This is a genomic window from Shewanella sp. CAL98-MNA-CIBAN-0140 (assembly GCF_040309905.1).
In the GTDB taxonomy this organism is placed as follows: Bacteria; Pseudomonadota; Gammaproteobacteria; order Enterobacterales; family Shewanellaceae; genus Shewanella; species Shewanella psychromarinicola.
Genome location: NZ_JBEOPI010000007.1, coordinates 1 through 115,343 on the forward strand (window position 1 = coordinate 1; position 115,343 = coordinate 115,343).

Consider the following 115,343-nt stretch of genomic DNA (forward strand, 5'->3'; position numbering starts at 1 on the left):
TAGCAAGGTCATTAGCAAGGTCATTAGCAAGGTCATTAGCAAGTCGATAAATGGTCATTAACAAGATTGTTAGCAAGATCATTAGCAAGGTCATTAGCAAGGTCATTAGCAAGGTCATTAGCAAGGTCATTAGCAAGTCGATAAATGGTCATTAACAAGATTGTTAGCAAGGTCATTAGCAAGACAAAGGGTTATTTAAGTTTTCGGCGAAAATACTGTTGCATCGCAAATTCATCTGAGTTTTTTTGTTCAAGTTTAGCTTCTATTGCCATAGCCTTCTTGGCTTTTTGCTTTAATAACATGTCGACCGCTTTACGTTTTTGTTGTGTTTCTTGCCAATGAACTTGACGATAGCCAACTTGTTTTTCGGCATCTTGAACCGCACCAACCTGTTGTGTTATTGCATTATCTACTTGACGAATAAATTGATGGAATTGATGGTATTGGTTTGCGCGTAATGTGGTTCCTGTGTGTCCTTCCATCTGTTTCATATAATCTAAGCGATAGTTGTTTAATGCATCCAGCTGACCTTGGCGTTTTTGCTTTTCAAATTGAGCCGACTTAAGCTGTAAAGCAGCTTGATCTTCGGCAGAAGTGGCCAACTTCAATACCGTCAATAGTGGATCAGTTCGAGTCATTTACGTTATCCCTGACACTGCGCGGCTATTTGAGTCAACATGACTCGACTCTCTTCAAACGTCACTGGTTCTTTAAATCCCTGACGCAAAAAGGCATTCATTGCAGGTTGTAAGCGGATCGCATTATCAATCCTAGGATCGCTGCCCTGAGAGTAGGCGCCAATTGAAATAAGGTCTCGATTCTGTTGATACAGAGAATACATCTGTTTAACTCTGCGCATGGCTTCTAGGTGTTCATCACTGATCACCATAGGTGCTACGCGGCTAATCGATGCTTCCACATCGATGGCAGGATAATGACCCGAATCGGCAAGTTGACGAGATAACACAATGTGGCCATCTAAAATAGCGCGAGAAGCATCAGCAATGGGATCTTGTTGATCATCACCTTCAGTCAATACCGTGTAAAAAGCCGTAATAGAACCTTGCCCAGCACCGCCATTACCCGCCCGTTCAACCAGACGCGGTAACTTAGCGAATACTGAAGGGGGATATCCTTTGGTTGCTGGCGGCTCTCCTACCGCAAGAGCCACTTCGCGTTGTGCTTGTGCATAACGCGTCAAACTGTCCATTAGCAACAAAACATCGTAACCTAAATCTCTAAAATACTCAGCAATACGAGTGGACGTTTCACAAGCCCGTAAGCGCATTAAGGGAGACGTATCTGCCGGTGCGGCCACAACAACTGCGCGCGCACGACCTTCTTTACCCAAAATTTCTTCAATAAACTCTTTAACTTCACGACCACGTTCGCCCACTAAACCCACCACAATAATGTCGGCTTTAGACCCCCGCGTCATCATGCCAAGCAGCACACTTTTACCCACACCAGAACCGGCAAACAAGCCCATACGCTGGCCTTTACCGACCGTTAACATCGAATTGATTGCACGAACGCCGACATCTAAAGGTTCGGTAATCGCTCGTCGAGATAATGGGTTAATATAAGGGCCATGACGTGAAGCATATTGATCAGTATTAAGCGGTCCTAAACCGTCTAATGGCAAGCCACTACCGTCTAACACTCTGCCTAATAATGATAAGCCAACATTTAATCCAGATTGTTCACCTAACGGCTTAACGCGCGCGCCGGGCAACACCCCTCTGAGTTCTTCAATAGGCATTAAGTACAGTAATGTGTCATCAAACCCGATAACCTCTGCCACCAAATCACCCACCATGGTTTCGATAGAGCATAAACTACCAATAGGTGCACGACATCCGGTCGCCTCGAGCGTTAAACCAACAACCCTAACTAACTGCCCGCTTGCCACTGGTCGCAGCGGTAATACGTGTTTATGATGCACAGCAAATTTGTTAAGTAGTCGATGTTGACGAGTGCTCATCGGTATTTCCTTGGGATAGGTCTTTCGTCTGTTGCTGAGTATCATCCGCTTTATCTGTTGGGACAGTATCATCCGCTTTATCTGCTGGAACAGTTTCAGCTTGTGCACTTGTGTCGAGCGTTGCACTTGTCTGTGGATCCACAATGGGATCCGGCGCATCAATGTGTTGAGTCACCGGTTCAGCATCCGTATCAACAGTATGACTTTGGCTATTCTGGTCATTATCAGCACGGTTTGTACTGTCGATGGTGTCGGTAAGCTCAGGGGGTTGTTGATGTTCACTCAAATTATCGACTGAAGTGGTTTGATATTGTGGATGAGTTGCTTTTTGCTGTTGCACATTCTTAGCTAACTGATTCGACTGGGCGTCTAATTCACTAAACACTTGGTTAATACGTTGCTCAACGCGTAAATCGACAGATGAACGCACACTTTCAATGATACAGTCACCATTTGATAATGACGGATCGATATCAATTTGCCACTGATTTTTGTCCAGTTGTTCCGCACTGTAACATTGGTTAACGATTTCAGCATCGGCTTGATTCAAGCGCAATTTAACCCGTTGTTCTTTCAGTGGCAGCGCATCAACACCTTGACGTAATGCCAATAATATATGTTCTGGATGCGTTTTAAGTTCATGGCCAATCACCGACTTGGCTAAGCTTATTGTCATTGCCAACAGTTCAGCTTCAATTTCGTTATCTAATATAGAGAGTGGCCGCTCAAATTGGTTAATAATTTGATTAAGTTGCTCAACAAGTTGATTAATTTTTGCTTGCCCGGCCTCCAATCCTTGCTGCTCGCCTTGAGCGAACCCTTGTTGGTGACCTTGCTCCAGTCCCTCTAAGCGCCCTTGCTCTAATCCTTGTTGATGGCCTTCTTGTTTGCCTTGCTCAAGCCCTTCTTGCTCCGCGGCTGCGCGAATGTCTTCAATTTGCGCCATGGTCGGTGGTGCCATAGACTTCTCAGCACCAGCAACTGGAGTAGGCGTGTGCGCCTCAGAAAACTTACCAAACATGTTTGACGGTTCTAAACTACTATCTTTAGTCATATCAGGTAATTGCCAATGCCTAAATGCTTGCTCATCATCCGTATTGAGCGTATTTTTAGGCGATTTTGATTCTGGCATAATTCATCACTTATGTTGTTGAAAACATTGTTCAAATGCAAGGTTCAAGGACCTAGGGCGGACTGCGTCCTAGATCCTATCAGTCGCGAAGCAGCGCTCTCGATAATGGCTTGGATATAGATACTGAGTTATAAGAACTCGTCGCCACCAGTTCCGCCTAACATGATTTCACCGCTGTCACTGAGGCGCCGAGCAATAGCCAGAATTTCTTTTTGTGCCACTTCTACTTCACTAATACGGATTGGCCCCATGGCTTCTAAGTCGTCACGAAGTAATTCTGCTGCACGTTTAGACATATTACCCAGAATTTTCTCTTTCAAACCTTCATCTGCACCTTTAAGTGCTTTCATCAGAATATCTTGCTGCACTTCACGTAACAGGGCCTGAACGCCACGGTCATCAACGTCAATTAAGTTCTCAAATACAAACATCATGTCTTGTATTTGTTGCGCCATTTCTTCGTCAGACTCACGCATGGTTTCCATTATCTGGCTCTCAACACCCGTATCGAGATAGTTCATAATATTGGCAGCCGCTTTTAGGCCGCCCATTTTGGCTGCTTGCGTTCCACCTTGACCCGCGAATTGTTTTTCCATAATGTCATTCAACTCTTGCAAAGCCGCTGGCTGAACCTCTTCAAGGTTAGCAATACGCATCATCAAATCTAAACGGGTATTTTCTGGAAACTGGCTAAAAATCTCAGCGGCTTGATCTGGGTCTAAATATGACAACACAATGGTTTGAATTTGCGGATGTTCGTTTTGGATAATCGTCGCCACTTGGCGGGCATCCATCCATTTTAACGAATCAAGCCCTTTAGCCCCGCTGCCCATGATAATTTGTTCAATCAAGTTGCCCGCTTTATCTTCACCTAACGCCGCGGTTAACGCTTTACGGACGAATTCTTCGCTGTTAAAGCCAATTGACGAGAATTTTTGGATATCATCTAAGAATAACTTGTGAACCCCAATGACTTTATCTTGACCAAACTCATCCATCGCCGCCATCGCCATACCCACTTTTTGCACCTGCTTAGGTTCTAAGTGTTTTAAAATTGACGCCGCATCCGCTTCATTCAAACTGAGCAGTAAAATGGCAGTTTTCTCAACACCAGTAACCGAATCCAGGTCAAATCCCGTAGCTTTTTCTGCTTTTTCTACGCTTTCTTTTTTTTCATTAGCCATTGTCTTGTAACCAGTTCTTAATTACTTGCGTGGAAAGCTCTGGCTCATTGGCCACGATTGCTCTAATTGCTTTAATCATATCATCATCTTTATGCAGATTAGGTATATGAATTGACCCATCATCGGCATAACTGTATTCCGCCTCTTTAGTATTAAGCATACCTAAGGTATCGGCTGCATACTGATCTTCAATTTCAGCTAATTCATGTCCAGGATGAACATCATCGGGCATCTTAATCCCATTAGGATTGGTTAGCTTTTTCAGCATAGGTCGAACCACGGCCAGAATGAGCACTAAAATAACAATCGCACCTAAAGCCAGCTTAATTGCACGCCAAAACCAAGGCTGCTCCCACATATCCGGTTCTGGTAACGCTTCAATTAACTGATCCATAAAGGGAACCGTTACCACTTCAAGCACATCACCGCGTTGGGTGCTAAAGCCTACCGCGCCTTCTAAAAGACGGCGAATATTGGTTAATTCTTGTTCTGTTCTCGGCACGCGAGTGACCTGACCATTTTCATCCGTTTGCCCAGGTTTAAAGTTAATCGCAACTGACACACTGACGCGGCGAACCACACCAATTTGCTGACGAGTGTGACTAATCGTGGTGTCTAACTCATAATTACGCGTGGCTTCTTTTGAAAAATTACCTGACACAGTTGAGCTTGTCGCCTCACCCGCCACTTGCGGAATATCGGACTCCGTCGGCGGTTGATTGCTTAACGCACCAGGAATACCGCCAGAGCTTTGACCCGATGAGTTTCGCTCAATGGTCATTTCGCTGCGAACAGCGGGTAAGTCAGGAGAATAGCGCTTTGCAGTTTGCTCTACTGCGGTAAAGTTCATGTTGACATCGACTTGAGAAGTAAAGTTCTCAGGTCCTAAAATAGGCATCAATATTGATTCAATTTTTTTACGGTATTCTGCTTCTTGTTGTTGCACGAGATCTTGTTCACGACGGGCTCGAGCAGAGGTACCATCTTGACTACCAGAATTAAGTAAACGACCATTTGAGTCCGTCACCGTCACGCGAGAAGGCACCAGTCCTTGCACCGCAGAGCCAACAATATCAACAATCGCATCGATCTCTTCTTGGCCTAATCCACCACGACGAACGCTCACCACCACGGTTGCACTTGGCTTAGAGGCATTACGAGCAAAAACGTTTTGTTTTGGTAACGCTAGAATAACTTTGGCACGACTAATACTTTTTAATTCTTCGATAGCCCGAGCCAAGTTTAATTCTTGGCTGAGTTTTAAGCGAGCTTGCTCCATGCGCTGGCTGACACCAAATCCGCTATCTTGGCTTAAGTAATCATTAGCCTGGGTGTTACTTTGAACACCTGCTCGGCTGAGTAATAACTTAACATCTTGATATTTGTCTTCAGGCACTTTCACCACATCGACATTTATTTGATAATCGATTTGATTTTTATCAAGTACATCCAAGACTTGGATCATCTCAGTTGTTTCCATTTTACCCAGTGGACGATACTCAGGCTCTTGGGCCCACATCATCACAAAAACAGCCATAGCAAGACATATCGCTAATGCCAAGATCATGATCACTTGGCGCATCATATCGGCGCCACCAATGCCGCCAAGAAGCCCAGACGGGTTCTCTTGCCGTACGCCGGTATCAGCGGTTGAATTTGAACCTACCATTAAGTCTGTGCTCACAATACTTACCTGCTATATCTGATGTTGTTATTTTATTTGATCTGCGACTAAACAGGCATATTCATGATTTCTTTATAAGCATCGACAAGTTTATTACGTACCTGCACCGTTGCTTCAAAGGCAACGCCAGCTTTTTCACGCGCAATAACCGTATCAGACAAGCTAACCGTGGTGTCACCCATATCTAAACGCGAGGCTAAACTTGACGATGCTTGTTGTAGTTCATTGACGCTACCCACCGCCTGAGACAACAACTGGCTGAAATCAGCACCGGTAGTGTTATTGACTTGCTGGGTTAAATTAGGACGAATTGATGAACCAATAGAAGGGGCTATTTCGCCACGAAGTGACTGCATTTCTTGCATTAATGGATTTGCGCTAATCTGCACGATGTAACTCCCTTTCGTCGGCTTTTTGACGACAACAATAACTGATAATGATTTATAGCAATTTAGATGCCAATATTACAATTAGTAGGCGATAGGTAGAAAACAATTATAAAACAATTAGAAAATAGGCAGGCAAAAGGCAACAATAGGCAGGCGAAAGTAACCTATTTACCATATAAAATAGGTCACTTTTTGTCTTAATTATAAAATAAAACTTTAAAATCAATCAATTAAATAAGCTTGAACAAATAATCAATTAGCACAAGCATTGGCACTAAGCAGGTAATTGGATCCCCATATCGCGCATTTTTGCCATTTTATAACGTAACGTACGAGCACTGATCCCGAGTTTTTCAGCGACCATTTTCCGACTACCCTGACATTGATTTAGGGTTTCTAAAATAATCACATGCTCTTGGGCTTTTAATTCGCCACCTAAGCCTTCTAATTCGGCAGACTTATCAGTGTCAACATATTCTGGTGCCACTAACGCCACATCGCCAGAGTCTAAAATAATATCATTAACGCCAATATCATCATTAACCCGCAATATCAGTGCCCGTTGAATAACATTGTCTAACTCTCGCACGTTACCCGGCCAGCGATGGGTTAATAAACGCCGAGTAGCACCGTCATCCAGCTGTGGCACTGAGGTCATATTAAGTGCTTTAGCATGTTTAATAATTAAATGCCGCGCCAGCGGTAAAATATCGGCAGGTCGTTGATGCAGCGCAGGCCACGTTAACGGGAATACATTAATTCGGTAATATAAATCTTCTCTAAACTCACCCGAGGTGGCCAGCGCTTTAAGATCGCGGTTTGAGGTTGCCAGTACGCGAACATTCAGTTTAATAGTTTTACGGCCACCTAAACGCTCAACCTCACGCTCTTGTAACACCCGCAATAACTTAGCTTGTAACCCCAGCTCCATCTCAGATATTTCATCAAGTAATATGGTGCCGCCTTGGGCTTGTTCAAACTTACCAGGGCATGCCTGATAAGCCCCAGTGAACGCGCCTTTTTCATAACCAAACAAGGTCGCTTCTAACATATTCTCGGGTATTGCAGCGCAATTAATCGCAATAAACGGCTGGTCATGGCGTTGGCTATGTTGGTGAATATAGCGCGCCAGCACCTCTTTACCTGAGCCACTCGGCCCCATGATCATTACCGATGCATCAGATACTGCCACACGCTGAGCCAGCGACAACAAGGCTAAACTTTTCTCATCGGCAACCACAGGCTTATCGTGGTTTTGCTTTAAGGGTAAATAGCGGGACACTTGATTCAACAACACTTCAGGCGCAAATGGTTTAGCAAGGTAATCCACTGCGCCTAATTTCATTGCACTAACCGCACTGTTAATGGTGGCATAAGCGGTCATTAATAAGACGGGCAGTTTAGGTTGGTGCTGCTGTAAATAACCCAGCAACCCCATGCCACCAATACCGTCCATTTGCACATCGCTAATCACCATATCAAAATGGGTTACTTTTAAGGCCAAAATAGCCTCTTCAGCACTGCCAACATCAACACAGTCATAATGGGCGAGCATTAGCGTATCGAGTAATGCCTCACGTAAATCAGCATCATCTTCAACTAATAAAATATTGGCTTCAGCCACGCATCACCTCCTGATCACTTGCTTTGCTAATGTGCGGAAAGCTCAATCGAATATGACAACCCATTCCAGGTTTACACGACAACTGTATTTGTCCGCCATGGTTATGCACTACCGACTGAACAACCGCTAAGCCCAATCCTGTACCTTGACTTTTAGTGGTAAAAAAAGGTTCAAGTATTTGTTGTTGCATTGACGGTTCGAGCCCTTTGCCATTATCGATAACATCGAGTAATAGTCCATCAGCGGTTTCACTGGCGCTGACTTTTATTTTTGTTGCGCCCGCTTCAATGCTATTCATCACCAAATTGTTCACTGCTGAACTGAGTGCATTAGCATTGGCAAGCATCAATGAATTTGAGGTGTCTTCAGCCACAAGCTGACAGTGTTTTTTATCTGCAATAGGCTCGCAATTGGCCATAACCTGTCCAATAATCTCATCCATTGTAACCGATTCAGCCATTCCCTCTTGACGTCCCTTTGCCATGAGTAACATGTCATTTACTTGACGCTCTAGCTCATTTAATCGGTCAACCAATTTAGATTGAAACTTACTTCGTGCTGAGTCTGATAATTTGGAACTGCCAAGATTAGAGGCATACAGCAAAGCCGCAGATAATGGGGTGCGCACCTGATGTGCTAATGTCGCCACCATTTTGCCTAACGCCGATAAACGTTGTAAATGAGATAAGTTTTTCTGCAATAAGCGGGTTTCGGTTAGATCGGTTAATACAATCAACTGCCCCGGCTCTGGCGCTAATGGGGTAATGGCTAATTTTACCCTGCGACCATTTTTAAGCGACACTTCATGGCCATCATCATCTTGTGGGGCAAACGCGCGATGGATAATATCAAACCAACGCGAACCTTGGAGCGGTCGCCCAAGAAGTTCGGTTGCAACAGGATTAGCAAGCGTTACCACGCCGTCGCCATCAATGATCACCACGCCAGATGGCATGGCTTGAAGAATATGCGCCATTTGATTAGACATATTAGCGGCCTTACTAGAATAAGGGCTGATAACAGGAGTAGCAATAGCCGCGCTAGAATGGGCAACGCCTTTACGAAGCACATTAGCTTTTCGTTGTAGCACTGAATAAGCGCCAATAGCAGACGATTGAATCTCTGCATCAGTTGTGATGCTAGACGAAGCTGACGCAGACAATCCAAAATCTGGATTATCTGTATGTGTTAACGCTCGTGCTGAATACATGGTCGCTCCGTCAAAAGAATAACATTTAACTAGCTTAATGCATTTACTGTGCCAATGCGAAGTTCTGGGTGTTAGGTGTTAGGTGTTAGGTGTTAGGTTCTAGGTGCTAGGTGTTAGGTTCTGGGTGCTAGGTGTTAGGTTCTAGGACGGACTGCGTCCTGCTAGGGGCTAGGAACTCGCAGGCTCGCCTGAGGTCGGACTTCGTCCTGCTAGGGTCTAGGTTCTAGGGGCTAGGTTCTAGAAGCAAAAAACACATCTGTGGATGTGTTTTTAGATTGAATTGCTAATGACGAATCAAAGAAATAATCGGCTAATGGTTATTCTTTGCTCAAACCATATTTACGCATTTTTTCAACTAATGTGGTACGACGAATACCCAACATTTCAGCCGCTCTTGCTACAACACTGTCTTGCTGCTCAAGTGCTTGACGGATCATGTCAATTTCTAATTCCGCCAGTAAGTCTTTTAAATTAACCCCTTCAGGCGGCAATTCACTCGGAAACCGCGTTTCAGGTATTTCTACAGGCTCTTCATCGCTGAAGATTGATGCTAACGCATCCCGCTCTAACTGCTCTTCACTGACTTCTACACAGTATTCAGGTACATCAATATAACGATACTTATGCGGTAAATCGTTAACATCGACCAATCCGCCAGGAAACAAAATCGTTAACCGCTCAATCAAGTTCGATAATTCACGCACATTACCAGACCAATTATGTTCTTTTAGCGATTCAATGGCTCGTTGGGTGAAACGAACCTTACCACGCCCCTCATTAAATACTCGACTGACTAACTCATGAAGTAATAAGGGCACATCATCACGACGCTCGCTTAGTGCAGGCATCTCAATTGGGAACACATTGAGTCGATAATATAAATCTTCACGAAATGAGTTGTCTATAATCATGGTTTCAAGGTCACGATGAGTCGCCGCAATAATACGAACATCAGCGGCAATCGTTTTGCTACCACCAACACGTTCAAAAACTCGCTCTTGTAATACCCGTAATAATTTCACTTGCATTTGCAGTGGCATATCACCTACTTCATCTAGAAATAGCGTGCCACCTTCAGCTAATTCAAAACGGCCTTTACGGGCTGATATCGCACCTGTAAAAGAGCCCTTTTCATGGCCGAATAATTCGCTTTCAAGTAACTCAGCAGGGATAGCACCACAATTAACCGGAATAAACGGCCCATCACGTCGTTCAGATAAATAATGGATATTACGCGCCACCACTTCTTTACCTGTACCCGATTGACCCAGCACGATGACGGTTGCATCAGAACTTGACACTTGGTTAATCAAATGGCGCACTTTAGCAATGCCTTCACTGCGGCCTACCAGGCTGCGAAATAACTTGGTTTGATTACCACTGGTTAAGGTGTGTTGTCTTTTTGCTTGGCCAAACACTTGACAGAAATGCAGCAGCTCAGTCAATTGTGGATAATTTATCGGTTCTTCGATAGTCCCGAGCAGATTTGATAAACTTGCATCGGTATCACCCAGTAACAACATAGGTTGCCAAGGCACAATGGCGGCAATATTTTTGATCCTGTCTGAGACAATGTCATCCGTCAAAATAACAACGGCGCGATAGCGAGATTGCTCGATTAAGGTTGTAAAAGATTCATTAGAGACAATTTCGCACTGCTCGCCTAAAAATTCGAAAATGCAGCACAAACGAGTCACGCGCTCTGATGGGGTACCGACAATTAAAATACTTTGTTCTATTTGCATCATTCAGAAGGCCAAAAGCTCTTGTTATAGGTATTTATTCGGGATGATTATGTCGCACACAGCAACAAAAACCAAAGTACATTGTTGCCATAAAGTTGCCATAAATACTGGCAACAATTACAACACTGGGGCTATTCTAGCATTTTTCCTAAAACAGGATCGTTAATCTGTTAAATACCGTTAAGAAAAACGAACTCGGTCATAAATATTGTATTATCAGCTCAGCATAAGCAAGCATCAGTGACCTTTTATCTACAACAGATAGCATTTTCAGCTAAGAGCGATGCTTTTTTAGCCAAAATTAAGTTTAGACCACGTTAAAATAACAAATATGATAAACACAAATCCACTAAACGTTAACGCGTTCATTTTACCCACACAGCAAAAAAAAAGACGCTAAGCGTCTTTTTAGTTTGATACAGCATTATAGCCATTTTTAACTGGCTTCAGAGGTTAACTCATGCATGTCTTGCGGAATGGCATCCCAGCCTTCTTTAATGGTTCTGAGTAAAGCAGAAACCTCTTCGAGCATATCCACATCATTAGCCACATTGGCCTCAGATAATCGTCTCAACATATATTCATAAAGTGAGTCTAGATTAGCAGATATTTCGGTGCCAGCATCCATGTTTAAGCTACCACTCAGTCCAGCAATAATACTAATTGCTTTACCGATATTTTCTCCTTTTTGCGCATGATTTTTCTGTTGAATGGCATATTTAGCTTGTGCAATACGCTGCAATGCGCCTTCAAACATCATTTGTATAATGCGATGCGGTGAAGCCACCGCAATTTCGCTTTCTAGCGAAACTTTTCGATATGACCGTAGCGAGCTTCTCATAAATACCTACCTATCTGAATCTATACTTTTATAAACATCAAGTTGACGTTGGTTTTTCTTTCCTAGATGTATCTCAGAATGCAAACTATTCATGACTAACTTTGCTTTCACCTCAAGACTCAATGTCAGCTCTAATTGGTGTTCCAAATAATCTCTTTGCGTAAACGAATAGTCGGCAATCAAAACATTCAATAAATTTTGACGCTTAACAACCAATTCTTGCAAATTTAATACCAACTCATCAAACTCTTCTAGGTCATTTTTGCTTTTTAGCCTGTTCAATACCGTCTTACATTGTTCGCTAATGGCATCCAAATTATCAATTAACACTTGTTGTTCTGTGGTCGTCATATAATTGTCAACTCGCTGTTCTCTTTTAAACAGATTGATTAAACCGGTAGCATTCGATTAAACATTGGATTAATCATTTTGTCTCACAAGCCCAGGGAGAGAATCCAATCGCGATTGTAAATTGTCACTTTGGGTGCTCAATTGACCGACAATCAAATCCATATAGTTATACTGTTTAAATAAGCGGTCTTCAAATGCTGACATTTTTCGGGCAAATGCTTCTCGCTGATCGCTCAAGCGATCTAAGCGATTATCAAGGGAGGTATCACGGCTATCAATAATAGATCCAGTGCCAACATACGAATCAAGGTAACCGTCTAACTTTGCCGCCACCCCGGTATCTTCAGTGGTAAACATTTCTTTAATGCCAGCAACATTATTTTTCAACGCTTCGGTTAAAATATCATCATTAATTTCTAAAGTGCCGCTGCGCGTCGTGGTAATGCCGATGGAGGCCAGAGACAAATTACCATTAGAGGTAGAAAATGCCGATGAAATCACCCCTCTTAACTGGCTTTGGATCCCGCGAGGCAAGGAGTCTCCTTGTAAAGCTGCCGCTTGCTCGGTAGCGGCATTATAACTGGTCAAATCAGCAATAGTTTTTGACATGGCATTATATGACTCAACAAATGCTTTTATACCTGTTTTGACTGAGCTGGTGCTTTGGGCAACCGTCAATGTGGTTAACTTAGCAATATCGGCATCTTTTAGATTAAGGGTCACCCCATCAATCGCATTATCAACGGTATTACTACTGGAGGTGAGTTTTAAGCCATCGATATAGATAATCGAATCTTTAGCGGGTTGTAGTTCGGTCATGGCAAAAGTATCGGCAAGCACTGTGCCCGCGCCAGTATCGGTTGCGGTGACACTCATATTATTAGCGGTGCCGGTTTTGTTAGAGGTGAGGACTAACTGGGCGCCGGCATCACTGTTCACTATGGTGGCGGTCACGCCAATATTGTCGTCAGCAGCATTTATTTTAGTCACCAGCGATTGCAGGGTATCGTCTGTGGTCACCGCAATATCAAAGCTTTCACCATCAACGGCAAAGTTTAACGAGCCTTCATCTAAAGGCGCAGTTACATCAGTTACGGCTAAAGAGCCAACTTTTTGACTTTGGGCTAGTTGCTCAACGGCAACATTATAGCTGCCTGACACAGCATCATTACTCACAGAGGCACTTAAATAAGTACTTTGTGAAAGTTTCACGCTCTGACTATCGAATGAATCTGTTTTGGACAGAAAACTTAAGCTATCTTGAAATTCCGACAACACGCTTTTTAATGAGCCCAAGGCTGATATTTCAGCAGTAATGGCACCCTCTGTGGAGTCAAATCGTGCCACCTTAGGAGCCTGCTCTGAGGTAACTAAAGCGGATACAATACCGTTAATGTCAAGACCCGATCCCAGTCCAACCGATGTTAACCCCATATTTACCTCAATTTATCTCATAAAAAGCGTAGTCAAATTTTCAAGCTAATTAGCGAATAAGCGAATTAGCTATCATTTAGGCTTGAGTTTTCAGCAACAAGCCCTTTACATCTTGCAATTTTTGCGCCAACTCCAAAGCTTCTTCGCTGGGAATTTGGCGTATAATGTCACCGGTGTCAATATCCATCACTTTAACAATCGCGGAGCCGGAATCTTCGTCAACCGAAAATGCGAGGCCTTTATTCATTAATGTCACCACCTCAGACAACTGCTCAACCACTTCAGCCAATACTTCAGCCTCGGATTGTTGGTCTTTATCCGCAACGGATTGTTCAGTTTCAGTTAGCGTCTTGGTCAGCGCCACTTTGTCGGTTTCTGCCACATAAGTGTTTTTTTCAACCGTTAACGGCGCAGCAACACTTGTATCAGATGTATCAGATGTAGCATCTAATCCGGTTTCATGTCTATTGAGTGCAACTACAGGCCTATTTGTTGCAGAGGGGCTTACAGGTGAATGTGTAATACCCAGTAAATTATTATCCATAACATCCTCTCTCATCATTGTACTCCCTCTAACGTGTTTCACGTTGGGACTACTTGGTCAACAAAGCAACATTACCCCTTCACAAGAGTTACCACCCTATATAGCGCTGTTAATCGCCCTAGATATGTAATTTATGTGCATATGTAATTTATATGCGTAAGTAACAAAAAGGAAGATCCAACAGTGTGAATCTTCCTTTTCCATTTGACGCTATGTTACTGATCCACTCAGTCAATTACTATCAAGCTGCTATTCACTCACTGAGTGATTAAAGTAGCGACAATGCCACTTGTGGTAACTGATTCGCCTGCGCAAGCATTGAAGATGAGGCTTGCGATAGAATTTGCTGCTTACTGAGTTCAGCACTTTCTGAGGCAAAGTCGACATCTTGAATACGGCTACGTGCGTCAGACACGTTATTTTGAATACTACTTAAGTTATTAAGAGTAAAGTCCATGCGGTTTTGCACAGCACCTAACTCGGCGCGCTGACTATCAATCCCAGCAATGGCGCCATCAATAATGTCAATGGCACTTTGCGCGCCGGATGCAGTACCTATATTAACTGTGCTAACACCCGCAAATACACCTGCCGCTTCACCGGTTATTTCAGCTGGACCCGCTGTACCTGTTAGCGTAAAGCTGTCAGCTGAACTTAATGTAATGGCACCTGCCGCGGTTGCTACAACACCGGCGGTGGTTACGTCAGTAGCTGCTGATGCTGTACCGTCTGCAGCAACGTTCTTTAACTCCAATGCACCTGTTGTATTTGATGCCAGCGATGTGAAGTTAATATCGGCACCGGTAGAACTGGTGATAGTCAGGGTACCGTTATCCAAATTTGCAGTTACGCCAGTATCACCAGAGGTATCATTTATCGCGGTTGCAAGTGCTTCATTAGAGCTCATACCGGTTAAATCTAAAGAGGCTGTTTTCCCTGCACCACCATCAACATTCATGATTAACGAAGTATCAAATGAAGCAGTTAAATTAGCCTGAACATTGGTTTGAGCAGAAGCGGTTACGCCCGTTCCGGCTTGGTTGATTTTGGCAACCAGCTCAGTGGCAGTATCTTCATCTACTGACGTTATTTTCGTAGCGCTAGTACCTTGAGTAATAGTTAACTCTTCACCCGTTGAACCATTGGTGCCAGCCGCGGCGGCAACAAGCCCTCCACCAAATAGACTACCTTTTGCATCACTTTGATATGCCCCAATACTGGTGGCAGATACCGATTTTAGTGACACATTAATGGTTTGGTTGGCTTCAGAACCGACTTGAAATGCTTGCGTACCATAAGAGCCATCGAGTAAGTTTTGGCCACCAAATGAGGTAGTTTCAGCAATACGGGTTAACTCAGCTTGTAATGAATTCACTTCTTTTTGCATAGCTGCACGGTCATCAGATGAGTTTGAACCGTTGGCAGACTGCAAAGACAAGTCACGCATCCGCTGTAAAATGTTGGTTGACTCACCCATGGCACCTTCGGCGGTTTGTGCAATCGAAATACCATCGTTAGCGTTACGCATGGCCACACCAATACCATTAATTTGGCTGGTCATACGATTGGCAATTTGCATACCGGCAGCATCATCTTTGGCGCTGTTGATGCGTAGACCTGAAGCAAGGCGTTCCATCGATGTAGAAGTAGCACTTTGCGCTTGATTTAAATTGCCCTGGGCTTTCATTGAAGTGACGTTAGTATTTACTGAAATAGCCATGATTTAATTCCTCGTATTCCTGACTGTAGACATTGCCTGTCTGTATTAAGCCAGGCGGATCATATTGGTTACACTTATGCTAACGGCAATAAACGGAGGAACTTTAGTTTTTTTGACAACATTTTTATTTTACAGTAACAAAAAGAAAATAGGCCCCTTAACAAAGGGGCCTATTTAACTATAGAAAATACTATTTTACTCATTAACCACCGAGTAAAGATAACGCGACCTGTGGCAATTGATTGGCCTGCGCCAACATAGACGATGAGGCTTGCGATAGAATTTGCTGCTTACTGAGTTCAGCACTTTCTGAAGCAAAGTCAACATCTTGAATACGACTACGCGCATCGGTGACGTTATTTTGAATACTACTCAGATTGTTAATGGTAAAGTCCATTCGGTTTTGCACTGCACCTAAGCCAGCACGAGAACTGTCAATCCCGGCAATGGCGCCATCAATGATGTCAATGGCACTTTGCGCGCCGGATGCAGTACCTATATTAACTGTGCTAACACCCGCAAATACACCTGCCGCTTCACCGGTTATTTCAGCTGGACCCGCTGTACCTGTTAGCGTAAAGCTGTCAGCTGAACTTAATGTAATGGCACCTGCCGCGGTTGCTACAACACCGGCGGTGGTTACGTCAGTAGCTGCTGATGCTGTACCGTCTGCAGCAACGTTCTTTAACTCCAATGCACCTGTTGTATTTGATGCCAGCGATGTGAAGTTAATATCGGCACCGGTAGAACTGGTGATAGTCAGGGTACCGTTATCCAAATTTGCAGTTACGCCAGTATCACCAGAGGTATCATTTATCGCGGTTGCAAGGTCAGCGTTAGAGCTAATACCGGTTAAATTTAAAGACGCTGTTTTCCCGCTACCACCATCAACATTCATGATTAACGAAGTATCAAATGCAGCAGTTAAATTAGCTTGGACTGTCGTTTCAGCAGAAGCGGTTACGCCCGTTCCGGCTTGGTTAATTTTGGAGACCAACTCAGTGGCAGTATCTTCATCTACTGACACTATATTCGTAGTGCTAGTACCTTGAGTAATGGTTAACGTTTCACCCGTTGAACCATTTGTGCCAGCCGCGGCGGCAACAAGCCCTCCACCAAATAGACTACCTGCAGCGTTACTTTGATACGCCCCAATACTGGTGGCAGATACCGATTTCAGTGACACATCAATGGTTTGATTGGCATCAGAACCGACCTGAAATGACTGAGTACCATAAGAGCCATCGAGTAAATTCTGGCCACCAAATGAGGTAGTTTCAGCAATACGGGTTAACTCAGCTTGTAATGAATTCACTTCTTTTTGCATAGCTGCACGGTCATCAGATGAGTTTGAACCGTTGGCAGATTGCAATGATAAGTCACGCATCCGTTGCAATATATTGGTTGACTCATTCATGGCGCCTTCAGCAGTTTGTGCAATCGAAATACCATCGTTGGCATTACGAATGGCGACGCCAATACCGTTAATCTGACTGGTCATACGATTGGCGATTTGCATACCAGCAGCATCATCTTTAGCGCTGTTGATGCGCAGACCTGACGCTAAACGCTCCATGGAGGTTGATGTCGCAGTTTGCGCTTTATTTAAATTGCCCTGGGCTTTCATGGATGTAACGTTGGTATTAACTGAAATAGCCATAATATTGAATCCTCTTCTTAGTTGAACGCCAAGACTCGGAGCTTGGCTAAACGGTTAATCATGCAAACTGTTTAATGTGTATGAACTTATCGATAGATACTGACTTAAGGCCAAGCAAAACTGACCAAGCATAAGAACCTATCTAGATTATGTTTATATATAATCAAATAAACTGGTCGAGCTGATTTTACTGAACACACTCGATACTGCATTGAGCGCTAATTGTTGCTTTTCAAATTCGGTAATGGCCGAGGCAAGATCTAAATCTTCTAGTCTTGATAATGCCGAGGTGTTAATCAATTTTTCATCAGTGTGATTGTCGCTATACTGTTGCAGCGCTTTAAGGCTGTTGCCCGTAACGCTGCGTTGCTGACTCATTTGATTGACGCCACTATCAATGTTATTCAATAGTTGTGCCAACTCTGACTGACCGGCAGGGGTTTGTGCCTCATCGCCGTTTTCAAATAATGCGATAGCCTTACTGAAGGTGTCGAAAATACTGACTTGTGGCTGTTCTTTAATGCTGAAACTATCGTTTGCTTTAGGCTCGCCATCTATTTTGACCGCCATGCCGTTAAACTTGACCGGCACCGAAGCGTCAAAAGTGCTCGCGGCAGAGACAATGTTTGCCGTCGGTGAGGCACTATCTTTCACCTCAACGTTTAAGCCTCCAGCGCCGTCATCGGTGAATTCAAAGGTATAAGTATAATTATTATCAACATAGCTAGTGCTATTAGTGATTTTGGCACTGGACACCACAAAATCACCTTGCTGGGTTGACGAATAATTGACGCCGTAATCGCCCATGGCATTGGCGGCGTTCATAAATGCCGCATCACCAGCCACATTGGTATTAACTTGCACCCCTGCGGCAATATTGCTTTTACGAATACCTGAGTCACCGCTGTACACCACTTGATCGTTATTATCAAAAGCAAAGGGGGCGCTATTGGTTTTATTACCGGCGAAAATATAATTACCAGATTCGTCTTTGGTGTTGGCAATGGACATTAATTGCTCAAGACTTTGACGCATGTCATCGGCAATCACTTGCCGCTCGGCAGTCGTCATGCTGCCGTTGGCGCCGCGGAGCACTAACTCTTTCATGCTGCCAGCCAAGGTATCGGCTTGGCCTAACTGGCTTTCGGCTTGTTGAATATGGTTAGTGGCGTAATCTATGTTTTTGACAAACTGGTCTACCAAAGCATTTTTTTGCTTTAAGTTATCAATACCGATGGCTGCTACCGGGTCATCACCGGCGGTGTTAACCCTTTTGCCGCTGGAAATTTGCGCCATGATGGTGTTGGTGGCAGATTGTTTTTCTAAAATGCTATTGGTGTTTTGTTGAAACATTTGTCCGGTAGAAATTCTCATGATTTATCTCCTAGCGAACCGAGCTGAATAAAGTATCGAAAATGGTTTGGGCTGTTGTCATAATTCTGGCGGAGGCTTGATAAGATTGTTGGAAGCGCATTAAGTTGGCTGCTTCTTCATCAAGGTTGACACCTGACTCACTTTGAACACGGTTGCTAGCTTGTTGATATATGGCCGTGGCGGAGCTAACGCGCACTTCAGCAGATTTAGTTTGGCTGCCGATATCCAATTTAGTATTTTCAAATACGCTGGTTAAGGTGCCAGTGCCGTTGTTCATTAATTTAACGTCTGATAATTTTGCCATTTCGACAGCATTGCTGTTATTGCCTTCGGCGAAAGACAAATCAAACGTAAAGCTGTCTGCGGTAGCGGTACCGTTAGTGGTAATGTCAAAGTCCATACCAAAGGCATTAATGTTGTTGCCTGTGTATCCGGCGCTTGGGCCTAATGAAGTACCTGCACTATTAAATGCTTGATAAGTATTGGCGGCGGTATCAATGGTAAACGTAATTGATGAACCGGTTGCTGTACCTTGAAAACCAGCAATGCTCGAGTCCATGCTGTTTAAGCTAAGCTCCGTGTTGCCAGAGTTGCTAGCATCGGCAGTTAGCGTTGGCCCAGCAGCGGCAATGCCTTTAGGGTCGGTCATTACCACTTTTAAGCCCGCGGCGGCACCGGCGGTTGGGCGAATGTCAAATTTATCGCCATCGGCAATTGGACCATTGGTAATATCAACATTAATACTAAAACCGGCATCGCTCGTTAATTGACCTGACGTTAACGTTAGTGCAGTTTGCTTACCGGTTTGGTTATCTTTTAGTTGATAGCCATCTGCGTTGGTAAAGCTCAACTCATAACTGCCACCCGATAATGCGCCAACATCATCAATGTTGACTGACATTGCAGCATCACCGGTATTGGTTGAAAACGCCCCTACTCGGCCTAATGCCATTAACGGATCGTTAATATCAGCAAAAATGTTACTGCCAACCTCACCATTTAAATCAATTCCTTTTGATTGCATGCCATTAAAGGTGTCTGCCACCCCAAGTGCTAATTGGCCAAGTTCAGTACTGGCGGGTATTAAGGTGTCGTCCCGAAAAGAAAATAATGCGCCTAATTGGCCGCCCAATTTAGACGGGTCGACATTAAGGGTTTTATCGCCAATGGAGGCATTAATGCGCGGCTCATTAGGATAAGGGTCGCCGGCACTCACGCCCATCGACATTGACACTTCACCCGACACCAACATCATTGAGCCGCCAAGCATAATGGACTTGGCACCTGTGTCTAACGGGATCACATTGACCTGAGCATATTCGCTCAGTTCTAGAATGAGAGCACCTTGCTTATCTAGCACTTGGCTGTCTTGATCTTGAGATTTCATCAACTCTACATTGAGGCTACCTAGCTCTTTACCAATCTCATTAATACGAGTAGTAATAGCTTCAATTTGGCTATTGGTTTGTTTCACCTGGCCATCAAGTTGTGATTGCATTTGATTTAGGCCATTGGCCAACTGCTGCGCCGAACTAAGGCTGCTACTGCGAATACCAAGATCGCTGGGTAAATCGGCGACACTATTAATGCTGGCAAAAAAGTTGTTCAAATTTTCGGGCACCATTTTGCCCACTTGAGCATAAATTTGGTCTAATTCGCTTAACTTACTGTAAGAGGTTTCAGCCGCGCTCATACTAGTTTGGCCAATCCGTAACTCACGTGCAGCAAATTCGTTATAAACACGTTTAACATCGGACACATACGTGCCGGTGCCATAAAAATTATTGCCCAAGTGTTGAGATTGTGATGACGCCTGAGTGGCAACTTGCCTGTTATAACCTTCAGTATTAGCATTAGCGATGTTATTACTGGTGACGCCTAATTGTGCTTGAGATGCTTGAATACCTGTGCGAGCGATATTGAGTAAGTCAATCGACATTATTGAGTCTCCACAGGTAATACAGATTTAAGGCCTTCTTTTACCGACTTCATCACATTGATGACTTTATCGGCATATTGAGGGTCGGTGGCGTAGCCGGCTTTTTGCAACGCTTTAATAAATTGAGTCGGCTCAGCGGCCACTTTGCGCGCATCTTGATAACGATCGCCTTGGCTAATAAACGACACAAAGTCATTAAAGCTCTGCTCAAGGTTGTCATACATTCTGAAATCCGCTTTTTGTTGCACCGCAATGCCCTTTTCAAATTCCAATGTATTGACTGAGGTTTTCTCACCTTGCCAACGTTTGTCTGCTTTGATATTAAATAAGTTATGACTCATGGTGCCGTCGTTACGACGTACCACTTTTTGGCCCCAACCCGTTTCTAACGCGGATTGAGCAATTAACACTTCTGCAGAGGTGCCCAACGATTTAGCCGCTTTTTCAGCGTGGGGATATAACACTGAGATAAAATGCTCAGGGCTGGTAAATTGACTCACCATAATGCCTTTATCTTTTGGCACAGTAACATCTGCCTGCGGCAAACCTTTGCCTGCTTGCGCTGCTTGACTGGCTAATTGTTCACCGCGTAACACACTCGCTAATTGCTCACTGCCTAACACACTGGATAACGGTTTAGCCTCTAACGCACTAGAAAGCTGGGCCGACATTGGCTGCATAGATTGTGCGTTATCTATAACAGAATGGGCAATAACAGAATGACTGAGAATAGAATGCGATGCTGCTATTTGATCTTTTGGCGCAATAGCATCAAGGGTGTCGTTATCTAATACCGTTGGCGGCGCTGCAAACATACTCGGATTAACTTTATAATCGCTATTGCCACGCAATACCGATGCTGGCGTAACGGCGCTATCTTCAGGGTCTAGTTGCTGCATCATCATCTCTGCGAGCCCTAACATGCCTTTATTTGATAGATCGACCGACATTTGCTCATCGCGCATTTTTTCAAAAAACGCGGTGGTTTCACTGTTCATTGGACTGTCTGACTTAAACGCGGCATTGGCATCTCGCATGCTTTTCATTAGCATTTGAATAAAAATACCTTCAAATTGCTTAGCCGCTTCTTTAAGTGCCCCCTTCTCGTCTTTCTGGGCCTGGACGCGAAGTGAATCTAGTCCTCCTAGATCCAAAAAGTTCGATGAAGCTGACAACTTATCCATAGTCATTCCGACAATTATTAGATGATGATGAGTTCACCATGCAAAGCGCCTGCCATTTTTAACGCTTCGAGTATGGCAAGGACATCAGATGGGGCTGCGCCCACTAAATTCACGGCTCTGACAAGTTCATCAAGTGTGGTGCCTGGGTTAAACATAAACATGCGACGATCTTTTTCTGACACATCAATCGTACTGTTAGCGGTAACAACCGTATCGCCGCCCGCTAATGCGTTAGGTTGTGACACTTGAGTGGCTTCGGCAATGGTGACGGTTAATCCGCCGTGGGTCACCGCGGCTGGTAATAACTTAACGTTTTGGCCAACCACTATGGTGCCAGTACGTGAGTTAACAATCACTTTGGCAGATTCTTCTGCCGGTATAACGTCGATGTTTTCTAATACCGATAAAAATGACACTCGCTGTGATGCATCCCGTGGCGCACTCACTTGAATAGAGGTGGCATCAATGGCCTTGGCCATATCGGGGCCGAGTAAATTATTAATCGCATCTGCGGTGCGTTTAGCGGTAGAAAAATCAGCACGACGTAAATTGAAGGTAAGGTAATCACCGCTGGCAAAGGGACTCACCACACTGCGCTCGACAATGGCGCCACTGGGAATGCGGCCGACCGTTGGGGTATTTTGGATAACCAATGAGCCATCAAGCCCTTCAGCGCTAAAACCACTGACAATTAAGCTGCCCTGAGCAATGGCGTAGACATTATCATCCACCCCTTTTAAGAAGGTTTGTAATAAGGTGCCACCACGTAAACTTTTTGCTTGGCCTAAACTGGACACGGTAATGTCAAGTTTTTGACCCGGTTTGATAAAGGCTGGCATTTCTGCATGCACCGCAACGACGGCGATGTTTTTTGAGCTAGCACGAACCGAATCAGGTAAATTGATGCCGAAGTTTTTCAGCATGGTGCTAAACGTTTGTTCGGTATAACGGGTACTTTCCCCCGTACCAGGCAAACCGACCACCAGCCCATAACCGACTAATTGGTTACTTCGCACCCCTTGAATACTGGCGATGTCTTTAATCCGCTCTGCATGTGCAGAGGCGGTTAACATCAATATCGACGCTACTAACGATACAGTCGCAACAATCAGTTTAGTTTTCATCCATTACTCCTTAAAAAGGCCACCACTCACTCATAAAGAATGAACTCAGCCAACCGACTTTTTGGGCATCAGCAAACGTACCTGTGCCGCTATACTGAATGCGAGCGTTAGCCACTCGTGTCGAATCGATAGTATTATCTGGGTTAATGTCTTCGCTGCGGATCATCCCTGTGATGCGAATAAACTCATCACCGTTATTGATCGAAATCCATTTTTCGCCACGGATCACTAAGTTGCCGTTACTGAGCACCTGAATGACATTGGCTGAAATACTGCCATTTAAACTGTTTGATTGGTCAGCATCAGACTCGCGCTTGGTATTCATGCTGTCGCCGTAACCCAAATCAATTGGGACGCCGCTTATGGAAATGTTTTTGCCGCCGGCATATATTGGTTCAACGCTTAAATCAGTGTCTTTTTTGATTTCGTTATTGGCGCTTTTCGATGCTTGGGTTGATTCTTTTAAGGTCACCGTAATAATGTCACCGACGCGATGAGCACGAATATCGGAATACAAGCTTGATGCTTGGCTATCAAGATAAATAGATCCCGTTGCCGCCACTTGTGTCGGTATCGTATCTGGGTATACCGGCGCATAAAATGGGTCATCTTCAATGGGTTTCTTGGGCGTAGAACTACAGCCAATTAATAACACCACTGACGCTAACGCAATGTATTTAATCATCTTAACGCCTTAGAGATTCTGATTAATATAAGACAGCATTTGATCAACCGCCGAGATCACTTTGGAGTTCATCTCGTAAATACGTTGTCCTTGAATAAGGTTGACCAATTCCTCAGTCACATTGACGTTAGAGGTTTCCAGTGCCCCTTGGCGAATAGAACCTAAACCGTCTTGGGATGCCGTACCTTGGATTGGCGTGCCACTGGCACCCGTTTCGGTATACAAGTTTTGTCCTAAGGGATCTAAACCTGACGGATTAATAAAATCGGTCATGGTTAATTGGCCAATCACCTGACTAGCAGCAGTACCTGGGGTTTGCACAGACACTTCACCCGATGCGGATACGGTAATACTGGAGGAATCATCGGGAATAGTGATCGGCGGCTGCACCACATAGCCTGAACCTGGGGTAACAATCTGACCGGTATCATCCAAGCTAAACTGACCATTACGGGTATAAGCAGCAGTACCATCTGGCATTTGCACTTCAAAAAAGCCTGAACCTTCAATCATTAAATCTAATGAGTTATCGGTGGTGAGCATGTTGCCTTGGGTAAACATTTTTTGGGTAGCAACCACCTTAGTACCGGCACCAATATTTAAGCCATTGGGTAACTTGCTGTTGTCTGAGCTAATGCCACCGGCTTGATTAACGGTTTGATAAAGTAGGTCTTCAAATACCGCACGGCTTTTCTTAAATCCGACAGTACTGGCGTTAGCCACGTTATTAGAAATAACCGCAATGTTGGTTTGCTGGGCATCTACACCTGTTTTACTTATCCATAACGCTGGATGCATAATAATTACTCCTAACTAGATTCTCATCAAAGAAGCTGACGCCTTATCAATTTCTTCAGCGTTCTTCATCATTTTGACTTGCATTTCATATCGACGTTGAATATCGATCATGGCGACCATTTCTTGCACTGAATTGACATTACTGCCTTCAACTGCGCCACTGACAACTTCAACCCCGGGGTCCTTTGGCGCATCGCCACCGGCAATAAGGCGGAACAAACCATCTTCGCCGCGCATCATGTTCTCGTTACCAGGATTAACTAATTTAATCCTCGCCACTTCTTCGACCACTTCGGCCGTCGCCCCTTGAGGCCTAACTGAAATAATACCGTTGGCCGAAATTTCTACTTTCTCAATTGGGATAGGCAACACAATAGGACCGGAATTGCCCATCACTGGACGATTGCTGCTATTTAACAGCAAACCGGTACTGTCAAATTTCAAACTGCCTGCACGGGTGTAAGCTTCTGAACCGTCAGCCGCTTGTACGGCAACCCAGCCATCACCTTTAACTGCGATATCAAGGTCGCGACCTGTGGTTTGAATGGGACCGCCGTTAAAGTTACTGCCGGGGCTTTCCATCATCGCAAATACTCGCGTAGGCAAGCCTTCACCAAAGGCCTGCATTGAACGGGCTTGGACCATGTCAGCTTTAAATCCATCAGTATTGGCGTTGGCAAGATTGTTAGCACTTACTGCTAAGGCATTCATACCTTGCTTTGCGCCACTCATGGCAATATAAAGAAATTTGTCCATTTGTTGCTCCGTCAAACTTTCTGCAAAAACAATTTATATACACAGAATAAGCAAGCATCATGCCAATGAGTTTTAAGGCGGATTATGGAGATGTAATAGATTGAATCAGTTAAGAATTAACATTAACGAATAACTCATGAGTGTCAAAAAAGCATCAAAAAACACCAGGGGATAATAACGAGGACTAATAATGAGGGCGAATAATGAAGGGATAAAGGCAAGGTGTTGCCGTAAACGGCAACACCTATCATGACGCGTGGTTAACTTAGCGGATCTGTAATATGGTTTGGTTTAAGGTATTGTTCACTTCAAGGGTACGCGAGTTAGCTTGGAAGTTACGCTGGGCCGAGATTAAATCCACCAGCTCGGTGGTTAACTCAACGTTTGACTGTTCAAGCGCAGAAGATTTTATACTACCAAATGTACCACTATTGGCCTCTCCCGCTAATGCTGCACCTGAATCGATACTGGCTTTCCAAGACGTATTCCCCACTTGGGTGAGTCCTTGCTCATTGGCAAAACGCACCAAGGCTACTCGCGATAACGGCACCGTTGAGCCATTACTGTAGCTTGCGGTCACTAAACCATCAGCGCCAATACCTACGTTAGTCAATCGGCCAACGGTAATACCATCTTGGGTTAATTTAGTCACTTCAAACGGAGAAGCATACTGGGTTGGATTATCAAACTTTATATTAAGAGTTTGAGTACCATCGGCCCCAGGGCCTAAAGCATTTGCACCCGCAGTGCCTAATGGCTCCGTGGTAATCGGATCTGGGTTACTGCCTATATTAGCACCTACTGAGTTAAAGGTAAGCACTGCACCCGACCATGTTCCTCCTAGTCCATCGGGATCAGCAGCTTCTGCCAATGCACTACCATCTTTGGTGCCATCATCATCAGTATCTGTTTCATAACTGCCAGCAACAGTCGTGTCAACAGGCTTTCCATCGACAGCATAAAAGGCCACCCAATTACTTTCGCCAGTATATGAACCCTGCTCAGGCTTAATAAAGTAACTGGTCATAATATGTGACTCACCTAGCGAATCATAAATCGTCACCGAGGTGGAATTATTAAAGGTGTCAGAATCTTTAGGATTAAACTTAGCTGGATCTAATGCATTCTCTCCCACATTAAGATTCATCTGTATTTCAACGTTTGACGATTTTACTGGGCTACCCGCTGTATCTGGGATCTCAATAGGTTTGGTGGTGGTTAAGCTCACCGACGTTGAATTACCATCTGCATCAACGGGAAAACCTTGTAAAAAGTTACCTGCTGAGTCAACCATGTAATTGCCTGAATCAACTTTGAATGCACCGGCACGGGTAAATGACTGATCTTTAGTCTCTAATTCTGACGAGGTAACAAAGAAACCCCCACCACTTATCGCCATATCTAGCGAGTTACTGGTAAATTGCAAGCTACCTTGATGAAACTGTTGCGCAACTTGTGAGGTGGTGGCACCGCCGCCCACTGCGGTTTTACCGTTGGAAAAAATAGAATTAGCATACACGTCAGCAAACTCTGCTCGAGACTCTTTAAAGCCAATAGTATTCACGTTCGCGATGTTATTCGCTGTTGTATTTAAGTCTTTTTGCGCGGCAGCAATACCACTCAGTGCGATATTAAATGACATGTTTCACCTCTCACAATTAATTCATTTATGATGACAGCCAACTGTTTGTTGATGGCCGTATTATGTTTCAGATACTGCGAGTACGTCAGATAACTTAATTCCACCTACTCCACGCAAATTCAAAATAGCGCCTGTCGCCACAGTGCCCAATGACACACTGGTAACATGGGCATAAGTCGATACGGCTAAATCTTCCGACGTTCCGTCCACTTTACCGCTAGCCTTAATGGCGTAATTACCGGCTTCTGCGGGTTGGCCATCTGAATCTAAACCATCCCACGTCACATCAACATTGCCGCCTTTACTGCCATCAATATTAAAGCTCTTAATCAGCTGACCCGACTCATCTTCAATTCTGACCGAAATAGATTCGATGGTTGATGGCGTACTGATCACCCCTTTAATTTCCGAGTTTTCAGTAGAAATAGCCCCAGTATCAGAAGGAATAAGCACTTTACGGCCCACTAAACCAGAAGCTTGCAATGCTTGGCTAGAACTCATCACAGTATTGAGGTTAAGAATTTCATCATTAAGATTTGAAATACCATCGACTGTGGAAAATGATGCCATTTGGGCAATCATTTGATCATTATCAACCGGTTTAAAGGGATCTTGCATCGACAACTGTTGACTGAGTAAAGCAAAGAAATCATCTTGCTTTAACATCTGATCTTTTGCTTCAGGTATCGCACTTTCTTCAGGTAAGCGAATTCCGTCAAGAAAAGGATTACCTGTGGTCGTGGTGGTCGTATTTGCCTGCACAGAATTTTTGGTTGTAGCACTTGTGTTTGAAGCACTACTGGACTGTTGCGGTAAAGACTGACTGTAAGAGTTAACGAGGCTCATTGTTACCTCCTTGAATAATCATACTATTTACCCATCCTTAACGTCTGTTGCAACATAGACTTAGTTGCATCAGCCACCTGAACGTTCATTTGATAAGAGCGTGATGCAGAAATCATATCGGCCATTTCTTCCATCACATTGACATTAGGTTTGTAAATAAAACCATCACCATCCGCCATTGGATGGTCTGGCGAGTATTCTTTTAATAATGGTTTGTTACTTTCGACAATGCCTTTAACGCTGACGCCAGGCGAACTGTCTTGCTGGCTATTGGCTTTTAGCATTTCGGCCTCAAAAACAGGATGACGTGCACGATAGGTTTTATCGACACTGCTTGACACCGAATCAGCATTGGCAATATTACTGGCGGTAGTATTCAAACGCACTGACTGCGCTGACATACCCGAACCAGACACATTGAAAATATTAAATAAACTCATGATTAGTCACCTCTCAATGCTTTACGCATGCCATTAAATTTGCCCTCAAGAAAGCCTAATGACATTTGATATTCGAGCGAATTTTGCATAAATGCTGCTTGTTCTTTCTGGGTATCGACGGTATTACCATCGCCAGTATCGGCCTGATTTGGTATACGATATTGAACATGTTGTTGACTTAACGCCGTTAAATCAAAATGTTTGTCTGTGGTTTGACTCATACTCAAGCCCTGTTGATGCGAGCTTGCCGATTTCATGGCAGCAGCAAAATTAACATCTTGAGCTTTATAATGAGGAGTATTGGCATTGGCGATATTACTTGAAATTACTTCTGCTCTTTGAGCTCGAATGCCCAAAGAATATTGGTGAACACCTAATGCATTATCGAAATTAATCGCCATAAAATTGCCTCCATCAGCTAACTGATAGTAATAAAGCAAGGGTTATGCCAACAATTTAATTTTTAAACGAATAAAAGACAAAAACAAACATGCCGACGAATGCCGGCATGATAAATAGCTTAACTTGTTATTTTATCTATATTTTCTTTTGGTAATAAATACCAGGATTACAGCGAACCATATTAAACTCATCACTTAAGCCTGCTAGAGATTCTGACGCACCCAAGAATAAAATACCTTTAGGATTAAGTGCGGCAGCAAATTGCCGCAAAATTTTAGTCTTTGCCTCTGGCCCAAAATAAATCAATACATTACGGCAAAAAATAATATCGTACTTACCTAATAAGCTATAACTTTCAAGTAAATTATGTGCTCTAAAGTTAACTAAACGCTTAACATTATCTTTCACTGTCATGTTGCCCGACGGTAAAGCATCAAAAAACTGACGTTTACGCTCTTCAGACAAGCCACGAGCCAGCGCTAAACCATCATATTCAGCATTCTTACAGCGCTCTAACATTGATGGTGACAAGTCCGTTGCCTGAATCGTCGCGCCGCCCGGTAAAGCACCGGGTTTACGCTGTTGATATTCCAACACTGTCATCGACAAAGAGTAAGGTTCTTGCCCAGAAGAACATGCCGCAGACCATATTTTTAACGGTCTGCCAAGCTTACTGTATTCAGGCAATAGAGTATTATTAAGTAATTCAAACGGATAACGGTCTCGAAACCATAAGGTTTCATTGGTGGTCATTGCATCTATCACTTCAGCACGCAGTTGACGTTCTATCGGTTTCATCGACTTTTTAACCACCTCAGACAAAGAAGGTAAATTATGCTTCCCCATCAACGGCGCTAAACGACTGCGGACTAAATATTGTTTATTCTCACCTAACACAATACCGCTATGCTGCTCTAAAAACAGCCTAAATTGATTGTACTCTGCTTCAGCAAGTGATTTATCTGTCACATTAACTTCCTAATATGTGGCCGATGAGCTGAGCATCCAATATTGTTCAATATTAGAGGCTTATAAACTCAAATGTTTGTTAACCGCTGAGGCTAATTCATCGGGGTTAAACTTAGCAATAAAGTCGTTAGCACCTACTTTTTCTACCATTGCTTGGTTAAACACACCACTTAATGATGTGTGTAGAACTACTTTTATGTTCTTTAATTTTGGATCATCACGAATTTCAGCAGTTAAAGTATAACCGTCCATTTCTGGCATTTCGATATCTGAAATAATCAGCGGGATCTCAACTGAGACATCATCCATTTCAGCGGCAATATTTTTCAGCATGATCAACGCTTCTTTACCATCTTTAGCGGTATCGATTTGCAGATTTAACGACTCTAACGAACGAATAATTTGTTTGCGTGCCACCGTAGAATCATCAATAACCATAATATGATAATGCTGTTCTTTATCGATAGTTAACGTCTCACTGACTTCTTTACTGATAGAGGTCTTAACAGGTGAAATTTCATCAAGAATTTTTTCAACATCCAAAATTTCAACCAGCTCACCTTCAATCTCAGTCACAGCCGTTAAATATGAAGAACGTCCTGAACCTTGGGGCGGCGGCAAAATAGATTCCCAATTCATATTGATGATACGCTCAACAGAACTGACCAAAAAGCCTTGAACACTGCGGTTATATTCGGAAATGATAACAAAGCAATTTTCAGTTGATGTCAGTGGACGTCCACCGGTTGCAGCACTTAAATCGATAATAGAAATTGTTTCCCCACGAATATGCGCAACACCTTTAACATAGGGGTTTAGTTTAGGTAGCCTTGTCAGTGGAGGACATTGTAATACCTCTTTTACTTTAAATACGTTAATACCAAAGCGTTGACGACCGTTAAGCTTAAACAGCAACAGCTCTAATCTGTTTTGTCCGACAAGCTGGGTACGTTTATTTACTGATTCTAAAATGCTCGACATAACACAGCCTTGTAGTTAACTGTTACTCAAAAGGATAAAATTGTTGGTTAACATTATAGTGAACCTTGGTTTAATATAATACGCTTGCTAGCTATTTTAACCTCAACCTGGATAAGAGAGGGGATAAATCGTTGAAAACGGGTTTATTTCAAGTCTGCAATATCAAACATGCCATGTGTTTTGCTAATAAAGGTGCACTCACATGTTAACAATAGTTTTAGTCGCCGCGCCAATAGCGGGCCCATTGTGAATCGATACAAGGTGAATAGCCGAACAAAGAGCCGTTTGATAACCGTTACTATCCCCCAATTTATCCCCAATTGAGGTTTTCATCAGACGAACATGACACACTCTGGGCAAACCATCAGCAGCCTAGCAAATACTTATCAAATTATTGAATTAAAAGTGGGCATGCAACTTGCTTTAACTTTTACTAAGTTAACTCTTACAGTGAACTGACACTTTTTTGACGAAAGGGAAATGTTATTATCATGCCCTCACCTCATTTTTAGCTTATTGCGTATGCAGAGATTACTCGCATATTTTTCGTTTTCCAAAGTATAGGTGCATTCTGGCAACACAAGCTAGGATCTTCATTATGAAAGTATTTTTTTTATGTTTTTTGTGCTCAATGACGCTTTCTTTGCCAGCATTTGCTAGCGAAGAGATAGTAACACCTAAACTATCGGCCATTTATACGTTAGCTAAAGAGGTGGTCGCAAAAAAAATTGATGCCGACGCCAACGCTAAGGTGCAAATTACCCCACAAAATCTTGAAGGTCGTCTTAGTCCACCGCGCTGCTATCCACCGATTAATGCCGAACTCGCCAGTGAAAGAGCCATTAGTCGAAATAACATGGTAAAACTAAGTTGTATCAGCCCAGACTATGACTATCCATGGCAAATGTATCTCTCTGTTCGAGTTGAAATACAATACCCTGTCGTGGTGGCTAACCAGCTACTGTCTCCAGACCAAATTATTGCTCCACATCACTTAAACATCATGTATGTTGACCAATATAGTTTAAGAGGCCACTTTTTTTCTGATACCCACACATTAATCGGTTCGCGAGTGAAACGTCGCGTGGCAAAAGACTCACCTGTATTGAGTAATAACCTGTGTTTTGTGTGCAAAGGTGACTCGGTTTCCATCTACGCTAGAACCGCTAATGTTCAAATAAAAACCCTTGGTGAAGCACTGCGTGACGGCAATCTTGATGACGTCATCAGGGTGAAAAACAGTAACACGAGTAAACAATTTGATGCGGTGGTGGTTGGGGTTGGCGAAGTTGAAGTAAGAATGTAAACTAGGACTAAAGTTTTTTCCAACAGTGCCGATAATCTGTTTGAAGAACCTAATACATTACGCTGGAGCCTCCAATGGCAATTGACATTAAGCATAACACTGCGGCTAATACCCAAATGCGCACTGCACGTGACACGCAGTCTGCTAAGCAATCTAATACTGCTGTGGCTCAAAAATCCGCGGCACCGGTTAAAGCCGATTCCGTTAGCATCACCGCTCAAGCTCACCAGCTTCAGAGCGCGCAAGCAAAAATGGAAGCGACACCTGAAGTTGACCAAAAAAAGGTCGCAGAAATTAAGCTCGCTATCTCTGAAGGACGCTATAAAGTCGACCCAGAAAAGCTTGCTGCGAATATTGCCAGCTTTGAAGCAGAGCTAAGCAGTCTATCGTTTGACAAAGAGTAGCCGTTAAACGTTACTCTTTAATTTGTTTTAACGACACACAGATAATAGGTGCTAACTTGCATCATAGATAAGTGTCAGTTAACAAAACCAATGAGTAATTTATGACAGAGCTAAATGAAGTACTAAATAAAGAGTTGAATAAACAACCAAGCGAACAACCAAACGATGAGCTACGTGCACTGTTAGAGACCCAAAATCAGACCTTAGCACAGCTGAAACTGCTTATTGTTGAAGAAAAAGCCGCATTAACAAACCAAGATGCCGACAAACTACTGACGCTTTCCAAAGACAAAACCCAGTGCTTAATCAATATGAAAGCGACTGACGAAAAACTGGCTCAACACCCCCAGCACGCCCTGCTTACCACAGCTCCTGAACTGGTACAAAAAGTCGCCCAGGCCAAATCTATTCTCGCAGAATGCAAAGACATTAATAGCCAGAATGCCAGCTTAATTGAACACAATATCGCCAGCCTAAATCGATTTGCCCAAGCATTGCAAGCCAGCCGTAATGCATCAAGTTTAACCTACAATGACAAAGGCAAAACGTCGACCATTTCAACACTTGGTAATGACTTTACAGCCTAATAAAGCCTATAGAGCAACAGCCTAGAGCGCTGCTAGGACGCTTCGCGGCTAGAGACTATAAAATCTGAGCCGCATCCGATAACAAGCGAATAAACGGAAAAAATAAAGCGGAAGGCATAGAGGCTATAAAGTCTTAACAGCGAAGCTGTTCTTAGCAGGACGTAGTCCGCCCTAGAACCTAGCAGGACGTAGTCCGCCCTAGCAGCGCAGCGACCCTAGCAGGACGTAGTCCGCCCTAGCAGCGAAGCTGTCCCTAGCAGGACGTAGTCCGCCCTAGCAGCGAAGCGACCCTAGCAGGACGTAGTCCGCCCTAGCAGCGAAGCGACCCTAGCAGGACGCAGTCCGTCCTAGAACCGAGCAGATGATTTACTGAGCTAGCATAGCTTGGCGTAAACTTTGTTGCGCAGACTCTTCACCTAACCAAATGTTAAGTAATACCTGACGAAAAGCCTCTCCAGCAATATCACCTTGAACTTGACCATTTTTAATGCTGCTCACGCCCTTGCCTTTTTGGGTCACAAAAGTAAATTGATCCCCGTCGACAACGTCGTAAGCAAATTGTTGAGTGAAATGTTCAATCTCTTTGGCAATAAAATGGGTGTCATTGTCGGTAGCAGTCTCAAAACCTTTCGTAATGCCGTCACGCATTCTCTCTGAGGTGGCCATCGTAGAAGTAATTGTTAATTGGATTACCGCTATAGGCTGAGCGAGCACATCTTCAAGCGTATAAACTTTGGTAGGTAAGTACAAACTGGCTACATAAATATCCATAAAAAATTTACTGCGCACGCCCGCACCATTTAATATTAATGGTTGCTCTGCAACATTCATTTGCTCAGCAACATCAACATCGGCAATCATTCTTGCTTGCACCAACAACGGCAGCGTCAACACTAAACAGCCAATTAAAGCTAATAACTTCATCTAAACTCTCTAAAAAAAAACAATATAAATAACCACTGTATAAACCATTACAACATGAACGACTGCAATATCAGCCATTCATCCCATTAATTTGCTCAATTATTAGCTCAATTATTAGCTTAAGTACGCTTAGATTAACGACTCATAAACTAACCACGAACGCCTAACTTATATTGGCCATTTTGTTGAAACATCAACGCTTGCTTGTGCTTTGGCGCCATTAAAATAGGACCATCATCAAAAAATAAAAAACTCTTCCAATTGCGCACGAACACACACCAGCGCGTTTCAATGATTTGGTACTTTTCATAGCAAAAATATACAACCGTATCATCAGGCCATTGAATATGTTTAGTAATCGCTTCAGGCATCGCAATATCATCAGAGTCCCACGCCGATTGCCAATGATCCGTTGCAGTCCAAGCATCTTGCTTTGCTGGCCAATCACCTTTCTCGAATAGTTCCGCACGGCTGCTTTTATTGCTTATCCACTTATCCCACACTTCCATGGCACTTTTATCGGTCAGTGGTTTAATCAAGGCCTTATCATCATCTGACACAGGCAAATCTTTATGGTTAAAAATCCACTTACGCTTATAAAGATCAAACGGAATATATGAATATGACAAACAATTGCTCCTAGCAACTAAAAATGAAACGCAATTATAGCGCTAAAGCGGATCAGACTGCGATAGCAACAGAGATAAATGATCTGCCAATTTACCAAAAAAAATTATCAAAAAAGATAATCAAAAAAAATGCCAATCGAAAAGATAATCAAAAAATTAATCAAGGATCATAGCCGCCATAACCAACACGTGGCGAAAGGTAAACGCGATGTATTTCCCAGTCGGCACAGCCAATCAGCTAACCTAATAGCAATAGCAAAAGGAATCGATAACGCGGATAAAGGCCGCGGTGGCATTGCATCACCAAACGCGCAGCGCGCTGTTGTTATACAGCGCGGCACTGAAAAATCTTTTTAAGCCGCCAGTGTCAGGATTGTAGTCACCATTGATGATTACGGTGCACCATAGCAAGCTAGTGTGTTATGCATGGCGGTAATACAATACTTCATGATGTCAATCACCAGCAAATCGTGAGGTCATAATCACCTGTCGATAGACAGAGATTTAAGCAAGAGTCAGTATCACAGCAAACAAACACCTATGCCCTCTTAGATATTGAACATGTTAGAGCTGCGTTGGGGATGACTACGGCGCATTTGTTAGGGACTGATGCGCAAGTGTCTAAGATTGACAGAATAGAGCAGCGCTCGGCAGATGAGAGTCGAGAGCCAGTAGAAAGCACGAGCAGTTTTAACTTAAGTCTTTGATTGTTGGAGTGTCACCATGTTCCATTACAGAACCTATGCCATTATCACTAGCAGTGATATCCGAATACATTTTGCTAGTGCCAATGATTTGATGATTAGCCGCTTTGAGATGGAAATAGGGCTTAGCATTTTTAGCGGTTACTTTGGAAAATTTTGATTCATCTTGGGAATTATTTTGAACTGACCCGATACCATTGCTTGCACCACTTTTTGCACTGTATAGCTCACTAGTAAGAAGACCTCTACATTTCCAGCCTTCAGAACAAACTTAAATTGATCATTGCTGCTTTTGCTTAACTCATACCATCCAGACATAAATTAACTCCTTTATAGTTATGATAACGAGCAAACCTAGACTCTTTTTAACACCAATATGATTTTAGCCCTTCACTTAATAATAGCTTTATTAATTTCGGTGTATTTTTATTTTAGCACTGGTATTCAAGCCCAAATCAAAATTATATTTTTACTTTTTATCATTACCTTAAGCTAATTTACTGTTCAGGGAAGTATATAAACAACTTTTAACCAGCATGTTGTTATTCGGGCCATTGTTATCAGTAATGGGAGTCGTTATTGGTGTAATGTGTGGGATGAACTAACGATAACGTGCTTAACACCCAGGGTAACCGCATGAGTGCTTGTTTTTTGAACGCTACGTTTAACCTGCAAACAAAAAACAAAAAATCATCCAAGCTATGAAGACTTTATGAACCATAATAATTCATTAAACAAACTAATTCTGTTCAAAAAACGTTCGCGATCTCGCCCTGGCTTAACACCGTCTCCAAGTTTAATGAGTTTATTGAACGGCAATGAATTTTTTATATGAGGTCATAGGATAAGATTTAACACATGTTAATGTCTTAGAGTGTACTTAGCGTCTCTTGTAAGCTGTCGTTTTTGGCATGCCCATTGAGCAATGTTGTCATGTTTTAGTTTTAATAGAAAATGATTAACAATGCAGCTCAATGTCCATGATCGGATACAAACTATCGAAAAAGCGAAGCCTTAAAGAATACTTTAATAAACAGGGTGTTAGCATAAGTATTTAACTTTTAGCCACTTCAGTTCGGCCTGTTTCTAACACTTTCTTAAGTAGGATGTTTTCATCCATGTCCTTTTTCTTCCCTTAGATGCAACGCGACCTTTTAGAGGTTATTTCCTGAGCACATTAAGTGCTATCTGACGTAGTATTCCTATATTTTTTACACTATGACCTTTGTAAATTTAGAGTGCGTCTTCATTCATGGTCAGATCTAGCACCCAATGCAAGCTATTTTATACAACCCAATGTTGACGAACGGCTTCGGGAAACTTGTCTTCAATCAGCTTTGCTGAACTAATGTTATAATGGTATTCCAAGCTAGCTTCTTGTCCTTTTTCTTGACGATAACTCATGCTTATCTCAATCGTTTTTAATCTAGCCCAATCAGAAAAATCCTTGTTGAGTTGTTAGCCAATAAAACCTGACTACTTCTGGCTTCGATCCTCCCACGATTATTCTCTATCTTTAGGTTGGATGGCTCAGTACTTCAAAAATATTTAAACATCTCCGTTATCACTTTATTGAAAGATTTTTGATTACCTTTCACAGCAAGAAAATAGGCGCATTTTTGAGTAATGATTGTTTTATTTCTTTCTTTTTAGCAACCCATCGCATCAATAGAAACGAGAGCACCTTTAATATCATGTAACTTAAGAAATTAGGGGGATTACGCTAATTTCAATAGATTTTTTTTCGGTCCTTAATCTAATATGTTATTTTGAACAAAATAGAACTTTCTTGGGGAAGCTCAAAATGAGTATAAAGAGTAATATGGCCAGAGCCGAGGCATTATTTCGTCAAAAAGAGTATGCTGAGTCACTCTCCTTGTGTACAAAAATTATTGAGAAAAAACCAAAACTGGCTAATGCCATCCATTTAACTGCCTTGAATTATTATGCACTTGGACAATTTGCACCTGCGATAGCAGAATTTCAAAAAGCCATTGCGATTAACAGCCAGCTTTCATCATTCCATAGTAACTTAGGCAATGTTTATCTAGACCAAGAGAGTTTTGTTGAAGCGAGTCGGTGTTTCGAAAAAGCACTTAATCTTGAACCACTTTTACCTGAACCTAACTACAATCTTGCTATCTGTCTGCACAACCAGCGCAACTACTCATTAGCAGAAAACTTTTGCAAGAAAGCCATCCTGCAAGATGCCACAAATTCTGACTTCTACCTTCATTTAGGTGTCATCTACTATGATCAAGGTCAGTTTGACAATGCCGCTAAGGCGCTAGTTAAAGCACTTGAAGTAGAGAATAAGCACAAGAAAGGAAGAACACACCTCGACGCCTATTGGCAATTATTCAGCTTACATCTCAGTCAACACCGCTACCAAGATGCACTTGAAGTTGCCGATCTTGGCATACAAAGCCAGCAACTTTCAGAGCAACAACTCTGCACTTTGCTCATCGGCAAGGCCATCATCTATTTTCTATTTAACCGTTTAGATGAAGCCAAGCACACATTACAGCTGAGCGAAATCATTCATCAGTTTCCCTCACAGCCAAAATACTTGAAAAAATTCAGTGTATTTCACCATTACATTAAAAATCTTATAGCACTGTATGAGAGCGGCGAATATAAAGATTGTTATAACCTTGTTAACGACGCCACAAAAATGTACTTCATCTCTGAAAGTCATGGATTCGCGCCCAACCGAACATCAATTCAATACAAAGACCAAAACTATGAAGTCAATTCTCTTTTCATAATGGGCGCTAAGGTTATTCACTTTGTTACCGAGGAAGAAAATAAATACCAAGTGAGTCTTGTATCATTACTACAAGACCTTGCTCCAGGTTCCAAAGTGGTGGTTGCATTTGGGGAAATTGATTGCCGACCGGACGAAGGAATTTACAGCTATAGTTTGAAATCAAAACGAGATTACAAGGACGTGATTGATGATATGCTGTCAAAATATGTGAATGCACTAAAAAATCTTGCAGACTCTTTTGACATTGAAATTATTCTCTACGGCGTACCAGCTCCACACCCTCAAAGCATTGAGATATTACCGCCGTCTGAGCAACAACGGTTCAAAGATATCGTTGCTTACTATAACCTTGCGCTTGCAAATGCATGTCAGTCTTTAAACATCAAGCTACTCGACGTATATGCGCTAACGAACAAGGATGGACAAAGTAACCTACAGCACCATATCGATAACTATCATCTATCGCCTAAAACGGTACCTACACTGTTCAATCTACAGAGTCAATAATCTTGAATTGTTTTAATCAATAGGCCGTTGCTGTGAAGTATAAGAAAGAAGCAATACAACATCATCGGTATTTACAAAAGATTCGAAGATATCACTCATATATATCATTTCTTAATATACATACTCATAAACTATGAAGAATGGACGTTAATATCTATGATTTGAATCAAACAGTTGAAAAGGAGTTTTTATAAAAAGCTAAAAATAAAATTCTAAAAAAGGGTGTTCCTATGGCGGTATAGTATTTTCATATTCAGTAAACTACTGATAAACAAGAGTGGAAAGCCTTATATGGTCTCCCCACAGGGACTCGAACCCCGATCGGCCGCTTAGGAGGCGGCTGCTCTATCCTGTTGAGCTATAGAGAGACTCAGTGATTATACTGAGTTTAGAGTCGAATTAAACCTTTTAAATTTAATTGCTTGATTAATAACCAACTAATTCTTAACCATCCCTTTTGTTCTGGTCTATTTATTCAGCATCTATTTATCAAACATCTATTTATTAACGAGCTATTTATTAACAAGCTATGTCTTAACTATCGATTTATTAAAAGTCTCTTTATTAAAAGTCACTTCTCTTAGACTTTAATGCTTAATGGCCTAATTCTTAATCGCAATGTCATTCAGTTGAATGTTATCTGCACTGTCTATGCCCTCAAGCATTGCCGTTGCACTGTCTTCGGTGACTTGCTCGATGACGACATTGGCACGACTTTTAGTGGCGATGGCGCGCATGGAATTAAATCTATCTGGGATATTTTTTTGCAGTACGATTTGGAATTTATCACCCATTTTAACGCCGTTTTTTCGACCTAAATTAATGATAATGCGGTCCCCTTGCCTGGCGACAATTTGGCCTAATAATGGCCGACAGTTTAGTTGTTTATCCAGTGATATCACGCTTTGTTGAAAAATATCACTGATAGCCTGACCATAAGATGAACGCCAAAAACGTTGGTTAGCAGGTGATACCGTTTCTTGTCTTTCAAATTCCCAAGGTGCTGATGTTGCGAAAGATTCTGTCCATACCTTTTCACCACTGATGCCATGGTAAAGGGTTAATTTAAAAATAAATTGCCTTTGCGGATCATCATCGATCAACCCCATATAACTGCTTTGCACAGGCTCGGTGGAGATATCAATAATTTCGGGTTGCAGCACATATTGGCTGTCGGTGATTTCGCCTAACCAACTGGGTATGCGATAACCTTTAAAGTTAACCAACTGATTGGTGTTATCAATTTTTTCATCGGCATGTAATCGTACAAAACTGTATCGCGATTGCGCGTTGATAACCTTGCCTAATTGTTCGGTGATCCGTTGTTCAAAGTGTGCTAATTGCCCATAACGTAGCTGTTCACGCTCTTGTAAATAGGATTGCGGCAACATAATGGCGGCTTTGAGGGATTGGCTTTTACATTGCCCATCGAATGCTTGTTCACTGAGATCAAGCTGTAAAACCACTGTAATCATGTGTTCACTGATCATTTCACTCATTAATTCAACGTTATTAGCCGATCCCATACGCTGAATTTGAAAGCTATCTTGAGTGAGTCGCCCTTGATTGATTTGTTGTTCGCTGGAAAAGTTAACCCCGGCTTTTAAACTGGCATAGTTTAATGCCTGACTGATGGCCTCTTCGCGAGCTTTATCAATATCGCCATTAACGATTTTAGCCTTGCCGGTAACTTCCATTTGCTCTGCCAATACCGACGGAGAAACACACAAGGCACTCACCCATAGCATGGCTATTGCAGCAAGATGGCTGAAGCTTTTAGTTCGGTTAACAGGGCGGTGTCGGATCAACATACAATGTCCTAATGTCAAAAAATCGTCAATTTTGCACAATTGTGTAAATTAAGCTTACTCTATGTTTATTTAAAGCAAGAATTATGCCGACTACCTATCTTGGTGGGTATTATCTATGTTGTTCAATTACAGTAAAGCTTTTAGCGCATTTGCCGATATAAGGGTACAAATAATAAAGAGTAAACAATTGACCTTAGTTATCGATGACAAAGGCGATTAAATGACTCATTTATATTAAGACTTGCAGCATGATTTGTTAGAGGAATTATTATGATTAACAGGCTTTTTATCCCCACAGTCATGCTGGCGTCGTTGTCGTTAGCGGCATGCACCCAAACGCCTAATGCTGCCAGTAACCTTGCCTTTAGTAACAATGGTAGCTATATCAAAGTGGCCGATGAAGATGAGGTTTATCGGGATAAGCTCACTTATGATATTCAAGCCGCAGGATTATCACCTAAAGGCCAGGTGAATGTATGGGCAGAAAAACTCGTCAACGAATTAGTGTTACAAAATGACGTATTACGCCCTGATCAACCACTGTTAATTACCACGCCGGTAATGACCAGCGATTTAAATGTAACCAATGAGTTAGCATTACAGTTACAGCAAGGATTACTCACAGCGTTTCACGCTCATGAATTTAATGTAGTCGATTTAAACGTGGCGACTAATTTACGCGCAACCGAACAAGGCGAGTTTATGCTGAGCCGAAATTGGGAGCTATTGCGAACAGATTTGCCCGTGTCACACGTATTAGTGTCAACCATGACCCTAACACCTGAAGGGATTGTATTTAACGCCCGAGTGGTAAATATAACCAATAATAGGGTCCTTTCTGCGGTGCAGTCATTTGTGACGGCATCGAGCTTGTCAGGTTATTTGCAGCCTTCTGAAATAATCGAGTCGCGCGATGGTTTGCTGTATCGCCACCAAAAACGAGGCGACAGTCGTTACACCGTATTAGGAGATAAGCAATGAAATCTATGATGTTAGTTATGTTATTGCTGCTAACGGGCTGTATGAGCCATGGTAAAAATGTTCAGTTGGAAAACCCCGCGCCGGCTGCGTTTCCAACCTTAACCGCTATTGGGTATGCACCACTGGCAACGCAGCCCAGCAAGGAGCCATCACACCGTATTTTAATGGCGATGCAGGCATCAAAAATTGCCGCCTACCGTGAGTTAGCGGAACAAGTTTATGGCCAACAAATATCTGCTAGCAGTAACGTTAGTGAGTGGTTATTAACTGATGACAAGGTTAAGTCCAGTGTTAGCGGCATTATCCGCGGCGCAAAGGTGGTAAAGACCTACCCTGCAGGTGAATTTTATGTCACTGAACTCGAACTGGATTTTAAACAAGTATGGCAATTGTACGCGCAACAAAATCGCCCTACACGCTTGAAAAATGTGACTTACTTTTAAGGTTCAGCTTCAAGCTTAAGATCCAAGATTTAGACTTCGGACTTTAGCGTTAAGCGTTATTAGTTATGATAGGTAACTAGTGATTGTTGATTGACAGACATTAAGCCAAATTCGTCTACGAAATAGTAATAAAAATGCCGCTGATATCGAATATCAGCGGCATTTTTTGTTTTTATGTTTTTATGTTTGAGCCGACTTTGCGAGGTTTTTAACACCACAATGAAGATTTAATCTGTCTTTTAGCGAGTGTGGTTGGAATTAAAATTTAACCCCGAACACTAAGCCGAATGCCGCTTGATTCTCTATATCGTCAGTAAGATCAGGATTGCTTAATTCCATTTCACCACCAAAATAATAACCAGCATAAACATTAAGGCTGACATTGTTGGTAGCTTGCCATCCGGTGCGCAAAAATCCGACCCACTCAGTCACTTCGATAGTTTGATCATCATCGGCAATTAAAAAACGCTCGGTGCGACGTGAACTGCCAACACCAAAACTTAAATCACGATTGTATTGATAACTTAACTCCAAACCTGCTGGGCCACTAAAACCGGCTTGGAACGGGTTAGCAAGTACCCACTTATCGCTTATCTGCCAGCGAACCGCTAAATAAGGAATGGTACGCACTTCTGAAATATCATTTAAATACGCAACCCCAAGGCCGAGCATATTGCCGGAGTCGAAACGATACATTCCCGATGCGACCACACCGTAACTTTGCGCATTTGACGCTGAGGCGGTGTCGGCATAAGCATATTGCAGTTTAGGCGCGACTAAAAACATCCAATGATTATCAGGACGATAAGATAATGATAAACCGCCACTGTACTGATTTATGCTCGACCAAGGTTGAGCACTGCTGCGTAGCGGGGTATTTTGGTTTATGCGCCAATCATAATCGAGGTTATCGTAGCCAAGGTTGGCACCGATAGACCACTGACGATTGAGTGGCATGCTTGCCGAAAAGCTGGTTTTCCATGCATCTCGTTGTAATTCATTTGGGTTGGTATTATCGGCCCCAACATTAGCGGTGGCGGTTGATGTACGAGCCACGGTGAATGAAAACGGTGAACGATCTGGTGCGGCAATCACTTGCTGGCTTAACAGCAGGCCAGATGCACACATTATTGATAATAATGATAATTTTAGTGATTTAGACCCGATTACCTTAACATCATCTAGCTTAGCGTTATAACGTGTCATATCAATCTGCTTCCCTTCAAATAATAAGATAAACTCAATATTACTTTGGCTTAGTTGCTGTACTGATACTGTGATCTGGCCAATTAAGTTCAATTTTGAGTTGAGTTTATTTTAAGCCGACTTTATGAGCCCGTAAAAACATGTCGGCTGTGTCGTGTAAGTACTGCTGTCTGGTGAGCAGTAGGTCGCCTATTTCTAGGCCTAACTCCAAGCGTAATTTTAATTCGCCAAATAACATCAAACACAATCTTACCGCGCTTTCATGGGGGTTTTCAAACAGATATACCCCATGCTCATTGACTTTTATTAAATAGTTTCTGATCAAGCCTAATATATGCTTTGGGCCCGCGTCATAAAATAGTTTAGACACTTCAGGATGCGTATCGGATTGAGCTACGCAGGTTTTAAATACGGTCATGGCTTCATTGCTGACAATCATCTCACCAAATTGCAGAGCAAACAGCAAAATAACTCGTTGAGGTTGGCTTGCATCAATTAAAGCATTGTTAGTGAGTTGATGCACAACACATTTAGACTCAATCGCGGAAACGAATAAATCATCTTTGCAACCAAAGTGAGAATACACGGTTTGCTTTGACACTCCGGCATGCTTTGCCACTTCATCCATGCTGGTATGAGGAAAACCCTGATGACAAAAAAGTGTAATGGCAGACTCGAGTATCTGAGCCCGCTTTTGCTCACTGCAGCTCAAATGAATCTGTCCGTCGTTATTAAGCGATATAAGATCTTTTGTCATGATTTTTCCGTAAGTTAGCCATTAAGCCATATCGTGTGTCTGCGTACTGCTCACTATTTAGTGTCATAGTAACCAAAAATAGACTGGACAGTCTAGTTTTATAAAATTAGACTACCGAGTCTAGTTAACATTTAAATTACATCTTGCGGTTGTTGTTAATGCATTCACTTATTGATATTAACCTCTGCTCAGAAGACAAATCAACATTGACACAATCTGTTGCTTTTCAAGGAATAAACTTATGTACGCGTCAAAGACATTCACCCCATTTATTCGATACTGGGCGCTAGGTTTAAGCTTAATAGTGTTAAGCGGTTGTGGCTCTGAGGTAAAAGAACATTCGCAAACAATTGAGTATCAAACGGTATTGTCACAGACCTTAGTGCTAAATGACCATTATCAGCACATGCAAACCTATACTGGTACCATTCGCTCGGCAAATACCACCGGGATTGGTTTTGAGCTGGCGGGTAAGCTCAATAATATCCTGGTCGACAGCGGCGATACGGTGACAAAAGGCCAAACATTAGCGCAGCTTGATACCGATTTATTAATTGCAGAAAAACAACAGCTACAAGCCAGTTTATTACAAACCCAAGCGGATATAGATTTAGCCAAAAATACCTTAGTACGCACTCAAAAGTTGAAGCTACAAAACTATGTTTCTGAGCAGCAACTCGATGAAACCCAGCAACAAGTTATTAGCTTACAAGCCAACCAGAAACGTATAGAAGCAAGCTTAAGAGCCACTACGTTGAAACTTGAAAAATCAACATTACTTGCCCCGTTCAGTGGAAAAATCAGTCAACGTTTTCATAATGTCGGCGAAGTTATTGCATTAGGCAGTCCGGTTTTTACCTTAATCGGTAACAGTCAGCCGTTAGCTTATATTGGTGTGCCGATTGATATTGCTCAGCAATTAACCACCCAACAAATGGTGGATGTCCGTGTAGGCAAACAAACCTTTAGCGCTGAAATTGCGGGGATCAGTGCCGAAGTCAATACCATTAGCCGCACGGTTCAATTACGGATCCTTTTGCCTGATTCAGCCAGAGTGATCAATGGCGAAATAGCCTATCTCGCTTATCAACAAGATGTGCAACAACCCGGTTACTGGGTGCCCATGTCGGCATTAACTGATGGCGTGCGCGGCTTATGGAACGTATTTTTATTAGCCAAAGCAGAGCAAGATTACTATCTAATTGAACGCCGGGATGTAGACATTATCTATACCAATGAACAACAAGCGTATATTCAGGGCGCCATTCAAGCAACAGATATGATTGTGTCGCAAGGATTGCATAAATTGGTGGTAAGCCAAAAAGTCACCCTTGCTCAAACTGAGCACGAGGGGGCGTTATGATTAAAGCATTTTTAGAAAATGGCCGCCTAACAAGCTTATTTATTGCGTTATTAATTGTGGCTGGGTTAGGTGCTATTTCAAGCTTGCCACGCACCGAAGATCCGCATATAACCAATCGCTTTTCATCGGTTATCACTCAGTACCCAGGGGCGTCCGCTGAACGAGTAGAAGCATTAGTCACCGAAGTCATCGAAAATCAATTACGCCGTTTAGAAGATTTAAAGCTCGTCCAGTCGACTTCTCGCCCTGGGATTTCGGTGATTCAATTAGAATTAAAAGACACTGTCACCGAGACCGATCCGGTGTGGTCTCGAGCACGGGATCTTATCGCCGACAGTAAATCCTTGCTGCCTGTAGAGGCACAAAATAGTGTGTTAGATGATCAACTCGGTTATGCCAACACTGCTATTTTAGGGCTTGTTTGGGCAGATGACAGCCCGGTAAGAGCCGATATTTTGAATCGTTACGCCAAAGAATTACAAAGCCGGTTAAGGCTGCTCAGCGGCACTGACTTTGTCAAACTTTATGGCGCACCTGAAGAAGAAATTTTAGTTGAGTTAGATGGCAATAAAATCAGTCAATTGCATCTTACTCCTGCCGCAATTGCGGCAATTTTAAATAATGCCGATAGCAAAATTTCAGCCGGTGAAATCAACAATAGTCAATTTAGAGCCTTAGTTGAGGTTTCTGGCGAATTAGACTCACAAAACCGTATCCGCCAAGTGCCATTAAAAGTAGACGATTACGGTCAAATTATTCGCTTAGGTGATGTGGCCAACATTACTCGCCAAGCTAAAACCCCCGCGTCGAGTATCGCTTTAATCGACAGCCGACAAGGCGTATTAGTGTCTGCGCGCATGTTGAATAATAATCGAGTCGATGTGTGGCAACAGCACGTGAGCAAGACCATAGATGCGTTTTCAACTAACTTGCCGGCTAATATTAAGGTGCAATGGTTATTTGACCAACAAAGCTATACCAGTGACCGATTAGGCGGCTTGGTGATTAACCTGTTACAGGGGTTTGTGATTATTTTAGCAGTATTGATGCTCACATTAGGACTTCGCAATGCGATGATTGTGGCTATATCACTGCCACTAACGGCACTCTTTACCCTCACCTGTATGAAATATACCGGACTGCCTATTCACCAAATGTCGGTGACCGGTTTGGTGGTTGCGCTGGGCATTATGGTCGATAATGCGATTGTGATTGTTGATGCGATAGCCCAACGTCGTCAACAAGGTATGAGTAAACTTGAAGCTGTGTCTAAAACGCTACACCATTTATGGTTACCCTTGGCGGGTTCGACCATTACCACCATGCTAGCCTTTGCACCTATTGTATTAATGCCAGGGGCTGCGGGTGAGTTTGTGGGTGGTATTGCGATCTCAGTGATGTTTGCGTTGCTGGGTTCATACATTATTTCTCATACCATTATTGCAGGACTTGCGGGTCGATTCAGTCGCAGTGAAAAACCAACGGCTTGGTATCAGCAAGGCATGGCGTTTCCGCGGATAAGCCGTGCGTATATCGCCAGTTTACAGTTTGCGTTAACTCGACCAATACTGACCGCCATCGTTATTGGTATATTGCCTATGGCAGGCTTTTTTGCCGCAGGGAAAATGACTGAACAATTCTTCCCACCCTCTGATCGCGATATGTTTCAAATAGAAGTCTATTTGGCGCCTCATGTCAGTATCGAGAACACCCTCGAACAGGTCAAACAGATTGATCATAAACTGCAACAAATTGAAGAAATTATAGAGGCCACTTGGGTTGTTGGCGGCAATACACCCTCTTTTTATTACAACTTAACTCAGCGGCAACAAGGGGCAACCAATTACGCCCAAGCAATGATTAAAGTGACCGATTTTGCCGCGGCAAATCGATTGATTTTACAATTGCAAAAAGAGTTAGATGCGCAATTTCCACAAGCACAAATATTAGTCCTTAAACTTGAACAAGGCCCGCCCTTTAACGCCCCTGTTGAACTGCGTATTTACGGCCCTAATCTTGATACCTTAAAAATATTGGGTGAAGAAGTGCGCGGGATCTTCGCCGCGACCCCCGATGTCATTCACACCCGCGCAACGCTCAGTTCAGGTGCGCCAAAAGTGTGGTTACAGGTCAATGAAGACGCCAGCTTAATGAGCGGGTTAAGCCTGACCGATATTGCCAATCAAATTCAAATGGCGACCACAGGTATTATTGGTGGCAGTATTTTAGAACAAACGGAATCGCTGCCAATTCGCGTTCGTTTAGGTGATAACAGCCGCGAACAAGCGACTCGCTTAGCTGAAATAAATCTGGTTTCCCCTTCTGGCTCAGGTATACCGTTATCCGCTTTATCTTATAACGAAATCAATGTTAGTCGGGGGGCAATACCGCGCAGAAACGGCGAACGAGTCAATACCATCGAGGCTTATATCACCAGTGGTGTATTGCCAGCTCAGGTATTAACCGACGTCAAAGATGCTATCGATAAGTTAACCATTCCGACGGGATATCATATTGAAATAGGTGGTGAAAGCGCCAAACGTAATGAAGCTGTGGGTAATTTATTATCCAACATTGTGGTAGTGGTGACCTTGTTACTCACCACTGTCGTGTTGTCGTTTAACTCGTTTAGATTAACGGCAATCATTCTACTGAGTGCATTTCAATCGGCCGGTTTAGGTTTACTGTCTGTGTATGTATTTGGTTATCCGTTTGGTTTTACCGTGATAATCGGGTTACTAGGGGTAATGGGCTTAGCCATTAATGCGGCGATTGTTATTTTGGCTGAACTGGAAGATGTTCCTCAAGCCCGAAATGGACACATACCGTTAATCATTAGTACCGTGAGCACTTGTGGGCGTCATATTGGCTCCACGACCATCACCACCATAGGCGGTTTTTTACCGTTAATCATTGCCGGTGGTGGATTTTGGCCACCGTTTGCCATTGCGATTGCCGGCGGCACATTATTGGCCACCATGCTGTCATTAATTTGGGTACCGGTAATGTATACCTTATTAATGAAGCCCAAAAAACAGCTTAAATTTCAAGATCAAAATCGTGTAACGGAATAAGTTTATTTATAAAATATTAATATCTATCCGTGTCACACTTTATGCTAAATACTCGATAATCAGTACACTTTCAATGTAAATTACGTTGCAGGGATCATATCTATTCTAGATTAATCACCAATATAATTATAAGAAAGAGTATATGAATTATAAAAACTGGCCTATATCAAAACAGATAGCCTCTCTTGTCATATTGTTATCTATCATTATCTTTAGCGCCATGTCTTGGTTTTCCTATCTATCGGCAACCACTGTATTACATGACAAAGCGATTCAAGCCATCAAGTCGCAAATGCAGAGTAATGCTCATTTAATTGAACTGCAGTACAACAGTATGCAGTCCTTAGCCAGACGAAATGCCGATATTCTTCGCACCTTATATCCAGGAACATTCTCAATAGAAGATCGCAGCGTTGAAGTGTTAGGGGTTAAGACTCCTGTACTGGTCCATGATAATGAGCAAGTTAATAATTCAAACAATAACGTCGATCGCTTTTCACAACTTACCGGCGGCGTTGCCACGATATTTGCTCGCGATAATGATGATTTTGTTCGCGTGTCAACATCGCTGAAAAAAACAGACGGTAACCGTGCATTAGGCACTTATTTGGGTGTCAATCACCCAGGTTATCAGGGGTTGATTAACGGTGAAGAATTTGAAGGTTATGCCAAGCTTTTTGGCAAAGACTACATGACCATTTATCGTCCGTTAAAAGATGACAGCGGTAAAGTCAACGCTATCCTTTTTATCGGTTTTGATATCACCCAATCGGTTGAACAAATTCAAAGCTCGCTTAAACAGCTGACACTTGAAGAATCAGGTTCTTATGCCATTATCCGTAATGCCGATAATTACGTGATCTCTCATCGTGAATTAAACACCCAAGCGCCTTTCGATGAAGCATTGTTTGATGGTCTATCACTTGAAAAGGCCCTTACGGATAGAGGCAGCTGGGTTTACACCTCATTGTCTGATCAACAGATGTATTCTCATTCAGTCAATATTCCCGGTTGGAATTGGACTTTGGTCGGTTTTGTTCCCGAAAAACAATTAAGTAATGAAAGCGTAGCAATGTTAAAAACCAACGCAATATTGGCGTTACTTGGGATAGTGTTTATTTCCATTTTATTGTTTACTGTGATTAATCGTGCCATGAAGCCATTAAAGCTCCTACAGGGCCAAATCGCTAAATTAGGCCAAGGCGATCTTTCGCAAAGTTTTGTCCAATGCCCCGAAGACAGTCGCAATGAAGTTGACCAAATCACTATAAGTGTCACCCAAATGGCGGCTAATTTAGCTGAATTAATTGAGTTATTAAAACAGTCTGTCATCAGCTTAGAAACCCAAGCAAACCTTAGTCAAGAAACGTCAAAATTGAATGGTAATGAGGCAAAGGCACTGTTAAACCAAACAGAGCAAATTGCGACCGCTATCGAAGAGATGTCTTCTTCGATTAAAGATGTGGCACAAAATGCCAGTCAAGGAGCCCAACAAGCGCAAGAAATTGATAGCGCATCCGCTCAAGGACATGCTCAGTTAACCCAAGAGGTTACCGCGCTTCAATCCTTGAGTGAGCAACTCATTCAAAGTCAAAAAAATATTGAAAGTGTCAGCAATGAGAGCCAAGCCATTAGTCAAGTGACAGAGGTCATTAATGGTATTGCAGAACAAACCAACTTACTCGCCTTGAATGCCGCGATTGAAGCCGCCAGAGCGGGTGAACAAGGCCGTGGTTTTGCGGTTGTTGCTGATGAAGTACGCTCACTGGCACAAAGAACGCAACGTTCAATTAGTGAAATAAGCTCGACTATTAGCACATTACAACAGCAAGTAAAATACACCGCCACACAAATGAACCAATGCCAGCAATTGGGATCATCTTCAGCTGAACAAGCTAATACTGTTAATAACCAACTCAGTCAGATTAATCAGAATATCGGCGAAATGGCGATATTTTCATCCAGTATAGCCAGTGCCACCAAACAGCAAAGCACAGTGGCAGATGAGGTGTCTCACAACTTACATACCATCGCTACGCTGGCACAAAATAGTGATGAACGAGCCACAAAAGCGGTGAGTGATGCAGAGCAATTAACCGCGCTTGCGGTCAGTATCAAACAACAGATAGCTGTATTTAATCTCAGTTAGGGATCGTAAATTAATAAAATACCGCCATTTGCACATATTGACTTGCTATAGGTGCGCTACTGACGCATAAAATCGTCATGTTATATGCTCAGAGTTCAAGTATGAGATTACAGACTTGAACTCTGAGTCATTCAACGCCGTTTATTTGTCTCTCATCCCGTTTATTCTCCAGCCCTTTCCCCCGCTATCATCGCTTAACTGACTTGCTATAGACACATTATTGACGACCAAACTGTCATTGATAACAGGAATGACTCTGGCTATCTCATGGTAAAGCCTAGGCATGTGTTAACCATAGTGGCCCATCAACAGTCTATCTACGTTGAGTTTTAGTTTTAGTTTTAGTTTTACGCCCAATAAAAAACCGCTTTATAACTAAAGCGGTTTTTTTATCGAACGATATAACTTTAGAGTTCGTTATTACGATCCATATTTTCAGTATTTTCAAGCCATAACGCATTGATAATACCGAATGCACACGCTAACAACACCCCTAAAATCCACGCAAAATACCACATAGACGTTGCTCCTTAATTTAGTAAAGTGAGTTTTTATTGTTTTCAATAAACTCACGATTTAAGCGGCCGAACATCTTGTAATAAGTCCAAATAGTATAACTTAATACTGTCGGTACGAAGATAATAGCGGCAACTGTCATCACTTTAAGTGACATTTGACTGGCGGTAGCATCCCACATGGTTAAGCTGACATTAGGCTCTAATGATGAAGGCATAACAAATGGGAACATCGCAGCACCACAAGTAAAAATCACACAAGCCACAGCAAGCGAACTAAACAAGAACGCAAATCCACTGCGATTGAAGTGACTGGCTAAAATCACTAATATTGGCATTAGCAAGCCTAATACCGGAAACAACATCGTAAGAGGATATTTATCATAGTTAGTTAACCAAGCACCCGCTTCAATCGCAACCGTTTTGGTGGCAGGGTTGGACGGACCAGCAAGGTCAAGTGTTGAGGTAACCACATATCCATCAATACCGTTAATTAACCAAACGCCTGCGGCAGCAAATAGGACGAATAATAGACCACCAAAAACTTGCGATACCTTAACACTGCGGACTCTTAATTCGCCTTCAGTCTTCATTTGTAACCATGAAGCCCCTTGCATCACAAACATCGATACACTGATAAGACCGGCTAATAAACCAAACGGATTTAATAAGCCCAGTAGTCCGCCATGGTAAGTGGCACGTAAATATTCATCAAAGTTAAATGGCACACCTTGAAGCAAGTTACCAAATGCCACGCCAATGATTAACGGTGGCACAAAACTGCCGACAAATAATGCCCTGTCCCAAGACTTGCGCCATCTTGGGTCTTCAATTTTAGAGCGATAATCAAAGCCGACTGGGCGCAAAAATAATGCAAAAAGCACTAGCATCATTGCCACATAAAAGCCCGAAAACGATACTGCGTAAACCATAGGCCAAGCAGCAAACAAGGCACCAGCCGCGGTTACTAACCATACTTGGTTACCGTCCCAATGTGGCGCGATGGTGTTAATCATAAGACGGCGATCGGTATCGTCTTTACCAATAATCGGTAATAACATGCCCACGCCCATGTCAAATCCATCGGTGACAGCAAAACCAACAAGTAGCACGCCAATTAGTGCCCACCAGACAAATCTTAATACTTCATAATCAAACATAATCAGGTCCTCCGCTTAAGCATCTTGGGTTTCGAAATGGTAACGACCAGTTTTTAAGCTGCTTGGGCCAAGGCGAGCAAACTTAAACATCAAGTAAGCTTCTATCACCAACAGAATGGTATAGAACACCGTAATCGAAATAATACTAAACCACAGATCCGTCGTCGTTAAACTTGACGCCGACATAAAGGTGGGTAGTACTTCAGAAATGGTCCAAGGTTGACGACCAAATTCTGACACAAACCAACCACATTCAATGGCAACCCAAGGAAGTGGCAAACTGTAAAGCGCAGCACGCAGTAGCCATTTTTTCTCGGCAATTTGGTGACGAGTGCTTTGCCAGAAGGCGGCAGCAAACACTAATAACATAATCACCCCAGCGCCAACCATGATACGGAAGGTCCAAAACATCGGCGCCACAGTAGGAATAGAGTCATAAGACGCTGCTATAATTTGCTCTTCGGTAGCATCAACCACTTTATCGGTATAACGCTTAAGCAAGAAGCCATAACCTAAATCAACTTTAGTTGCTTCAAATTGCGCTCTAACCTCTGCCGATTTATCGCCTGCACGTAGTTTTTCAAGCAGTGCATACGCCACCATACCGTTACGAATACGCACTTCGTGATCGCTTACAAGCTCCTTAATACCCGTCACTTCTGTATCTAAAGAGCGAGTGGCAATAATACCCATCGCATAGGGGATTTTAATGGCGTAATCGGTTTCCATGGTCTCTTGATTAGGCAATCCTACCAAGGTAAAGGCTGCTGGTGCAGGCTCAGTTTCCCACTCAGCTTCAATCGCTGCCAATTTTACCCGCTGTACTTCACCCACTTCATAGCCTGACTCATCGCCTAACACGATGACCGATAAAATAGATGCCATACCAAAGCTTGCTGCAATAGCAAATGAGCGACGAGCAAAAGGTAAATCACGGCCTTTCAATATGTAGTATGCGCTAATAGATAACACAAACATGGCACCGGCAACATAACCAGATGCGACAGTGTGGACAAACTTAACTTGTGCAACAGGGTTAAACACCAGAGCGGCAAAATCGGTCATTTCCATTCGCATAGTTTCATAATTAAACACCGAACCCACAGGGTTTTGCATCCAACCATTGGCGATCAATATCCATAAGGCTGACATATTAGAGGCGATGGCAACGAGCCAAGTGACTGCTAAATGTTGGCGCTTGCTGAAACGATCCCAACCAAAAAAGAACATCCCGACTAACGTCGACTCAAGGAAGAATGCCATTAAACCTTCAATGGCAAGTGGGGCACCAAAGATATCCCCGACATAATGAGAATAATATGACCAGTTTGTGCCAAACTGGAACTCCATTGCGAGCCCCGTCGTCACACCTATTGCAAAGTTAATCCCAAACAATTTTCCCCAAAATTTAGTCATGTCTTTATAGACTTGCTTATTGGTCATCACATACAGTGATTCCATAATGGCAAGGATAAAGGCTAAACCTAGAGTGAGTGGAACAAATAGAAAATGATACATGGCTGTAAACGCAAATTGATAACGCGATAGCTCAACGACCTCTTCGATAATCATTGGCGACTCCTTACTTCAGTACGACCAAATACGACACAGCAACACCCGGCTGCCATAATGATGATGTATACCTGAAAACGGTATTATTGAAGCAGTAGACAACTCACCAAAGTGTTCAAAATGATAAATTAACCTGTTTGCCTATGTTTTCAAGCCCAATCTTTAACGCCGTATATCTTACGGCAAATGCTTTAGATTGATCATCTTTTTTACTCAATAATGTGACAAGCATAAGATTTTTCGCATGAATATTTTTTTGACTCAAAAAATCAGTTCGTTAGCGAAAATACCACTCTTATTTTTAATCCATTTTTTGTCAGATTGATCCCACTTTTAAACAAACTTGCCGCATTAAATTTGATGGTATTAGCGCATCTATTCCTCTCCTCTATTTGAGATATTGACAAAAACCGCTTAATTGCTAGGAAGGTAAAATACACTTATTGATAAAATGACAAAATGCATCACTCATGCGCATTGTTAATTCAAAGTAATAAAATGAACAACTGCTTAATATTGAATAAAATAATTTAATATTAAATAATAATAGAAAAAATAAAATAATCATAATTAACATAATCTTAATAAAAACGAAGCCAACGTAAAAACATAATATTAAAATATACTGATTAGATTAACTAATGACAAATATCATTTTTATTAGTTTGAGAGCAAATTGAAGCAACTGTATAATTTAGACACAGTTAAGAAAACGAACGTGGTTGTACGATGAGTCGTCGTCTTAATTCCAGTGACCTAACCTAAAGAGAATGTGCTATGACTCAGTTTTACCAACATATTGCCAAGTTATACAAACGTGTTTTTGTTGAAATGTATACGGCTCATGAAATGAAATAAGCTTAACTATTTGATTTGATGTTTTGTTAGCGCAAAATATTATCTGCTCGTTGAAGTTGTTTTTTTAGCCACCTTGGCAACAGCAGCTTATTAACCCCATCCTTAGTGATGGGGTTTTTATTGGCTAAAATCAGAGAGGCTCATTGTCGAAGATCGCAGTGGGAGTAGCGTTGACTAGGCAAATAATCTGCTTGAAAACATCATGACTTGCGGTAACTGATCCTGCGTTGTATACCCAAACCACTTCAATATGCTCGTTTCAGCGCTCCCGTAGGATAACTGAACCAGGCAGTGATTGAAGAGAATGATGACGCCTTACCGAGAGCGTCGCTTCGCGACTGATAGATTCTAGGAACTAGCAAGCTCGCCAGAGGGCGGTGCTTCACTCCTTCTAGGTTTTAGGTCCTAGGATCTAGAAGCGTAGCGTCCTCGAAGACCGCTCTATCCGTGAGCGCAGCGTTCGCTTGTTATCGCTTGTTATCGTTTTCCGCCCTAGAACCTAGAAGCGTAGCGTCCTCGAAGACCGCAGGTCGTCCTAGCAGCCGCAGGCGCTCTATTCCTAGACCCTAGCAGCGAAGCGACCCTAGACCGCTCTATCCGTGAGCGCAGCGTTCGCTTGTTATCGCTTGTTATCGTTTCCTAGCAGGACGAAGTCCGCCCTAGAACCTAGAAGCGTAGCGTCCTTGAAGACCGCAGGTCGTCCTAGCAGCCGCAGGCGCTCTATTCCTAGACCCTTGATCCCCACCTTTTACCTATCAGCGCTTTCGAGTGAAAGAGTTCATGAGCTTAATATGATGAGTATAATAATCACTACTGCTTAACCAATTTTCGCTCGAGCATTACGGAACATACGCATCCATGGGCTGTCTTCACCCCAGTTATCAGGGTGCCATGAGTTGGCAACGGTTCTAAACACACGCTCAGGGTGCGGCATCATAATCGTCACACGGCCATCAGTAGTACAAATACCGGTTAAGCCATTGGCTGAACCATTGGGATTTTCTGGGTACTGAGTGGCAATTTGACCATGACCATCAACGTAACGTAATGCAATAGTGCCCGATGCTTCAGCATTGGCTAACGCTTGGGCATTAGCAAATTCAACTAAGCCTTCACCATGGGATACCGCGATAGGCATACGAGAACCTACCATGCCATCAAAAAATACCGATGGATTTTGTTGCACTTCAACTAAACTGAATCGTGCTTCAAAACGCTCTGAGCGGTTACGCACAAAACGCGGCCAATGCTCACTGCCTGGAATGATTTCTTTCAAGTTAGATAACATCTGACAGCCATTACACACACCAAGGGCAATGCTTGAGTCACGCTCGAAGAAACGACTAAACTCATCACGAGCGCGATCATTGAACAAAATTGATTTTGCCCAACCTTCACCAGCACCTAACACGTCACCATAAGAGAACCCACCACAAGCCACAAGGCCTTGGAACTCTTCAAGGCTAATTCGCCCAGATAAGATGTCTGACATATGCACGTCACGCGTCTCAAAACCGGCACGGTCAAAAGCGGCTGCCATTTCAACATGAGAGTTAACACCCTGCTCACGTAAAATAGCCATTTTAGGGGCAGCGCCTTTAAGAATATAAGGTGCAGCAACATCTTCACTTGGATTAAAGCCTAATTTAACCGTTAAACCGGGTGCATCAGCTTGTTGTTTAAGTTCATACTCTTCACGGGCGCATTCTGGGTTGTCACGCAGTGCTTGCATACGGTAGGTGGTTTCTGACCACAAGGTACGCAGCGCCGTACGGCTATCAGCAAATATCACTCGCTCACCATCGTGAATGCTAATCTTGTCTGCCGCTTGTAGGCCACCAATGTGATGACACGTTACGCCTTTAGCTTCAAATTGCGCGGCAATGGCTTTGGCATCAGTTACACTGACTTGAATAACCGCACCAAGTTCTTCGTTAAATAAACGTTCTAAATCAGTACCATTCAAGCTGGCTAAATCAATCACTAAGCCGGTATTACCCGCAAATGCCATTTCCACTAAGGTGGTAAATAAGCCGCCATCACTACGATCGTGATAAGCCATCACAGCTTGCTCAGCTACTAATTTCTGCATCACTTCAAAGAAACCCGCTAAGTTGGCGGTGTTATCTAATGTTGGCGCTATATCACCTAGCTCACTGTAAACCTGCGCTAAACAAGAACCGCCTAGACGGTTTTGGCCATTGCTTAAGTCGAGCATTAATAATGCACTGTCACCTTTATCACTGCGAAGCTGTGGCGTTACCGTTTTACGAATGTCTTGCACCACACCAAAAGCGGTGATCACTAACGACATAGGTGATGTAACGGATTTGTGAGTACCATTATCTTCCCATGCGGTTTTCATTGACATAGAGTCTTTACCGACAGGAATCGTAATACCGAGTTCGGGACAAAGGTCTTCACCAATCGCTTTAACCGCTTGGTATAAACCTGCATCTTCGCCTGGATGACCCGCTGGCGACATCCAATTAGCTGAAAGCTTAATGCGCTTGAACGAGCCGATATCAGTACCAGCAATGTTCATAATCGATTCGGCAACTGCCATGCGGGCAGAGGCGTCAAAGTCGAGTAAGGCTAGTGGCGTACGCTCCCCCATCGACATCGCTTCGCCGCAGTAACTGTCATAACTTGATGCCGTTACCGCGCAATCGGCAACGGGCACTTGCCATGGGCCAACCATTTGGTCGCGGTTAACTAAGCCAGTCACAGAGCGATCACCAATGGTGATAAGGAAGGTTTTGTCTGCCACGGTTGGCAAGGTTAAAATGCGCTTAACCGCATCTTTTAGCTCAATCTTAGTTTGATCTAACGCAGGTGATATTGCTTTTGTAGACACTACATCACGGCTCATTTTAGGCGCTTTACCTAATAACACTTCAAGCGGTAAATCAATCGGCTTGTTGTTAAAGTGGCTGTCGGCAAGCGTTAAATGCATCTCTGCAGTCGCTTCACCAACTACCGCAAATGGAGCACGTTCACGGGCACAAATATCAGCAAACTGTTGTAAGTTCTCTGGCGCGACCGATAATACATAACGCTCTTGTGATTCATTACACCAAATTTCAAGCGGGCTCATGCCTGGCTCGTCAGAAGGAACATTACGTAAATTGAATACCCCGCCGCGATCGGCGTCATTAACTAACTCAGGGAACGCATTTGATAATCCACCCGCGCCCACGTCGTGAATAAATTGAATCGGGTTGGTGTCACCTAACTGCCAGCAACGATCAATCACTTCCTGACAACGACGCTCCATTTCTGGATTTTCACGTTGTACAGAAGCAAAATCTAAATCTTCGTTAGACTGACCTGATGCCATTGAAGATGCAGCGCCGCCGCCTAAACCTATGTTCATTGCTGGTCCGCCAAGCACAATTAGCTTAGCGCCAATGGTGATTTCGCCCTTTTGAACATGATCTTCACGGATATTACCTAAGCCACCAGCAATCATAATCGGCTTGTGATAACCGCGCACTTCAACCCCATTGTGGCTAGAGACTAATTGCTCGTAAGTACGGAAATAACCGTTAATAGCAGGACGACCAAATTCATTATTAAATGCCGCGCCACCTAGTGGGCCTTCAAGCATAATTTCAAGTGGGGTGACGATACGATCTGGCTTACCGTAATCCCCTTCCCATGGGTGCACAAACCCAGGGATTTTTAAGTTAGATACCGTAAATCCGGATAAGCCTGCTTTAGGTTTAGAGCCTCGGCCGGTAGCGCCTTCATCGCGGATTTCACCACCTGAACCGGTAGCAGCACCTGGATATGGACTAATGGCAGTAGGATGATTGTGAGTTTCAACTTTCATCAATATATGCATTGGTTCTGTGTGATAGTTGTAAACACCATCGGGATCAGGGAAAAAACGACCCGCAACCGAACCCGTCATCACCGCGGCATTATCTTTGTAGGCTGATAATACATAATCTGGGGTCACTTCAAAGGTGTTCTTAATCATTTTGAACAAGGATTTTGGCTGTACTTCGCCATCGATGGTCCAATCAGCATTAAAAATTTTATGACGACAATGTTCTGAGTTTGCTTGAGCAAACATCATTAACTCGATGTCATTAGGGTTACGCTTTAACCGAACAAAATTTTCAATTAAATAGTCAATTTCATCATCAGCTAGTGCCAGGCCTAAGTTAATGTTTGCCTCTACAAGTGCGCGGCGCCCTTCAGCAAGAATATTGACACTGCTAAATTTTGCCGGTTGTGTATGGGAAAATAACACTTCTGCGGCTTCAAACGCAGGCAGCATGACTTCAACCATGCGGTCATGCAATAAGCCTTGCAGCTGTTTTTGTTGCTCTAGGGTTAACGTTGGTGATTCAACATAATAAGCAATACCACGCTCAAGACGGTTAACTTTGCCTAAACCACAATTATGGGCAATATCGGTTGCTTTAGATGACCAAGGAGAAATAGTACCAGGACGGGGAGTAACAAATAACAGGGTACCTTGTGGAGCATGGGACTCAATTGCCGGCCCGTAGGTAAGAATGGTTTCTAACTGTAGACGCTCATTTTCATCTAGTGGTTCACTCAAATTGGCTAAATGAACATATTCAGCATAAATTTGAGATACTGGAAGCGCTGCAGTTTGGCACGCCTCCATGAGTTTTTGAACTCTAAATGCAGATAGTGCTGGGGCTCCGCGAATGATCTCAATCACGTCTATTCACCTTATAATATAATAGCAGGGTCAGAATTGGCGCTATTATAGGGAATTGCACACTACAAATCACCTTTAAGCACCGGTGAAAACAGTGTTTCCTGATAGGGAAAATATCCCATTCAAGTAATGCTAAAATGAATAACATAAACACTTTACCTTTTAACAAAAAACGACCACCAAATGCTGCTTATTTGCTCAACTATAGGCGTTTAGGAAAACACCTGATAAAGTAAGCAAAAAAGACGCTATCTCCCCTACATATTTAAAGGCTATTCAATCGGTATTACATTTGTTTCTTACGTATTACTCTCGTGACATTAACGAAACAACTTAAGATAACCAATTAATAAATATGATCAAAACCTTACTCATCATTTTACTTTGCGGGATACTATCTGCCTGTCAACCTGTTGATATTCATAAAGTTGATATTGCAGCACCTGCACCTAAGCGTACCGTATTAAAGGTAGGGACACTCTATGGCCCACAGATTTATCTTAATTCAGAATTGGGTGAAAGCGGATTCGATTTTGAAATGGCGCAGCGTTTTGCTGATTATTTAGCCCTCCCCCTAGAGATGATCCCGTACACCAATCGCAAACAATTATTTGCCGCATTAAAAGAAAATAAAATTGATATTATCGCTGCTGGTATTGCTAAAACGCCAAACCGCGGTCAACAATTTAAACTCGGACCTAGCTTATATAAAGTCAATCAAGTGTTGGTTTATAAGGAAGGCACCCCGGAGCCTAAGGACATTAGCACTCTGTCGGGTGAAATTACCGTCATGGCTAACTCATCTTCAGTCAATACCTTAACCAAACTACAGAAAGACTATCCGGAGTTGATGTGGAACCAAGTCAACAACAAAGATAATGAAGAGCTGTTTGCATTAATTGCCAACGGTGAACTGATCTACACCATTTCAGATTCAAATAGCTTATTGATCAACCAGCGGTTTTTACCCGAATTACGCGCAGGAATGATTTTAGAAGAAAAAGTCGAAGTGGTGTGGCTATTGCCGCCTAAAAACAGCGATCGTTTAATGAGTCAATTACTGGCTTTTTGGCATAAAGAAAGACGTGCGGGTACGCTTGAGCATTTAAACGAAAAATATTTTGGCCATGTAAAACGTTTTGACTATGTCGATACGCGTGCTTTTATCCGCGCAATTGACAATATTCTCCCCGAATACCGCAGTTTTTTCGAACAGTATTCCGGCGAGTTAGATTGGCGTAAATTAGCGGCTGCCAGTTATCAAGAATCACACTGGAACCCTAGAGCGCGTTCCCCTACTGGGGTTAGAGGTATGATGATGCTGACCCAACCTACAGCCGCTTATGTCGGTGTTGATGATCGCTTAGATGCAGAGCAAAGCATACGTGGTGGGGCATTTTATTTAAAAGATATGATAGAGAGATTGCCAGACACGATTCCTGAGGCTCAACGAATTTGGTTCGCAATGGCTTCTTATAATATCGGTTTAGGCCATGTTGAAGATGCGCGGCGATTAACAGAGTCAATGGGAATGGATCCCAGTGCATGGCGTGATGTTAAAAAAGTATTACCCTTGCTACAACAATCTAAATATTACAAGCAGACGCGCTATGGCTATGCTCGCGGCAGTGAAGCGGTTCATTATGTCGACAGTATCCGTCGCTACTATGACACCTTAGTCTGGGTCGATAATCAAACTAAAAAGTTAGAGACTATTGAAGTTACTGAACAAATTAACGTCATTGCTGAAGAAGTCTCAACCGATGTTCATGTATCGGCAGAGTGATAAATGTGCGCAACCGTTTTTCGTCATAATCCTGACGGATAATCGTCACCAATATAGGGTATTATAGGCAGAATATATCGTTAGAAAGCATACTGCTTAAATGTGTTATTTATCAGTACCTCGGTGAAGTTAGCCAATATTAAGGGATCAGGTTTATGAGAAGAAGAGCTATAAGCAATACCATGTCACGTCGTCGAGTCATGCTTAAAGTACACAAAAACCGCATTCGAAATCGTATACGCGCCCATTTTTTACTGACACAAATTGAAGAATAATTCCATATTAGCCCCATAAAAGCATGCCACTCAATCAGTCTACTTTCTCGCTAACTGTTTGAGTGCTTTTTTTTCTGCACGGCGGCGCTTAAAAAATGCACTTAATTGCTGCCCACATTGATCTGCTAGCACGCCAGAAGTAACGTCAAGTTGATGATTAAAGGCTGGATGTGCAAATAAATCGATCACGCTGCCTGCTGCACCCGTTTTTAAATCATCTGCACCATAGACTATCCGCGCAATTCGACTGTGGATCATCGCACCGGCGCACATAGTACAAGGCTCTAACGTGACATATAAAGTGGTGTCGAGCATACGATAGTTCTCTAACACCTTGCCTGCTTGGCGAATACATTCCATCTCGGCATGAGCCGTTGGATCATGATTTACAATACTTAAATTACAGCCACTGGCAATTAACACATCGTCTTTAACCAACACGGCACCAACAGGTACTTCGCCTTCTCGCTCAGCTTGCTCGGCAAGTTGCATCGCTAAACGCATCCACTTTTCATCAATGGCTTGCTGAACCTCATTCACTGGATCATTATCAACATCAGGGGGTGGGCAAGTATCGTTTGAAACGTGTGCCTCTGGGGTATCTGTCACTCTATTAACCTAGGTAATTGTCATGTTAAGTATTCTAGCAAATAAAAAAGACGCCGCAGCGTCTTTTTTTACTTCAAACTAAGTGTAACCCTACTGGGTTATTCCCATTCAATTGTAGCAGGTGGCTTACCTGAAATATCATAAACAACGCGTGAAATACCGTCGACTTCATTGATAATTCGGTTTGAAACATGACCTAAGAAATCATAGGGTAAATGCGCCCAATGCGCGGTCATAAAGTCGATGGTTTCCACGGCGCGAAGCGATACTACCCAATCATATTTACGGCAATCACCCATTACGCCAACAGAACGAACCGGTAAAAATACGGTAAAAGCTTGGCTGACTTTGTTATATAAATCTGCTTTATGCAATTCTTCAATGAAGATGGCATCTGCACTGCGCAATAAATCACAATACTCTTTTTTCACTTCACCCAATACGCGCACGCCTAAACCAGGCCCAGGGAATGGATGGCGATAAAGCATATTATAAGGCAGGCCTAATTCTAAACCAATTTTACGCACTTCATCTTTAAATAATTCACGTAATGGTTCAACTAAGCCCATCTTCATATCATCTGGTAATCCGCCCACATTGTGGTGCGACTTAATCACATGCGCTTTACCGGTTGCACTGCCCGCTGATTCAATCACATCTGGGTAAATAGTGCCTTGAGCTAACCATTTAGCATTAGCGCATTTCTTTGATTCTTCGTCGAAGATTTCAACAAACACCCGACCAATAATTTTACGCTTAGCCTCAGGATCTGCTTCGCCGGCCATCGCATCTAAGAAACGATTTTCAGCATCTATATGAACAATATTAAGTCCAAAGTGATCGCCAAACATGTCTAATACTTGGTCAGCTTCATTTAACCGTAATAAGCCGTTATCAACAAACACACACGTTAGCTTGTCGCCAATAGCGCGGTGAAGCAACATAGCCACAACCGATGAGTCAACGCCGCCAGACAGACCAAGAATAACTTCATCATCACCAATTTGCTTTTTTAAACGCTCAATCGCATCTTCAATAATTGATGAGGGTTTCCAATTGGCTTTACAACCACAAATGTCTAAAGCGAAATGCTCTAGCATGCGTTGGCCTTGGCGAGTATGAGTGACTTCAGGGTGGAACTGCACACCGTAAAAACCTTTCTCTTCATTGGCCATAGCAGCAAAAGGACACGTTGCCGTGGTCGCAACTGTCACAAACCCTTCTGGGATCACCGACACTTTGTCACCATGACTCATCCACACATCAAGCAATGGCTTGCCTTCAGCACTGACGGCATCTTCAATACTTTTAAATAAAGTTGATGTGGTTTGCAGCTCAATTTGGGCATAGCCAAACTCGCCTTCACCAATACCTTTAATCACTTTACCGCCAAGCTGTTCTGACATAGTTTGCATGCCGTAACAAATACCTAATACCGGTACACCTGCAGTAAATACATATTCAGGGGCGCGAGGTGAATTATCTGCAATGACGCTTTCAGGACCACCCGCTAAAATAATACCATTTGGGGCAAACTCACGAATTTGCGCTTCGCTCACATCCCAGGCCCATAACTCACAATACACACCAATTTCACGGATACGACGCGCAATAAGCTGAGTGTACTGAGAACCAAAATCGAGGATTAGAATCTTATGATCGTGAATATTACTCATGGGTAACCTTTACATATTGATTAAGTGTAATACCCCACATCAAATCGATGTGGGCAAATTAACGTTAATAACAGGAGGGCGACAGTTGTTACCCTCACAGAAATTATGAACCAGAACGATAGTTTGGTGCTTCTTTGGTAATGGTTACGTCATGCACATGCGACTCACCCATTCCTGCAGACGTCACTTTCACAAACTGTGCTTTTTCATTTAACTCTTTAATGGTGGCGCAACCCGTTAAGCCCATGCATGAGCGTAAGCCGCCCATGTGCTGATGGATAATTTCTTTCAACTTACCTTTGTACGGTACGCGACCTTCAATACCTTCAGGGACTAATTTGTCAGCAGCGTTATCGCTTTGGAAGTAACGGTCAGATGAACCTTGAGTCTGGCCCATTGCACCAAGTGATCCCATGCCACGGTAAGACTTGTAAGCACGGCCTTGGTAAAGTTCAGTTTCACCCGGCGCCTCATCAGTACCGGCAAACATCGAACCGGCCATGATGCATGATGCACCCGCGGCTAATGCTTTAGCTAAGTCACCAGAGAAACGAATGCCGCCATCTGCGATCACTGGAATACCTAATGCCAGTACTGCTTCTGCAGCATCTGATACGGCGGTAATTTGCGGTACGCCGACACCCGTCACAATACGAGTAGTACAAATTGAGCCAGGGCCGATACCCACTTTAACCGCGTTAACACCCGCTTCAACTAACGCTAGTGCGCCTGAAGCTGTTGCTACGTTGCCGCCCACAATTTGTAAATCAGGGTATTTGGCTCGAGTGTCGCGAATACGTTGTAATACGCCTTCTGAGTGACCATGTGATGAGTCTATCAATAACACATCAACACCGGCTTTAACGAGGGCATCGACACGCTCTTCATTACCAGGGCCTGCACCAACCGCAGCACCGACACGTAAACGACCTAATTCGTCTTTACATGCGTTTGGCTTGCGCTCAGCTTTTTCAAAATCTTTAACGGTGACTAAGCCTTTGAGTTTAAAGTTGTTGTCTACCACTAAGACTTTTTCAATACGATGAGAATGCATTAATTTTTGCACTTCATCTAACTTAGTGCCTTCAGTCACAGTAACCAAACGATCTTTGGGGGTCATCATGTCAGCGACGGTTTTGCTCCAATCGGTGACAAAACGTACATCACGGCCAGTAATAATACCCACAAGTTCGTGCGCTTCATTGACCACTGGGTAACCGGCAAAACCATTACGTTCAGTTAATAAACGTAAATTAGTTAAGCTTGTTGTAGGCGTGACGGTGACGGGATCTTGAACAATACCGGCTTCATAACTTTTAACTTTACGAACTTCTTCGGCTTGTTGCTCAATACTCATGTTTTTATGAATAAACCCTAAACCACCTTCTTGCGCCATCGCGATAGCAAGGCGAGATTCAGTCACAGTGTCCATAGCCGCAGACACAAGTGGAATATTTAATTCGATTTTAGTCGTTAAACGAGTTTTAAGAACCGCGGTATTTGGGAGTACGGTCGAGTGGGCAGGCACTAACAAAACATCATCAAAAGTGAGTGCATCTTTCAGTAAACGTAGCATGGCAACATCCCCCTAGTTAAGTAGGATTTGAGGTAAATATTGCGGCGAGATTATACCTTGCATATTGCAGTTGGTAAATGGAAAATAGATTTTTATTAACGTTAGAATGAGAATATTCATGAGTGCCACAAAAAACAATGTTTACAGCGTGTCGCAATTGAATAGCGAAGTTAAGCATATTCTTGAAGGTCAAGTCGGTAAAATATGGTTAAACGGTGAAATATCAAACTTTTCGTCACCCAGCTCTGGCCATTGGTACCTCACCTTAAAAGACGCTCATTCACAAATTCGCTGTGCGATGTTTAAAGGCCGTAATCAATCGGTACGCTTTAAACCTATTAATGGCCAGCAAATATTGGTTAAAGGTGCTATCAGTGTTTACGAGCCCCGTGGCGACTATCAATTACTGCTTGAGTCCATGCAGCCAGCAGGTGATGGATTACTGGCACAAGAATTTGAAGCATTAAAGCTAAAATTAGCCGCTGAAGGCTTATTTGCATTAGAAACTAAACGCCCTATCCCAGACAATATTCAACGTATTGGTGTTATTACGTCGGCAACGGGGGCTGCACTGCGGGATATTTTACATGTATTAGCACGTCGAGATCCCTCTATCGAAGTGATTGTTTACCCCACTCAGGTACAGGGCGCAGCAGCTTATCAATTAATTTGCCAAGCTATTGTCACCGCTAATCAACGCATGGAAGTCGATGTGTTGTTACTGGCTCGTGGAGGAGGGTCATTAGAAGATTTATGGTGTTTTAATCACCAAGATCTTGCCCATGCAATATACAACAGTGCACTGCCGGTCATCAGCGCTGTAGGACACGAAATTGATACCACTATCAGCGATTATGTTGCCGATGTTCGCGCACCGACCCCCTCTGCTGGCGCTGAACTATTATCAAAAGATAAAGGCAATAAGGCAGAAAAGTTAGCGCTATTATTATCGCGTTTACAACAGGGCATGAAACATTACCAATTGCAGCAGTATGGACGATTAACTCAGCTATCACATCAACTGCAACGCCATGAACCTCAACGCAAACTACAGCAATTTGAACAACGTTTTGACGAAATGCAAATGCGCCTAGAAAACGCCTTACAGCATAAACTCAGTCGCTTAACCTTACGCCACCAGCAATTACATAATCGCTTACAGCAGCGCTCGCCCATTAATACCCTAAAGCTGGAAACTAATCGATTGTCATACCTCAATACACGCTTAATGGATGCGATACAGCACAAATTGACCCAATCAGAACAAAAGCTGTCTAACACCGCACATCAGCTTGATACCGTGAGCCCGTTAGCCACATTAAGTCGTGGGTATTCGATCACCAAAGACAATAATGGCAAAGTATTATTTGATGGCGCTAGTGTAAAATCTGGGGATGAAATTCAGACCCAACTTGCCCGAGGTCACATCGCCTCGGTAGTTAAATAACCTCAACTCGGGATAAGTGACGGTTATCAAATAGTGAGGTGATGACTTACGCTACGTCAATTGCAACTCAAGCCATCGCAAGCCAAAACATAGCACCACGGCTCAGCCTAACGTCAGCCATAATCATAAAAAAGGCACTAAGTGATTATCTCACTTAGTGCCTTTTTTTGTATTCAGTGATATAAACCGAATACTTATTATTCATCGACTGACTACTGACTAATGGTTATTTACCCATTGGCGTGAGTACAATTTCAACGCGACGATTTTGCGAACGACCTTGCTCGGAAGCATTACTCGCAATCGGGCTTGATTCGCCCATGCCAGTAGATGACACTCGTGAGCCACTGACTTTTTGGCTGGTAAGATACTGCGCAACTTCGCTTGCTCGTACTTGAGATAAACGTAAGTTGTAAGAATCAGAACCCGAACTGTCGGTATAACCAATCACATTTAAGCGGGTGTCATCGTATTCTTTTGCCACTAATACCACACTGTTTAATACTGATTTAGCCCGTCCACTTAATACCGTTTGATCAACTGCAAAGGTCACTTCATTAGGCATATTCAGTACAATCGTGTCACCGTTGCGGGTCACACTGACGCCAGTGGATTTTAACTGCTTACGCAACTCAGCTTCTTGCACATCCATGTAATATCCAACACCGCCACCAACGGCAGCACCAGATGCTGCACCAATCAAAGCACCTTTACCGCGGTCGCTTTTGCTTGATGACAGAACACCAATGGCAGCGCCTGAAAGGGCGCCAATCATGGCGCCATTAGTGGCTTTAGAATTTTCTGATTCACCTGTATAGGGATTAGGTAATTGGCAACCTGACAACAACAGCACCGAACCAATTAATGAACTGCATAACAATGATGCATTTAACTTTACTAACATACACACTCCTAAATACTTATCCCTGATGAATAAGCAAAAACTGCCAAAATCAAAAAATGATGAAATTAAAAAAAGATGACGTAATAATATAGTTATTATAACTTACATAAGCCTAAACATGACGTTATTTTTTATTAATCAAACGTTGACGCAACCTCGCAAATCCCGCAAGCAAGCCTACACTTAACCAAGATAACGCCCCACCTGAATGTTCAGTTTCGATATACACCTCTTCGACATAAACCAGATCACGATCGCTGCTTTCAAGTGGCAGAGCGTATAGTGCATTGGATTCATCACTGCTGATTGTCGCAACAGGATCGGCATAACCTAATTCATATAAATCGATCAATACATCGTAATGATCAGTTTGATAACCATTGGCCAATGTCGTAAGCACTTCATAATCATCATTGCTAGCGTCTGCATTTAAGGTGAATACATCCGTCGAGTAATAATGGATCCACGGTCCACCATCTTGGCTTAAATATAATTCGGCAAATACATCGGCCTGAATGTCACCCGAGCTGCTATTAATGTCTGCATCAAAAGTCACACTAAATGTTTGATAAAAGCCATCGTAATCGTAGTCATCATATAAGCGAGAATCGGCACCATAGAATGAAAAATCGTAGTAAACAACTTGGTTTTGCAGAGCTAATGCCCGCTGTTGTTGGTTTGCTGCAGTGGCAGCGACTTTTTGATTTTTGGCCATCACCTGTTCACGGGTGACTTTTTTAGTCACATTGTCGGCGCTGCTTAGCAACTTAGCTTGCTTATGCAACGCATCCACCCTAGCCAATTTATCGGCTTCAGATTCGGGTGTTTGGAGATTAATGACTCTTGCCTGACTGTATGTACCCAAAGCTTGTTCAGATAACCGCTCAGCGCCATGTACTGCTGGCGAACTTAACCAAAGCGCACTGGCAACACACAAACTTAGCCCCCATTTCACTTGGGTATTCAGTGTCGATACGTTAGCTGTTTTCGCAGTATTATGTTTCATGTTCATTCCTCACAGTCTTGATATTAAGGCCATTAAAACCTACTCAAAATGAACATAAGCTGAACATAAGCTGATCATAACAACGAGGCTGACTACCTTGAAAACACCGACCGATTAACGCCCCTACCATAAACCGATACAGCTGAGGCTCAGCATAACCTGAAAACCATTCAGTTAATGTTCATCTGCTGGAACGTATACTGCAATGGCAAATTATCCAAAAATTTACGTTTATCTATACTTGTAGAGGCTTTTCTCAATTAGGTTGAGTTAAGTAGATGTTTCTATATCGAAAGGGATCTTTTACACTGGCAACAATGAGGTTATTAGGGATCACAATATGCAGCGTATGCTCAACGTAAATGCCATCATGTTAAGCCTGATGTTAGCGATACTGTCACTGACGTGTTCAGTTTCGTCTTACGCTTCTGTTTTATCTTATTCCACAGGCGTTAACTTCTCCCCCGGCCTCAACAATAGTCGTCAGAACAATAATCAAAATAATAATCTGGTGGTCACTAGCGCCCAAAAAGCCGTACAGATAGCTCAACGTCGCTATTCGGGTAAAGTGTTAAAAGTACAATCAGCTAACGTCAATGGACACCCGGGTTATCGGATTAAATTACTCACCAATGATGGGGTGATTTTTTATGTGTCAGTGGATGCTACTAATGGCGCGGTCACAAGGAACTAACCCATGAGATTATTACTCGTCGAAGACGATTTAGCTTTGCAAGATAACATCAAACGCCATCTTATCGAGGCGCAATATACCGTTGATGTCGCCAGTGATGGTGAAGAAGGTTTATTTCAGGCTCAAGAATATCAATATGATGTGGCGATTATCGACGTAGGCTTACCCAAGCTCGATGGCTTATCATTAATCAGCCTGTTACGTCAGCAAAACATCAGCTACCCGATTATCATTTTAACCGCTCGAGACAGTTGGCAAGATAAAGTGGTTGGTTTAGATGCCGGCGCAGATGATTACTTAAGTAAACCCTTTCAGCTAGAAGAACTTGTCGCCCGTGTTAATGCCTTAATTAGACGTTCGGCAGGTAAAGCCAGCCCAGTAATCCACAACGGGCCATTTAGTATTAATACCCGCAGTTTTGAAATTAAAAAGCACTTGCAAGTGATTAATTTAAGTGGCTCAGAATATAAGTTGTTTGAATATCTGATGTTACATCCGGGATCTGTGCATTCAAAAAGCAGTTTAATCGAACATATTTATGATCAAGATTTTGATTTAGACTCCAACGTGATTGAAGTTTTCATTCGTCGGTTACGTAAAAAACTCGACCCAGATAATCAATACCAATTGATTGAAACCTTGCGTGGTCAAGGCTATCGTCTGCGCCAATTAGACCAAGATGCATAACCTACTGAGTTCGCTTAAAGTTCGCATTGTTGTCAGTGCCTTATTGCTGATTTTGGTGTTGCTGCCCATTATTGGCATTACCCTTAACAATGCCTTTGAGACACAGGTAAATGTTGCCGCCAAAAACCAGTTAAAGGCGTATGTTTACTCTGTTTTAGCCATGGCAGAAGTGGAAGATAATGAGTTACAAATGCCGTCACATTTACTTGAAAATCAGTTCAATGTGATTGGTTCTGGCCTTTATGCGTTGATCACCACCAAAGACAATCAATTACTGTGGACTTCCAATTCATTTCTCGGTCTCAACACACCCATTAACTTGCCTAAACCCGCGACGGGCAGAAGCACGTTCGACTCGATAATGATTAATGATAAACCTCTGTTGATATATAGTTTTAGCGTCAGTTTTGCCACTAGCGAACAGCCCTTTACCATGACGCTGCACATTATAAAAAACAAACAAGAATACCTGCAACAAATCCAAAAGTTCTCCAATACCTTGTGGACTTGGTTACTGATCTTAACCGCCTTATTGGTCATAGTGCAGCTAAGTTGGTTATTGTGGACTCTAAAGCCTTTAGGTCAGTTTAGCCAAGAACTCACTGCAGTAGAACAAGGCACGTCGATGCAGCTGAGCACCCACTACCCTGTGGAACTGCAAAAAGTAGCCAAACAATTAAACACCTTATTACAAACCGAACAAAATCAACGTAAACGCTACCGTAATGCCTTAGCTGATTTAGCCCACAGTTTAAAAACACCTTTAGCGGTCATTCAAACCCAAGCCGATTTAAGCGAAGCATCACTCGAACAAATTAATCGCATCAACCAGATTATTGCCTATCAACTCAGGCGGGCACAAAGTGCCGCTGGTAGCGGTTGGCATATAGGGATCAGTGTTGACAGCATTGCCGTCAGATTAGTCAGAACGTTAAGTAAGATTTACCAACATCGAAATCTTACCATCGAGTATCATCCAAACAAACAAGCCCGTTTTAAAGGCGATGAAGCAGACTTAACCGAAATGCTTGGCAATGTGCTCGACAATGCCTGTAAAGCCGCTAAAACAAGGGTAACACTCACCCTTAAACAGCAAGACAATCAGCTGTGGATGACCATTGAAGATGATGGTGAGGGTATTCCTGAAGAAAAACAGCAACATATTTTTGAGCGTGGGATCCGTGCAGACACTTATGCCCAAGGTCACGGGATCGGACTGGCCATCGTCAGAGATCTTGTCGACAGTTACCATGGCAACTTAACCGTCGGTCAATCAGCGTCATTACAGGGGGCCAAGTTCGAGTTTACCTTTGAACAGTAAAAATCGGCTTTAGGCTGCGCGGTAAATTAACTGCCCACTCGGTGAATTTCAATTATCCGCTTTCAGCTTATGTTCATCTTCAACCCGTTATTATCGAGTTAACAGTCATTAATGACACTGGAGATAACATGAAAAAAGCCATTCACGCACCCGCTCAGGCGCTACTTGCCTTAGTGTTGGTCTTTATGCCATTAACGAGTGTGCAAGCGGCGCAGCCAACCAATACATACACTTACCCCGCCGAAGAGGGTGTGGTCAGTGATGCAGAGTTGGCTCAAATGCTCGCGCCCATTGCGCTATATCCAGACAGCTTATTAACCCACATCTTAATTGCGTCAACCTATCCGTTAGAAATAGTGCAAGCTAAGCGTTGGTCATCAAACCAAGGTGATCGCGACACTAACCAAATCATGACCGACGTAGAGTCGCAAGACTGGGACCCAAGCGTCAAAGCCTTGGTGGCATTTCCAAATGTATTACAACGTTTAAATGATGATTTAGCTTGGACACAAAACATTGGCGATGCCTTTTTACAAGATGAAGGCCGCATGTTAGACACCATTCAATCCCTAAGACAGCAAGCTGATGAAGCCAATAACTTGGCTGACCTTGAGCAAGTGAAAGTCTCGCGGGTTGAGCGCCGGATCATTATTGAATCGGCTCGCCCAGAAATTGTGTATGTGCCTTATTACGATAGCCGTATTGTTTACGGCAACTGGCGCTGGAACCGTTACCCACCCGTTTATTGGCATGCGCCTGCATATGTGAATTATCGCCCTAACCACAGTGCCATTTTTTGGGACAGCGGAGTGCGGATTAGTTTTAACTTCTTTTTTAGTGGCTTTCATTGGCATGACCGCCGCGTGATTGCGGTGCCAGTACGTCCACACTATCGTTACTACACGCCACGTAAAATAACCTACAGCCATGGTGCACAGCATTGGCAACATAAGCCTAAGCATCGCAAAGGCGTCGCCTATCGCAGCCAAGTGATCAGCAAACGTTACAATGGCCATTATGAAAAACGTAACCAGAAAGTAAGTTATTCTCATGAGCCTAAACGTCAGCGAGCCAATGAGCCTCGTCATTACTCAACCAAGGTTAACGATCAGCGTAAACAGGAAAACCATAACAGCAAACAGGACAAGCGCAGCCATAACTCAGCGGTAAGAGGCGTTAACCGTAATGAGCCACTTGAACACAGAAGTACTCAGCTAAAGCGCGAGTTAAGTCAGCAGCGCTCGACGGCACAGGGTAAATCGTTTGATCGCAAAGGAGAGCCAACAAAATCCCACTACAGCCGTCAACGCGACGTGACTCAAACAGCTCGTAAATATAATGCGAAACCCGTGGCTAATGTGACAAATAAACCACGCACTCAAGCATTACAACAAGCTCAACGTAATACCCGAGTTGAAAAAGCGCGTCAGCCACAAGTTAACGCCATGCGCCATCAGCAAAAGCAAGCTAAACAAACACGCAGAAGCGAACCGCAAAACCAGCAAGTTCGCTCAACAACGAGATCGGCGCCTCAACACGCTTCACGCTCGAAGAGTCAGCAACGAGATAATTCATCATCACGCCATGCAAGCCAATCAAGGGACAGTAAACACTCAAGAGAAAGACAGTAGCTCAATAACACACTCGCGAAAAAACAGCATGAGTAGTATCCCCCTCTCATGTTGTTTTTTTTGATTAAAAATCAGTGCGGCAGAGGAGATACAAGCTAAACCTGAGCGTGAGGTAATACAATGCACACCTTTAGTCCATGAGGCTCTACCCGATTAAAGGTTAGCTCACCATGATGCAAGCTGATAATGTGCTGGCAAATAGACAAGCCTAAACCGGCTCCTTGTGAGGCATTTTCATCAACACGATAAAATCGGTTTTTTGCTAAGTTGATTTCTTCATCAGACATACCGCAACCTTGATCCATCACACAAATCATCGTCTGCTGATCATCTTCAGAAACCTTAATGGTAATTAATGATTCTAGAGGGCTGTATTTGCAGGCGTTTTCGATAATGTTTTTCAGTACCAATTCGAGGTAAAATTGATCGGCATTAATGGTCATCTCTGGGGGAATAACGATATGCCATTCGTAATCAGCAATCACGTGTAATAGCTGATTAATCACGTTCTCCATAATATTTTGCAGCTTACAATCGGTTATATTTAACGCCTCAATGGCATCAACACGCGACAACAGCAACAGTTGCTCCACGGTATGGCTTACACGATTAATACCTTCACTCATGGCCTGAATATAAGGCAAAGCTTCTTGTTGCACTGCATCATCGGCCCCCGTTAACACATCACGTAATCCATCACTGTGCAATTTAATAATCGCCAAAGGGGTTTTTAATTCGTGGGCCGCATCTGCGCTAAAACGGCGTTCACGGATCATGGTGTCAGCAATGCGTAATAAGTAGCTGTTTAATGCATATTGCGTTGAAATTAATTCCTTCGGTAATTTGATATCAATGGGGGTGAGATCTTGAACCGCACGATTATCTAAATGGCGCTCTAATAACTTAACCGGTTTAAATAAATAATAGGTTAGCAGCAACATAAAAAACATTATGATGGGGGTAATGATTAATGGCGATCGCCAAGTGTTACTGATGATTAATGATACTAACTCTTGGCGAACATCATCCCGTTGCGCTGTAACTATCCATACTTGATTAGGTTTAGAGAACAGACTGTAAACATGCCATTTATCGCCTTGAATAATTTTGATGGCATAACCTGGGGTAAAGTCTGTCAGTAGCTGTTTACCTGAACTATCAGAATAAGCAAGCAACGCCCCCGTTGCAGACAGTAATTGAAATGAGAGCTTATGTTCATAGGATAATGTTTCAGGGTTAGTTTGATCTGCAAAGGTTTCGATATTGGAATCATCGACATGAAACAAGGTTGGCACTGAGATCAATTGTGCCAGTTGCTCTTCGGTCAGCTGATCCACATAAAACTGTTCCAGCATTTTGGCTGTTTGAACCATTTGCGCGTCAAATAATTCTTCCACTTCATAGATAGAATCTCGCGTGCTTAATAGACTCGAAAATGTGACGGTTAATATAATACCTACCAACATAAGCAAGCTTGATAATAGTCGCAGCGAAAACATAACATCCTTATGATATTGACATAATCTTATTATTTTTAATGGTTTAGCTTAACGTGTAAATTATACAATTTCCATTAAAATGTAACCAATACCGCGCACGGTTTTAATCAATTCAGTGGCCATTTTTTTACGTAGATGATGAATATGGACTTCAATCGAGTTGCTGCCCACCTCATCCCAGCCATACGTTAATTGTTCGAGTTGACTGCGAGTTAACACTCTCCCAGCTGACTGAGCAAACTCTAACAAGAGTTGATATTCACGCCGAGACAATGAAATTAATTGATCACGAAAATGCACGTCACAGCGGGTAAAATCAATCGCTAACGCCCCATAACTGAATTGGTTATGATCTAAACCATGCTGACGACGAATGATCGCTTTGAGCCTGGCAATTAATTCCCTTACATCAAAGGGCTTACTTAAATAATCATCAGCGCCAATGTCTAAACACATCAAGCGTGTGTCAAAATCCGTGTTGGCGGTCAACACAATAATCGGTAATGAGATACCGTTTCTACGCCACTGTTTTAATAAATCAGCACCATTGCCATCGGGCAAACCAAGATCCAAAATAATCGCACTAAAATCTTCATTCTCTAACGCTACCTGCGCCTGCTTATAGGACGGTAAATGATCGACTTGAATACCCTCTTTGGCAAGGCCCATCATTAAGCCTTGCGCTAAAAGCTTATTATCCTCAACTAACAATACCCGCATTGATTATCCTTATTATTTACCGAAACACCTTAAAATCGACACCTTGTTGCTGTAAAAAGTCCTCAGCATCAGGTCCTTTTAACATCGACATCGTGGCTAACATTCCCGCCATGACACAATTGGGCGCCAGCACTGTGACAGATAATGGCGCCTGTTCAACCGGGTAACCATTGTTAGGATTAATAATATGTCCATAACGCTTACCAGCAACCTCAATATAGCGACGGGTATGGCCACTGGTGGCTAATGCACCTTGGCGAATGGTTAATAATGCTGCAGCGTTATCAAGCTTCTGCGGATTTTCAATGCCCACTTGCCAGCCATCATCCTTGCTAATAGGGCAAGCAATATCACCACCAAAATTGACTAGCACCGACGTTTTTGGCCAACGTAGAGCCAATAATTGCGCGGTGCGATCGACCGCATATTCTTTGCCAATACCGCCAAAGTCGACACTCATACCTGCAGGCATAAAAACCGTCGTGTCAGTCAATTCAATATGAGCAAAACCGACATGTTGCAAGGCATCATCGATATCAGTTTGGCTAGGCACACGATGGCTGCCGTCAAAGCGCCATAATGCCATTAATGGGCAAGCACTAATATCAAACGCCGCCTCACTTAATTGAAAACATTGCTGGGCGAACGTTAGTAAATGAAGCGTTTCGGCATCAATCGGTGTCGTTTCACCTTGAGCATGGTTTAACTGCCACACCACATTACCCTCAATAAAACGACTAAATTTATGTTCGATACGCTTTGCCTCATCATAAGCAAGATTTAGCATTTGCCTAGCAATGTGCTCGTCATTAACCGCCATTAACAACTCACACGGACTTGCCATGGCGTTAAATGAACCTAAAAAGCCCCAAGGACGAGGCTGTAAGCTCATCACTGTTGGGGCTTTTGACACTTTAGTTAGTGGTTTAAGCAAGTTAAATCACTCTGTTTATTGATGATACTCTCATCTTAAAACGAATAACTCACTTGGGCTATGATTGCTTTTACCGCAGGGAATAAATCGTAATTTTGCAACTGACCAGGTATCTCTGTGCCATTATTTTCAGGATTTTGCTGGTAATACTCAAGACGATAACTCAATTCATGGCTACCCGATAAACGCTGACCAAACTTAAGCCCAATAGTATAAGCCGTCATATCACTAATACGATAATCAGCACTGGCATACTCAGGTATGGCATCGCCGCTCATCAAAAAGGGTTGATAAAACTCAGCCGCTTGCTGCTGGTAATAACGCAAATGCAATTGCCCGTACATGCTTGGACTAAAATAGTATCGATAATGAGTTTCTAAAGTCTGTGACTGAATATCCCAATCATCCGTACTATAACGATATGAAAAATCGACTACACCAGAATCCAAGGCACCTTTAGTGAGTAAAAACACACTGTGCTTAAGACGTGAGTCAGGACGATTCTCGTAGCGGTAAGCTTGGGTTTTACCGTTGATATCGACTTCACTGAGAATTTTATACGGGTCAGTCATGTAACCTGACACACTGGATAAACCGTAGTTAGCCTGCATCAACCAATTACGATTAATAATCTGTGTCACGCCAAACATGATATCGCTAGTTTGTTTGGTATCATCGCCCGCTAAACGAGTTTGATCAAAGGCAGCTTGATAATCGGCATCGTTGCCATAATCACCACGAAACACCATTTCAGACATTGCCACAGGGCGTCCACCGACAGGATCAACCACATCATTAGTAAATGCACCCGATAACGACAACGTGGTGTTATTTTTATTAAAGCTACGCTCAAGGCCACCGTTAATACCCATCGATAGGTAATCGAACTCTTTGGAGCCATAAACGCCTATATTACCGGTCCAATCTTGATTAATCACTTCTTGCCAATTCGCACTCAGCTGAACACGAGTATCATGAAAAGTATCATCAAGCGGTGTATCACCTGTGGCAACGTTATATTGGCCGTCACCAGAAGGACGAGTAAAGGTTTGGCTTTCGCTTTGTGCAACCGCACCTGAGGCAGATGCGCCGGTCAAACTGTCGACCACAATTTTCATGTCCAATAGCGAACTGTCACCAAACGCTTTTTGCACATTACCAATCGCTTCAGCAGCTTGAACTCTATCTTGCTCACCATAATACATAATGGCGGCGTCGACTTTCCAATCATCATTCACAGCACCAGACTCTGCCGAATCTGCAGCGCTGACCTGTTGGCTCAATAAACTACAACTTGCTAACGCCAATGCACTGGCAATACTTTGCTTAGATGTTAGTTGCATCCACAACCTCCGCCCGCTAATGAACGACCACCACTGGTGCCTTCTTTACTAAAATAAATATGATCATCTAACGCGAGATCGAGCTTTTCGCTGTTTAAGGCCATGTCTGCACGGGCTAATTGATCTTTCTCCCAAGGTTGTACACCTAGGCTCGAACACCCTACCAGGCTACTCACGACAGCGATAACAGCAACTGTCTTGGCTAATTGTTGACACCACGGTTTTGTCATATGATTACTCCTGTAACAACATTTGGATTTCTTGTTCATATGCGGGAATATTTTGTTGATAAAATCCCACGTGGCTTTGCACTAATTCACCTTTGCGATTAAACAAAAAGCTACTTGGCATACCTTGTAATTCAAAGGCGTGCGCAACATCACCCTCTGGATCAAAACGAAGATTAAATTGTGCCGGCAGCTTACTCAAAAACTCATGAGCTAATGCGCTATCAACATCAAGATTAATCGCTACCACCTCTAAACCTTGCTGTTGATATTTAGCCTGCATTGCATTCATCCAAGGAAATGATTTACGGCATGGGCCACACCATGATGCCCAAAAATCGACATAAACCACTTTGCCAGCAAACTCTTGCAAACTAACGCTTGCGCCTTGTTGATTCAATACATTGTGTTCTAATGAGGGAGCCGCTTGAGTTTGGGTGTTAACACCTAACCCTACAGCTAAACTTAACGCTATAAACTTGATTTTACGAAAATGAGAAAATAACCCAATTGACATCATATTTTCACCTAATGAACAGATTGCCCACAACATAAGCTACCAATCTTAAGATTTACTTAAGCAATGGCAACATATCTTATGGGCAGCTTTTGTGGCTTCTTTCTATTAGGTTATGCTTATTGATGGAGAACAGCCATACGTCATAAACTCCGCCTTGATAACATCACTACAAACTACTGCAACATTAATCTTTAACGATCAACAGGCACTAACACTAGCCACCAATCATTTTAGACACTAGGCCTTTATCGTTTCCCGACTCAGCCACTAAAATCCCCGCTAAATGTAAACCAATAAAAGGGACGAAATACCAAAGTGCTAGCTTGTGAATTGTTTCAACCTGATCTTCTATCGCTTCAGGGCCAAACTTGAGCAACAGACCGAGTATCACAGATAGCGCAACACCCGCATAAAACCCCCAATACACCCACGCTTGAAACTTTTGTTTTGTGGTCGCTTGGCGCGAGAAAGGTGATGGATAGTGCAGACCAAATTTAGCCATATAAACAAAACGAGCCAGCAAAAATACGCCCACTGCATAACCAAAGTAAATATGCCATTGGAACATCACTCCGCGAATACTTTTAGCAATGCTCACCGATTGGCTATCCGTAATAATAAGATCTATTTTGGCTAGGCCTTGATGAATAATGGCGGCCATGTGGTTTTTCTCCATCCAGCCAAGCCTCAATAATATGGTTAACAACATGACCATCATGGTCAAGGCAAGTCCCCAATGGAGTAAACGGTGTAGCAGTGGATAAGTTGTTTGTGTTTGCATAAAAAACCTCGATAGGATTGCGATGATGGCGCCATTATCACGCCCGAATCTTAACAATTACTTATGAATAGCATTAATCGAACAGTAATCGAACATTAATCGAACAATAATCTAAAACATGACATTATGGCGCTAAAATAACCTTGAAGTGAGTCACACCCGACATACATTTTTAATCAAAGCCGACAAGTGGCCATATTCCTGCTTGTGGCCTATTTCTGCAAGTACAGGAACCTCATTAGGTAGACTTTATACTGTGTTCCCCCTATGGGCCGTCGAAAATATGAACCAACTAATCTATGTGGTCGACGATACGATATTTATTCAGCATTGGAGGGCTATGGTATTAATGCTCGGATGCAGTTTTTTTATTGCCATGGTCCGTTCAACTTGGATAAAACCACTGTTTTGCATTGCGCTAATTGAAAAGCTGTTTTTTATTAGCCTAGTATTGAGCAATGCCAATCAATCTTTTGTCGATGGCTTTTGGTTATCAATGATAATGGACAGTATTATATGTGCTTACATAGCCGCTTATTTATGGTTTTGCCGAGCCACTGCTGATTTAACGTCTTAAGCTAAGCAAACTTAATTTAGCCGATACTATCTGGCGGTGCCGCGACATCGCATTTTTTGCAACTGAGAACCATACCCAATTTCTGTTGCCGACCGGCAACAGTTGTTACCCACAGGCGAACGGTCCACGGCGGATTATGGCGCACATGTTGAAAATGGCCGCAGTCCAATTCTGCCACCCAATGATGCTCTTTATCCAAATGATAACCGATAATTTTTTGCTGCATATTGGTTAGCCCAATGGTTAATGTATTACATTGCGACACAATGGATTATATTTCTGCTGGCTCAATAAATAGCCCATACCATGTCGATAACACCCACAAAAAAGCCTGAACGAGTCAGGCTTTTTGAGCAATAAATAACTTAACTACATGCTAGATTACTTAACCTTAGCGCGGGTTATTTAGTACGATCGCGAATATGGCTCATTGCACGCTTACGACGACGCTCTTGACCTACGGTTAATTTCACCGTTTTACCTTCAAACGGGTTAGCACCCTCATGGAAACGTAACTGAATGGGCGTACCGACAACTTTTAATGAACGACGGAAGTAATTCATCATATAACGCTTATACGAATCAGGTAGCTTCTTAACTTGGTTACCGTGGATAACAACAATCGGAGGGTTATAACCGCCAGCGTGAGCATATTTCAATTTCACACGGCGACCATTAACCAATGGTGGCTGGTGATCATCTTGAGACATTTGCATAACGCGAGTTAGCATTGAAGTACTCACACGACGTGTCGCACTGTCGTATGCTTCTTCAATTGACTCATATAAATGGCCAACACCGGTGCCATGTAACGCCGAAATAAAGTGGATACGCGCAAAATCGATAAAGCCTAAACGGCGATCAAGTTCACTTTTAACACGGTCTTTGATTTTTTGATCAATACCATCCCACTTGTTTATGGCAATAACCAATGCACGACCTGCGTTTAAGGTAAAGCCTAATAAACCCAGATCTTGCTCTGCAATCCCTTCACGCGCATCGATCACTAACAATACTACGTTAGCATCTTCAACCGCTTTTAAGGTTTTAATCACCGAGAATTTCTCGATAACTTCATTGACTTTACTGCGGCGACGAACACCTGCTGTATCAATTAACACGTACTCTCTACCTTCACGCGACATTGGAATATAAATACTGTCACGGGTGGTTCCGGGTTCGTCATAAACTACGACACGCTCTTCACCTAAAATACGGTTGATCAACGTTGATTTACCTACGTTAGGCTTACCAATAATGGCAAGCTTAATCGGTAAGTTTTGTAGGCGTTCTTGTTCCGCTTCAGCTTCTTCTTCAGTATATTCACGCTCAACTTGTTCGCCTTCTTCGTCTAATTCACGAACAATACCCATAGCTTCAGCATAAGGCGTTAACGCATAGTCGATCATGTTGGTGACACCACGGCCTTGTGCCGCAGCCATTTGATATACTTCGCCTAAACCAAGAGACCAAAACTCACCACAAGCTGAATCAGCATCAATACCATCAACTTTGTTGGCAACAACAAAGGTCACCTTGTCGCGGCTACGTAAATGCTGAGCAATCGCTAAATCAGCAGCGGTAAGACCGGAACGGGCATCGGTCATAAATAATACAACATCGGCTTCTTCGATCGCAGCCAATGACTGTTCAGCCATTTTAGTTTCGATCCCCTCTTCAGTGCCATCAATACCGCCAGTATCAACAACGATAAACTCGTAGCCAGCTAAAAATGCACGGCCGTATTTACGGTCACGTGTTAAGCCAGGGAAATCAGCGACTAACGCATCACGAGTACGAGTAAGACGGTTAAATAATGTCGATTTGCCGACATTCGGTCGCCCAACAAGGGCCACAACAGGGATCATGATTTTGCCTCTAAAAAACTTTTCAATAAAAAGCCCCCGGAACGCTTCCAGGGGCTCTAGTAAGGATATTATACCTTAATTAACGCAACAATAGTGCTAGGACTTATTCCGCATCTGTTTCGGTATCTTCCTCAAGATTCTTTTGCTCTTGTTTGTTCAAACTCACAATGGCGACTTTGCCGCTGCGACCTTGAACATAAATTTTGTCATCCACCACTAAAGGTTGGCCATATAAGCCATCGCTGTCAACTTCAATGCGGCCAACAACCTCACCGCTAATACGGTCAATAAAATGCAAGTAACCTTCGAAGTCACCGACAACAATATAGTTATCTATTACTGCTGGAGCCGTTAACTGACGATTTTTAAGCTCAGAATTACTCCATAGCTCTAAACCATTACGGCGATCGACTGAGTAAATACGGCTATGATCGTCCACTAAAAACAGGCTGATACCTGCTGCGGCCAAATCATTAAAGCTTGAGTATTTACGCGACCAAACTACGCGACCATTGCGAAGCTCCATAGAGACTAAATTACCATTGTAACTAGCAACATACAGATTCTCACCCAATATTAATGGCGTCATATCAATATCGGCCATACGGGTAAACTCATTGGCACCGGTCGGACTAAAAACGGTTTGTTCCCACGCTGCTTGACCATTACTTTTAACAACAACAGCTATTTTGCCATCTGCAGAACCTAAAAAGAAACCGCCCGCTTCATAAACCGCAGAACCCGTACCCCGTAAAGTGAGGTTTGGCAGTTGCATCTCATAGCTCCATAACTTTTCGCCGTTATCGACATTAAATGCTTCAAATGTGCCTTTACTGGTATTCACTGCGACAACATCTTCTGCCACTGTGGGTGCCGATAATAATTCGCCATTAGCTTGCGTAGACCACACAACGTCACCCGTTGCCTCATCAAGCGCGACTAATAAGCCCGTTTCGCCACCAATAAACACTTTACTGCGTGCCGCAGTAACACCCGCAGCTAAACGAATGCCTTTAGTTTTGGTTCCAAGCTGCTGTTCGAAGACATCATTAAAGTCTTGCTTCCAAAGCTCATCACCACTTGTTTCGTCAAAAGCGACAACTATACCGTTGCGATCAGCAACAAACACTTTGCCATAACGGACGCTGGGACGAAGTTGCGAATAATAATCGCCGACGCCATCACCAACACTGGTATCCCAAATAATTTCAGGAAACACCGTTGCTTGTATATCAACTAATTCACTAACAGGCTCTTCTTCAACATCACTTGAAGAACAAGCAGACATAAGAGCAACACTTAACCCAACGGCAAGTAAATTTTTGCACCACGACTTCATCGGCTAAGTTCCTTATGCCTTATTTAGATTATCTAACTTCATGGTCAGCGCTGGACTGGTTAACGCACCACCATTATCCACTGCTGCTTGATAAGCTAATTTGGCTTTATCCAAGTCACCTTGACGCACTAAAAAGTCACCTTTTAATTCTTCACGTTGAGAAGCAAATGCTTTATCAGTCACTTGATCTAACGTGGCTAACGCCATGCCTACATTATTTTGCTCAGCTTGAATACGCGCTAAACGGATCATCGCGACCATGCCCAAACCAGCACCAGGTTGCGCCGCAATCACTTTGGTAAATGAAACTTCTGCTTTAGCCAAATCACCCGCTTCAACTGCCGATTTTGCTATTATCAATTCGAGTAGCGCTTGATAACCTTGCTGATCATGTTCTGATGCAAAGCTTTCTGCCTGAACCAATAATGCAGCAGGATTATTCACCTGTGTCACGATAGACTGAAATGACTCTGAAGCTTCTTCAGCCGCCGTCACTTGCATGTCTGAATAAGTATTCCATCCATATAAGCCACCAAGGCCTACCACGGCACCCACGACAATCGAGGTACCATAATCTTTCCAGAACTGCTTGATAGCATCTACTTGTTGTTCTTCTGTGCTATAAATTTCCACTGGCACTTCCCCTTTTAAATCAGTTCTGCAATTTTAGTTACGAGTTCACTACGCGTAACCAATTGTTGTTCGTTGTTAGTTCGTAATGGCTTAATAGCGACTTGATTACTGGCCAATTCATTTTCACCAATAATTAACGCAAACTGAGCACCGCTTTTATCGGCACGCTTCATTTGCTTTTTAACGTTACCGCCACCGCAATGACTCATGACTTTAAGCCTTGGTAAATGTTGACGCAACTCTTGAGCCACTTTAATGGCTTCTACTACGCAGTTATCGCCCATTGCTGTGACATAAACATCCACTTCAGCGGCAATGTCACTGGTTAACTCGAGCGTTTCAAGCAATAGTACAATCCGCTCAAGACCCATAGCAAAACCAACAGCGGGGGTATCTTTACCACCAAGTTGACCGACTAAACCGTCGTAACGTCCACCTGCCAATACCGTACCTTGCGAGCCCAAACTAGTGGTAACCCATTCAAATACAGTACGGTTATAGTAATCTAAACCACGGACTAAACGCGGATTGATGGTGTATTGGATGCCAACAGCGTCTAAGAGTTCACACAAAGTTGAAAAATGTGTCTTTGATTCTTCACCAAGGTATTCCATCAATACTGGTGCATCGCTTAAAATAGCCTGCACTTGTTGCGATTTACTGTCTAGCACACGTAATGGATTTGAATACATCCGACGTTGGCTATCTTCATCTAATTTGTCTTTGTGTTGCTCTAAAAAAGCAATTAACGCATCGCGGTAAGCAGCACGCTCAGCGGGATCGCCTAGGGTATTAAGCTCCAGCGCAACATGTTCTTTAATGCCTAACTGGTCCCATAAACGGGCAGATAACATTAATACTTCAGCATCAACATCGGCGCTGCCGATCCCGAAAACTTCAACACCAAACTGATGAAATTGACGATAACGACCTTTTTGTGGACGCTCATGACGAAACATGGGTCCCATATACCATAAACGTTGTTCTTGGTTATACAGAAGGCCGTGCTCATTACCCGCGCGAACGGTTGAGGCGGTGCCTTCAGGGCGTAAGGTTAAGCTGTCATTGTTACGATCGCCAAAAGTGTACATTTCTTTTTCAACAATATCGGTCACTTCACCAATAGAGCGTTTAAAAAGATCAGTACTTTCAACAATAGGAGTGCGAATTTCGCTATAACCAAATGCACTAACTGATGAGCGCAATACGGCTTCGACTTTTTGCCATAAAGGACTTTGCGTTGGCAGAATATCATTCATACCGCGAATAGCTTGGATTTGCTTTGCCACTGTTAACTTGCCCAATTCTTGAATTAGCTTGCACTAATAAAATGTAAATATACCCTCAACATAGACAACACTTAGGTTGTCATGCACAGGATTAATGATTATTCAGTTTTGTCGGTGATCGCGATGCGATTTGCCATCATGCTTGCTTTAGCACGGATTTTGGCTTCTAAGCCATCGATAATATTTTTATTGTCAAAGCGCTCTTTTTGACGCACTCCGCCATCATAATAACCGCTCTTTGCATGGCCGCCAGTTAAGCCAATATCTGACACCAGTGCTTCACCTGGACCATTAACCACGCAACCAATAATGGACACGTCCATTGCAGTGGTAATGTCTTCAAGACGACGCTCAAGTTCATTGACGGTACTAATCACATCAAATTCTTGGCGCGAACAAGAAGGACAAGCAATAAAGTTAATCCCACGGCTACGAATGCGTAAAGACTTTAAAATATCAAAGCCCACTTTAATTTCTTCAACGGGATCGGCCGCTAACGAAATACGTATGGTATCACCGATGCCTTCTGCCAATAACAGACCCAAACCGACCGCTGATTTGACTGAGCCTGCGCGCAGGCCGCCAGCTTCGGTAATGCCTAAATGCAAGGGTTGACGAATTTGTTTCGCCAGTAAGCGGTATGATGCAACAGCAAGGAAAACATCTGAGGCTTTAACGCTGACTTTAAATTGATCAAAATTTAAACGGTCTAAAATATCTACATGACGCATTGCTGATTCTAATAAGGCTTCAGCCGTTGGCTCGCGATATTTGTCCATTAAATCTTTTTCAAGCGATCCACCATTCACTCCAATACGGATTGGAATGTTGTTATCGCGCGCGCACTCAACAACACTGCGAATACGTTGTTCATTACCAATATTACCCGGGTTAATACGTAAGCAATCTGCACCGTATTCTGCCACTTTAAGGGCAATACGATAGTCAAAATGAATGTCGGCCACTAAGGGAACATTCACTGACTGTTTAATCATTTTAAAGGCTTCAGCTGCGTCCATCGTCGGTACAGAAATACGCACAATATCAGCACCGACTTTTTCTAACGCCCGGATTTGCGCAACGGTTGCTTCAACATCGTTGGTATTAGTGTTCGTCATCGATTGCACAGCAATCGGCGCACCATCACCAATAGGCACATTGCCCACATATATACGTGTAGATGGTCTGCGAATAATTGGGGATTCGTTATACATGCGAATATGCTCTATTGCTATGCTAAAGCATTATGACGCTTTAGGCAGGGTTAATCTTGCTACTCGGCCGTCGGAAAACGCAGCTAAACTGACGTTATTACCATCGAGACTGATACTGGCTACTTGAGGCGCACCCAGGATCACTTTAAAAGGTTTTGTACCACGGACTTCTATTCTTTGTGCCGCATTTTTCACACCATCAACCATCACTTTGCCATTGGCATCAGTTACGTTAACCCAACAGTCACCCGAAAGTTCAATCGTTAACACACTCTCAGAACTTGATACGCTCGTCTCTGTTATGGTTGACGATGGCGTACTCGGTTGAGTTAATGCCTGAGTTGAGCTCGCCGCGTTTTGCGCTGTTTGGATAAGATTATCTTCAGCTTCGATCGCAGCCCTGCTAGCTGCATCAGTTGAACTATCGATGCCTTCAGTCACATAATCTGACTCACTGGTGGTGTTTTCAGCTTGCGATTGTCCAGATTCACTGCGAATGATTTGCTGCGGATCAAGCATGCTACTTTCCGCGGCAATTTCTTCAACGGTTGGCTGTGATAAATCAACATTTGTCAGTAACGATGATTTTTGAACCCACCATAACACCAGCATCGCTATTAATATGGCAACAATAAGGTAAGTCACTAAATTAAGCCGACTATTGCGAGCTTGATGGATCGTCTTACGTGAAAAACTTTGCATTACCGGTGCCACGATTTCAGGCACTTGACGGCTTAAACATTGCTGTATTACAGCCATGTCGGCGCTAACAAAACGAGCATAATTCTTAATATAGCCTCTCACATAAGTGATAGAAGCTATATTAATAAAAATATCATTTTCAAGATCATCGATGATCTTGGGACGTAAATGCAATTGGGTTGCAACGGTCTCAATCGAGATCCCCTTTGCTTCGCGAGCCGCTTTTAAAATGGTGCCGGCTGTCACTACGTCTTTTAACAAATCCGCCTTTTCTGCGTCTTGTTCTACTTCGAATTCATTAGTCATTAATTCAAGTTAGCTCTATAATTTTTGGCTTGTGGAGATGCAGGAAACTTCGCAATTAATAAAATGCCAAATCGTTTTACGGCCTCTACATCGTTCGCCGCCCGCTCAATCTTAATCCCTAAGGCTAAACTTTCTGCTGATTCACTAGCAACTCGATGGTATCTTGCGAGTTGTTCGCGCGCATTGCCGTAGTCAGCATCTTCCATGGCTAACTCGGTTAGTTCTAACAACGTTACTTGCCGTCTTTTATCATACTTTAACGCCATATTAAAATACTGTCGCGCTTTTTCTTTATCACCTGCTTTGCGACTGCACACCCCTAAGTTTTCATAACTCGATGCTGTGCGGGTATATTTAGGTGTTTCAATCGCAGCAAGAAACATTTTCTCAGATTCGACAAATTTATTTTGTTGACACAAAAACACCCCAAAGTTATTCCGCGCATCACCAGTGACATCACTAAAGCTAATGGCCTTTTCGTATGATGCTTCGGTTCGCTCTAAATCACCTACGGTTTGGTAATAATAAGCCATTGCCATATGAACTTCGCTGGTATTGGGTGCATATTCAACTGCTTTATTTAAATTATACTTAGCTTGTTCGCTATTACCACGATTTAGATAAGTAAGTCCGAGATGCATACGCTCTCTAGCGGCCCCCTGCTTATCAAACTGACGTTCAGCTACAGGGATATCAGTACCACTGTAGGTACGCTCAGTCACACAAGCAGTGACAGACAAAGCCAATAAGGTAATCAGACCAACCTTTTGCATTCCGTGCATCATTTATAAGCCTATTATCTATGTAAACAACGAGTTATTCCATTGTGACTGAAATCTGATTCTGTTGCATTTGTTTTTTTGCTAAACGCTTTGTTCTATCACGAATATCACCCGCTAACTGGCCACAAGCAGCATCAATATCATCCCCACGGGTTTTACGCACAATAACGGTGAGGCCATGTTCTATCAATACTTTAGAAAAACGGTCTATGCGTGAGTTAGATGAACGGCCGTAAGGAGAACCAGGATACGGGTTAAACGGAATTAAGTTAATCTTACATGGAGTATCTTTCATTAACGTTGCAAGTTCATGCGCTTGGTCTGTGCTGTCATTAATATGATCAAGCATCACATATTCAACCGTTACGCGGCCGCGATTTGCATTAGACTTTGCTAAATAACGACGAATGCCCGCTAAAAATTCTTGTAATGGATATTTTTTGTTAACCGGAACCAACACATCGCGCAGTTCATCATTAGGGGCGTGGATACTAACCGCTAATGCCACATCAATAACGTCACCGAGTTTATCAAGCGCAGGTACCACACCAGAGGTTGATAAGGTCACGCGACGTTTAGATAAACTAAAGCCAAAATCATCAAGCATAATATCCATCGCAGGGATCACATTGGCAAGGTTAAGCAAAGGCTCACCCATACCCATCATCACTACGTTAGAAATGGGTCTATCGCCGGTGTCTTTATGGAAACCTAAAAATTGCGATACTCTCCAGACTTGACCGACGATCTCCGATACCGTTAAGTTACGGTTAAAACCTTGCTGACCAGTAGAGCAGAAAGTACATTCTAAAGCGCAACCCACTTGCGACGACACGCATAACGTCGCGCGGTCCTCTTCTGGAATATATACCGTTTCGACTTCTTGACCCTGACCAACATTGATCGCAAATTTAATGGTGCCATCAGCAGACTCTTGAAAATTAGCAATTTCAGGCGCAACAATTTCATATTTCGCAGCCAATTTTCCACGTAGAACTTTGTTTATGTTGTTCATTTCTTCAAAATCAGTGACCCCAAAGTGATAAATCCACTTCATTAACTGATCGGCACGAAACGGTTTTTCGCCCATTTCACTGAACAACGCACGTAGTCCTTTACGATTAAAATCTAATAAATTGATTTTTTTTACACTCATCTGCCTAACCTCAAAACACCAAAACCTGTAACAGGGCGGCGAATTATACAGTTAGCATCACGTTTTAGCCAGTATCTCGAGCATCGAGTTTACTCAATATATCTAGTATCGTGTTCGTGTCGTGTTTTAGCCACTGTCGCGAGTCCATCGAGTTGACTCAATATCGCTATTGTCGTGTTCGTGTCGTGTTTTAGCCACTGTCGCGAGTGCATCGAGTTTACTCAATATCGCTATTGTCGTGTTCATGTCGTGTTTTAGCCACTGTCGCGAGTCCATCAAGTTTACTCAATATCGCTATTGTCGTGTTCGTGTCGTGTTTTAGCCTCTGTCGCGAGTCCATCGAGTTGACTCTGTATCGCTAGTATAGTGTTTTAGTTACTGTAGAGAGTGAATCGGATGTTTACTCAGTATCGCTATTGTCGTGTTCATGTCGTGTTTTAGCCACTGTAGCGAGTGCATCGGATGTTATGATAGAATTGATACAGTTTATTTAGTCTACCTCGAGGAAGTTTCTACTTACATTTATGTTAACTCTTTTTTTGATTGTCTTTTTTGCTATTTTCATTTCATTTCTATGCAGTATTTTTGAAGCAGTCCTCTTATCTGTTACTCCAAGTTATATCGAAACCCTCAAAGAAACTCACCCCTTTATTGCTGCACGCCTCGATAAGCAAAAGCAAAATATTGATTCTCCATTAGTCTCTATCTTAACGATAAATACCATCTCACATACCATGGGGGCTTCTGTTGCTGGTGCAAAGGCGGCCATCATATTTGGTAGTGAAATGCTTGGCGTATTCTCTGCTGTTCTGACTTTTTTAATTTTATTCTTCTCAGAAATCATTCCTAAAACCTTAGGGGCTAATTACTGGCGCAAATTGGCTCCATCGGTATCACTATGTTTATATTGGATGGAAAAGATGACGATGCCTTTAATTTGGATGACTCAAAAAGTCACCAATCTCTTCGGCAAAGGCGAAAAAGGTCAATACATTCGTCAAGAACTCAGCGCAATGACCCAAATGGGGAAAGACAGTGGCGAATTAAGTGAGCAAGAATCACAGATGTTAACGCAAATGTTGTCGATGAAAGACATGCACGTCAGTGACATCATGACCCCCCGCACAGTGATTTTTAAATTACCAACTCACATCACTAATGAGCAATTTATCGACCAGTATTTGTCCAGTACTTTTACCCGGATCCCGATTTATCAAGGTGATCGTGACAATGTGATTGGTTATGTCAATCGTAATGATATTATACTTCAGTCTCGCCAAGCCCCAGATACTGAAATTGGAGAGCATTTAAAAAATTTACTCGTCGTCCCCTCTTCCGTAAGAGTATTGCCGCTGTTTCAATTAATGATCAATCGTAGTTCAAAAATCGCCTTGGTGGTTGATGAATACGGTTCAAGCGAAGGCATTGTGACGATTGAAGATATCATCGAAACCTTAATTGGTTTAGAAATCGTTGACTCAAAGGATTTAACGCCCAATATGCAAGCATTGGCGCGCAAACTTTGGCAACGACGGATAAAAAGTAAAGGTTTAGTCATATACGATGAAAATAATATGGGTTAATTGAGCCTCCGTTATTGGCTATAAAATCAGACTAACCAATTATTAACATTCAATTTATAGCCTTTTTTATACCAACTGAATGATGTATATTCAAATTTATCTTAATCATTAACAATGTTAACAGCAATTCGATTAACTAATTGTTAAAAAAGGTGTTTTACCATTGTTAACCCACTAAACTTGTTGTGATCACGGGGCTAATAGTCAATCCTGCGTTAGCCTCAATCCATACCATAGTACAGTGTAAATATGTCGCATTATTATCTATAACCTCATCTCTGGACAATCCTTAAGATAATAAACCGTTCTCAAATCGCTTTTTGTCCCGCGATCGAAGTGGCATTGACTTGCAACAACAGCGCTATTATCGCCTTTACTCGCAAAACAAAAGGCAAGGTTAATAAACCAGACAACACGCTAATTTATATCACTTTATCTTACTTATACCAGAATTGAAGTTAAGTACGATCAATAAAAGACTCTTAGGTATTCTGTTTCTGCGTTACATGGCAACTCTTGCGCCAACAAGCTTAAATTGAAAGACTAGGGGAAACGCTGAGTGATTACATATTTAATGAAATGGGTATAATATACCGACATTAAATTGAGGGAAAAAATGCCAAATATTTATCGTTTATCTATTGCTCACATTAATGACACTCATTCTAACTTCGAACCTAGTCCAGTCCATTTTAGCCTGACAGCCCAACAGCACACTTATAAACTAGAAGCCCATTCTGGTGGCTATGCGCGTTTAGGTTATCAAATAGAACAGGCAAGACAGCAAGCCGCGGCCCAGCAAACTCCATTTCTATTTTTACATGGCGGCGATAGCTTTCAAGGCACTTTATATTTTAGAGAGTTTAAAGGTGCAGCCAATGCCCATTTACTAAACCTGCTAAAGCCCGATGCTATGGTCATAGGTAATCATGAAATCGATGCGGGTAACAGCCCTGTTCAAGCGTTTTTAAATCGTATCGATTTTCCGATATTAGCCGGTAATATGGATTTAAGTCAGGAAGACCGCCAGAAAACAGGCCGACTTTATGGCCATCCAATGCTATACGACTTTGATGACTCAACTGAAACGGCCAAAGTATTAATTAAGCCGTTTTATGATACCAAGCTAGCGATAATTGGCATCACTCTTGATCAAATGCGCTTAATTGCCAGACCGGATCCTGATACCCACTTTGTCAATGCCATCGAGACCACGGAGCGAACAATACAACGCTTGCACCAACAAGGTATTCATCACATTATCGTCCTGAGCCATTTAGGCTTAGATCAAGATAGGGAACTGGCCGCAAAAGTTGATGGCATAAGCCTGATTGTAGGTGGTCACTCGCATACGCTCCAAGGCGAGCTGAGTGATATTGGCCTGAGTAATATCCCTTATGGCGAAACAATTAATTCAACGCCGATTTTACATGCCGGTAAATATGCTGAAACGGTTGGTTTAGCTGAAATATGTTTTGACCAACAAGGTAAGGTTGTCAAACTGTTGGGTAACAATTACTTTATGCTCGATAACAAGATTACCGTAACCACAAAACAAGGCACTGTTGCTGACAGTCATACTTCAGCGGCATTAATTGAACAACTTTTTAGTCACCCTTGTATTAAAGATGCCCAACATGATGAAGAGATCCACTCGGTCATTCACACCCAATATAGACCATCATTAGACGCAATAGAAAATCAAATTCTAACCCATATCCCGCGCGATTTTGTCCATACTCGCCTGCCCAGTAAACATTTTCCTCACGGCAGTGAAATTGCGCCTTGGGTCAGTAGAAGCATGTATAAAGCCGCAAAAAATATTGAACCGAATATTGATTTTGCCCTCCATAATGCTGGCGGTGTTAGACAGTCGTTGAATAAAGGCCAATTGTCATTAGCGGATGTAGTAGGACGGATTTTACCTTTTGAGTTACCCCTGACCTTGTACCAAATCCAAGGGAAATATGTCATTGAAGCGCTTGAGTCTTCAATTAACTCGGCAACCAATAATGGTATTATGGGTACTGGCGCAGGTAGTTTTCCTTATCCTTACGGATTGCGTTACTTCTATGATGGTAAGCAAATTAAAGGGCAACGGATCACCCAAGTCGAAATTTACAAACAAGATCAATGGCAAACCCTTGATCCTAAAAAGCTGTATCTCGGGGTATCAAGTTCTTATACCGCTGCGGGTAAAGAAGGATATGAGGCATTGTTGCTGGCACATTGGCAACAATCGATAACGGATCAAACATTACCAGAAGCGTTTATCGATTTTGTCAGTCAATATGGACACCTCATTAACGGACTACTATTGGCCAATGTACATTATATTAGCCACCGCGATTAAACCAGCATGCCTAACAGCTGGGAGACCGCAATAATTCGTAGTAGATCACAGACCTCAGTGAACAGAGATGGTTAAATAGCATAAAGTTGAGCGAATCTCGTTATCCATTATCATCTGTAGATAAAAAATAGGAATACATACATGAAAGCTAAATTAATCGCATTTGCAGCAGCGGCCACCTTGGCTATAGGTGTATCTTCAGCATGGGCACAAGGCGCTTTACATCAAGCTGAAGTTCTCGACACCATGAATGGCGGTGGTTATACCTATGTTCAGTTAAAAGAAGCTGACAAAACATACTGGGCAGCAGGTCCGCAAACTGAAGTAAGCAAAGGTGACAAGGTCGAAGTGTCAGAGCAAATGTGGATGAGTGACTTTAAAAGCTCAAGCCTCAACAGAACATTTGATAAAATCATGTTTGTTGGTGATATTAATAAAAAATAGTACGTTTTATTGCTAAAACCTTACATAATTGACCAATCTTATCGATTGGTCTTTTTTATGCAAAATTCATTTCCTCATCCTTATCAAATCGTGGATTTTTCTGCGTCAAATGCAACTCAAATCAGTCAATTGTACCATTGTGCCGTGCAAGGTATTATTCATCCAAGATACCCAAAATTAAAACTCAATGCATGGTCCTCAGCACCCCGTTCCGCTAAATTTTGGCAACTAAGATACAAACGAAATAAAGCATGGTTAGCGCTTGATAACCAGCACGTTATTGGCTTTATTAGTGTGGAAACACACTTTAAATATCAAGGTTACATAGACTGCTTATATGTGCACCCCAACTACCAACACCAAGGCATCGCCAGCGCCTTATACAGTCACTTACAGCATTGGGCAATACAGCAACAATATTCCAACCTCAGTGTTGATGCATCATGCTTATCTAAGCCCTTGTTTGAAACCATGGGCTTTATCTTGCAACACACAAGCTATCAGCAAAAACGCGGTCAAACCTTTACCGGCTTTTACATGAAAAAACCTATTCTAAAAGCCTAGGTGCTAGGACGCTTCGCGGCTAGATCCTATAACAGCGGTAGAACTAGAGCTAGAACGATAACTGCACGCCATTGCGTGGCCTCAAAAAGGGCGCTAACGAGCGAACGCTTTGACCGCTTTATTTAGCAGCGTAGCGATCTAGCAGGACGCAGTCCGCCCTAGCCTCTAGGCTGTTACGCTTGTTATCGCTCTTCCCTGCTTTATTTAGCAGCGTAGCGATCTAGCAGGACGCAGTCCGCCCTAGCCTCTAGGCTGTTATCGCTTGTCATCGCTTGTTACCCGCTTCAACGCTTTAACAGCGGTTGTAGCATTTCTTCCAATCCATTGAGTTTCACTTCATACATTAATGCGAGTTGCTCACCGAGCTTGCCCTCTGGAAAACCTTTAGAATGAAACCAGACCAAATACGGTTCAGGTAAATGCAATAATTTACGTCCAGCATATTTACCAAATGGCATGGTTTGATTAATCGCTTCTAACAATTGCTGCTCATTCATCACTATGGCTCCAGGCCTTTGATTATCAATAAGGTTATTGTATTACCCATCACATTAACTATTTTATCAGCTCAGAGTCATTTTCAAAACTGCTTTAGGCTACGCCAAATCAACAGATAATGGATCTGTTTGCTATAGCGGGCCGTAAAGGCACCAGCAACGGAATAGCATAACTGACGGATGTCGAGTTAATGGCCATTCATGTCAAATCAGCACCAAGTTCACTTCAAAAACAAGCTCAAGTGACAATATCGAGCATTAATAAAGCGACTAATAAAGCCACTGCTAAAGTAAATGCTAAAGTTAAATACCCTATTTGACCTCAATTCTGGTTAATAAACGCTTATCAAACAGCCCTTAGCTTAAAAATAACCCATTTAGCTGCATCATCAAGTTATATCAATTAGCTATATTAAAATCATCCTATAGTCATTTAATGTATATAAATTGGTTATCTCGTTGCTGCCAATATTAAAACGGTGTCAGCACACTGGATTGTTAACCGTATTTAACTGGCGTAAGTCATTATTAAATTTAACCTTTAAGTAACATTGACGCATGTAAACTAGCGCCGTCAATTTTCTGTCTAAACACTCAACACAGTCAAATAACCGCCCAGATGACATTAATAAAAAACTGTCAAAAATCAACTAATTGACTAAACCCGCATCCATAATTACAGTGAGTTATCAATTACATTTAACGATGTAAGTTAATTTATATTGGGAGGGCAACGTCCATGATCATATTAGTTGGTGGTGAAAAAGGCGGCAGTGGTAAAAGCTGTCTTGCGCAAAATATTGCGGTATTCCTGACCAAAGAGGCGAATGCAAGCGTGATTATGGTCGACTGTGATCCACAACGAACCACATCAGACTGGATCCAAGCCCGTAACAATAATCCTAAATTACCTGCTATTAACTGCGTGCAACTCTATGGAAAAATTCGTAATGACTTACTCAGCTTAGAGCAACATTACGACTACGTTATTGTCGATTGCGGTGGCCAAGATAATTTAGCCCTTAGAGCAACCATGTCAGTGGCATCCCATGTGTTAATGCCATTACGCCCCAAACGACGCGACTTAAAAACCGTCAGTCATTTAGACGATATCGTCGCCACTTGTTTGATGATTAACCCAAAAATGAAAGCGTCATTCGTGATCACGCAGTGCCCAAGTTTACCTAATCAGGCAAGCAGAATTATAGAAGCAAAAGATGTTTGTCGTACCTACGACATTAACGTGTTAGATGCGGTTAACTACAGTCGTAATATTTACGACGATAGTGAAGAATCGGGATTATCTGTATTTGAATTAGAGCCAAAAGGTAAAGCGGCATTAGAAATGCGCAGTATTGCCTGCGAATTACTCGAAATTACCGATGCAAAACAACTCATCGAACAGCGCAATACTGCATCAAATGTGACCACATTGAGAGGAAATTATGGGACTAGCCGATCTCAAGAAAAACGCTTCGTTATGTAAAAATACCACTAACATTGCGGTATCGATTGATGACTTTATTGCGGCAGCCGATTTATATGCTGCGGGTCAAGACCGTCCTCAACATGATGCAAAGCAAACAATTACGACAACCAATGCCGATAACCAGAGCAATATAATCGATTTTCTACAGCGTAAATATCCACAGTATCTTGAACCAATGGTGTCTGCGAATAAAAGCAAAAAACAGCCTTACAAACACTGTACATTTACCTTAAGTGAAACGGCAATAAATGAACTAACATTACTGAGCCAACAAGGAGTCATAGCAAAATCAAAACTCATCAGGCAATTGATTTCACAACATTTCAGTCTATCACCACAACAACAAAAAATGTTAGAGGCTAATTTTTCAGACCAGTAATACATCTTAAATACACCTAATAATTGCAAATAAGTACTCTTTTCTCCCCACCCTTTTGCTGGCAACAAATATGAGGTTAATATTTGTTAGTCAGTGCTTTTTTTTAAAGTTTAATGCCTTCATTCCAACCAAAAAGTTAATAGCCGACACCCTGATCACTATTTAGTTTTCACTAAAGCTTGAATTTGTTCAATCGCTACCCCATTAATTATTAATACTCACAGTATGAAAAAATGAGCAATGCACTCATCGGCAAGCTCCAGTAATCAATAATGATGGGTTCGAGACAATAATTTAACTCCCCTTCGACCACCAGGACATGTCTATGATCGCGATTATAATATTGCTCGTTATATCAATGATAGCCGTGGGGTGGATCGTCAGTAGTCAATGGCGTATCAACCGTCAACGTAATATCGTCACCCGTCAGCCATTTCCCACACGATGGCGTAACATATTGAAAACCCGCTTTCCATACTTTAAAGCCATGCCGACGGATTTGCAGCTTCAGCTCAAAAAACATATTCAAATCTTTATCGATGAAAAACAATTTGTGGGTTGTAACGGATTCGAAATTAATGACGAAGTAAAAGTCACCATCGCAGCCCAAGCCTGTTTATTATTACTCAACCGTAAAACCGACTATTACCCTAAACTGAAGCAAATTTTAGTCTACCCAAGTGCATTTATTGTTGAGCAAAACCGAACTGGCCTCGGGGGAGTACAATCGACCCAACGTAATGTCTTGCTAGGTGAATCATGGGAGTATGGTAAAGTTGTTTTATCATGGAACAGCACTGTAGAAGGCGCGGCAGATCCATTTGATGGCAGTAATGTGGTCATACACGAATTTGCTCATCAACTTGATCAAGAAGATGGCAGCGCCAATGGCGCTCCTCCACTGCGAGATATCACTTCATATCGCTCATGGTCAACAACACTGGGGCAAGAGTTTCAGCAACTTCAGTATTGCGCTCAGCATCATATCCCGTCATTATTCAATTATTATGGCGCGACCAATCCGGCGGAGTTTTTTGCGGTGATCAGTGAAACTTTTTTCGAACGACCTGTAGAGTTTTATCAACAACATCAACAATTGTATAAAGAATTGAGCCAATTTTATCAGCTAGATCCCATAAATTGGCACTAGAATACTAATAGTAAAAACATCATAATAATTCACAATATGAAAAGGGATACTATGCAATCAATTATCCACCGACTCGGTTTTATTGCCGTGTTAATGACCACAGTGACGGCTTTTGACTTACACGCAACGCAGGCGGAAGAATTAACCACAGAACAAAGTCAAACCGAGCCGAAAAATGAACACGTGAGTCAACAAGTGAGCTCCGAAAGCGAAGCTGTGATTAAAGACATCAATCAAAAAAACGAGTTAATTGACAGCCAAGGTTTATCTGCAAAAGACAGCCAAGCTGTTAGTGGCTTATTAAATCAATTACATGAAAGTGCTGCTGCAGCAGACTGGAGTACTTATTTTAGTCTTTATCACCCACAAGCCGTGTTTATTGGCACCGATGCATCAGAGCGTTGGAATATGGTTGAATTTGAGCGCTATGCTAAACCCACTCAAGGTTGGCACTACGATGTAAAATCGCGTCACTTGTTACAAATTGACGATACGATTGTATTTGACGAACAGCTCTACAGCCCAGCTTATGGCGTCAGCCGTGGTACTGGCGCGTTAGTACAAACAGTTGATGGTTGGAAAATTGCTCAGTATCATTTGAGTTTCCCAATCCCAAACGACAAAGCTAAACGTATTACCAGCTTAATTATGCAATAAGGATTTAAGGATATGGTGGCCATTGTCGATTATCATGACCACCATAAAACTGAATACCTAATACCTAATACCTAATACCTAATATCTAAAGCTTAGCTTTTAAGATTGTCGGTAATTGCACAACATTCAGCATTCAAGAATCAATAATCCTTCTATGTCATTGACACCCTAAAACACACATTCGCTAGTTCACTAAAGTGTGTAAAACTGTCGAAATCTTCTTGCTCAAAATGACGTTCAGAACCCTGCCTATCGGCATAGAATAACCCTAACACTTTATGACCTACACAGAGTGGCGCTAATAAAAAACCATGTTGAGAAAAACGTTCAACTAGCACATCATCAACTTGTACTTTGCATTCATTACTGGTTGGTGTATTTACCCAAAAGCTCTTTTTTTGCCCCACACATTGAGTGAAAACCGATGTTGGATCATCAAGTTCAATCACAAAGGCTTGTTTTAATAACTCTGCACCATCACCCATCATCACTCTGGGTTGTAATAATTTACGGCTCGGTGATAGTAACAACACGCCACAACGATCCAAGCCAACACCGGTTAGCATCCCTTCTAATGTGGTGTGCATTATTTGATTAAAATCAGTTTTCTCCACCGCATAATGAGTGAGTTGCCTCAATTTGCTTAATTGATAACCTTGGTTGGTTTGTCGTATCTCTGTGGGCTCAATCGGAGAATCGGCTTTTTCTAATACGTCGCCAGTATTAGGTAAATAAGACACTATGGCTTTGGCACCATATTCAATGGCTAACTTATGGGTGATGTCACTGCAATCAATGAATCGTTGTGTAAACTCATCCACACTGATGTCTAACATCTCTGCGGCTTGGGATAAGCGCTTATGTAATTCTTCAGCATTAACGTTAGGCTGAGAAACAATTTCTGATAACTTATTCGCTAAAAATATACAACGGATCTCAGGCATGCGCTCATCAGGTTGTGCTAAAGACTTAATCAATACTTCACCTAAACCCCAACTTCTGGCAATACTTTGGGTAAGCTGAGGAAATGAGGTGCCAAGTTCAGCTCGGATCAGTGATTTTTGCTCAATGTTATCCTCAATGGTTAATAATTTTTTATCCAGTTGCTCGGTCTGCTCACCACCCATACTCCAAAAAGCACTTTCACCTATCCGATATAACAAAGAGGCAATAAACACTTCTTCACGCAACGACTCGCCCTTGTCGCTCATCATCATTCGAGCCAACATCGCCGCTTGAAATGACTGCGCCATCAGCTTTAATAAACGCTGGTAAACACCTTCTGAAAGGTGTTTATTTTCTAATAAGCTGGTCAGTAATTTAGCGGTAAGACAGATATTGCGAATAGTATCAAAACCTAGCACCACAGCCGCGCGGCTAACCGTTGAGACTTGACTAATGCCTTTGTTGTATATGGCGCTGTTAGCCACTCGTAAAATACGTGACGTTAATGCGTTATCGTGCATCACACTTCGACCTAATAAAGATAACGAAGACACATCGTCTTTTGCCAGCCTTTCTAAATCAAGCACGGTTGAACATAATGCAGGCATTTCTTGATCACTGATCCGTTTAGTCCAGTAATCAGCCCCTTTTTGCGGAGTCATAGGTTTCAAAAAAACAGCCTAAATGTAACAAATATTATTTTCAGTATACTCAATTTCATCACAGTGTCTTGTAGATATTGTTACTCGCTCAAGCTAGCTCACGTATCAACGCAAAAACAACACTTTCGGCATCCTCAATCATACTGACTGGCAAGTTAACAAAATTGACTCTAGCACACTGAATAAACGACAATTTATATTGTGATTAATCACTTTATTTAGGCTCTGCTTATCTTTTTGCTTAGGAGTGGTCTGAGGTGCAACCCACCAATGCCATATTAAGGTCAATCCGTGGGATTTTTGGATAAATGAGTAGGTAAAAAAAAACGGCTCGCAAGAGCCGCAATCACAAATAATGTGGTTAAAAAAGCTTACCGGGAGGAAGTACCCAAACAATCAGGATCAACAACTAAGCATATACTTATAATCCATCATACTTGGATAAAAATCCCGTACGACCTGTAGGTGAGCCGCACGGGGTTACAACAGTCACAAAGTGACTAAGCTTGTAAAATGGTCAGGCAACTATCTTAGAACTGTTCTTCTTCAGTAGAGCCCGTTAGTGCAGTTACTGAAGACTTACCGCCTTGGATACATGTTGTTACTTGATCGAAGTAACCAGTACCCACTTCTTGCTGATGCGACACGAAAGTGTAACCTTTCTTAGCTGCAGCAAATTCAAGTTCTTGTACTTTTTCAACATAATGCTTCATGCCTTCGCCACGTGCATAGTCATAGGCTAAATCGAACATGTTGTACCACATGTTATGAATGCCTGCTAACGTGATGAACTGGTACTTGTAGCCCATGTTTGATAACTCTTGCTGGAATTTAGCAATTGTTACATCATCCAAGTTCTTCTTCCAGTTGAACGAAGGAGAACAGTTATAAGCAAGTAGTTGATCTGGGTACTGTGCATGAATGGCATCAGCAAACTTCTTCGCTTCTTCAAGACAAGGTTTAGCGGTTTCACACCAAATTAAGTCAGCATAAGGTGCGTAGGCAAGACCACGAGAAATCGCTTGGTCTAAGCCAGCTTTAACGCGGTAGAAACCTTCGTTAGTTCGCTCGCCTGTCACAAAGTCACGGTCATATTCATCACAATCTGAAGTCATTAAATCGGCAGCATTAGCATCAGTACGTGCAATAACTAACGTATCTACACCGCTCACATCTGCAGCTAAACGGGCAGCAACAAGCTTTTGTACTGCTTCTTGGGTTGGCACTAGAACTTTACCGCCCATGTGACCACACTTTTTAACAGACGCGAGTTGGTCTTCAAAGTGAACCCCAGCAGCACCAGCATCAATCATCGACTTCATTAGTTCGAAAGCATTTAGTACGCCACCAAAACCCGCTTCTGCATCTGCAATAATAGGTAGGAAATAGTCAGTGTAATTGTCATCACCAGGATTGACTTCTTTGCCCCATTGAATTTGGTCAGCGCGGCGGAATGAGTTATTAATACGGCTTACTACTGCTGGTACAGAGTTAGCTGGGTATAGTGATTGGTCAGGATACATAGTGCCCGCTAAGTTAGCGTCCGCAGCAACCTGCCAGCCTGATAAATAAATCGCTTCAATACCCGCTTTTGCTTGTTGTACAGCTTGACCACCTGTAAGTGCACCAAGAGAGTTAACGTAGCCTTTCTTAGCGCCGCCATTAACCAGAGCCCACAATCTTGCGGCACCCAGTTTCGCAATCGTATTTTCTGGCACGACAGAGCCACGTAATGCGACGACTTCTTCAGCGGTAAAAGGACGCTTAACCGATTTCCAACGTGGATTTTCAGCCCAATCTTTCTTAATAGCATCAACCTGTTGCTGACGAGTTAGTTGTGTAGTCATAATGTCGCTCCTTCCTGTGTAATGGGTCGGCAAAGTGAATTTTTCGACTTTGCCTAATTCAGTAGTGTTGTAATTAATATTCTGATAACTGGCGTATTAAGCCGTTAGCAGTTCATATCCTGGTAATGTTAAGAAATCGACTAGCTCATCTGAAGTGGTAATTTGCTCGAACAGCCCTGCTGCTACAGTGAACTTGCCAGCATTAAAACGTTCAGCACCGAGCTCTTTCTTCACGTTGGCCATTTCTTCTTTCAACATGTCTTTAAATAATGTTTTGGTGACTAATTTGCCATTTGATAAGCTCTTGCCGTGTTGGATCCACTGCCAAATTGAAGTGCGCGATATCTCTGCTGTAGCAGCATCTTCCATCAAACCGTAAATCGGTACGCAACCATTACCCTGGATCCATGCTTCGATGTACTGCAAAGCAATGCGGATGTTCAAACGCATTCCCGCTTCCGTCTTCTCTCCATCGCAAGGCTCAAGTAATTCGCTGGCTAAAATCGGCGCATCCACATCACGGGTAATATGCAATTGATTGGTTCTATCGCCACCAATATAATCATTAAAAATTTTCATTGCGGTGTCGGCTAAACCTGGATGAGCAACCCAAGTACCATCGTGACCATTTCGGGCTTCTAACTCTTTATCGCCACGTACTTTTTGCAATACGAGTTCGTTAGTCGCTTCATCTTTGGCTGGAATAAACGCCGCCATACCACCCATCGCTAATGCGCCGCGTTTATGGCAGGTTTTAATCAGTAAGCGTGAATAGGCGCTTAAAAACTTAGTGTCCATGGTCACGGCTTGACGGTCTGGTAACACACGATCAGGGTATTTCTTTAATGTCTTAATATAGCTAAAGATATAGTCCCAACGACCACAATTAAGCGCGACAATGTTCGAACGAAGCTCATAAAGGATCTCCTCCATTTCAAACACCGCAGGTAAAGTCTCAATTAAACACGTACATTTAATCGTGCCAGGCTGTAAGCAAAAACGCTCTTCCACAAAGGCAAAGACTTTCGCCCACCAACGCGCTTCCAGATGGCTTTCTAGCTTAGGAATATAAAAGTAAGGTCCTGAGTTGTTAGCTAACAGTTGGCGATAGTTATGATAAAAGTACATTGCGAAATCAACTAAACCACCAGGAATAGGTTTACCTTTGTATTCAATGTGTTTTTCAATAAGATGCAAACCACGTACACGTGCAATTAATACTGCTGGGTCTGGATTAAGCGAATAATGCTTACCTGTTTCTGGGGCGGTAAAATCAATATCACCACGTACGGCATCACGAAGGTTAATTTGACCTTCTACAATCTTTAGCCAGCTTGGTGCTAAGGAGTCCTCAAAGTCAGCCATAAACACTTTTACATTGGCGTTCATCGCGTTGATGATCATTTTACGGTCAACGGGACCAGTAATTTCAACACGTCGGTCAGTTAGATCTTCAGGCATGCCGCGAATAGTCCAATCACCATCACGTATCGCACGAGTTTCAGGTAAAAAGTCTGGCAACTCACCGCCATCAATACGGGCTTGTTTATGTTGACGTTTACTTAACAACTCAGGTACTTCATCAACAAACTTTGCGCATAACGAATCAAGGAAAGTCACGGCGCCAGAGTTAAAGACCTCGTCTTGGCCGTTGACAGTGGGACCAATAAACGTGAGATCGGTTTTAAGCGAATCATCAGCATTTGCTGTGGACTTACTGTGTTGAGCTACCAATTGTTCTGCCGTCATATTTGGCTCCCTAAGTGCTATCAGTGTTGATAGTGCTATATGTGTTGATGTTGGTTGTCATGCTTCATTACTTAAACAGGCTAGTTATTGCTATCACTCACATTGAATCGTAAAGCTAAGCACCACTATCACGGCTTACGCTTAAATGTTTCAAATCAAGTTCAATAAAGAGTATGCAAATAATAGTTAACTGAAGCTGATGGTTAACCTGAAAGTTAATAATACAAACGTTCAAATGTTTGTTTCGTACTAAAAACTAACCAAAAACGTTTGTAATTGCAACAGTTAATACTTTACCAAACTGCCTTAAACACAGTGTCGACGATCACACAAATTGGTAATACCAAAGAATTAAAACCAATTAAGCTAATGATTAATATTAACTTTAATAATTAGAGCTTATACTTTAAATGAGTGGGTATAAATTCATCTTACCAATTGACCAGCAAACTGAAATAGTATAAAAGCTTGTAATTTAATTACCTGATGTAAATATAAATTTACATAACTTTAGTCTACATTGTTGAATTAAACAATTTGATAACGTTTTTAACTTACCTATACGTAACTGCATTTTATTGTTTAAAAACAGGATACTAAACTAAAGCAGTCAACTCAAAAATTTAAACAACCGTTTTAAATTTACGTTCACGTAAACGTTATAAAAAAAGACATTAGGACGTTTAAAAGTGTGAGTTACGTCACCCGATCAACAAGATCAAGCAGATTGGTCTGTTTTAAATAAAATTAAATTTTTTTTTAAAAAATGAAAAAAGTTCACGAATGGGGCAATAGAGAACCAAAATGGTGCAGTCGAAAGTATTAAACAGCGGTGATCGCAACGCTACGCTCACTGCATGGCAGTTATCGACTTATCGATAATTCATCAACCATTTCTAGCGTGAACAGAGTCATGCTTATACGCTACGTGGCGGGAAAAATTGAGAAAGCGTTGAGAAAGAGCTAACAAAGAGAGTCATAAGGTGGGCGGTTAATGTTTGCTACAAGGGGGCTTGATAGGATTTTGCTTTAAGCAACTTGGGGCAGAGACTTTACCCTCTTAACCACAACAGCTGGGGGCCGATTTTAGCCGCAATGACATGGGGTGCTATCATAAGCCTGATTCGATTATTGTCAGCTTGTCTGATGACGGCGGTTTCATGGTGTCGTTGTAACATACCGCACAATTTCGACCGTTATGTTTGGCCTTATAAAGGGCTAAATCGGCACGGTGAATTAATGGATCAAGGCTTAAATCATTTTTATCGACACTGCTAATGCCACAACTGATGGTAACCGTAAAATCGTGGCCAGAGAAACGAGTGTTAATATTGGCAACTTCACTGCGGATCTGTTCGGCTAAATCAGCAGCTATATTTTCAGTCTGCTTGGGCATAAAGATAGCAAACTCTTCCCCGCCCATTCGAGTAAAAATATGAGTAGAGTTCAACATATCACCAATCACATGAGTCACCTTTTTTAATACCCAGTCACCGGTGGCATGGCCATATTGATCATTAATATTTTTAAATAAGTCCAAATCCATCAACATAACTGAGAATGACTCGCCAAGCGTTTGAGCTTGAATGAATTCATTTTCCGCCATCTCTTGTCCTGTACGGCGGTTAAAAATCCCCGTTAATCCATCTCGCTGCGCTTGTTTCATAAATTGATTACGTTGCAACCAAGCAGATACCAATAACAATAATAAACCAACAGAAAGACCCACAAGTAACGTTGAGATCATGATGGAGGAGCTTTTTTCCTTCATGACTAAATCTTTTTGTTTTATCAGTAACTCGTGATCTTGGATCAAACTGGTATTCTCACGATTTTTTTCAACGCTATCAAAGCGGGCCATTTGATAAGCATTTTCTTTTACTTTCTGTTCATCAAGCAATTGCTTAGCCAGTGCAGAAGCGACAACTTGATATTGGTACGCTTTATCAAAGTGACCACGTTTACCTGCAATCAAAGAAAGGACTTCATTAACACGCTTTTTTACTTGCATGTTACTGGGTTTATTAGGTAAAGCATTGACTAATTGGGCAAACATTTTAGCTTGTTGGTAATCGCCTGAATGAAAATAAATAACGCTTAAATAAGACTGTATTTCATTTATTTCAACTTTAAATTTAAACTTTTGGTAGCGTTCTAAAGCCACTAGGTACAAACTTTCGGCTGCCGCATATTGTCCTTTATCAAACAGCACATTGCCTTGCCCCTTAATAGACATAATCTCAATTAAAGGAAGGCCATGATCTTTACAATACACTCGGGTGTCTTTGAATAATGTTTCAGCTTGATCAAAGTGCTGTAATTTTAAATGCGCTACAGAAAGGAGTAGCATTGAAAAACATTGATTTCGTGGATCTGCACCCTGGTTTAAACTCAGTGCTAATTGTGAAATTCGTAGCATTTCGTCATAAGCACCGAGTTGTAAGTACACGTTCGACAAGCGATTATAAGACTTTATTTTTATGCTGTTATCTTGATAATTTTCGATACGAGAAAAATTTTCCTCTAAGAGAGAAAAAGCTCGTTGATAGTTTCGCTGCGCTATATTTACGGTAATTTTAAATAAATAAATATTTGTCAGAACTTCCCCTGTTGGGTTAAACGTTAACGCTTTATCTAATGCCTTATCCGCTTCAACAAAATCGCCCAAATAAATATACTTTGCACTTAATAACCCATACAAACGACTGTGTTGTTGAGCCGTTAACAATGACTCAGAAGATAATGCAGCATCAATTTGTTCAATGGCTTGATTAATATCAGTCTGCAATGACTTTTCAATAGCATCTAAGCCTTTATCATAATCAATGCTAGCGGCAATCGCCGTACAGCTCAAAAACGATACAAAGATTATAAATATGTAGGGTAATTTTTTTAACAAAATAACTACTCTGTTGGATTTAGCACAATCAAATACATCGCCATTTCTTTGTCGCCGGACAACTGGCTGATGCGCGTTTTGTCGCCAGACATTACCGCTTCAATCTCTTCTTCTGTTAATCCATTTGATTTCATTACGCCGCGAGGATCACGCTTATATGCTTCTAATAGCGCAGCATTAGTCCCCAGTTTAGTAAAAAATGTACTTATGTTCGACATGTTATTGCTCTCTATTTTAAGAATTTATTATAGTTTTTTATTGTTAATTCATAATCATAATGACATAACAGGTTGCAACTCAACACCTAAAGAGCATGCTACTGATTTAGCTAGCGTTCATAAGCTGGAGTGTACTTTACACTCCAGTGGAATTAACAACAAACGGTGCTAGTTGTTACCCTTACATTAGCTGACAATTTCAATGAGCCATATTCTAAATGTGCCGATTAACATTGGCAAAAGGGTATTCCATCATTGCTGCATCCATATCCAGCTTTATAAAAAAATCGTCATGTTAACCATAATAACTCTCTTATTGTATCGTATAATCTTTTAATTTTAACAGTCACTTACCCCATATCTAATGCTGTTATGCCTAATTTAGCCAACATTTCATGGTTAAGAGTGATTTGGCTCGCAGGAGGGATCAATAATGTGCTAATCGTCGTTAACCTAGCCTCTGGCAATGCCGACAGCGATATACGCTCTATCACTGGTGATTGAAATGGCAAATTTGCTGCTTCATATATAATCACTTGATGGTTAAGCGGATACCACTGAGATAAATGTTCAACCAAAACCTGCAATCTCGCTTCAGTGGTACTAAATTGAGTCAAGGTGTGTTCGCCAGCAAGGGCTATCTGCCAAAGTAACAGGTGCGTGGTAGGATCAGGGACATGGTGATAAAGCATGAATTGAGTAGCCTCAAAGCTTTGGTGACCACTATTGCCAGGATCGATGCCTAAATCGGCCCACAAACACGCTTCGGCTGAAATCCCCGGTAACATGCTCGCGTCGTAACCTTCAGCACGGGCTTGTTTAATGGATAAATGCGCCACACAAGCAAACACCCCTGGGTGCCCATATAATGCGCACACAACTAATTTCCCTAGGCGCACTTCATCTAAAACGGCATTGATCATTTCAGCATAAGTATCACGGCGATTTTTTATCTCATCGTGTTGAGCATAGTAAACTTGTAGTGAACGCACATCAGCATTAAGCGACATCAGCCACCGTTCAGAAAAACCATCGGGCACTAACGAAAACACCACATCAGCATGTTCAATATAACTCAAACTTAATAAGCCTATTTGCCCAGCAAGCTGTAACCCGGTTCCAACACAAATAAGCTTACCTTGGTTTGCACTAGCTAATGTTGTTACCTGCGATGGATGAATAGTCATGGTGGTTTCTTATTATTGTAATCACTACAACTTATATAAAATATAAATTATCAGTGACTTATACATAAATAGCATTTGATATCGACAAATATTAGCTCGAGCGTTTTAAATCGAACAATTTAACAACATCTTACCAACATTTCTGCTGTAACGATAAATAAAAATGAAAATTTACTATAAATTTATTTCTCCGAAAAATGGAACTTAGCGCGCTAAATTGACTCAAAGCCACAACATCTTCTAATAGCCCCTTGTCAGCATAGGGACAGCTTGGGTATGATGACCGACAGAATTTAGGAAGTAGCGCAGACAATGATAAACAAAAAACAAAGTCTTACCCTTGTAAGCGCAGTAGCGCTTTCATTATCTCTTAGCGGATGCAGTGTGTTTGATTGGTTGATTTATAAACCAGACGTGCCGCAAGGCAACTACATGGAAACACAGCAAGTCGATAAACTTCGTATCGACATGACTAAAGAGCAAACCGAATATATTTTAGGTCGCCCAGTATTGCGCGACAGCTTCTCCGATGACACTTGGTATTATGTGTATCATTTCAAAAGTGGTCGAGATGCTAGCATTACCCATAAAGAATTGATTATTCACTTTAATGGCGACAAAGTTTCCAGTGTTGTGGGTGATTATGACCTCAGTAACGATTTTAATACCCCGCTTGGGCAAAGCTCATTACCCTCGGTCAACCAGCCTGATCTTAAGCCTTTATTACCTGAAGTTCGCCCAGATGCGAAACCTTTGGTTGAAGAGCAACGTCCGACGTTAAAAAATCAAGCTAAAACCGATAATGAAGCGTTATAAGTCAAATGCCACCATGTGATTTAAGCAAAAAAAAGCAGGACCTCTATTGAGGAGCCTGCTTTTTTTTTGCTATATAGCTCATCTCTTAGCCCGAGTTGAGATTGATTAACCTTAGTTCGGCATAAGGGCGGTTTGATAACCGTTTAGTATCCTAAGCGAAGGTTAGTTGACTTTGGCACCGGTAATTTTATTAATACGACCTTCATCTTTGGCCTTTTCGGCGCGCTTACGACGCACATCTTTAGGATCTGCAATTAACGGGCGATAAATTTCGACACGCTGCCCAGGAACGAGCACTTCATCATGTTTAGCCTGACGGCTAAATACCCCAAGCTTAACCTCTTCAAGGTTAATATCAGGAAAAAATAGCACCATATCACTTTGCTTAACGGCTTCAATAAATGTGGTTCCTGGCGACACCATAATCGGAATAATTTTCTGTTGTTTTGGCAATGCATAAATAACATCTACCGAGAATTTTTCTGTTGCATTAATCACGATAAATCACCTTTGCCCTGTCGGTAAATGCCATCACCATCGACGACATTAAATCCTTAAATACCTTACCAAACGCCATATCAACAAGCACACTAGAAAATTCGAAGTCTAAATCGAATTCAACTTTACAGGCATCTTCAGTCAGCTCGGTAAATGTCCACAAGCCATGCATATACTTAAACGGGCCATTTTCCAATTCAAGTGAAATCGATTTGGCGCGAACAACTTGATTGCGCGTGGTAAATGTTTTACTGATCCCCGCTTTACTGACATCAACCGAAGCCACCATGGTTTTACCATCAAACTCAAGCACCTTCCCCCCAACACATCCGGGTAGAAAAGCATGATACGATTCAACATCATTGACTAAATCATACATCTGTAAGGCACTAAATCTAACCAGTACATTCTTGGAAATCTTGGGCATCTGACATCACTATCCTTAATACAATAGCCCGATTTTATCACGTTAAACAAAAAAGGCATCTTTGAGAGTGTTAAATCACGTTGGAAATAACACAATCACTAAGAAACTGGGTATAATCGTTGAAAGATCAAAAATCTCCCCCATATCTATTAGTTAATAGATTAACTTAATAGAGTTTATCAAATGGGCTCACTGCGGGTTGTCCAGCACCATCCTTCAGGTCAATAACGGCAATCAGACGGTAATAACTATGGTAAAAAAGAAATCAGCAAAAAATTCCTCAGCGAGCATCGCACGTAATAAACGCGCGACCTTTGAATACCGCATCGAAGAAAAGGTCGAAGCGGGATTACAACTTATGGGCTGGGAAGTTAAGTCCATTCGTATGGGGAAAGTCAACTTATCTGATTGTTATGTATATATTAAAGAGGGTGAAGCCTTTATGCATGGTTGTACTATTCAACCACTTAATACCGCTTCAACCCATGTAATATGTGATCCCATCAGAACAAAAAAACTGCTATTAAAGCGCAAAGAAATTGACAAACTTGCCGGCCTAATTGAACGTCAAGGCTACACCTTAGTGCCATTATCAATGTACTGGCGTAAAGGCGCTTGGGTAAAAGTAGAAATAGGTTTAGGTAAAGGTAAAAAAGATCACGATAAACGTGAAGACACCAAAGAACGCGAATGGAAAATTGAAAAAGCGCGTGTCATGAAAAAAGACAAAGAGAACGCTTAATCTCATCAATAGACCTTTGAAGTGAATAACACTGATAAGTCTTTAACTAACAGAGCTCTATTACGAAGTTGAGCCTATTACGAACAGATAGTGAACAAACGATTATATTTTGTTAATGGACGCTAGGTATTCATCTAACAACACGCTATAGTTAACTCAATTGGGGGCGATTCTGGATTCGACAGGATTCACGAAACCCAAGGAGCATGTCGAGGGGCGGTTGGCCTCGTAAAAAGCCGCACCGTTATAGTTGCAAACGACTCTAACTACTCTCTAGCAGCTTAGGCTAGCTAGCCATCAACCACACGTTTCGCACGTGGACAGTGGATTCTGATGGTCATATTACAGTGTGCTAGCGAGGGAACTCCGTCCGGGGGTGAACCGCGAAACAGTACCGGACTCACCAAGTAGCATCCTGTCTTTCGGAGACTGCTTGGTTAAATAAAAGAGAGACTAAACATGTAGTGCCGAGGATGTAGGCTTTCTGGACGCGGGTTCAAGTCCCGCCGCCTCCACCAATTTATAGAAGGGCTTAGCAGCAATGCTAAGCCCTTTTTGTTTGTCTATTTTTGGGTGGCAACATTTTATACTTCGATTAACTGGTCGTAATCATTCAATTTAAAAAATAACATCAACGTCGTGGCGCTTCGCCCACACCAGACCAAGAGGAAATCAACGGCTATTCCCTCTTGGAACTCCCAGCCGCCCCGCAACATTTTCAAACAGCGAAAAGGTCGCCATGGGGTCAGATCCAGCTTTTAACCTCATTTGAATCTTGCCTCGGTCTTATTCGAAAATGCTAACGCTTCCGATAGGCCATCCTTGGCCAACGAAAGCTAGCCTGACGTCCTGTCAGGCTCACGCTATTTTCTTCAACGTCCTCAAGTTCAGAGTTGAATTTGTCCCTTTTAAAGTCAGTATATCTGACACGTTTATGCCCCAAAATGTGTTAGTAGCCGATTTTAAATGTCACTAATTTATTCAATAAATCCTGCTACAGACATACTCCCTACAAGCTGTAAATGTACAGTTATAATTATTCCCTAAGAATTGGCCACTATTAGCGATGCAAAAATCAGCTCAAATGGCATCGATAAATTAGCGTGTAAAAATATAACATCTATATTTCAACAACTTAATTTTCCATGTGTAGTAGCAATAGACCCTATAAATATTCTTGTCCAATTTTGCGGAATGACTAACCTGGAATTCTTAGATGATGATGATGGATTAGTCTATTTACATCAATAGGTTACATTGATATATTTAATGAAAGTGAAGTAGATATTTATTCAAGACGCTGGATGATAGCCTGTTAACTTCGTGAGGAGACAATAAAATCAAAGTTTTAAATATTATTTTATCTTTAGTCATTTTTAGCGCTGTTGTTGAAGCTGACTATAAACCTCCTGCTGAGGAGTCCAGTCAAGGAATCACAGCTTCGGTTACTGTTGAGGCTGCTTCCAAGCTGGTAGATATTGAAAAATTAAAAGTCTGTGCGGGAACAAATCCTTATTGTTCATTATCTTTAGGGGTTTTCTATTTATATGGGAAGGGAGTAGAGAAAAACTATCAAGCAGCATTTGAACTTTTTTCTTTTGCTGCAAAATATGACATTGGTAGTGCACATTTTCATATCGGAATTATGCATAAAGATGGCTCGATAGCCGGTAAGATTGATTTTATACAAGCATTTGAAGCTTTTTCTTCTGAAGCTAGTTTAGGAGATCGCCCTTCGCAGATCTTTTTGGCATCAGCATATGAAACTGGAGAAGGCGTTAAGATTAACTATAAAGAAGCTCTTAAGTGGCATTTGGCCGCCGCACAAGATAACGATACAGAACAGCTCAAAGTCTGTGATTATTATACAAATGGTTGGGGAACGAAAATAGACTACAAAAAATCGTTTGAGTATTGTAGGCGAGCATCAATAAATGGTAATGCGGAAGCAACGCAAAGATTAGCCAATCATTTCTATAGAGGATGGGGCGTTGAGAAAAATATAATGAAAGCCTATAGTCTCTTAATCGTATCGAAAGAACTAGGCAATACTTCTGTAGATAAATACCTATCTTACATTAAGACTTTGTTGTCAGAAGATGAAATACTCAAGTCACAAGGGGAAGTTGAGTTTTGGCTTGAAGAAATAACTATCAAGGAATTGCAAAATATCCATCTAAAAAGGACGTCTGGACTTTAGAATTAAGCTTTACTAAAGTTTAAAACAGCCATACTTCGTCTAACCCAAACAAGCATGATTAGAGTCATAGTCCTAAAGCGTTTATGCCCCAAAGTAAGTCAGCTAATTAGATTTGAGCTTTTCCTCTTTAGCTTTTACCTATAGACAACTATGCGGCTAAATCGAAGAGAGTTAAATTACAGGTGTAGATGAGTCAGCGAGTATCCAAAACAGGGATGTTTTGGTTAAGCCCACAGGGATGTGCTCGTGGCGTCTCGCTTAATCATCTGCACATCAGCATGCTGCAGGCAATAAGTTCAAATGAAGCTACGTTATAAATCAAGCTAAACCAATACCAAGTAAGCTGAGTTAATTAATACCTCAAACTCACTTTTGTCCAAAAGTGAGTTAGAGCGCTTAGTTACAAACAAGGTTGAATCGAAGATAACTAAACGACAGGTGCAATCGCGGCTGTGACCATCGAGAACGCAGAGCGCCCATGGATGGGTTTACAGCGTGTCACAGAAGTGATTTCACTTGGGGATCACCACTGGGCAAGCATGCGTTCGGGCATTTCTAAACAATATACCTTTGGAACAACAAGAACCCGTTCAGGTGTGGCGGCGGGACTTGAACCGGTGTCCATAAAAAATCCCCGTTGGCATTGCTGCCTGCGGGGATTTTTTGTTAATCAGCCTAAAGCTGATTAATGGTCACTTACATGTGATTTACTATGTTCTGCTCAATCGTTATTAGCTTTGTTTTTTAACAAACTTTGATTTCAGCATCATTTGGCCATTGCCATCGACTTTACAATCGATGTCGTGGTCGCCATCGACAAGGTGGTTAATCACGGCTTTGGTGCCAACTTTAAGCACTAGCGATGAGCCTTTGACTTTAAGATCTTTGATTAAGGTGACTTTGTCGCCTTCTGCTAATAAGTTGCCGTTGGCATCTTTTAAAATGATAGCGTCTGGATCAACCACTTCTTCATTTGGGTTCCATTCATTAGCACATTCTGGGCAAATTAATAATGTACCGTCTGAATAAGCGTACGGAGACTCACATTTTGGGCATGGCGGGATTACATCACTCATATCTTTACTCTCTGTGTTCTTGGCAGTTGTCGAACATGTTAATAGCGCTAATACGCAGTTCGACAGGCTTTATCGATTGGCGTGAGATAGAAAAGTATCTACCCTGCCGAATATTGTAATGGCATTATAATGCTATTATCACAAGTTGACTACCCTAGGCAGTGCAGCAACCGAATTAACTTAACGATAGTGTAGACCAACGTTAGCTTTTCACTTGTGGATTGGGACGACTTTGGCTATCACTAAAACTCACATCGTGCTTTTGCAGATATTCACGAATAAGCTGACGAGTGACTTGTGATGGCGTGAGATCTTGAGCGGCACACAGCTGCTCAAATGCCTGCTTTTTTAACGGGTCCATTAATACGGTAAAACGTGCAGTTTTATTTTCCACTGTGGGCGAGCCTTTAATGACAACATGATAATTTGATTGTAATGCAGTGTGTTGATAAAGGCCATATTCTGTATTGGTTATTTACGCTGAAATTCATTCGAACTCAGGCGTCATTAGGTTGATTTACCTAAATGAGCCTTAACTCGAATGTTTATGGTTTAAGCAATACTCGCTATACGCGGTAACAATGTATTAAAGCACGGTCTGGACGATACATCATCTAGCAGGCAATCTTGCACTACCTGGCGCAACATCGTGGCTTGTGACGTATCTGGGTTATCGATGAGGTTTAGCATATCATCGACCAAATAACCAAACGCCCTAACCTCAATCGCTTGGATTAACTGCCGCCGCTGTGGGGTAAATTGTTTTAAATTTGATGCCGCGCCAAAATCGCCAAATAATACATAATCGTCTTGGTTTATCATGATGTTGTGGGCATAAAGATCACCATGGCTAATGCCATTTTGATGTAAATGAGCCAAAATATCAGCCATTTGGCTAGCAATATAAGTAATGCGCTGCCAAGTAAATACCGTTTGCGGCTCAAAAGTGTCGCGGCTACAGGTTTGCAACGACGGTGGTAAACCTAAATTGCCGAAGCTTGGCGGAATAAGTTGCATCACTAAGCCCAGTTGATCGGGCTGATTAATTTGTGCCACCACATTAATTAAATTAGGGTGTTCACCCGCGGTTAGGCAGCAATCAAGCTCATCTGCTGGATAACCGTCACTGGTGATCATACCTTTAAACAGCTTAATGGCGATATCTACGTCGCTGCTAAAGTGGCTAATGTTTGAGTTTCCTGCATGGTGACCTGCTTGATAAATTAGCCCAGATGCACCCTGACCGAGCAACTGACCTAAGCTAAATTGGCGTAATGGCACGGTGGGAACTCGAGTATTGTCGCAATGTTCAACATGACTAAATGCATTACCCGCAAAAGCCAGCCAGGCTAAGTTAGGTAATTGAAATAACCACTCAGGTAAATCGGTAAGCTGGTTTGCAGATAAACGAATAAGTGCCAATTGATGGCAATTTGCCATGCTAGCGGGTAGCGAGGTGAGCCTATTACCTGCTAGTGCCAGCTTCTCGAGGCGATAACATTGACCTAAACTGTCAGGCAACTGCTCTATCTGGTTGTCGGTTAAGATTAACCAGCGGGTTTGTTTTGGAATGGCACTGTCTGGCACGCTGCGGATTTGATTGGCTTTAAAACCTATCATCTCTAAATTAGGACATTGACCTAATACTGCTGGCAGATGATCAAATAGGTTATTAGACAAAAATAGGATTTTAAGTTGATGCAAGTCGGCAAAGTTAGCCGGCAATGACGACAATTGGTTGTTGCTAAGATCAAGTACTTCTAAGGTATCGGCTAGCTCAAACAAGTTAACCGGAAACTCAGTGAGTTGTGCTGCGATATTGACCCGTTGATAACCCAGTAACAAACCATCGTTTAATTGTTGCAGTGTTTGCATCATGCATCTCTTTGCCTAAAATTGCCGACATAGTAATAGACAGCACTCACTGAGACAAATTTCTGACAAAAAAAAGACCACAGCAAAAGCAGTGGCCAAGACGGAAACTAAAAAACACAAATTGGGGTTGATAATTTTAGCGCCACTTCTCACACATAAAATAGCTGTTAGAAGTGGATTCCTACAAAATACGTTTAACTAACCTCTACTGAAGTTAATAACGCAAAAAACAACAAACAAAAAACAAAAACAAGGTTAAATCAATTCAGCTAACATAGCGCCGTCGTAGCTGACTAATTCAACGCCATCACGTATTTTTGCTACGTAATCAGGATTGGCAATAAATGGACGACCAATAGCCAGTAAATCAAACTTGTTCTCGCTAATCGCTGTGCTACCCGTTTCAGCAGTGTAGCTACCCACACCCACTAACGTACCGGTATAAACACTGCGCATATAAGCCGATATACTGCCACCTAAGTAATCAAACTGCATTGAGTCGTCAAAAATACCACCATGT

At 42.4% G+C, this 115,343-nt stretch carries 101 protein-coding genes, 1 tRNA gene, 1 other RNA gene and 1 pseudogene (1 of these 104 running past the window's edge); 31 read left to right on the plus strand and 73 right to left on the minus strand.

Features of this window, described 5'->3' with window-relative positions; genetic code table 11:
- Window positions 1–191 precede the first annotated feature (191 nt).
- The 28 genes from fliJ to AAEY93_RS05270 all read right to left on the minus strand — a co-directional run bounded on the left by fliJ (window position 192) and on the right by AAEY93_RS05270 (window position 30,642).
- Window positions 192–638, minus strand: a complete 447-nt coding sequence (gene fliJ / locus AAEY93_RS05135; RefSeq protein WP_101032332.1) for a flagellar export protein FliJ — start codon at window positions 636–638, stop codon at window positions 192–194.
- Between the two features lie 5 nt (window positions 639–643).
- On the minus strand, window positions 644–1,984 hold the full coding sequence (gene fliI, locus AAEY93_RS05140) for a flagellar protein export ATPase FliI (protein WP_101032333.1): 1,341 nt from the start codon (window positions 1,982–1,984) through the stop codon (window positions 644–646).
- Window positions 1,956–3,116 carry a flagellar assembly protein FliH gene (fliH, locus tag AAEY93_RS05145; protein ID WP_351075271.1) on the minus strand — a complete coding sequence of 387 codons (1,161 nt, stop codon included), beginning with the start codon at window positions 3,114–3,116 and terminating at the stop codon, window positions 1,956–1,958. Before fliH ends, fliI begins: the two co-directional genes overlap by 29 nt.
- Before the next feature lie 128 nt (window positions 3,117–3,244).
- The gene (gene fliG / locus AAEY93_RS05150) at window positions 3,245–4,300 is read right to left on the minus strand and encodes a flagellar motor switch protein FliG (protein WP_101032335.1); all 1,056 of its coding nucleotides are present in this window, start codon (window positions 4,298–4,300) and stop codon (window positions 3,245–3,247) included.
- Window positions 4,293–5,969 (minus strand): flagellar basal-body MS-ring/collar protein FliF, encoded by a 1,677-nt coding sequence (gene fliF / locus AAEY93_RS05155; protein ID WP_351075381.1) that lies wholly within the window; start codon window positions 5,967–5,969, stop codon window positions 4,293–4,295. Before fliF ends, fliG begins: the two co-directional genes overlap by 8 nt.
- Before the next feature lie 62 nt (window positions 5,970–6,031).
- Window positions 6,032–6,373 carry a flagellar hook-basal body complex protein FliE gene (gene fliE, locus AAEY93_RS05160; protein ID WP_101032337.1) on the minus strand — a complete coding sequence of 114 codons (342 nt, stop codon included), beginning with the start codon at window positions 6,371–6,373 and terminating at the stop codon, window positions 6,032–6,034.
- 274 nt (window positions 6,374–6,647) lie between these two features.
- The gene (locus tag AAEY93_RS05165; RefSeq protein WP_101032338.1) at window positions 6,648–7,997 is read right to left on the minus strand and encodes a sigma-54-dependent transcriptional regulator; all 1,350 of its coding nucleotides are present in this window, start codon (window positions 7,995–7,997) and stop codon (window positions 6,648–6,650) included.
- A complete protein-coding gene (locus AAEY93_RS05170; RefSeq protein ID WP_351075274.1) occupies window positions 7,990–9,207 on the minus strand; it encodes a sensor histidine kinase in 1,218 nt (405 codons plus the stop codon). The genes AAEY93_RS05165 and AAEY93_RS05170 overlap by 8 nt, the downstream gene beginning before the upstream one ends.
- Window positions 9,208–9,524: 317 nt before the next feature.
- Window positions 9,525–10,955, minus strand: coding sequence for a sigma-54 dependent transcriptional regulator (locus AAEY93_RS05175; protein ID WP_351075276.1), 1,431 nt, complete (start codon window positions 10,953–10,955; stop codon window positions 9,525–9,527).
- Between the two features lie 433 nt (window positions 10,956–11,388).
- A complete protein-coding gene (gene fliS, locus AAEY93_RS05180) occupies window positions 11,389–11,793 on the minus strand; it encodes a flagellar export chaperone FliS (protein ID WP_351075278.1) in 405 nt (134 codons plus the stop codon).
- A gap of 6 nt (window positions 11,794–11,799) precedes the next feature.
- Window positions 11,800–12,144, minus strand: a complete 345-nt coding sequence (locus tag AAEY93_RS05185; protein ID WP_124011934.1) for a flagella biosynthesis chaperone for FliD, FliT — start codon at window positions 12,142–12,144, stop codon at window positions 11,800–11,802.
- Between the two features lie 69 nt (window positions 12,145–12,213).
- Window positions 12,214–13,578, minus strand: a complete 1,365-nt coding sequence (gene fliD, locus AAEY93_RS05190) for a flagellar filament capping protein FliD (protein WP_351075280.1) — start codon at window positions 13,576–13,578, stop codon at window positions 12,214–12,216.
- Between the two features lie 76 nt (window positions 13,579–13,654).
- On the minus strand, window positions 13,655–14,140 hold the full coding sequence (locus AAEY93_RS05195) for a flagellar protein FlaG (RefSeq protein ID WP_351075282.1): 486 nt from the start codon (window positions 14,138–14,140) through the stop codon (window positions 13,655–13,657).
- Between the two features lie 250 nt (window positions 14,141–14,390).
- A complete protein-coding gene (locus AAEY93_RS05200; RefSeq protein WP_351075284.1) occupies window positions 14,391–15,842 on the minus strand; it encodes a flagellin N-terminal helical domain-containing protein in 1,452 nt (483 codons plus the stop codon).
- 202 nt (window positions 15,843–16,044) lie between these two features.
- Window positions 16,045–17,502, minus strand: a complete 1,458-nt coding sequence (locus AAEY93_RS05205; RefSeq protein ID WP_124011937.1) for a flagellin N-terminal helical domain-containing protein — start codon at window positions 17,500–17,502, stop codon at window positions 16,045–16,047.
- Between the two features lie 153 nt (window positions 17,503–17,655).
- The gene (flgL, locus tag AAEY93_RS05210) at window positions 17,656–18,876 is read right to left on the minus strand and encodes a flagellar hook-associated protein FlgL (RefSeq protein ID WP_351075286.1); all 1,221 of its coding nucleotides are present in this window, start codon (window positions 18,874–18,876) and stop codon (window positions 17,656–17,658) included.
- A 10-nt stretch (window positions 18,877–18,886) separates the two neighbouring features.
- Window positions 18,887–20,815, minus strand: coding sequence for a flagellar hook-associated protein FlgK (gene flgK / locus AAEY93_RS05215; RefSeq protein ID WP_351075288.1), 1,929 nt, complete (start codon window positions 20,813–20,815; stop codon window positions 18,887–18,889).
- Window positions 20,815–21,999 (minus strand): flagellar assembly peptidoglycan hydrolase FlgJ, encoded by a 1,185-nt coding sequence (flgJ, locus tag AAEY93_RS05220; RefSeq protein WP_351075290.1) that lies wholly within the window; start codon window positions 21,997–21,999, stop codon window positions 20,815–20,817. The genes flgK and flgJ overlap by 1 nt, the downstream gene beginning before the upstream one ends.
- Before the next feature lie 17 nt (window positions 22,000–22,016).
- The gene (locus AAEY93_RS05225; protein WP_351075292.1) at window positions 22,017–23,123 is read right to left on the minus strand and encodes a flagellar basal body P-ring protein FlgI; all 1,107 of its coding nucleotides are present in this window, start codon (window positions 23,121–23,123) and stop codon (window positions 22,017–22,019) included.
- Window positions 23,124–23,133: 10 nt separating this feature from the next.
- Window positions 23,134–23,808, minus strand: a complete 675-nt coding sequence (gene flgH / locus AAEY93_RS05230; protein ID WP_124011942.1) for a flagellar basal body L-ring protein FlgH — start codon at window positions 23,806–23,808, stop codon at window positions 23,134–23,136.
- Between the two features lie 9 nt (window positions 23,809–23,817).
- On the minus strand, window positions 23,818–24,606 hold the full coding sequence (flgG, locus tag AAEY93_RS05235; protein ID WP_101032351.1) for a flagellar basal-body rod protein FlgG: 789 nt from the start codon (window positions 24,604–24,606) through the stop codon (window positions 23,818–23,820).
- A 15-nt stretch (window positions 24,607–24,621) separates the two neighbouring features.
- Complete coding sequence (gene flgF, locus AAEY93_RS05240) at window positions 24,622–25,362, minus strand: flagellar basal-body rod protein FlgF (protein WP_124011943.1); 741 nt, start codon at window positions 25,360–25,362, stop codon at window positions 24,622–24,624.
- Between the two features lie 265 nt (window positions 25,363–25,627).
- Entirely contained in the window at window positions 25,628–27,004 is a 1,377-nt protein-coding gene (flgE, locus tag AAEY93_RS05245; RefSeq protein ID WP_351075295.1) for a flagellar hook protein FlgE, read from the minus strand.
- 60 nt (window positions 27,005–27,064) lie between these two features.
- Window positions 27,065–27,850 carry a flagellar hook assembly protein FlgD gene (gene flgD, locus AAEY93_RS05250; RefSeq protein ID WP_351075297.1) on the minus strand — a complete coding sequence of 262 codons (786 nt, stop codon included), beginning with the start codon at window positions 27,848–27,850 and terminating at the stop codon, window positions 27,065–27,067.
- A 23-nt stretch (window positions 27,851–27,873) separates the two neighbouring features.
- The gene (gene flgC, locus AAEY93_RS05255; protein ID WP_101032355.1) at window positions 27,874–28,290 is read right to left on the minus strand and encodes a flagellar basal body rod protein FlgC; all 417 of its coding nucleotides are present in this window, start codon (window positions 28,288–28,290) and stop codon (window positions 27,874–27,876) included.
- A 2-nt stretch (window positions 28,291–28,292) separates the two neighbouring features.
- The gene (gene flgB, locus AAEY93_RS05260; RefSeq protein ID WP_351075300.1) at window positions 28,293–28,691 is read right to left on the minus strand and encodes a flagellar basal body rod protein FlgB; all 399 of its coding nucleotides are present in this window, start codon (window positions 28,689–28,691) and stop codon (window positions 28,293–28,295) included.
- Between the two features lie 136 nt (window positions 28,692–28,827).
- Complete coding sequence (locus tag AAEY93_RS05265) at window positions 28,828–29,661, minus strand: CheR family methyltransferase (RefSeq protein ID WP_101032357.1); 834 nt, start codon at window positions 29,659–29,661, stop codon at window positions 28,828–28,830.
- 60 nt (window positions 29,662–29,721) lie between these two features.
- Window positions 29,722–30,642, minus strand: a complete 921-nt coding sequence (locus AAEY93_RS05270) for a chemotaxis protein CheV (RefSeq protein WP_101032358.1) — start codon at window positions 30,640–30,642, stop codon at window positions 29,722–29,724.
- A 598-nt stretch (window positions 30,643–31,240) separates the two neighbouring features.
- On the opposite strand from AAEY93_RS05270, the gene flgA reads away from it, so the two are divergent.
- The 3 genes from flgA (at window position 31,241) to AAEY93_RS05285 (ending at window position 32,939) form a co-directional block, all read left to right on the plus strand.
- Entirely contained in the window at window positions 31,241–31,948 is a 708-nt protein-coding gene (flgA, locus tag AAEY93_RS05275) for a flagellar basal body P-ring formation chaperone FlgA (protein WP_124011948.1), read from the plus strand.
- A gap of 74 nt (window positions 31,949–32,022) precedes the next feature.
- Window positions 32,023–32,352 carry a flagellar biosynthesis anti-sigma factor FlgM gene (flgM, locus tag AAEY93_RS05280; RefSeq protein WP_124011949.1) on the plus strand — a complete coding sequence of 110 codons (330 nt, stop codon included), beginning with the start codon at window positions 32,023–32,025 and terminating at the stop codon, window positions 32,350–32,352.
- A 101-nt stretch (window positions 32,353–32,453) separates the two neighbouring features.
- Entirely contained in the window at window positions 32,454–32,939 is a 486-nt protein-coding gene (locus AAEY93_RS05285) for a flagella synthesis protein FlgN (protein WP_351075303.1), read from the plus strand.
- Window positions 32,940–33,305: 366 nt separating this feature from the next.
- Here AAEY93_RS05285 and AAEY93_RS05290 read toward each other — a convergent pair whose 3' ends face one another.
- The gene (locus tag AAEY93_RS05290) at window positions 33,306–33,863 is read right to left on the minus strand and encodes a chalcone isomerase family protein (RefSeq protein WP_351075305.1); all 558 of its coding nucleotides are present in this window, start codon (window positions 33,861–33,863) and stop codon (window positions 33,306–33,308) included.
- Window positions 33,864–34,012: 149 nt separating this feature from the next.
- Window positions 34,013–34,492: a DUF2947 domain-containing protein gene (locus tag AAEY93_RS05295; protein ID WP_124011952.1), complete on the minus strand. Its 480-nt coding sequence runs from the start codon at window positions 34,490–34,492 to the stop codon at window positions 34,013–34,015.
- A 129-nt stretch (window positions 34,493–34,621) separates the two neighbouring features.
- Here AAEY93_RS05295 and AAEY93_RS05300 point away from each other — a divergent pair, with 129 nt between their 5' ends.
- The gene (locus tag AAEY93_RS05300; protein ID WP_124011953.1) at window positions 34,622–34,849 is read left to right on the plus strand and encodes a hypothetical protein; all 228 of its coding nucleotides are present in this window, start codon (window positions 34,622–34,624) and stop codon (window positions 34,847–34,849) included.
- A gap of 333 nt (window positions 34,850–35,182) precedes the next feature.
- On the opposite strand, the gene AAEY93_RS21275 is transcribed toward AAEY93_RS05300, so the two are convergent.
- Window positions 35,183–35,389: a YegP family protein gene (locus AAEY93_RS21275; RefSeq protein ID WP_443729201.1), complete on the minus strand. Its 207-nt coding sequence runs from the start codon at window positions 35,387–35,389 to the stop codon at window positions 35,183–35,185.
- A gap of 1,629 nt (window positions 35,390–37,018) precedes the next feature.
- Here AAEY93_RS21275 and AAEY93_RS05310 point away from each other — a divergent pair.
- Window positions 37,019–38,473, plus strand: a complete 1,455-nt coding sequence (locus AAEY93_RS05310; protein ID WP_351075308.1) for a tetratricopeptide repeat protein — start codon at window positions 37,019–37,021, stop codon at window positions 38,471–38,473.
- 292 nt (window positions 38,474–38,765) lie between these two features.
- Here the strand turns inward: AAEY93_RS05310 and AAEY93_RS05315 are convergent.
- A tRNA-Arg gene (locus AAEY93_RS05315) sits at window positions 38,766–38,841 on the minus strand.
- A gap of 234 nt (window positions 38,842–39,075) precedes the next feature.
- Window positions 39,076–40,284, minus strand: a complete 1,209-nt coding sequence (locus AAEY93_RS05320) for a flagellar assembly protein FlgT (protein ID WP_351075310.1) — start codon at window positions 40,282–40,284, stop codon at window positions 39,076–39,078.
- Between the two features lie 270 nt (window positions 40,285–40,554).
- Between AAEY93_RS05320 and AAEY93_RS05325 the strand changes: the two genes are divergently transcribed.
- Together AAEY93_RS05325 and AAEY93_RS05330 are read left to right on the plus strand one after the other, a co-directional pair.
- Window positions 40,555–41,265: a FlgO family outer membrane protein gene (locus AAEY93_RS05325; RefSeq protein WP_351075312.1), complete on the plus strand. Its 711-nt coding sequence runs from the start codon at window positions 40,555–40,557 to the stop codon at window positions 41,263–41,265.
- Window positions 41,262–41,708, plus strand: a complete 447-nt coding sequence (locus AAEY93_RS05330; protein ID WP_124011966.1) for an LPP20 family lipoprotein — start codon at window positions 41,262–41,264, stop codon at window positions 41,706–41,708. Before AAEY93_RS05325 ends, AAEY93_RS05330 begins: the two co-directional genes overlap by 4 nt.
- Window positions 41,709–41,966: 258 nt before the next feature.
- On the opposite strand, the gene AAEY93_RS05335 is transcribed toward AAEY93_RS05330, so the two are convergent.
- Together AAEY93_RS05335 and AAEY93_RS05340 are read right to left on the minus strand one after the other, a co-directional pair.
- Window positions 41,967–42,914, minus strand: a complete 948-nt coding sequence (locus AAEY93_RS05335; RefSeq protein WP_502959549.1) for an autotransporter outer membrane beta-barrel domain-containing protein — start codon at window positions 42,912–42,914, stop codon at window positions 41,967–41,969.
- Window positions 42,915–43,020: 106 nt separating this feature from the next.
- Window positions 43,021–43,671, minus strand: coding sequence for a TetR/AcrR family transcriptional regulator (locus AAEY93_RS05340; protein WP_101032372.1), 651 nt, complete (start codon window positions 43,669–43,671; stop codon window positions 43,021–43,023).
- Between the two features lie 241 nt (window positions 43,672–43,912).
- On the opposite strand from AAEY93_RS05340, the gene AAEY93_RS05345 reads away from it, so the two are divergent.
- The 3 genes from AAEY93_RS05345 to AAEY93_RS05355 all read left to right on the plus strand — a co-directional run bounded on the left by AAEY93_RS05345 (window position 43,913) and on the right by AAEY93_RS05355 (window position 50,257).
- The gene (locus AAEY93_RS05345; RefSeq protein WP_351075315.1) at window positions 43,913–45,034 is read left to right on the plus strand and encodes an efflux RND transporter periplasmic adaptor subunit; all 1,122 of its coding nucleotides are present in this window, start codon (window positions 43,913–43,915) and stop codon (window positions 45,032–45,034) included.
- On the plus strand, window positions 45,031–48,108 hold the full coding sequence (locus AAEY93_RS05350; protein WP_351075317.1) for an efflux RND transporter permease subunit: 3,078 nt from the start codon (window positions 45,031–45,033) through the stop codon (window positions 48,106–48,108). The genes AAEY93_RS05345 and AAEY93_RS05350 overlap by 4 nt, the downstream gene beginning before the upstream one ends.
- A 142-nt stretch (window positions 48,109–48,250) precedes the next feature.
- Window positions 48,251–50,257, plus strand: a complete 2,007-nt coding sequence (locus AAEY93_RS05355) for a methyl-accepting chemotaxis protein (RefSeq protein ID WP_351075319.1) — start codon at window positions 48,251–48,253, stop codon at window positions 50,255–50,257.
- A gap of 407 nt (window positions 50,258–50,664) precedes the next feature.
- Here AAEY93_RS05355 and cydX read toward each other — a convergent pair whose 3' ends face one another.
- From cydX to purL, 4 genes are all read right to left on the minus strand, one after another.
- Window positions 50,665–50,775, minus strand: a complete 111-nt coding sequence (gene cydX / locus AAEY93_RS05360) for a cytochrome bd-I oxidase subunit CydX (RefSeq protein ID WP_101032376.1) — start codon at window positions 50,773–50,775, stop codon at window positions 50,665–50,667.
- 17 nt (window positions 50,776–50,792) lie between these two features.
- On the minus strand, window positions 50,793–51,932 hold the full coding sequence (gene cydB / locus AAEY93_RS05365; protein ID WP_124011971.1) for a cytochrome d ubiquinol oxidase subunit II: 1,140 nt from the start codon (window positions 51,930–51,932) through the stop codon (window positions 50,793–50,795).
- A 15-nt stretch (window positions 51,933–51,947) separates the two neighbouring features.
- On the minus strand, window positions 51,948–53,504 hold the full coding sequence (locus AAEY93_RS05370; RefSeq protein WP_124011972.1) for a cytochrome ubiquinol oxidase subunit I: 1,557 nt from the start codon (window positions 53,502–53,504) through the stop codon (window positions 51,948–51,950).
- A gap of 1,675 nt (window positions 53,505–55,179) precedes the next feature.
- Complete coding sequence (gene purL, locus AAEY93_RS05375; RefSeq protein WP_124012142.1) at window positions 55,180–59,061, minus strand: phosphoribosylformylglycinamidine synthase; 3,882 nt, start codon at window positions 59,059–59,061, stop codon at window positions 55,180–55,182.
- Window positions 59,062–59,419: 358 nt separating this feature from the next.
- Here purL and mltF point away from each other — a divergent pair, with 358 nt between their 5' ends.
- The gene (gene mltF / locus AAEY93_RS05380; protein WP_101032379.1) at window positions 59,420–60,850 is read left to right on the plus strand and encodes a membrane-bound lytic murein transglycosylase MltF; all 1,431 of its coding nucleotides are present in this window, start codon (window positions 59,420–59,422) and stop codon (window positions 60,848–60,850) included.
- 314 nt (window positions 60,851–61,164) lie between these two features.
- Here the strand turns inward: mltF and tadA are convergent, their stop codons facing one another.
- From tadA to guaB, 3 genes are all read right to left on the minus strand, one after another.
- On the minus strand, window positions 61,165–61,644 hold the full coding sequence (gene tadA, locus AAEY93_RS05385; RefSeq protein ID WP_502959318.1) for a tRNA adenosine(34) deaminase TadA: 480 nt from the start codon (window positions 61,642–61,644) through the stop codon (window positions 61,165–61,167).
- 188 nt (window positions 61,645–61,832) lie between these two features.
- Window positions 61,833–63,410: a glutamine-hydrolyzing GMP synthase gene (guaA, locus tag AAEY93_RS05390; RefSeq protein WP_124011975.1), complete on the minus strand. Its 1,578-nt coding sequence runs from the start codon at window positions 63,408–63,410 to the stop codon at window positions 61,833–61,835.
- 103 nt (window positions 63,411–63,513) lie between these two features.
- A complete protein-coding gene (gene guaB / locus AAEY93_RS05395; RefSeq protein ID WP_101032382.1) occupies window positions 63,514–64,986 on the minus strand; it encodes an IMP dehydrogenase in 1,473 nt (490 codons plus the stop codon).
- Window positions 64,987–65,104: 118 nt separating this feature from the next.
- Between guaB and xseA the strand changes: the two genes are divergently transcribed.
- A complete protein-coding gene (gene xseA, locus AAEY93_RS05400; protein ID WP_335688477.1) occupies window positions 65,105–66,433 on the plus strand; it encodes an exodeoxyribonuclease VII large subunit in 1,329 nt (442 codons plus the stop codon).
- A gap of 226 nt (window positions 66,434–66,659) precedes the next feature.
- Here xseA and AAEY93_RS05405 read toward each other — a convergent pair whose 3' ends face one another.
- Together AAEY93_RS05405 and AAEY93_RS05410 are read right to left on the minus strand one after the other, a co-directional pair.
- The gene (locus tag AAEY93_RS05405; RefSeq protein ID WP_351075324.1) at window positions 66,660–67,337 is read right to left on the minus strand and encodes a YiaD family glycine zipper/OmpA-like lipoprotein; all 678 of its coding nucleotides are present in this window, start codon (window positions 67,335–67,337) and stop codon (window positions 66,660–66,662) included.
- Window positions 67,338–67,461: 124 nt separating this feature from the next.
- On the minus strand, window positions 67,462–68,343 hold the full coding sequence (locus AAEY93_RS05410; RefSeq protein WP_351075326.1) for a choice-of-anchor H family protein: 882 nt from the start codon (window positions 68,341–68,343) through the stop codon (window positions 67,462–67,464).
- Window positions 68,344–68,683: 340 nt separating this feature from the next.
- Here AAEY93_RS05410 and AAEY93_RS05415 point away from each other — a divergent pair, with 340 nt between their 5' ends.
- The 4 genes from AAEY93_RS05415 to AAEY93_RS05430 all read left to right on the plus strand — a co-directional run bounded on the left by AAEY93_RS05415 (window position 68,684) and on the right by AAEY93_RS05430 (window position 72,676).
- Window positions 68,684–69,037 carry a PepSY domain-containing protein gene (locus AAEY93_RS05415; protein ID WP_351075328.1) on the plus strand — a complete coding sequence of 118 codons (354 nt, stop codon included), beginning with the start codon at window positions 68,684–68,686 and terminating at the stop codon, window positions 69,035–69,037.
- Window positions 69,038–69,040: 3 nt separating this feature from the next.
- The gene (locus tag AAEY93_RS05420) at window positions 69,041–69,724 is read left to right on the plus strand and encodes a response regulator transcription factor (RefSeq protein WP_124011979.1); all 684 of its coding nucleotides are present in this window, start codon (window positions 69,041–69,043) and stop codon (window positions 69,722–69,724) included.
- Window positions 69,717–71,045, plus strand: coding sequence for an ATP-binding protein (locus AAEY93_RS05425; protein WP_124011980.1), 1,329 nt, complete (start codon window positions 69,717–69,719; stop codon window positions 71,043–71,045). The genes AAEY93_RS05420 and AAEY93_RS05425 overlap by 8 nt, the downstream gene beginning before the upstream one ends.
- Window positions 71,046–71,173: 128 nt before the next feature.
- Window positions 71,174–72,676 carry a DUF3300 domain-containing protein gene (locus AAEY93_RS05430; protein ID WP_351075331.1) on the plus strand — a complete coding sequence of 501 codons (1,503 nt, stop codon included), beginning with the start codon at window positions 71,174–71,176 and terminating at the stop codon, window positions 72,674–72,676.
- A 95-nt stretch (window positions 72,677–72,771) separates the two neighbouring features.
- Here AAEY93_RS05430 and AAEY93_RS05435 read toward each other — a convergent pair whose 3' ends face one another.
- The 7 genes from AAEY93_RS05435 to AAEY93_RS05465 all read right to left on the minus strand — a co-directional run bounded on the left by AAEY93_RS05435 (window position 72,772) and on the right by AAEY93_RS05465 (window position 78,700).
- On the minus strand, window positions 72,772–74,175 hold the full coding sequence (locus tag AAEY93_RS05435; RefSeq protein ID WP_351075333.1) for a sensor histidine kinase: 1,404 nt from the start codon (window positions 74,173–74,175) through the stop codon (window positions 72,772–72,774).
- 60 nt (window positions 74,176–74,235) lie between these two features.
- Complete coding sequence (locus AAEY93_RS05440; protein ID WP_101032389.1) at window positions 74,236–74,895, minus strand: response regulator; 660 nt, start codon at window positions 74,893–74,895, stop codon at window positions 74,236–74,238.
- Between the two features lie 16 nt (window positions 74,896–74,911).
- Window positions 74,912–75,787, minus strand: a complete 876-nt coding sequence (locus tag AAEY93_RS05445) for an FAD:protein FMN transferase (protein ID WP_351075387.1) — start codon at window positions 75,785–75,787, stop codon at window positions 74,912–74,914.
- A gap of 77 nt (window positions 75,788–75,864) precedes the next feature.
- Entirely contained in the window at window positions 75,865–77,172 is a 1,308-nt protein-coding gene (locus AAEY93_RS05450; RefSeq protein ID WP_351075336.1) for a DUF3570 domain-containing protein, read from the minus strand.
- A complete protein-coding gene (locus tag AAEY93_RS05455; RefSeq protein ID WP_164839513.1) occupies window positions 77,163–77,402 on the minus strand; it encodes a DUF4266 domain-containing protein in 240 nt (79 codons plus the stop codon). The genes AAEY93_RS05450 and AAEY93_RS05455 overlap by 10 nt, the downstream gene beginning before the upstream one ends.
- A gap of 4 nt (window positions 77,403–77,406) precedes the next feature.
- Window positions 77,407–77,919 (minus strand): TlpA disulfide reductase family protein, encoded by a 513-nt coding sequence (locus AAEY93_RS05460; RefSeq protein ID WP_232772063.1) that lies wholly within the window; start codon window positions 77,917–77,919, stop codon window positions 77,407–77,409.
- 214 nt (window positions 77,920–78,133) lie between these two features.
- Window positions 78,134–78,700: a cytochrome b/b6 domain-containing protein gene (locus AAEY93_RS05465; protein WP_351075339.1), complete on the minus strand. Its 567-nt coding sequence runs from the start codon at window positions 78,698–78,700 to the stop codon at window positions 78,134–78,136.
- 283 nt (window positions 78,701–78,983) lie between these two features.
- Here AAEY93_RS05465 and AAEY93_RS05470 point away from each other — a divergent pair, with 283 nt between their 5' ends.
- Window positions 78,984–79,277 carry a hypothetical protein gene (locus AAEY93_RS05470; protein ID WP_351075341.1) on the plus strand — a complete coding sequence of 98 codons (294 nt, stop codon included), beginning with the start codon at window positions 78,984–78,986 and terminating at the stop codon, window positions 79,275–79,277.
- Between the two features lie 16 nt (window positions 79,278–79,293).
- On the opposite strand, the gene AAEY93_RS05475 is transcribed toward AAEY93_RS05470, so the two are convergent.
- From AAEY93_RS05475 to rlmN, 9 genes are all read right to left on the minus strand, one after another.
- Window positions 79,294–79,503: a DUF3565 domain-containing protein gene (locus AAEY93_RS05475; protein WP_351075343.1), complete on the minus strand. Its 210-nt coding sequence runs from the start codon at window positions 79,501–79,503 to the stop codon at window positions 79,294–79,296.
- Window positions 79,504–79,678: 175 nt separating this feature from the next.
- Window positions 79,679–81,145 carry a ribosome biogenesis GTPase Der gene (der, locus tag AAEY93_RS05480; RefSeq protein WP_101032395.1) on the minus strand — a complete coding sequence of 489 codons (1,467 nt, stop codon included), beginning with the start codon at window positions 81,143–81,145 and terminating at the stop codon, window positions 79,679–79,681.
- A gap of 103 nt (window positions 81,146–81,248) precedes the next feature.
- Window positions 81,249–82,484 carry an outer membrane protein assembly factor BamB gene (bamB, locus tag AAEY93_RS05485; protein WP_124011989.1) on the minus strand — a complete coding sequence of 412 codons (1,236 nt, stop codon included), beginning with the start codon at window positions 82,482–82,484 and terminating at the stop codon, window positions 81,249–81,251.
- A gap of 12 nt (window positions 82,485–82,496) precedes the next feature.
- The gene (locus AAEY93_RS05490) at window positions 82,497–83,117 is read right to left on the minus strand and encodes a tetratricopeptide repeat protein (protein ID WP_101032397.1); all 621 of its coding nucleotides are present in this window, start codon (window positions 83,115–83,117) and stop codon (window positions 82,497–82,499) included.
- Between the two features lie 14 nt (window positions 83,118–83,131).
- Entirely contained in the window at window positions 83,132–84,406 is a 1,275-nt protein-coding gene (hisS, locus tag AAEY93_RS05495) for a histidine--tRNA ligase (RefSeq protein ID WP_101032398.1), read from the minus strand.
- 98 nt (window positions 84,407–84,504) lie between these two features.
- Complete coding sequence (gene ispG, locus AAEY93_RS05500) at window positions 84,505–85,620, minus strand: flavodoxin-dependent (E)-4-hydroxy-3-methylbut-2-enyl-diphosphate synthase (protein ID WP_101032399.1); 1,116 nt, start codon at window positions 85,618–85,620, stop codon at window positions 84,505–84,507.
- A gap of 30 nt (window positions 85,621–85,650) precedes the next feature.
- Entirely contained in the window at window positions 85,651–86,628 is a 978-nt protein-coding gene (locus AAEY93_RS05505) for a RodZ domain-containing protein (RefSeq protein ID WP_124011990.1), read from the minus strand.
- A complete protein-coding gene (gene pilW, locus AAEY93_RS05510; protein WP_101032401.1) occupies window positions 86,628–87,413 on the minus strand; it encodes a type IV pilus biogenesis/stability protein PilW in 786 nt (261 codons plus the stop codon). Before pilW ends, AAEY93_RS05505 begins: the two co-directional genes overlap by 1 nt.
- 31 nt (window positions 87,414–87,444) lie before the next feature.
- Complete coding sequence (rlmN, locus tag AAEY93_RS05515; protein ID WP_351075348.1) at window positions 87,445–88,566, minus strand: dual-specificity RNA methyltransferase RlmN; 1,122 nt, start codon at window positions 88,564–88,566, stop codon at window positions 87,445–87,447.
- 524 nt (window positions 88,567–89,090) lie between these two features.
- Here rlmN and AAEY93_RS05520 point away from each other — a divergent pair.
- The 4 genes from AAEY93_RS05520 (at window position 89,091) to AAEY93_RS05535 (ending at window position 93,510) form a co-directional block, all read left to right on the plus strand.
- Entirely contained in the window at window positions 89,091–90,149 is a 1,059-nt protein-coding gene (locus tag AAEY93_RS05520; RefSeq protein ID WP_124011992.1) for a hemolysin family protein, read from the plus strand.
- 616 nt (window positions 90,150–90,765) lie between these two features.
- Window positions 90,766–92,502 (plus strand): bifunctional metallophosphatase/5'-nucleotidase, encoded by a 1,737-nt coding sequence (locus tag AAEY93_RS05525; protein WP_351075350.1) that lies wholly within the window; start codon window positions 90,766–90,768, stop codon window positions 92,500–92,502.
- A 141-nt stretch (window positions 92,503–92,643) separates the two neighbouring features.
- On the plus strand, window positions 92,644–92,946 hold the full coding sequence (locus AAEY93_RS05530) for an NrfJ (protein ID WP_101032405.1): 303 nt from the start codon (window positions 92,644–92,646) through the stop codon (window positions 92,944–92,946).
- A gap of 57 nt (window positions 92,947–93,003) precedes the next feature.
- On the plus strand, window positions 93,004–93,510 hold the full coding sequence (locus AAEY93_RS05535) for a GNAT family N-acetyltransferase (RefSeq protein WP_124011994.1): 507 nt from the start codon (window positions 93,004–93,006) through the stop codon (window positions 93,508–93,510).
- Window positions 93,511–93,794: 284 nt separating this feature from the next.
- On the opposite strand, the gene AAEY93_RS05540 is transcribed toward AAEY93_RS05535, so the two are convergent.
- Window positions 93,795–94,007, minus strand: coding sequence for a DUF3820 family protein (locus AAEY93_RS05540; protein WP_101032407.1), 213 nt, complete (start codon window positions 94,005–94,007; stop codon window positions 93,795–93,797).
- A 739-nt stretch (window positions 94,008–94,746) separates the two neighbouring features.
- On the opposite strand from AAEY93_RS05540, the gene AAEY93_RS05545 reads away from it, so the two are divergent.
- The 4 genes from AAEY93_RS05545 (at window position 94,747) to AAEY93_RS05560 (ending at window position 97,682) form a co-directional block, all read left to right on the plus strand.
- Window positions 94,747–95,493: an AAA family ATPase gene (locus tag AAEY93_RS05545; RefSeq protein WP_124011995.1), complete on the plus strand. Its 747-nt coding sequence runs from the start codon at window positions 94,747–94,749 to the stop codon at window positions 95,491–95,493.
- On the plus strand, window positions 95,453–95,875 hold the full coding sequence (locus AAEY93_RS05550) for a hypothetical protein (protein WP_101032409.1): 423 nt from the start codon (window positions 95,453–95,455) through the stop codon (window positions 95,873–95,875). Before AAEY93_RS05545 ends, AAEY93_RS05550 begins: the two co-directional genes overlap by 41 nt.
- Window positions 95,876–96,200: 325 nt before the next feature.
- The gene (locus AAEY93_RS05555) at window positions 96,201–97,025 is read left to right on the plus strand and encodes a M90 family metallopeptidase (protein ID WP_101032410.1); all 825 of its coding nucleotides are present in this window, start codon (window positions 96,201–96,203) and stop codon (window positions 97,023–97,025) included.
- A 51-nt stretch (window positions 97,026–97,076) separates the two neighbouring features.
- Window positions 97,077–97,682, plus strand: coding sequence for a nuclear transport factor 2 family protein (locus AAEY93_RS05560; protein WP_351075355.1), 606 nt, complete (start codon window positions 97,077–97,079; stop codon window positions 97,680–97,682).
- Between the two features lie 152 nt (window positions 97,683–97,834).
- Here the strand turns inward: AAEY93_RS05560 and AAEY93_RS05565 are convergent, their stop codons facing one another.
- From AAEY93_RS05565 to AAEY93_RS05590, 6 genes are all read right to left on the minus strand, one after another.
- Complete coding sequence (locus tag AAEY93_RS05565) at window positions 97,835–99,298, minus strand: HDOD domain-containing protein (protein ID WP_502959550.1); 1,464 nt, start codon at window positions 99,296–99,298, stop codon at window positions 97,835–97,837.
- Between the two features lie 521 nt (window positions 99,299–99,819).
- The gene (gene aceA / locus AAEY93_RS05570) at window positions 99,820–101,136 is read right to left on the minus strand and encodes an isocitrate lyase (protein ID WP_124011997.1); all 1,317 of its coding nucleotides are present in this window, start codon (window positions 101,134–101,136) and stop codon (window positions 99,820–99,822) included.
- A 96-nt stretch (window positions 101,137–101,232) separates the two neighbouring features.
- Window positions 101,233–102,885 (minus strand): malate synthase A, encoded by a 1,653-nt coding sequence (aceB, locus tag AAEY93_RS05575; protein ID WP_351075357.1) that lies wholly within the window; start codon window positions 102,883–102,885, stop codon window positions 101,233–101,235.
- A 1,111-nt stretch (window positions 102,886–103,996) separates the two neighbouring features.
- Window positions 103,997–105,739, minus strand: coding sequence for a tetratricopeptide repeat-containing diguanylate cyclase (locus tag AAEY93_RS05580; protein WP_124011999.1), 1,743 nt, complete (start codon window positions 105,737–105,739; stop codon window positions 103,997–103,999).
- Window positions 105,740–105,789: 50 nt separating this feature from the next.
- On the minus strand, window positions 105,790–106,002 hold the full coding sequence (locus AAEY93_RS05585) for a hypothetical protein (RefSeq protein ID WP_101032415.1): 213 nt from the start codon (window positions 106,000–106,002) through the stop codon (window positions 105,790–105,792).
- Between the two features lie 350 nt (window positions 106,003–106,352).
- The gene (locus AAEY93_RS05590; RefSeq protein WP_124012000.1) at window positions 106,353–107,189 is read right to left on the minus strand and encodes an SAM-dependent methyltransferase; all 837 of its coding nucleotides are present in this window, start codon (window positions 107,187–107,189) and stop codon (window positions 106,353–106,355) included.
- 312 nt (window positions 107,190–107,501) lie between these two features.
- Here AAEY93_RS05590 and AAEY93_RS05595 point away from each other — a divergent pair, with 312 nt between their 5' ends.
- Window positions 107,502–108,005 carry an outer membrane protein assembly factor BamE gene (locus tag AAEY93_RS05595; protein ID WP_101032417.1) on the plus strand — a complete coding sequence of 168 codons (504 nt, stop codon included), beginning with the start codon at window positions 107,502–107,504 and terminating at the stop codon, window positions 108,003–108,005.
- 162 nt (window positions 108,006–108,167) lie between these two features.
- On the opposite strand, the gene AAEY93_RS05600 is transcribed toward AAEY93_RS05595, so the two are convergent.
- Window positions 108,168–108,503, minus strand: a complete 336-nt coding sequence (locus AAEY93_RS05600) for an RnfH family protein (RefSeq protein ID WP_101032418.1) — start codon at window positions 108,501–108,503, stop codon at window positions 108,168–108,170.
- Window positions 108,496–108,930 carry an SRPBCC family protein gene (locus AAEY93_RS05605; RefSeq protein ID WP_101032419.1) on the minus strand — a complete coding sequence of 145 codons (435 nt, stop codon included), beginning with the start codon at window positions 108,928–108,930 and terminating at the stop codon, window positions 108,496–108,498. The genes AAEY93_RS05600 and AAEY93_RS05605 overlap by 8 nt, the downstream gene beginning before the upstream one ends.
- Window positions 108,931–109,180: 250 nt before the next feature.
- Between AAEY93_RS05605 and smpB the strand changes: the two genes are divergently transcribed.
- The 5 genes and pseudogenes from smpB to AAEY93_RS05630 all read left to right on the plus strand — a co-directional run bounded on the left by smpB (window position 109,181) and on the right by AAEY93_RS05630 (window position 112,561).
- A complete protein-coding gene (gene smpB, locus AAEY93_RS05610; RefSeq protein ID WP_101032420.1) occupies window positions 109,181–109,672 on the plus strand; it encodes an SsrA-binding protein SmpB in 492 nt (163 codons plus the stop codon).
- A gap of 162 nt (window positions 109,673–109,834) precedes the next feature.
- Window positions 109,835–110,190, plus strand: a transfer-messenger RNA (tmRNA) gene (gene ssrA, locus AAEY93_RS05615).
- A 959-nt stretch (window positions 110,191–111,149) separates the two neighbouring features.
- Window positions 111,150–111,269: pseudogene (locus AAEY93_RS05620) on the plus strand (SEL1-like repeat protein); the annotation flags it as partial.
- Window positions 111,270–111,317: 48 nt separating this feature from the next.
- The gene (locus tag AAEY93_RS05625; RefSeq protein ID WP_351075362.1) at window positions 111,318–111,872 is read left to right on the plus strand and encodes a tetratricopeptide repeat protein; all 555 of its coding nucleotides are present in this window, start codon (window positions 111,318–111,320) and stop codon (window positions 111,870–111,872) included.
- A gap of 452 nt (window positions 111,873–112,324) precedes the next feature.
- Window positions 112,325–112,561 (plus strand): hypothetical protein, encoded by a 237-nt coding sequence (locus tag AAEY93_RS05630; protein WP_351075364.1) that lies wholly within the window; start codon window positions 112,325–112,327, stop codon window positions 112,559–112,561.
- Between the two features lie 42 nt (window positions 112,562–112,603).
- On the opposite strand, the gene AAEY93_RS05635 is transcribed toward AAEY93_RS05630, so the two are convergent.
- The 4 genes from AAEY93_RS05635 to AAEY93_RS05650 all read right to left on the minus strand — a co-directional run.
- Window positions 112,604–112,948, minus strand: a complete 345-nt coding sequence (locus tag AAEY93_RS05635) for a zinc ribbon domain-containing protein YjdM (RefSeq protein WP_101032423.1) — start codon at window positions 112,946–112,948, stop codon at window positions 112,604–112,606.
- A gap of 202 nt (window positions 112,949–113,150) precedes the next feature.
- Window positions 113,151–113,342 (minus strand): ribbon-helix-helix protein, encoded by a 192-nt coding sequence (locus tag AAEY93_RS05640; RefSeq protein ID WP_124012009.1) that lies wholly within the window; start codon window positions 113,340–113,342, stop codon window positions 113,151–113,153.
- 158 nt (window positions 113,343–113,500) lie between these two features.
- Entirely contained in the window at window positions 113,501–114,823 is a 1,323-nt protein-coding gene (locus tag AAEY93_RS05645) for a leucine-rich repeat-containing protein kinase family protein (RefSeq protein WP_164839586.1), read from the minus strand.
- Window positions 114,824–115,078: 255 nt separating this feature from the next.
- Window positions 115,079–115,343 carry the final stretch of an alkene reductase gene (locus AAEY93_RS05650; RefSeq protein ID WP_124012011.1) on the minus strand. It continues 779 nt past the right edge of the window, so 265 of the gene's 1,044 nt are visible here — the last part of the coding sequence; its start codon lies beyond the right edge, outside the window; the stop codon is at window positions 115,079–115,081.

Bases quoted from the DNA above. Each gene is read 5' to 3' on its own strand.
- AAEY93_RS05355 (WP_351075319.1), top strand. From the start codon at position 48,251: ATGAATTATAAAAACTGGCCTATATCAAAACAGATAGCCTCTCTTGTC.
- fliD (WP_351075280.1), bottom strand. From the start codon at position 13,578: ATGGGGTTAACATCGGTTGGACTGGGATCGGGTCTTGACATTAACGGT.
- AAEY93_RS05530 (WP_101032405.1), top strand. From the start codon at position 92,644: ATGAAAGCTAAATTAATCGCATTTGCAGCAGCGGCCACCTTGGCTATA.
- smpB (WP_101032420.1), top strand. From the start codon at position 109,181: ATGGTAAAAAAGAAATCAGCAAAAAATTCCTCAGCGAGCATCGCACGT.
- flgC (WP_101032355.1), bottom strand. From the start codon at position 28,290: ATGAGTTTATTTAATATTTTCAATGTGTCTGGTTCGGGTATGTCAGCG.
- flgF (WP_124011943.1), bottom strand. From the start codon at position 25,362: ATGGACAAATTTCTTTATATTGCCATGAGTGGCGCAAAGCAAGGTATG.
- flgM (WP_124011949.1), top strand. From the start codon at position 32,023: ATGGCAATTGACATTAAGCATAACACTGCGGCTAATACCCAAATGCGC.
- AAEY93_RS05195 (WP_351075282.1), bottom strand. From the start codon at position 14,140: ATGATGAGAGAGGATGTTATGGATAATAATTTACTGGGTATTACACAT.
- AAEY93_RS05525 (WP_351075350.1), top strand. From the start codon at position 90,766: ATGCCAAATATTTATCGTTTATCTATTGCTCACATTAATGACACTCAT.
- flgJ (WP_351075290.1), bottom strand. From the start codon at position 21,999: ATGGATAAGTTGTCAGCTTCATCGAACTTTTTGGATCTAGGAGGACTA.
- AAEY93_RS05405 (WP_351075324.1), bottom strand. From the start codon at position 67,337: ATGTTAGTAAAGTTAAATGCATCATTGTTATGCAGTTCATTAATTGGT.
- AAEY93_RS05330 (WP_124011966.1), top strand. From the start codon at position 41,262: ATGAAATCTATGATGTTAGTTATGTTATTGCTGCTAACGGGCTGTATG.
- fliJ (WP_101032332.1), bottom strand. From the start codon at position 638: ATGACTCGAACTGATCCACTATTGACGGTATTGAAGTTGGCCACTTCT.
- flgB (WP_351075300.1), bottom strand. From the start codon at position 28,691: ATGGCGATTAATTTCGATAATGCATTAGGTGTTCACCAATATTCTTTG.
- AAEY93_RS05555 (WP_101032410.1), top strand. From the start codon at position 96,201: ATGATCGCGATTATAATATTGCTCGTTATATCAATGATAGCCGTGGGG.
- AAEY93_RS05170 (WP_351075274.1), bottom strand. From the start codon at position 9,207: ATGTATTCAGCACGAGCGTTAACACATACAGATAATCCAGATTTTGGA.
- AAEY93_RS05300 (WP_124011953.1), top strand. From the start codon at position 34,622: ATGCCAATCGAAAAGATAATCAAAAAATTAATCAAGGATCATAGCCGC.
- AAEY93_RS05465 (WP_351075339.1), bottom strand. From the start codon at position 78,700: ATGCAAACACAAACAACTTATCCACTGCTACACCGTTTACTCCATTGG.
- der (WP_101032395.1), bottom strand. From the start codon at position 81,145: ATGATCCCTGTTGTGGCCCTTGTTGGGCGACCGAATGTCGGCAAATCG.
- AAEY93_RS05290 (WP_351075305.1), bottom strand. From the start codon at position 33,863: ATGAAGTTATTAGCTTTAATTGGCTGTTTAGTGTTGACGCTGCCGTTG.
- fliI (WP_101032333.1), bottom strand. From the start codon at position 1,984: ATGAGCACTCGTCAACATCGACTACTTAACAAATTTGCTGTGCATCAT.
- AAEY93_RS05435 (WP_351075333.1), bottom strand. From the start codon at position 74,175: ATGTTTTCGCTGCGACTATTATCAAGCTTGCTTATGTTGGTAGGTATT.
- AAEY93_RS05645 (WP_164839586.1), bottom strand. From the start codon at position 114,823: ATGCAAACACTGCAACAATTAAACGATGGTTTGTTACTGGGTTATCAA.
- AAEY93_RS05560 (WP_351075355.1), top strand. From the start codon at position 97,077: ATGCAATCAATTATCCACCGACTCGGTTTTATTGCCGTGTTAATGACC.
- AAEY93_RS05310 (WP_351075308.1), top strand. From the start codon at position 37,019: ATGGCCAGAGCCGAGGCATTATTTCGTCAAAAAGAGTATGCTGAGTCA.
- guaB (WP_101032382.1), bottom strand. From the start codon at position 64,986: ATGCTACGTTTACTGAAAGATGCACTCACTTTTGATGATGTTTTGTTA.
- AAEY93_RS05205 (WP_124011937.1), bottom strand. From the start codon at position 17,502: ATGGCTATTTCAGTTAATACCAACGTTACATCCATGAAAGCCCAGGGC.
- AAEY93_RS05425 (WP_124011980.1), top strand. From the start codon at position 69,717: ATGCATAACCTACTGAGTTCGCTTAAAGTTCGCATTGTTGTCAGTGCC.
- AAEY93_RS05460 (WP_232772063.1), bottom strand. From the start codon at position 77,919: ATGATGTCAATTGGGTTATTTTCTCATTTTCGTAAAATCAAGTTTATA.
- AAEY93_RS05585 (WP_101032415.1), bottom strand. From the start codon at position 106,002: ATGTCGAACATAAGTACATTTTTTACTAAACTGGGGACTAATGCTGCG.
- aceB (WP_351075357.1), bottom strand. From the start codon at position 102,885: ATGACGGCAGAACAATTGGTAGCTCAACACAGTAAGTCCACAGCAAAT.
- AAEY93_RS05225 (WP_351075292.1), bottom strand. From the start codon at position 23,123: ATGAAAACTAAACTGATTGTTGCGACTGTATCGTTAGTAGCGTCGATA.
- fliH (WP_351075271.1), bottom strand. From the start codon at position 3,116: ATGCCAGAATCAAAATCGCCTAAAAATACGCTCAATACGGATGATGAG.
- flgL (WP_351075286.1), bottom strand. From the start codon at position 18,876: ATGAGAATTTCTACCGGACAAATGTTTCAACAAAACACCAATAGCATT.
- AAEY93_RS05185 (WP_124011934.1), bottom strand. From the start codon at position 12,144: ATGACGACCACAGAACAACAAGTGTTAATTGATAATTTGGATGCCATT.
- AAEY93_RS05320 (WP_351075310.1), bottom strand. From the start codon at position 40,284: ATGTTGATCCGACACCGCCCTGTTAACCGAACTAAAAGCTTCAGCCAT.
- ispG (WP_101032399.1), bottom strand. From the start codon at position 85,620: ATGTATAACGAATCCCCAATTATTCGCAGACCATCTACACGTATATAT.
- xseA (WP_335688477.1), top strand. From the start codon at position 65,105: ATGAGTGCCACAAAAAACAATGTTTACAGCGTGTCGCAATTGAATAGC.
- fliF (WP_351075381.1), bottom strand. From the start codon at position 5,969: ATGGTAGGTTCAAATTCAACCGCTGATACCGGCGTACGGCAAGAGAAC.
- AAEY93_RS05605 (WP_101032419.1), bottom strand. From the start codon at position 108,930: ATGCCCAAGATTTCCAAGAATGTACTGGTTAGATTTAGTGCCTTACAG.
- mltF (WP_101032379.1), top strand. From the start codon at position 59,420: ATGATCAAAACCTTACTCATCATTTTACTTTGCGGGATACTATCTGCC.
- AAEY93_RS05445 (WP_351075387.1), bottom strand. From the start codon at position 75,787: ATGAGCTTACAGCCTCGTCCTTGGGGCTTTTTAGGTTCATTTAACGCC.
- AAEY93_RS05325 (WP_351075312.1), top strand. From the start codon at position 40,555: ATGATTAACAGGCTTTTTATCCCCACAGTCATGCTGGCGTCGTTGTCG.
- flgG (WP_101032351.1), bottom strand. From the start codon at position 24,606: ATGCATCCAGCGTTATGGATAAGTAAAACAGGTGTAGATGCCCAGCAA.
- flgK (WP_351075288.1), bottom strand. From the start codon at position 20,815: ATGTCGATTGACTTACTCAATATCGCTCGCACAGGTATTCAAGCATCT.
- AAEY93_RS05415 (WP_351075328.1), top strand. From the start codon at position 68,684: ATGCAGCGTATGCTCAACGTAAATGCCATCATGTTAAGCCTGATGTTA.
- AAEY93_RS05440 (WP_101032389.1), bottom strand. From the start codon at position 74,895: ATGCGGGTATTGTTAGTTGAGGATAATAAGCTTTTAGCGCAAGGCTTA.
- AAEY93_RS05545 (WP_124011995.1), top strand. From the start codon at position 94,747: ATGATCATATTAGTTGGTGGTGAAAAAGGCGGCAGTGGTAAAAGCTGT.
- aceA (WP_124011997.1), bottom strand. From the start codon at position 101,136: ATGACTACACAACTAACTCGTCAGCAACAGGTTGATGCTATTAAGAAA.
- fliG (WP_101032335.1), bottom strand. From the start codon at position 4,300: ATGGCTAATGAAAAAAAAGAAAGCGTAGAAAAAGCAGAAAAAGCTACG.
- AAEY93_RS05340 (WP_101032372.1), bottom strand. From the start codon at position 43,671: ATGACAAAAGATCTTATATCGCTTAATAACGACGGACAGATTCATTTG.
- guaA (WP_124011975.1), bottom strand. From the start codon at position 63,410: ATGAGTAATATTCACGATCATAAGATTCTAATCCTCGATTTTGGTTCT.
- pilW (WP_101032401.1), bottom strand. From the start codon at position 87,413: ATGATGCACGGAATGCAAAAGGTTGGTCTGATTACCTTATTGGCTTTG.
- AAEY93_RS05410 (WP_351075326.1), bottom strand. From the start codon at position 68,343: ATGAAACATAATACTGCGAAAACAGCTAACGTATCGACACTGAATACC.
- AAEY93_RS05595 (WP_101032417.1), top strand. From the start codon at position 107,502: ATGATAAACAAAAAACAAAGTCTTACCCTTGTAAGCGCAGTAGCGCTT.
- AAEY93_RS05335 (WP_502959549.1), bottom strand. From the start codon at position 42,914: ATGACACGTTATAACGCTAAGCTAGATGATGTTAAGGTAATCGGGTCT.
- AAEY93_RS05175 (WP_351075276.1), bottom strand. From the start codon at position 10,955: ATGATGCAAATAGAACAAAGTATTTTAATTGTCGGTACCCCATCAGAG.
- AAEY93_RS05450 (WP_351075336.1), bottom strand. From the start codon at position 77,172: ATGCAACTAACATCTAAGCAAAGTATTGCCAGTGCATTGGCGTTAGCA.
- AAEY93_RS05270 (WP_101032358.1), bottom strand. From the start codon at position 30,642: ATGTCGAGCATTTTAGAATCAGTAAATAAACGTACCCAGCTTGTCGGA.
- rlmN (WP_351075348.1), bottom strand. From the start codon at position 88,566: ATGAGTGTAAAAAAAATCAATTTATTAGATTTTAATCGTAAAGGACTA.
- AAEY93_RS05350 (WP_351075317.1), top strand. From the start codon at position 45,031: ATGATTAAAGCATTTTTAGAAAATGGCCGCCTAACAAGCTTATTTATT.
- AAEY93_RS05470 (WP_351075341.1), top strand. From the start codon at position 78,984: ATGAACCAACTAATCTATGTGGTCGACGATACGATATTTATTCAGCAT.
- AAEY93_RS05430 (WP_351075331.1), top strand. From the start codon at position 71,174: ATGAAAAAAGCCATTCACGCACCCGCTCAGGCGCTACTTGCCTTAGTG.
- AAEY93_RS05345 (WP_351075315.1), top strand. From the start codon at position 43,913: ATGTACGCGTCAAAGACATTCACCCCATTTATTCGATACTGGGCGCTA.
- AAEY93_RS05635 (WP_101032423.1), bottom strand. From the start codon at position 112,948: ATGAGTGATGTAATCCCGCCATGCCCAAAATGTGAGTCTCCGTACGCT.
- flgH (WP_124011942.1), bottom strand. From the start codon at position 23,808: ATGATTAAATACATTGCGTTAGCGTCAGTGGTGTTATTAATTGGCTGT.
- AAEY93_RS05590 (WP_124012000.1), bottom strand. From the start codon at position 107,189: ATGACTATTCATCCATCGCAGGTAACAACATTAGCTAGTGCAAACCAA.
- AAEY93_RS05505 (WP_124011990.1), bottom strand. From the start codon at position 86,628: ATGACTAATGAATTCGAAGTAGAACAAGACGCAGAAAAGGCGGATTTG.
- AAEY93_RS05550 (WP_101032409.1), top strand. From the start codon at position 95,453: ATGGGACTAGCCGATCTCAAGAAAAACGCTTCGTTATGTAAAAATACC.
- AAEY93_RS05285 (WP_351075303.1), top strand. From the start codon at position 32,454: ATGACAGAGCTAAATGAAGTACTAAATAAAGAGTTGAATAAACAACCA.
- flgA (WP_124011948.1), top strand. From the start codon at position 31,241: ATGAAAGTATTTTTTTTATGTTTTTTGTGCTCAATGACGCTTTCTTTG.
- AAEY93_RS05540 (WP_101032407.1), bottom strand. From the start codon at position 94,007: ATGAATGAGCAGCAATTGTTAGAAGCGATTAATCAAACCATGCCATTT.
- bamB (WP_124011989.1), bottom strand. From the start codon at position 82,484: ATGAAGTCGTGGTGCAAAAATTTACTTGCCGTTGGGTTAAGTGTTGCT.
- AAEY93_RS05520 (WP_124011992.1), top strand. From the start codon at position 89,091: ATGTTAACTCTTTTTTTGATTGTCTTTTTTGCTATTTTCATTTCATTT.
- flgE (WP_351075295.1), bottom strand. From the start codon at position 27,004: ATGTCATTTAATATCGCACTGAGTGGTATTGCTGCCGCGCAAAAAGAC.
- flgD (WP_351075297.1), bottom strand. From the start codon at position 27,850: ATGAGCCTCGTTAACTCTTACAGTCAGTCTTTACCGCAACAGTCCAGT.
- AAEY93_RS05370 (WP_124011972.1), bottom strand. From the start codon at position 53,504: ATGATTATCGAAGAGGTCGTTGAGCTATCGCGTTATCAATTTGCGTTT.
- AAEY93_RS05535 (WP_124011994.1), top strand. From the start codon at position 93,004: ATGCAAAATTCATTTCCTCATCCTTATCAAATCGTGGATTTTTCTGCG.
- fliS (WP_351075278.1), bottom strand. From the start codon at position 11,793: ATGAGAAGCTCGCTACGGTCATATCGAAAAGTTTCGCTAGAAAGCGAA.
- AAEY93_RS05455 (WP_164839513.1), bottom strand. From the start codon at position 77,402: ATGACAAAACCGTGGTGTCAACAATTAGCCAAGACAGTTGCTGTTATC.
- AAEY93_RS05475 (WP_351075343.1), bottom strand. From the start codon at position 79,503: ATGCAGCAAAAAATTATCGGTTATCATTTGGATAAAGAGCATCATTGG.
- AAEY93_RS05200 (WP_351075284.1), bottom strand. From the start codon at position 15,842: ATGGCTATTTCAGTAAATACTAACGTCACTTCAATGAAAGCCCAGGGC.
- cydX (WP_101032376.1), bottom strand. From the start codon at position 50,775: ATGTGGTATTTTGCGTGGATTTTAGGGGTGTTGTTAGCGTGTGCATTC.
- AAEY93_RS05625 (WP_351075362.1), top strand. From the start codon at position 111,318: ATGCATAAAGATGGCTCGATAGCCGGTAAGATTGATTTTATACAAGCA.
- AAEY93_RS05420 (WP_124011979.1), top strand. From the start codon at position 69,041: ATGAGATTATTACTCGTCGAAGACGATTTAGCTTTGCAAGATAACATC.
- cydB (WP_124011971.1), bottom strand. From the start codon at position 51,932: ATGTTTGATTATGAAGTATTAAGATTTGTCTGGTGGGCACTAATTGGC.